Origin of the sequence: Sphingobacterium sp. UBA2480 (assembly GCF_002341965.1) — a bacterium.
GTDB lineage: Bacteria > Bacteroidota > Bacteroidia > Sphingobacteriales > Sphingobacteriaceae > Sphingobacterium > Sphingobacterium multivorum.
On sequence record NZ_DDPA01000009.1, the window covers coordinates 57,672 to 173,014 of the forward strand.

Here is a 115,343-nt window from a genome sequence, read left to right on the forward strand (position 1 = left end):
GCTTGTTGTGCTGTTTGAATACGCGCTTGAATATCTTGTAACTCTTGACCTATTTTATTGATTTCTGGATCAACAGTATCTTTATTAGCTTCACTTCTGTTACGCAATTTATCGTTAGCTTCTTTTTGTTTTGTTTGATAAACAGTAACCATGTCTTGAATTTCTTTGGTTTTACCGTCACTCAATGTCTTCAATTGGCCTTCTGCAGCTTTAAACTCGGGAGTAGATTGGATAATTTCACCTAAACTGATATGACCAATCTTTTGTTGCGCATTTGCGAATTGAGTTGAGAAAAATACTGCCACTAAAGCAACCGCACCCTTTAATAAATTTTTCATGCTTTTCATTTTAATCTAATGAGCCATCTTTATGGCAATCTTTTAGTTTTCTAATTAATTACTACTATTATTATTTGTGTTCACAATGATAATAAACTCCCGCTTAGTTTGCAAGACTCGGATTGGGTTTATATCCTAATTTTGTAATGACATCATTACTTTTATTCAATTTTGGATTGGCATAGAGAAAAGTCGACTCATTGCCCTTGTCCATAATAAAATCAATTCCCTGTGCAGAAGCAACGTCTTGGATAGCTTTTGCTACACGATCTTGAATAGGCTTCATCAGTTGAGTACGTCTTTTAAAGAGGTCGCCTTCAAATCCAAACTTTTGTTTTTGATAGTCTTTTACTTCTTTTTCTCTTGTCACAATTTCATCCTCACGACGACGGCGCATATCTTCATTTAATAAAACCTGATCCTTTTGATAAGCCTGATATAGTTTCTCAATCTCAGCATATTTCTGATCCACTTCTTCCTGCCATTGCTTCGATAGATCATCCAGCTGTTTCTGTGCAGTCGTATATTCAGGAATATGTTTTAGGATATATTCTGAATCAGCATATGCAAGTTGTTGGGCAAATGTCGCTGTAGCACTCACGACTACAAAAGCTATAACTAACAATATTTTTTTCATATTTCCTGTAAGTTTTTATAGACTATACTTTTTATTATTTAACACTAATTTACCTTATGACATGATATAAACCCAAAAGTTTAATCCGGTAAAACCGCTTTAAGTAAATTTACGGCTCAAAAATAAGAAAAAAGAAGCAATCTACTAGATATTTCTCGGGTTTAACACTATTTAACTTGTTGTCGAATCCCTTTATAAGGCTTCCCTGAGCGTGTCTATGGCTGTCTTTTTCGGTGGTCATAACAGCGCTCAATATAAGAAAATTTAGAAGATTTTGCTGTAGATTTTATCTGATAGGATATATAAAATCGGATAGCCTATGAAAGCCTAAATTGTTTTAAAATAAAAAAAGCTATCTGCAATTGTATGCGATAGCTTTTTTATGAATTTATACCCATGGACTGGGGTCAAGAGCGGTTAGAATCCACCCATATTTTGCATAATACTAAACGTAAAGTTTTGTTTCCATGTACTGCTTGGTAAACCCGGGATTGGGTCAAATGCATGACCGTAATCTATTCCTAGCATACCAAAAATTGGTAAGAAGATACGGGCACCAACACCTGCAGAACGACGTACTTTAAATGGATTGTATTCAGTGAACTTGTTCCAGGTATTGGCCGCTTCAGCAAAAGCTAATACGTAAACTGTTGCCTGATCATTTAACATAACCGGGTGACGCAATTCCATTTGATATTTCGTATAGATCGGACTACCTGAATTTCGTGCCACATTCACATTTTGTGTTCCTTCAGGAATGATTACACCATTTGCATAACCACGTAATGCAACAATCTCAGATCCTTGTAGGTAATCAAACCCTTGCATACCATCCCCACCGACTTTGAAACGCTCGAAAGTCGATATTTCAGTTTTGTTGGAGTATTTACCCAAGAAACCAAATTGAGCTTGAGCTTTGAAAACAAGTTTACCAACGATTTTTGCATACCATTGTGAGTCAAATTTCCATTTGTGATACTCTGTCCAACGGTAGCGTTCTTGCGGTGAACCATTTTTATAATCAATGTTGTTGAACAATGAATATGGAGGCGTCAATTGAACCGAGAACTTGATGTTTGAACCTGAAGTAGGGTAGATCGGCGCATCGATCGAATTACGGCTAAACTCTTGCGTCAAGTTGATGTTATAGGCCGTACCATTATCAAATAGGAAGTAATTTCCATAGTTCTGAAGCTTATAACGTTGGAATGACAAGGATGTATTCGCCTGGAACCAGTTATCTGGCCATTGTAAGCGTTTACCTAAAGTTGCGGTAATACCCGTCATCCAAATACGGTTCAACTCGGAATCCTTAACAATTTGCTCGCCTGTATAGTAGTTAAATCCACCATACGATGAACTCGAAGTATAGGCACTCAAACCGAAATAAATTGGTTTTTTACCACCCAGCCAAGGCTCGGAGAAGGAGAAGCTATACGATTGATAACGCTTACCTGAAGTTTGACCACGCACACTCAACTTCTGTCCATCTCCACGTGGTAGCGGTTTCCAGGAACTTTTGTCAAAGAAATTACTGGTGGAGAAGTTGTTGAATGTTAAACCTAAGGTACCGATGATCTGACCTGCACCATAACCACCCGAAAGCTCGACCTGATCCGAAGGTTTTTCAGTAACATTATAAACAATGTCTACTGTACCATCCGCATAATTTAAATTTGTCGGTACGGGGTTTGTTTTTTGCTCATCAAAATTTCCTAGCTGCGCAATCTCACGCACACTGCGCATAATTTGTTCTTTTGAGAATTTTTGACCTGGTTTTGTATAAATAGAACGCAATACAACACGGTCGTTGGTTACATCATTACCTTTAACAATAACGTTATTGATGGTATATTGAGCACCTTCATATACACGTAAATTTAAATCGATGGTATCGTTGTAAATACGTGTTTGCTCAGGGTCTACCGAAAACGTAAGATAACCATCGTTCATATAGATTGAAGAGATGTCATCTGCATTTCGACCACCACCTAACAATTTGGCGTTTAACTTTTCTTCCGAAAAGACATCACCACGTTTAACCCCTAAAATTTTATTCAGTAGGGTATCCGAATATTTTGCATTACCTGTCCAAACAATATTACCTACATAATATTTAGGACCTTCATAGATGTCAAAATTAACCAGCACATTTTTTTCACCATCGCGAATAACCGTATCTTTCAAGATCGTGGCATCACGATAGCCTTTGGCGGCCATTTTCTTGATTAGGTTTTCTTTACCTTCTTTGTATTTTTCTTCCTTGAACTTTCCAGGACCGAAAATGCGATACCACATTTTTTGCTTGATGGGCTTGGCCATTTTTCTCAATTCTTGTTGAGAAAAATGTTCATTCCCTGTAAACGTCATTTTTTTGACTCTTACCTTATGTTTTTTATCCACATCGGCAATAAGTATTTCATTATTAGCCTGTGCCGAATCTTTCACTGTTTTTAGGGTGATCTCCGGATATAAAAAAGCCTTTTCTTTTAAGAACCGTTGAATCGTAGCACGTGTGGTGTTCATCAAGTTTTCGTTGACAATTTTACCGGTGTTGCTATTTAAACGTTTGCGAACTTCTTCGGTCTGACTTTTACTTAGGCCATTAATATCAATACGCGTTAAACGAGGACGTTCTACTACACGGATGGTCAAAAATATATTTTCACCTTCAATTTTATCTGCCCATAATTCGACATCATCAAAGAGGCCTTGAGCCATCATATCCTTTACTACTTTTGCAGTTGCCTCACTTGGAACTTCCAAATATTGACCTACTGACAATTTAGATATTGTAATTAATACATTTTTATCCAAAAATTGTGTTCCAGTTATATCAATAGCGCTAATTACATAGTTTTTAGGATTGAGATAGCTGATTTTTTCTGGGTCATTTAAATTGAACGCACCTTTGTCTTGTCCGTAGACAAGCTGCATTGATGAGAGGCCAAAAAATAGTATTACGGGTAGTATACGCTTCATTTATCTATAATTATTGGCGCTAAAGTACACCAATCGTTTGTTAATTTTTGTTAATTAAGAAAATTTAACCAGCTTGCTTTTATTCAAATCAGTGGTCAAATTTAATAAAATCTTTATAACTGTTCACTTGTTTTTCCAAACCTTCTTTCGCGTTGCTGGTAATCGACGATGGATTTAAATAAATCTTCTTTCGTAAACTCAGGCCACATCTTATCAAGGAAGCATAATTCTGAATAGGCAATTTGCCAAAGTAGGAAGTTGCTTATTCTCAATTCTCCGCTGGTACGTATCAACAGGTCAGGATCGGGGAGGTTTTGTGTATAGAGGCTTGCAGCGAATAACTCATCGTTGATTTCTTCCGCATGGAGTTTTCCGTCTTTTACTTGTTGGGCTAGATTCCGGGCGGCATCTACAATTTCTTGTCGGGAACTGTAACTCAACGCTAATGTCAATGTACAGTGTGTATTTTCTTTCGTTGCTTCTATGGTTTCCTGTAGCTTCTTTTGTGCATTGGAAGGTAGTTTGGTGATATCACCAATGACATTCAAACGGACGCCATTCTCCTGAAAAGTTTTGATTTCTTTTTTAAGGGAAGTAACCAATAGCTCCATGAGTGCCATTACCTCGAGCTTAGGCCTATTCCAGTTTTCTGCAGAAAATGCATAAAGTGTCAGAAATTTAATATTTGCTTTTACACATCCTTCTAATGCTTCTCGTACTGCTTTTACACCATTTTGATGCCCAAATACGCGAAGTTTCCCTTTCTGTTTTGCCCAACGGCCGTTGCCATCCATGATGATGGCTATATGCTGTGGCAATTTAATACTATCTATCTGATCTAAAAAACTCATTTTTGCTGTTTTCAATAAAATGAACACCTTAGGCATCAATGCTATTTTGGCGTTTTAAAACCTACTTTTGGTTTCCTGTATTGCTACCAATGATTATTGTTTGTTTAACGTACTTTTCATTGATTAATTATCGCACTTGGATTTCTATTACGGATGTTCTTATTCCGTCTTTCTTTATTTCTTCCAAATATCGATTTTTAATTGGAAATTTAGAAGGACAATATGTAGAAAGATTGTTTTGTGTGTTTCTCTTCATACAAAGCGAGCTTGTGCGAAGTGAATTGATAGCCTAATAATTTCTGACATCGATGCCCCAAAGTAATTTTTCCCGCAGCGTACTGAAAAAGCTTTCATGGGGGAGTCTAATCAGATTAATAGTAAATGGAGCCTGTTTAATGGTTAATTTTACAGATGTATCAATAGACTCGTTTTTGGAATCACAGCTTAAGATGTATTGATTGCTTCGACTCTCTATTTCCAATTCAAGGGTAAACTGATTCGAGATGACAATGGGTCTCACATTGAGATTGTGCGGAGAGATGGGGGTAATGACAAAATTGCCACTTTCCGGCATAATAATAGGTCCGCCGCAACTCAATGAATAGGCTGTGGATCCGGTAGGTGTAGCGATAATTAGTCCATCTGCCCAGTATGAATTCAGTAGTTCGCCATTGATGCGTGCATTGACCGTAATCATGGCCGAGCTGTCGTAACGAAATACGGTGATATCATTAAGGGCATAATGATTGCCTTCAAACAAGTTAAGCTGTTCAGATTCTACAGAGAGCAGCACGCGCTTCTGTATGGTAAAACGCTGGTTCAGTATATCCTCGATGGCATCCTCAAAATCATTTTTATTGATGGACGCTAAAAAGCCGAGGCGTCCAAAGTTTATTCCTGCAATTGGAATTCCGGAATCTTTAATCAGGGAAACAGCAGATAACATGGTTCCATCTCCGCCTAGACTCAACATGATGTCAATATGATCTTTTATTTCTTGATAGGTATTGTATGTTGAGAAGTTAAAGGCGCATTCAAATTGTGATTGCAGAAATTCATGAAATGGATTATATACCCAGATCTCAATATTTTTATCGACAAGATATTCAAATAAGTGTTTCACATGTGGTATAACAGAGGGTTGAAACTCTCTTCCATATATTGCGATTCTCATATTGTTTTCAATTTATGGGGCAAAGATGAGAAAAAACTAATCTTAATCAAATGTTAATATAATTCATAAGCTGCTGATAACGGTCGGCAGTGTCGTCAAATGCAGCTATGGTATTATGGGTTTCAAGAATTAAATAGTTGTGTCTTAGGAATGAATTCAGTAAGGCATTGATGTTTGACTTGTCGACTTTAAGGGTAACTTCAATGTTGTCACTTTCCAAATTTATTTTAGTTGCGCAATTGAGGATTCTGCAATTGTCACTTTCAACAAGGTGCGCAATCTGTGAAAGTGAAAAATCGTGTAGGCCAGTCGCCAACACAATAATAGCACCAGATTCATTTTGTGATTGAATTGAACTTATTGCCTTTAATATATCCAATTGCGTTGACACACCAATATATTTGTTGTCTTGATCTAAAATAGGAATGATTGTGCTATTATATACCGTTATCATCACCAGGGCATCATAGGGGTGTTGATTGAACTTCAGCTGTATGGGGGCCGTATTTATTTTTATGGAAGAAAGGGGAGCATCTTCATCTTCCGCATCCAATAAGATGGTTTCATTAACCAGGCCAATATAGTCGTCACCATTTAAAACGACTAATTCTTTACAAAGCATATCTTGCAGCTTCTCTAGCGCTTGTTGTATTGAATCAGCATTTTGAATACTGAAATCAGCATTTGAAAGAAATTGACTTATTAGCATACTCAAACTTAATAAAAAAACTAGGTGAAAAGAAATTTTACAGGATCAGATTTATACTTAATTCGTTGATTGCTTGTAATACCTAAAACAGGAAGCACAGAGAACGAATACATTATTGCAAATAAGTACAATTTTAAAGTTTAAAATTGTACTTTTATTACCATTCTGTTATTATTTTTGTCAACGAATTGGGATAGGCCTAAAAACTGGGCTTAAACGGAGGTGAAGTATTTTTAATTGGAACAGTAAGATTGATGATCACAAGCGAGAGTAAAAAGTTTATTGATATACGTGAAGTTATTCACAAAAAAAATGCGGGCCTTGCTAAATGGATTCCGTCTTTTTTACTTAATTATTTAAAAAGGACAATTCATGAAGACGAGATAAATGATATTATGACGCGCTTTGCGGATCTTCAGGGCCTGGACTTTGTTGATGCATTGATCAACGATCTGGATGTCAAGGTCAATTTGTATGGGGCAGAAAATATTCCAGTATCGGATCCGGTTATTTTTGCGTCCAATCACCCTTTGGGCGGATTGGATGGAATTGCATTTATGCACGCTATAGGTAAATATAGACGCGATGTGAAATTTTTGGTTAATGATATTCTTTTAAATATAGGTAATTTGAGGCCTTTGTTTGTCGGTGTCAATAAGTTGGGGGGGCAGGGGAAACAGGCTATTTCTGCGATCGAGGAGGCTTACGGAGCGGATGATGCGCTATTGGTATTCCCTGCTGGTTTGGTTTCCAGAAAACAAAACGATGGCCGTATAGAAGACCTAGAATGGAAGAAAAGTTTTATTAGCAAAGCAAAAAAATATAAAAAAGATATCATTCCGGTCCTGATTGACGGTAAAAACTCTAAGTTTTTTTATAATTTTGCAAGGCTTAGACAGAAATTGGGTCTCAAGGTAAACATTGAAATGTTATATTTACCTGATGAAATGTTTGCTCAACGCGGACATACCGTCAATATTATAGTAGGAGAAAGAATCCCTTATACAGCGTTTGATCAATCAAAAAACGAAAAAACTTGGGCTGAGGAAGTGAAAAGAAGGGTTTATGGATTGGCTCAAGAAAAATAGAATTTATGCAAGAAATTATACCTCCAGTTGATAGAGAATTATTGAAGACCGAATTGAATAAAGAAGTCTTCTTACGATATACCAACAATGGAAATAACGAGATATACTTAATCAACTATCATAATTCGCCAAATGTCATGCGTGAAATTGGGCGTTTGCGGGAGTTGACTTTTCGTGGCGCAGGGGGAGGTACAGGACTTTCAATTGATATCGATGAAAATGATACATGCGAAGATTGTTACGATCAGTTGATCGCATGGAATCCCGAAGATGAAGAGGTGGTTGCCGGTTATAGGGTGATCAAATGTGCCGAGGCTGGTGAAGTAAACGGCATACCCAATTTATCAACAGCACATTATTTTCAGTTTTCCGAATTATTTACGAATGAATATCTACCTTACACCATAGAGTTGGGGCGGTCGTTTGTACAGCCTAAGTACCAACCAGCCATCGACAATAGAAAAGGAATTTTTTCATTGGACAATCTTTGGGACGGTTTAGGGGCTTTGGTGATGCTTAACCCTGAAATTAAATACCTCTTTGGTAAAGTGACCATGTATCCGCATTATAATAAAGATGCACGGGATATGTTGCTTTATTTTATGGACTATTATTTTCCTGACCATGATAAATTGGTTCTTCCTCTTCCGGAATTGGAAATCAAAAATGATTACGATCGCTTTGTCGGCGTATTTGATGGGCTGGATTATAAAGAAGGATATAAGGTGTTAAATAGCCATGTGAGAGCATTGGGAGAGAATATTCCACCGTTGATCAATACCTATATGAACCTATCGCCTACGATGAAATCATTTGGCACTGCACGTAATGATGAGTTTGGTACGGTAGAAGAAAAAGGTATTTTGATTGTAATTGATGATGTGTATCCCGTGAAGAAGGAACGCCATATGAATACGTTTGATCGGGATCGTGAATACGGTCATAGAAAACCCAAGCGTGGATAATAAAATAAAAGGGATTCAATTTTTGAATCCCTTTTATTTTGTTCGTGCAGCTCGACCTTGATTAGGCCGGTTTTATACAGGTATACAGTGCAAAGGCTAAAATGGCGCCCAAGATCGGTCCTAGGATTGGAATCCAGGCATAAGACCAGTCGGAGCTACCTTTTCCTTTGATTGGCCAAAGCGCATGAAATAAGCGCGGGCCAAAATCCCGGGCAGGATTGATGGCATATCCCGTAGTTCCGCCTAGGGAGAGGCCGATGGCCCACACGAGGAATGCAACGGGTATCGCACCAAGGGAGCCCATGCCAATGGGAGCTGTTTTTCCGTCAATGGTGACATCTTGACCCGTTATGAAGAAAATTACAAAAATCAACACAAAGGTTCCGATAATTTCACTTGCCAGATTTGTTGATGTATTTCGGATGTTGGGTATAGTAGCGAAAACACCAAGTTTGGTCGTTTGGTCTGCTGTTGCATCGAAATGGTCTTTGTGCATGATGTAGGTCAACATCGCGCCACAGAAACCACCGGCAATTTGTGCGAGAATATAGCCAGGTACTTCCATCCAAGGGAGGCCATGATTAAGGGCTACGGCAATGGTTACCGCAGGATTGAGGTGGGCTCCGGTATATGGGCCGGCAAAAACAACACCTACATACACTGCAAGTGCCCATGCGGTCGTGATTACAATCCACCCTCCATTTTCTCCTTTTGTGCCTTTTAAGATAACGTTGGCCACAACCCCATTGCCTAAAAGAAGGAGAAGGGTGGTGCCGATAAATTCTGCTAAATAATGGTTCATGCTTGTTGGTTAGTTTTCGGTCCAGTATTGTAATGCTTTGACTCCCTTGGTCCAGAGCTTAATAATCTTTTTTGTTTGCTCTTCTTGCTCTGCTTCAGGTTCAAATATACGATCCTGTGCCCAAAACTTAGAAATCTCATCCTCATTTTTCCAGAATCCCACGGCCAGTCCGGCGAGGTATGCTGCCCCCAAAGCTGTAGTTTCTGTAATTTTGGGGCGTACAACTTTGCTGTTTAGTACATTGGCCTGAATCTGCATAAGTAGATTATTTGCTGTTGCACCGCCGTCTACACGCAATTCTTTGATCGGTATGCCGCTATCAGCTTCCATGGCTTGCAGCACATCACGAGTCTGCAGGGAAATTGCCTCTAGCGAGGCGCGTGCAATATGACCATTGGTTGTTGCACGCGTAAGGCCAAATAGTGTACCTTGTGCACGAGCGTTCCAGTATGGAGCCCCCAGTCCGGCGAATGTAGGGATAAATGTGACACCGCCATTATCTTTTTCTGTCAGCGCTAATTGCTCTATGTCTGCCGATTTGTAGATGATGTTGAGATTGTCGCGTAGCCATTGGACCAGTGCGCCGCCGATAAATATGCTCCCCTCTAAGGCATATTCTGTTTTTCCGTTGATTTTCCAGGCGACAGTCGTTAAAAGGTTGTTCTTTGAACGGATTGGTTTATCCCCGATGTTCATTAACATAAAACATCCAGTGCCGTACGTGTTTTTGACCATTCCCTTTTCAATACATTGCTGTCCGAACAGTGCCGCCTGCTGGTCGCCAGCAATTCCAGCTATCTTGACTTTGTGTGCAAAAATTGTTGTCCGTGATTCCCCATATATTTCACTGCTTTCTTTTACTTCGGGCAGCATGGCGACGGGGATGTCAAATAATTCGAGTAGCTCCTTATCCCATTCCATGCTATGAATATTAAAGAGTAAGGTGCGGGAAGCGTTTGTTACATCCGTAATGTGAGCATCGCCCCGGGTGAGGTTCCAGACGAGCCAAGTGTCAATAGTTCCACAGATTAATTCCCCGTTTTGTGCTTTTTCCCGGGCACCTTCCACGTTATCCAGAATCCATTTTATTTTGGTTGCAGAAAAGTAAGGATCTAATATTAGGCCTGTTTTTTTCTGGATCATCTCATGTTTTCCAGAGCTACGCAACTCGTCGCAATAATCTGCTGTGCGTTTATCTTGCCATACAATGGCATTGTAGATGGGTTTTCCTGTTTCTTTTTCCCAAACGACCACAGTTTCCCGTTGATTGGTAATGCCAATGGCGGCAATATTTTTGCCGTTTAACCCTGCTTTTGTGGTTGCTTCTGCAGTGACACCTGCCTGTGTTGACCAGATTTCATGTGGATCGTGTTCAACCCATCCTGGTTGTGGGAATATTTGCGTAAATTCCTTCTGGGCAATGGAGACTATATTTCTGTCTTTATCAAAAATGATAGCTCTGGAGCTGGTGGTACCTTGATCCATTGCCAAGATGTATTGTTGTTCCATAATTGAGTAATTGAGTATTGCTGGTTATTTTGTATTACTTTAAGATATAATTTTTTGCAACATTTTGAAAATGCGTTATTTGATCATTTTGCCAATCTTCATCTTTTTCCAGTTCCTGGGCGAGTATTTTTGCGACATCAGGTGCAGCTTCAATTGCAGCTTTCGCATCAAGAAATAGCATCCGTACCCGACGGGATAGCACATCTTCCACAGTCCTGGCAAGTTCATTGCGTGCTGCCCAAACAACTTCGGCCTTTTTGAACTCAAGATGTGGGATTAACTTTTCGTTCCATTCGGGATTTTCCTGAGCCAATGCATTGATCATTTCTTGGTCGGCACCGTAAATATACATATGATTGCTTCTGTCGGACGTTGGAATGGCGCTATAGATCTTTTGTGTGGCAGACCGGCTTTCTTTTTGAGGTAAACAACCAATTTTTATCGCTTTGTCTAGGGTATCTTGGCCCATTCGACGGAATGTTGTCCACTTTCCGCCAGTTAAAGTCAGTAATTTGGAGTCGCTAACAATAACCTTGTGGCTTCGTGAGATCTCTTTGGTTTTGTTTGAGTTACCTGTAGGGGCTGCCAGTGGACGGAGGCCGGCGAATACGGCCAATGCATCCGCTCTTGTTGGTTGTTTTGTCAAGTAACGTCCCGCCGTTTTCAGAATAAAATCGATCTCCTGCTCCAAAGCTACCGGTTCAAGGCTATGCTCGTCTATCGGTGTATCCGTTGTTCCCACAATGACTCGATTATGCCAAGGTACTAGAAAAAGGACCCGTCCATCATCCGTTTTTGGAATCATAATGGCATCGTCGCCCGGGAGAAACGACTTGTCAAATACAAGGTGAACACCCTGGCTGGGGCGTACCATTTGTTTCGCTTCAGGTCTATCCATTTTTAAGATATCATCGACAAATATTCCTGTAGCATTGATAACAGCTTTGCCTTGTATGGTGAAAACTTCACCAGTTTCGGTATCATTGGCGATGACACCGTTTATTCGTCCATCGCTGTCTTTGCTGAGGTTATTGACCCTTACATAATTTAGGGCGACTCCGCCCATTTGTATACAGGTCTGCGCAACGTTGAGCGCAAGCCTGGAGTCGTCAAATTGTCCGTCTTGATATACCACGCCACCATATAGCCCTTTAGGTCGTACAGTGCTTATGCGATTGAGCGTTTCTTCTTTATTGATATGAATGGATTTTCCCAAGCTTAATTTACCTGCCAAAAGGTCATATATTTTCATTCCAATGGTGTAAAATGGGCCATCGAACCAGCTGTAGTTTGGAATGATAAACGATTGGTTTTTAACAAGGTGTGGAGCATTTTTTTGGAGTAAACCTCTTTCATGAAGCGCTTCTTTAACCAATGAGATGTCGCCTTGAGCCAAGTAGCGTACACCACCGTGAACAAGCTTTGTTGCTTTGCTTGAAGTGCCTTTTGCAAAATCAACCTGCTCCAATAAAATTGTTTTGAACCCTCGGCTTAAGGCATCTAATGCAACACCTAATCCGCTGGCACCGCCGCCTATGACGATAACATCCCACGCGCTCGTATCCCTTATTTTTTCTATCAGTTTTGACCTGTTGAATTCTTGGTGTTTCATTTTGTTTCGTTTTGGATTTTTGTAGTGAATCTTCTGTGCTTCTTTTACTACTTCCTTTACACTAAGTTATGCTATATTTGTTAAATTTTAAAGGAAATTAAATAATATTTATGTTAAGGTCAGGTGTTTGTTTTTGTTTTGTTTTGTTTTTATTTTAGCAAAAGGAAGTCTTTTTGGTTTTTACGGGTGATAGGGTATAGCATATCAACAGGTTGCCTTTTTTACTTCTCCCCAATGGCGGTATTTTGAATGACACCCCTATCCTGATCACCTAAGGTCATGTATATAGGGCTTAATCGCGTTTTTATGAATCCGCTGAAATACGGTCCGTTGTAGTCCTGGGTGTTTTTTTTCATGGTCAATAGCTATATCATGTTTAACGATTATGTGCTGCTTATGTTTTGGTTTGGGGAAATGATTTTGTAATTTTAGATTCGTATTTAATTTATTTATGATGAGAAATATAAGATTATTACTGTGTGGAGCTATTGTGTTTTTGGGGACGGTACTCGTACAGTCCAAAGCGTTCTCACAGCAGCTTGCTACAGCTCAGGATCTTTCGAAGCCTTACAATCCAGATGCCAATGCACAGAATGATATTGATCAACTATTGGTTCAAGCAAAGAAAGAAAAGAAAAACATCGTCATTCAAGCCGGTGGGAATTGGTGTGTCTGGTGTTTAAGATTTAATGAATATATCCATAAAACGGCAAGTGTCGACAAGTTGTTAAAGAGTCATTTCCTCTATTATCACCTCAATTATTCAAAGGAAAATAAAAATGAAGCTGTGTTTCAAAAGTATGCCCCTGAAGGCAATAAACTAGGTTATCCATTTTTTATTATTTTGGATAGAAATGGAAAAACATTGCATGTACAGGAGAGTGGTAGTCTGGAAAAAGGAAAGGGCTATGATGAAGAAAAAGTGCTTAATTTCTTTAAAACTTGGGTTGCAAAATAGCAATTATCGACTTTGGGATTTCTAGTCGCGCTAAAGGAAAATACCCAGCAATCCTTTCCTAAACGACGATACATTCTGAAAGATCAGTAGCTTTCCTTTGTACCTGCTTCGTATCTGCTTCGGATCATCAATAGATCTTGTACAGATGCTGTACAGATATTGTCCAGTCTCCAAACAGGAAAAGTCTGTAGACTACTAGGTCAACAGTCGTAACGGAATTGGGCAGCTCCGAACGTGGTCCGAAGCAGGTACGAACACAATATGAATAAAAGCCAGCTGTCTTATACTGAAATAGGTTTACATCTACCGAACAGCTTACTATATAGATTTTACAATCTATTTTTTTCTACTGGATATGGTTGTCATTGTCTGTGATTTTGCCTTTAATTTACGCCCGATTGTAAATAATGGCGGATAGGCTGAAAATAAAAGGTCTCGTTCCTAGAAACGAGACCTTTTTATTTTGGCTTAAAATAGCTCTTTTTTACGAGGATATTGTTTTGATCCCCCAATGACGAGCGTGCTTACTCTTGGTAGAATATCTTATTGGTAGCCTAACAATTTCATTACTTGTTTGGAGTTTTGCTCCTCACCGAACACCTCGTAGTTGAATGTTTCATCTCTATTGCGGCGTACAAGCACATGTTTGGGTGAAGGAAGTAAGCAGTGGTGGATGCCTCCATATCCGCTTAATACATCTTGATAGGCGCCTGTATGAAAGAAGCCCAGGTATTGAACCTTACGGGTCTTCGGCATAAATACCGAGTTCATATGCGCCTCCTGATTGTAATAATCCTGTCCATCGCATGTGATGCCACCCAAATTGACGCGTTCATATTCTGAATCCCAGTTATTGATCGGCAATAGAATGTATTTTTGATTCAATGCCCATACATCCGGCAAATTTGTAATGAATGAACCATCAATCATAAACCAACGTTCGCGATCGTTTTGTTGCTTGCGCCCCAAAACTTTATAGAGGATACCTGATGCTTCAGCAACAGTGTATTTGCCAAATTCAGTAATAATGTCTGGTTCCATCACTTCATGGTGAGCACAGATTTGTTTGATACGGTTGACGATCTCATTGACCATATATTCGTAATCAAAGTCGTGTACCAATGAATCCTTAAATGGCATGCCACCACCGATATCTAGGGTATCTAAATCCGGGTTTACTTTCTTGAATTTACAATATAAAGTAACGTATTTCTCTAATTCGTTCCAGTAATACGGGGTGTCCGAGATACCTGAATTAATGAAAAAATGGAGCAACTTTACTTTAAAGTTTGGATTGTCGGCGATCTTGTTGTTATAGAATTCAACGACGTCTTCCTGGCGAATCCCTAGGCGAGATGTATAGAATTGAGAATCTGGTTGCTCTTCGGAAGCAACGCGGATACCTAAAGCACAAGGCTCATCCAATTCGATTTCATCATCATAAAGGTTAAACTCCTCTTTGTTATCCAGCACCGGTATAATGTTTTTATATCCATCGTGGATCATATCAACAATATATTGTTTGTACTGGTAGGTTTTGAACCCATTACAGATCACTGTAATGTCTTTTGTTACTGTGCCCTGTCTTTCCAATGAATCGATCATCGGCATATCAAATGCAGATGAAGTTTCCAGGTGGATATCATTTTTCAAAGCTTCCTCTACGATGTGCTTGAAATGGGATGACTTGGTACAATAACAATATTTGTAAGATCCGCGATAGTTGTGTTTCAGAATTGCGGTCTGAAAGAGGATTTTCGCTTGCTGAATTTTTTTGCTGACGATAGGCAAATAGGTAAAACGTAACGGCGTACCGTACGTTTCTATCATTTCCATTAAATTCAAATCGTGGAAATACAATTCGTCGTCGATGATTTCGAATCCGTCTTGCGGAAAACCAACACTTAAGTCAAGAAATTCCTGATAGCTCTGCATTTTTTATTATTTTTGCAAAGATATACTTTAATGGTGAATACCTAAATAAGGAATGTTATTTATTTCCAATTCACTATCAGGAAGTTGTAAAAATTACAAAATCATTAAATGGCAAATTCTATTCAAAAGCGACTTGTTGAAGTCACTGTACAGGCAGTAAAAGAGCTTTACAATGCAGATATTTTAGAAACTCAAATTGCTTTACAAGCTACCCGAAAGGAGTTTGAGGGACAAATTACAATCGTAACTTTTCCCGTAACGCGCTTTTCGAAATCTTCTCCGGAACAAACCGGAAAGGAAATTGGTGCTTATTTGCAACAGCATATCGCTGAAATATCAGATTTCAATGTGATAAAAGGCTTTTTGAATATTGTTCTTTCCGATGCTTACTGGATCACGTTGTTGAATCAGACCATAACGGCGAAGGACTTTGCTGTATTTCCTGCGAACGGGAAAAAATTGATGGTGGAATACTCTTCTCCAAATACCAATAAACCACTGCACTTGGGACATATCCGTAATAACTTATTAGGATATGCTGTTGCGGAAATCCTAAAAGCGTATGGTTATGATGTGATCAAAGCAAATTTGGTGAACGATCGTGGTATCCATATCTGTAAGTCCATGTTGGCCTGGCAGAAATTTGGTAACGGTGAAACACCCGAGTCTACTGGACTTAAAGGCGACCACCTTGTTGGAAAATATTACGTTGTCTTTGACAAAGAATATAAAAAGGAAATCGAGGCATTGAAAGCTGAGGGGCAAACCGAAGAGGAAGCAAAGAAAAATGCACCTTTGATGAAGGAGGCACAAGCGATGTTGCAACAATGGGAAGCCGGTAATGAAGAGGTGATCTCCCTTTGGAAAACCATGAACAGTTGGGTGTACGCGGGGTTTGAAAAGACCTACAAACAATTAGGCGTCGATTTTGATAAATACTATTATGAATCCAATACATACTTGTTGGGTAAAGATATTATCCAGGAAGGTTTAGATAAAGGGGTTTTCTTTAAAAAAGAGGATAACTCCGTATGGATTGATCTAACAGACGAAGGATTGGATCAGAAGCTTGTGCTTCGTGGCGACGGTACTTCGGTCTATATTACACAAGATTTGGGGACAGCACAATTGAAATATGATGAATTCAAAATGAATGATTCTATTTATGTTGTCGGTAACGAACAGGATTACCATTTCAAGGTATTGTTTTTAATCTTAAAAAAACTAGGTAAAGCCTGGGCTGACGGATTGTTCCATTTATCGTATGGGATGGTCGACCTTCCTTCAGGTAAAATGAAATCGCGGGAGGGAACAGTTGTTGATGCGGATGATTTAATGGCTGAAATGCTTAAAACTGCACAGGTACGTACTGAGGAGCTTGGCAAGACTGGCGGATTGGACGAGGAATCAAAAGCTGCTCTTTACGATACGATCGGAATGGGAGCATTGAAATATTTTCTATTGAAAGTGGATCCTAAAAAACGTCTTTTGTTTGATCCAAATGAGTCTGTCGATTTTCAAGGTCATACAGGGCCGTTTATTCAATACACGCATGCGCGTATCAAATCTGTTTTAAGTAAAGCTGAATTCGATTTTGACAGTGCTGTGTCTGTACCGGCGACGATTTCCTCTTACGAGCGAGATCTAATTCAGCAATTAGGTGCGTTTCCGGAGGCTATTGAGGCTTCTGCGCAAGAGTTCAGCCCGGCGCAATTGGCAAACTATATCTATGAAGTAGCCAAGTTCTACAATAAATTCTATCATGAAGAAACGATATTGAAAGCGGAAGATCCTGATGTAAAGAACTTTAGATTGCATCTTTCGGCTTCTGCGGCAAAGGTTATCGCCAAAGGGATGAACTTATTGGGTATTCATGTACCTGAAAGAATGTAATGCTATGAAGAAAATTCGCGTAGGACTTATTGGTTTTGGAATTTCAGGTCAGGTTTTTCACGCTCCCGTGATGCGTTCGATAGCTGAACTGGATCTTGTTAAAGTGACCGCCCGGAAAGCAGATCAGCAAAGTTTGCTAAAGGAACGCTATCCACAGGCAGCAATTGCTTTGTCGGCAGATGATATTTTTAATGATGCAACCATTGATTTAGTCGTGGTTGCGACTTCCAATGACATGCATTATCCTTTTGCAAAACGTGCTTTGGAAGCAGGAAAACACGTTATTGTCGAGAAACCATTTACGAACAATGTAGAGCAGGCCGATGAGCTTATCGCGCTGGCTAAGGAGAAAAATCTGATTTTGGCGCCTTATCACAATTTAAGATTCAACTCCGATTATCGAACGTTAAAGAAAGTAATTCAAAGTGGACGATTGGGAAGAATTGTAAATCTGGAAGCTAGGTTTGATCGTTTCCGCAATTACTTGAGACCAAATGCGTGGCGTGAAGAGCATTTACCGGGTTCGGGGATATTCTACGATTTGGGCTCGCATCTTATCGATCAAACTTTACAATTGTTTGGAAGACCAGATGCTGTTTTTGCAGATTTAGCTATTCAACGGGATCATGCGAAAACCATTGACAATTTCGACTGCTTATTGTACTATGATGACTTACGGGTATCGCTGAAAGGGTCTATGCTTACAAAAGAACCTACACCTCGATATCGTGTCTTTGGCATGAACGGAAATTTTGTAAAATATGGTGTCGATCCACAGGAAGCTTTACTGCGCGATGGTAAATTTCCCGATGAAGATCCAACCTGGGGACAAGAAGATCCAAGTCTATACGGCAAGCTCAATATTGTTGAACAGGGGAATGATATTGAAGAAATGATTCCTTCTGAAATAGGTTCTTATCCTGATTTTTATCAGAACGTTGCGGATAGCATATTGGGAAAAACTACCTTGATCGCATCGGCGGAACAGGCGCGGGATGTCATTAAAATTATTGAATTGGGGTATCAGAGTCAATTGGAACGAAGAGTTGTTTCTGTTGAAAATACATTGATTGCTTATTAGAGTGTTGCTGTGAGTATACTATACGATGCCATCATTATTGGGGGGGGAGCCTGCGGATTGATGTGTGCAGCCCAAGCAGGGCTAATTGGGAAGAAGACCTTGGTCCTTGAAAGAAACGATAAGGTCGGTGCGAAGATCCTGATTTCCGGAGGTGGGCGCTGTAATTATACAAATATTGGTAGCAGTCCCGCTAATTTCATTTCTGAAAATCCAGATTTTTTGCACGGTATATTCAAACAATGGACCGTGGACGATACCATTACATTTTTTGAACAATATGGTATCGTGGGACATGAAAAAACACTGGGACAGTTGTTTCCAGAGACCAATAAAGCAAAAGATATCGTTGCTGTATTTTCTAAAATTTTATACGAGACAGGGCAGGATATAGCCTTGAATACCTTGGTCAAATCTGTAGAAAAAAACGATAATGGCTTTGTGGTAACAGTAGAAAATGCAAAAGGTGAGTCCCGATACCATGCCCATAAAGTGGTTGTTTCTTCCGGTGGGCTTCCGGTGCAAAAGCTTGGGGCCTCAGACTTTGGAGTACGCTTAGCTAAACAATTTGGTTTGAATGTAGTCGGTACAGCGCCTGCATTAGTCCCTTTGACGATAACTGGAAAAGATGCGGATTGGTATAGTTCTCTGGCTGGAAATTCGGTGTTCTCGAAAGTGTCTGTTGCCGGAATGTCTTTTGAAGAGAATATTCTCTTTACACACTGGGGATTAAGCGGACCTGCAATTCTTCAAATATCAAGTTATTGGCGGCCTGGACAGGAGATTACGATTGATCTCTTGCCTAATTTTAATTTGGATAATCTGATTAAACAGGAGCGACAATACGGTGGGAAACGACTTGTTTCACAATTGCTAAACGATTATTTCAGCAGGAAATTGGTCGACGCCCTTGGGAAATTTTTGGCCTTGGATACCAAAATCGCCTCACTGAGTAAAGCTGATGCGAAGTTGATTGTCGATACGATCCATCGCTTCAAGGTAAAACCTGCGGGAGATAAGGGGTATGATAAAGCTGAGGTCATGCGTGGAGGAGTTTCAACGGAAGAGCTTCACTCCAAAAGCTTAATGTCTAAAAAAGTTGAAGGCCTTTATTTCGGAGGGGAGACTGTTGATATTACAGGATGGCTTGGCGGCTATAATTTCCAATGGGCTTGGGCTAGTGGTTACGCCATCGCCCAAGATATTTAGGTGTGTGAGCTATTATTCATGTTGTGAATTTGATATCTTATCGACAGATTTCTCAGCATAGAGTTCTGTGGCAGCTGTCAAGCGCTGTTTTATTCTCGTTTGTAAATTTCTTGGCGAGAGTACTTTAATGGATTCGCCAAAACCTAAAATTTCTCTTTCCAGTTCAAAGTTAAGTACAACATCGATGCGAATTAAGATTGAGCCATCCTCCTTTTTGTCTAAAATCTGCTGTGAAGGATGTAAGGGTTTTGTTGCTACATAAGGTGCATTTTTTGCATTGACTTGCAATATCACCCGCTGGCCGCGGTCTTTTTGTGTCTTCGTTACGCCTATGGTATCCGAAAAGTAACGTTCGAAATCGACCCCTGTATATTCCTTGTATGAATTTTTGCCCATTTCCTCGATGGCATTGATTCGATCAAGCGCCAGCGTCATTAATCCTTCATTCTTTTTATGCTGACCAATTAGAAACCATCGATTCCGATATTCTTTTAAGAGATAAGGGGAGAAGACCAGATCCTGCTGTTGTGTTGCTTTGAACGATTGGTAGCTGATCAGGAGTGGTGTTTTTTCACGAATGGCTTGATGCAGCGGGCTGATAAAAGAAAGGCCTTTTAGCAGGTTGTTACTTTCCATTTGTATAATGGAAGGTGAATTGTCCTTTTTGGTATGGATGCTATCTTCAAGCCGTGCAACAATATCGCTCATTTCATCAAAACTGGAGAAACCGCTCACATGCTTAAGTACTTCTACTGCCTCCTTCATTTTTTGCATGTCACCGACGGAAATCGGTGAATTGCTAATGCTATAGTTGGGATCTTCATAGGTGTAGAATTTTCGGTGCAACACCACAATAGGCGCATTGTAGCCAAGTTTATTGCTACGCATGAGTTGAATATCACCTTGTATGGTACGTTTACTTATCCCATTTTTGATTCCTTCAAATTCATAAAGTGCATCGGAAACCTTTTCCATGAGATCTTCCAAGGTCCATTTACGATGTCGCAAGCGAAGGCAATGGTCAATCGTTTTATAACGTATGAGGGCTAGTTTATTGAGTGCCATGTTTTTTTTGTTAGATTGAAAATACAAAAACTTTCTTTATCTACGCAAGGTAATTGCGTAGATTTTTGTGCCTGTGATGCTAAATGAATGGTCTTTTCGAAATTGAAAAGAAATTCGGGTTTATCCGAGTAAAATAGCTACTTTTGCGCAGAAGCAAACTGGTTCTATCGCTGCTCTTTTTTGAGAGGAGAGGAAAGTCCGGGCAACATAGAGCAACACGCTTCCTAACGGGAAGGCTGTTATGAAAATAGCAGACAGAAAGTGCCACAGAAAATATACCGCTTTTCGGAGTAAGGGTGAAAACGTAAGGTAAGAGCTTACGGTCTTGTATGGTGACATATATTACGGTAAACCTCGTGTGTTGAAAGACCAAATAGGTTGCGAAATTCGAAGGCTGCTCGTCTTCTTTCAATGTATTGGAATTCGTAATGGGTAGGTTGATTGAGTTTGTCAGCGATGGCAAATCTAGATAAATGATAGAAATTCCACTTCGGTGGTCTACAGAACCCGGCTTACAAGGTTTGCTTCTTTTTGCTAATTGCCAAAAAAAACTTATATTGATTCCCGTAATTGAAAAAATAGCATAACTCTCGATTTATGAGTACAATTTTAATCATTGATGATGAGCGCGCCATCAGAAGTTCGTTGCGTGATATCTTGGAATATGAAGATTATACGATTTTAGATGTCGACAATGGCCGGGATGGATTAGATATTTTAAAAAAGGAAAAAATAGATCTTGTTCTCTGCGATATCAAGATGAATACGATGGATGGGATGGAAGTTTTGGCGGAAGCACACCAAAGCAGCCCGGATATCCCTTTTATTATGATCTCAGGACATGGTACGATTGAAACAGCTGTTGAAGCGGCGAAAAAAGGAGCATTTGACTTTTTAGAAAAACCGCTGGACCTGAACAGATTATTGATCACCGTTCGGAATGCACTGGATAAAAGTTCCCTAGTCACCGAAACCAAAGTACTGAAACGAAAAGTTAGCAGTTCGAAAACTAAAGATATATTGGGTGAGTCTGGGGCAATCAAACGTATTAAAGAGACAATTGATCGCGTAGCACCGACAGAAGCACGTGTATTGATAACTGGAGCAAATGGTTCGGGAAAGGAGCTTGTGGCACGTTGGCTGCATGAGAAATCGAATCGTGCGCAGGGACCGCTTATTGAAGTGAACTGTGCTGCGATACCTTCCGAATTAATTGAATCAGAATTATTTGGCCATGAAAAAGGATCCTTCACTTCAGCTATTAAACAGCGTATCGGAAAATTTGAACAAGCGAGTGGTGGAACATTGTTCTTGGATGAGATCGGAGACATGAGTCTATCCGCTCAAGCTAAAGTGTTAAGGGCATTACAGGAACATAAAATCACCAGAGTGGGTGGCGATAAAGAAATTGACGTCAATGTCAGGGTAGTAGCCGCGACCAATAAAGATCTCTTGAAGGAAATTGAGGATGGCAATTTTAGAATGGACTTGTATCACCGCCTGTCGGTAATCTTGATTCATGTACCTGCTTTGATCGACCGTGTGGATGATATTCCCCTGCTTTCAACAAATTTTTGTGAAGAAATCTGTATGGAATATGGGATACCTGTGAAGGAAATTACGACTGCGGCCATGCGGGAATTGAGCCATCTTCCCTGGACAGGTAATATTCGGGAATTGCGCAATATGATTGAACGTTTAATTATTTTGAGTGATCGATCTATTACAGATAAAGATGTTGTCGCATTTGCTAATCCTTCTCGTGAACCGGTAAACGGTATAGCGCATGAAAAAGGCGCAACGAATTATGGTTTAGATATGGACTCCTTTGATTCGTTTCAAGATTATAAAGATCATGCGGAGAAAGAATTTATAAAATATAAATTGGAAAAAAATAATTGGAACGTCTCCAAGACGGCCGACGATTTAGATATTCAACGTAGCCATCTGTATAGTAAAATAGAGAAGTTTGGTCTAAAAAGAGATTAATCACTTCGTGAAAATTTAGTCTAGCAGCGGTGAACGAAAATTGCAGCTCGCTTGGGCAAACCGATAAAAAAAGAGATTCCTTAAGGAATCTCTTTTTTTATCGGTAGAGAGGAGACAGCTGAAGTCCTCGGGCTAAGTGTCGGCACACACTCAACCAAGTTATAATTCTTGTGTTTTTAAAATGGCCTTTACATTGGCAACAGATATTTCTGTATAATTATTTATATAATCATCACTTGCAGGCAATTCTTCTTTTTTATGGGTTGAAAGTACGGCAACAACTTTCATTTCAGCATTTTTCGCTGCGGTAATACCAGAAAAAGAATCTTCAAAAACAATACAGCGGTCAACAGGAATTTGCAGGTTTTCTGCAGATTTTAGGTAAACCTCAGGATGTGGCTTATGTAGTTTCACATCTTCGCTGCTCAGTGTGGACGAGAAGAGCTGGCGTATATTCAATTCGTCCAGAATTAAATCCATATTCTCTCGTGGAGCTGATGTCGCCACAGCAAGCTTAAAACCGTTATTCTTTAATTCTGTCAGAAATTCAATCAGGCCCTTAATAGGGGCAACGTGCTCTTTATAAATGACTCTAAAAAGCTGCTCTTTTTCAAATTCAAGGGTCCGCAGTTCCTCAGGGGATATCGGACGTTGAAAGAAATGTTGCATAATGTAACTATTATGCTTACCATACATATGCTGCTCAAATTCCTCTTCTGTCGCCTGTTGTACATTGTGGTTTTTAAAAAAAGCTCTAAAAGCTTCCGCATGGAAAGGGTTGGTGTGGCTGATAACACCGTCCATGTCAAATATCGCTGCGTATTCTGTCATTGAGCTAATATACAATAATTGCCTTATTTGATCGATTTTACTCCTTCATATTCTGGTAAATATTTTCTTCCGACTAGAGAAAGCTTAGATTAAAGCGTCCCTTGTCGCAGCTGCTTACCTCATTATGAAATTGGAAAAAGTCTTCATAAGTACTGGCAGGATAACTGCCTTCAAAAAGTTCCAGTTTTCTGTAGGTGAACAGTTTATTGTCTTTTATTTCTGACCTAAATTCATATTTTCCAAATGGTTTCTCAATAATTTTCTTCTCAGAAGTTATGTTTTTGAGCATATTTTCTGGAAGGGCAATGCTAATGCTATCGATATCGGCGTAGCCTCTTTCAATGAAAATATCTTCCGTTCTATTTCTACTTTCGGCAATGCTGGAATGTGTATTGAATAAATTAGGCTGGATCAAAAGTTTATTACCATTTTTCACCGCATAGTTTTTAATAAAAATATTCAGGTTCTCCTCGATAAATGGATTTTCCTCCTTATGTTCAATATAGTTTACCTGATTAAAATTGATATTGTCTATATTATAGTATTCCGTGAGGAGCTTATTCTTATCATTATTGCTGGCTAAAAGCACGTCCATATGGTTCTCATATTGGGCTCCGTAGAATTTGGTGTTTAAGGTCCCCTGGATGCTTCCGTCTTCCGAAAGTTTTAGGTCGGCATAGCGCAATTGAAGGTTGGTGGAGTTAATGTATTTCGGTGTATGCATGATAACTCCGCCATTTTCGGTACAGGCAACGACATCTCTATCGTCGGTAAAGTCGCTAAGAAAACCAAATGGAAGGTTTTGGCTCGTGCATTCCAGCCAGGTCGTATCATTTTTGAATGGAATACATAGAATGACGTGATTACCGTCCTGGGCATTTGCAAAGGTTTTGTGGAAACTTTCTTTGCGTCTGCCTGCTTCGACAATACAGTAATAGGAAGGGATATTGACGGCCGACAACATGCTTCGCATGTAATTGGCCAGTGCTTTACAATCACCATAACCTAAGCGGTCAACCTCAGAAGCGGGAAAGGGCTCCAAGCCCCCAATACCGATTTGGATGCTGATGTAACGTGTATTTTTTTGTAAGTAATTGTATAGAATCTTTGCTTTGTCCTTATCTGAGCTTGCGTCTTTTGTTAATGCAATAAATTTTTGTTTAGACGCTTCCGTCAAATCGTCTTTTTTGTTCAATAGGCTGTTGGATACCCATTGGCCAAATTCTTTCCAGTCCCCGAAATTTCCTGTCTTACCATAATAAATAAAATTTTTGGGAACGATGAGTACGTTTGTTCTTTTCAGGCTAGGGTTGGGGCTATAAGATTCCTCTTTTTTTGCCGCGATCTGTTCAGCATTCCATGTTTTACTTTCCGTTTTGTCATTTTTCTCTTCTTTGATACTTCCTTTATAATTCGTTGTTTCAATTCGACATTCTGTGCCTATTGGTGCAATAAATTGAAAGCTGCTTTTTTCTACAGATACATTATTGGACACTTCAGGAGTCCAAGATGGAATGATCAAGTTTTGTTTACTCCTAACCTCGTATTGGTATTCGACGGTGTAGGGATAGCTATGGTAGTCAGGTACAAATAGTTTTACCCGGGAATCGGCAAACATCGTACTATTGTCCACAGCGCTAATATCTTTGAAATCTTTCGTTGCAATTTTCTTTTGCAATATTCCCATTTCATTATAGATAGCCCCTTTAAGACTCTTGATCTCGGTAGATTTATTATAATATACTGGGAGCGTGGCATACCGGTCTCCATTTTTATTATACACTGTTATGGCACAGGTTATGGTGGTGATGACTTGTTCGGGAGATTTTATTTCTACCACCGTTTTATCATTGCGCACCGTAGCGACAGCCCTGCTCTTTAATGTACTTGGAATATTGGCGACGTCGTAGTTATCTTGCCCAATTGCGAGGATCGGAAGCAGGAAGTATAGTAAGTTGATGAATACGATTTTCATTTTTTACCGATTAATTTTATGTCTAGCTTTTGTTGTTGAATAATACGTGAATACAATTCTTTGAGCGAAAAATACTCATCGACTGAAAAGATGGGTTTGTTGAACGCGAGGCTCTGTAGTATTTCAAGTTGATTGCCATTGACCTGCGTTACATATCTATATTTTGCAGTTGACTCCGGGAGCGCTAACGATGCATTCTGAGGCTTCTCAGCAATTTCATAATGATCAGGAATGGTCAATTTAACGGAGTACAATGTTTTGGATTTAAAACCCATATCAACCGGATAAGTTCTTTCCTGTGCTTTAAAGGGGTTGTAGGAAATCCTGTCAATAATATTTGGAGCCAATACGAGTATGTCTTGTTCCATTTGTTTGGAGACATCTAGGATAACATCAAATTCTTCTATCAATAGTTGATCGATATCCTCCAGGTTTTGAATACTTGATTTTGTTAACGTGATATTGGGCATTTCTTCGTCTAGTTTTTCCCAGTATTCCTCCAAAGAGTTGAATTTGGCAATATGTTGCCGCTTTAGGAGTGCTTTGTTACCGCTACTGCTTATGGTGAGTTTTCCCTTGATTTTAAATTGGTCATTCAGAGACCCTTCCAAGATATAGTTTACATCGGAAGATTCTTGAGCCGTAAGTGGAAACCAATCGGAACTTTTTTTGGAGTAGATGATTCTTCCCCGTTCATTTAAGCATTGTAAAGGGAGCTGTCCAAAAGGTAAATATAAATTGGAGGCATCGAGTTTATACTTTACACCGTCTATATCCACGCAAGCGATGACGTAATCAAAGTCCGATAATACCGGGAATAGGCCATTGGGTGTACCATTTCGACGTGTTGATAAAATAATAGGATAGGCTTCCAGATCTGCCGCCAATAAAGCAGTTACCAGTGCTAAATTGATGTCGCCAATATTCCCGGTTCGTTTTTCCAGTGCTTTTTCAATACCAGTTTCAGCATATTTACCTAAATAATTATTCCATTTTATTTGTTTGTTGATATAGTTATATATCTTTTTTGCTTTTTCTAATTTGGTGTCAGTGGGCGATAGAATTGTTGCTAAATTGGCTTTGAATAAGTCTGTTTTTTTTAATTGACCTCCAAAAGTCTTTTCATTCATGAGGTCTGTATCGACGTCCTTCCAGGTTTTGCTAAATGTCTTCTTGCTGCCTGTGCTCGGATAAAAGATCGATTCAAGCTCATAATAGATCGCAGATTTGAAATTGGTTGGCGAAGTCATGTAATCCTCTTCCATAAATGCCGGAATGTTCTTCATGGTATAGGTCAATTTTGAACAATCCATTCGCAGCCCATCCAGGAAAATAAATTCTTTCAGTGCTTCGGCTTTTTGATCGCTAAGCTTGTAGGGGCCGCGTAAAACTACATTGTAGGCGAAGGAAGCGGGAATAATTGCGATATATTGGCTTTGTATTTTGGGGATATCATCTTGGAATTCCCATGTCTTGAAATTAAATAAATCCTGCTCCAGCGTCCGATAAGACACTTCAATAATAGATCCTTCTTTAATATTCGGAAGGGTGAACTTATTAAGATCCAGATAGGCTGAGTAATTTTCCTTGAAAACTTTTTTATTTTCAAGCTCTGTTTTCTCGATCCTACCATTTTCTAAATTATACGTAACAGCCTTTAGTTCGTCAAAATAGTCACGGACGTAACTCCCGCGTTTATACGAAGGAATTTCAAAATTAGCTTTTTTAAACCCTTCTTTGTTATTGATCCGGATAATTACATGGTATTCATGTTGAAGTTTTACGCGATTATCATAATCATCAACAAAGACAGAGCTCCGTCCAAACTCATTGAGCACGATTGCATTGGCATTGCTATCCAGATCTGTTCGTGAAAAATCTGAAATAGAAACTTTACCAAAGTCAAAAGTCTGGGCTATACTATTTGTATAAATAGAAAATATTAAAAATAGCGTTAAAAACTGGCGCATAACTATAGGTGTAATAATTCACGAATATAAGTTTTTAGCCAAAATTAAACGATACTTCCGGATAATTATTTATCTAGTTGCAAAAGATTATTAATGATTTCGGTGATGTTATCGACCTCTTCACCATCTTCCAGCATAGAGAATGCAAGATAGGTGGCGTAGATTTCAGGACTGAATTTTACGTGCTTATCAGCGATAAACCGGTCGATCTGTTCTTCATTGCATTCAAAATGAATACTTTGTAATTCATTGAAAAGATTGGTTGAGATGGTCTGATGATTTTCACCACAGGCAAATCCTGCAATAATATGGAATAGAAACTTATCGGTTATTTCGTCATCTTCCTTTTTAAACATAGCACGAATATGCTTATAATCGAATTTAGTTTTTGCGCTATTCACAATAGTGTCCCAAATCTGATACTCTGCTTTAGTCTCCATAGCTCGCTTTAAATTTATATTGGTATAAGCAATATAGCAAAAATAATTTGATTTTTGGCAAGGATAATGAAACTTAGTGGTCTATTCAAATAACCGCAATTAGCGGTCTATCTGTAGGCATAAAATTCAGCAGATCCTCAGGTAAAGGAGGGGATATCGATTATGATGAAGAGCTTATGCCTGCAATAAGGTGTAAACTATTTCCCCTAAAAAGCAGCCTAATATCACACCAAATAGAATTGACAAAATCACCTTTAACCAGACTGGGCTTGTTTCTAAAATCAGTTTCATGGAGCAAAATTGCTTTAAAAATATACTTTAATAAAGAATTTTCTCTTTTTTAAGGCTAGCTGTGGCGATACGATGACATGAATTTTGGCCTTTATGGTATGATAATTGAAAATTAATAGTTGGATTCGATTTTTTTAGTAATTTAAGTCGGAAATTGAAATTGTTGAAATAGCCTGATTTATAATTATGATAACACGAATAGTATTGACAATTGTTCTTTTCACTTTAACAAAAGTTGGGCTTGGCCAGCAGGTGAATATGGAGAAAATTCGAAAAGAATATGCGGAGGCCGTGAAGGACGAGGATCTGTGTGAACATAATTTGGAGACATTGACCGAAGGGGCCAAATCGCCGACAGAGAAAGCCTATCTAGCCGCCTATCAAATACTGTTAGCGAAACATATCGGCAATCCATTTAAGAAAGTTGGGCAATTCAAAGAGGGGAAAAAGCATTTGGAAGAAGTGATTAAGGAAAATCCAAACCATATTGAAGCGCGGTTTATACGTTGGAGCGTACAGGTGCATGCGCCTTCTTTTTTGGGCTACAACAATAATATCCTTGAGGATAAAAATTTCCTGGTTAAAAACCTTTATAAATTACCCAATGAAGAGGCTAAATCCATTATTTATAATTATCTCAAAGGCGCCAATCCTTATCTTAAAGGTGGGCAAGTATTTAGCGCTACAGAGTTGAAGGAGCTAGCCCAATAGGACGTTAAAGGTTGTTAATTTGACAAGACTGTGGGGTATTTTGGCTAGAATATTGCGTATCTTGCTATATGAATTAGTTCAACATCTACAAAAAGAGTATATCATGAAGAATTTAGTTTTTCCAATGACTGTATTAACGGCCAGTTTGTTTGTTGTCGGATGTGGTGTCAGCAAAAAGCAATATGCTGGTTTACAGTCCGACTATAGTAAATTGCAAACGGAGCACAGTCAATTGACCAAGCAATATCAGGATGGACAACTTCAATTAGCTGAAGGCCGGACGCGGATCAAGAGCTTAGAAGATCAGTTGGCTTCTGAACGTCAAAATAATGCGGACCTCCGATCAGCTTATGCTGCTTTGCAGAAATCGCTCGATAACAGTATTAATCAGAATTCACAGGGAAATATTAATATTTCTAAGCTGGTTGATGAAATTAACGCTTCAAATAAATACATTAAGCATCTCGTTGAGACGAAAAACAAATCCGATTCCTTGAATCTGGTATTGACCAATAATTTGACAAGATCACTTAGCCGTGAGGAACTGCAGGAAGTTGATGTACAGGTATTAAAAGGGGTCGTTTATATCTCACTTGCTGATAACATGCTTTACAAATCCGGTAGCTATGAAATTAATGATAGGGCCGATCAGACGTTAAGCAAAATTGCGAAAATTATACAGGATTATAGAGATTATGAAGTTTTGATTGAAGGTAATACCGATACGGATCCAATTTCTAAACCTAATATTCGGAATAACTGGGATTTAAGTACCCTGAGAGCCTCTTCTGTGGTACAGGCTTTACAAAATAAATACGGTGTGGATCCTAAGCGTTTAACTGCAGGTGGTAGAGGAGAATATAATCCAATTGCAGATAATACGACCGCGCTAGGTAAGCAACGGAATCGAAGAACGCAGATTATTATAACCCCTAAATTGGATCAATTTATGGAGTTGATTGATAAGGCCCCGGAGGCTACCGAGGTACCATCGGCACAATAGATTTTAATTAGGTAAATAAAAAAATCCTTTCCAAAATGGAAAGGATTTTTTTATTATCCAAAGAATTTACTTGGATCAAAGCCGTGTTCTTTTAATACATCATCTGGTACACCATTCCAGACTCCAGGTTTATTTCCGGCATAGCCAATATCTTTTACACCCATTTCACTGGTGTAAAATCCTGAAGAAGTCAGGTTGCGCATCAATGAAAAGAAGGCGGCACCTTGTTTCATTTCCGGCCTTGCCAAATCAGGGTAGGCGATATCATCCACCAACGCAAGTTGATCTTTTGCGCTACATTTGATAAATACTGTTCCGTAACGCTTTTTGGACTGGAGGTCGAGCCAACGAAGTCCGCCGCGCATCGGGATTTTATTATCAGGCAAATCTTTTACAATAAATTCGATAAAATCGGGTACTCCCGCTTCCGAAGCGCTTCCTGAAATATTGTCCTTAGGAATAATAATGTCAGCCAAAACAGTGATTGTCGCCATTTCATGTTCGTCGAAAAACTTTTCGGCGTATAATTGTTCTGTGCGTTCATATTCAAAATCCTGGACTCCAGGTAATTTTTTGCCATTGTCTGCTGCTGCATTTTTAGCATCTTTTGAATTGCAGGCTGCGGTTAAAAGACCAGATCCAGCTGCAATTAATCCTAATGCTCTTAAAGATTCTCTTCTATTCATGCTTTTAACCGTTTAATTTTTTCTTTTCTTGAAGTATATATTCTGCTGTTCGCATCGATAAAGCGAGTATTGTCCAGGTCAGGTTTTTGTCACCTTGTTGAACAAATGGTCCCGCATCGACGACATAGAGATTTTTACAATCGTGGGCTTGTCCCCATTTGTTCAATACGGAGGTTTTCGGGTCATTTCCCATTCTTGTGGTACCGCCTTCATGAATAATTTTTCCTGGAGCTTCTAGCCCGTACAATGTATCTGCTCCGGGTATTTTAGAAGTGATGACAGCGCCCATTTCGTGCATAATAGACTGAAATGTCTCTTGCATGTGCTTGGCTTGCGCGATTTCTTCATTGGCCCATTTGTAGTTGAAACGTAGTACAGGAATTCCGAATTTGTCGACTTTATCGGGGTCAATTTCACAATAATTGTCTTTTCTTGCCAATGCCGTTCCGCGTCCTGCCATGCCGACATTTGCACCATAATAGCTGCGGAAATCTTCTTTTAATGCAGTACCATAACCGCCTTTGGCCTTTGACTTTCCAGCTGAATTTTTTGCATGGTCATTTACTTTCGGTACCCAATTCAAAAATCCATAAGATGGCATATGTAAACCACCGCCGTATTCGATGTGGTAACCTCTAGGGAAGTTCAATTTGGCATTATCTTCCCACCATGGTGAATAAATATGGACACTTCCAACGCCATCTTCATTATAACGCTTCCGGTCGAGTAGCTGTGGTAAAAAGCCCGATAAGCTGGCTCCCGTAGAATCGTGGAGATATTTTCCAACTAAACCGCTGCTATTACCAACACCACCAGGATGTGATTTTGATTTGGAGTTTAACATGATCCGCGCACTTTCACAGGCACTAGCACCCAAAATAACGGTTTTCCCCTTAACGGTATATTCCTGCAAATCCTTGGTGTTAACATAAGAAACACCAACTGCAATTCCTTCATCATTTGTAATGACTTCTCTTACCATTGCATTGTCTATCACCTTCAGGTTACCCGTTTTCATCGCTGGAATAACCAGACAAGATGAAGAGGAAAAGTCTCCATAAACTTTACATGCACGACCACATTGCCCACAGTAGAAACAGGTACCTCGATCTTTAATATCTTTTGATACTTCGGTTAATACCGCCCCTCTTCCTGGAATCACTGGAACTCCAGCTTTTTTTGCACCTTTTGCAATATATAGTTCGTTTAAGCGTGGCTTAGGTGGTTTCATAAAAATACCATCGGGTTCGTTATGAATACCTTCTGCCGTGCCATATATTCCGATCATTCGATCTACACGGTCATAAAATGGCTTAACCTCTTCATAAGTAATAGGCCATTCATCCGTTACTCCATCCTTTGGCTTGAAATCGTCAGGTCCCATACGCAATGAAATTCGACCCCAGTGGTTGGTTCTGCCGCCCAGCATGCGTGCTCTAAACCATTCAAATTCAGTTCCCGCTACTTTGCTGTAGGGTTCGCCTTCGATTTGCCAGCCACCAAAGGCTGCGTCAAAATCCCCGAATGGTCTTGTGGTACCCGCACCTCTTCTTGGGGATTCCCAAGGCCAGCGTAGTTGTAACGAATCTTTTGCTGGGTCATAAAAAGGACCTGCTTCCAGCATCAATACTTTAAGCCCCGCATGTGCAAGTATATAACCTGCCATACCACCACCTGCGCCGGAACCAACTACGATGGCGTCAAATAATTCGGGATTTTCTTTAATTTGATAATCTGACATAATTAAATGAAGTAATTAATTGAGAGGCCTGTGCGATACATTTGCCTGAAGGCTTACTATGTAAATGTGGAGGTTCAATTAATTTAATGGTTATTGTTTCATGTTTAAAATCATCGTGAATATATCGATAAAAATTTGTTTTTTTTAATTTAATTTATCGATTTAGCAGATTTTAAATAAAGAATATGGGATTGTTACAAAAAATACTCTGTTTTATTAAAATTTTATGGCGAGCGATACTAAATATTCCGTGTATTTCGTTGCAGCGAAATACACGGCGTTATCTTTTAGAGGTTTTTTAATTTGATGACTTTGTTTATATGGATTTCTTGTAGAAACACTTCATCGTGTGAAATGACGAGTAGGGTACCTTTATAAAGCTGAATCGCTCTGGTTAGCATCAGTATATTTTGAAGATCTAAATTGTTTGTAGGCTCATCAAGGATAATCAAATCGGGAGACTGTTGCTGGATGGTGAGACAGCATACTATCAGACGCATTTTTTCACCGCCACTCAATAGTTGGCAGGGCTTGTCCCAATCGTCTTTTCCAAATAAGAACCGATTGAGTCTAATTTTGATTTCATGTTCAGGTAGCGCGGCGGTATTGAATTGCTGCGCTTGCTCATAAATACTTAAATGTGGAGATAATATGGAATACGTCTGATCTAAATAGATTGCGCGAAATGATTGCCGCTCAATTTTTCCTTGTTCAGGCATTAGTTGGTTGAGAAGGAGTTTAACTAATGTTGTTTTCCCAGATCCGTTCGGGCCTTGGAGTGCGATACGATCCCCACTGAATAATTGAACGTTTATATTATCTTTCCAAAGCTGCTTTGCGTCATAGCTGAAATTGATGTTTTCGGCCTTGATCATACTTTTTCCTGTTGGAAAATTACTGTTTCCCAAATCTATTTTAATTTCATCCAATGCGGATTGTGAACCACGAAGTTCCTGTAGATCCGATCTGATATCTCCAATTTTGTCCTGGTGTACATTTTTAATTTTGGCGGTACTCTTTTCAGCATTATTACGTAACGTATTCATCATTATGCGAGCTACACCTGCCTTCTCCTGCTTTTTTTGACCACGGTTGTTTAGTCTGTTTTGGCGCTCGATTGTTTCTCTTTCTTTCTCTTTTGCGATTTTGATCGCTCTTTCCTTGTGGTGGATATCGTGTTGCAACGCATGGCGTTCGATCTCCTTTTGAGCCTCGTAAAAGGTATAATTACCCCCATATCGCTTGATGCCATTTGGGACCATTTCAGCCATGTCATCCAGTAAATTAAGCAGGGTTCTATCGTGGCTGACAACGACTATAGTATTTTTGCTTGATTGAATCCAATCGTATAGTTGTGTTCTGCTGTCCATATCCAAATGGTTGCTCGGTTCATCAAGAAGAATAAGCTCGGATCGATGAATCTGGATTCCGGACAATAAAACTTTTGTTTTTTGTCCACCACTAAGGGAAGACATTTGCTGAGCCAATTGTATGTTGGGCAGATCCCATTGTTTGAAAGCCTCTTGGCAACGTTCTTCCAAAGCCCAGTCATCTTGAAGTCTATTGAAATTTTCCTCAGACGCATCACCGGCCAATATGGCATAAAGAGCATTCAATTTTTTATCGATTCTAAGTGCTTCAGCCACCGTCTTATGCTCGAATTGTCCAACAACCTGAGGGACATAATAGGTGCTAGCGCTATTATGTATGCTCCCACTGGTCGGCGATAATTCTTTGGCAATCAGTTGTAGTGCCGTTGATTTTCCAACGCCGTTATGACCGATCAGTGCGATTTTCTCTTGCGCGTTTATGTGCAGATTTATGTTCTCAAACAATAAATCTTTATTTGGATGTATATAGGAAAGTTGTTGTAATGAAAGCATGTTGAAATTCTTTAAATGTTAGAAAAGACCATTTGGACGGGTATCGTCAATGGATGGTATTTATTTCGTTCTAAAGAATTTTAATCTTACATGCAGTTTTAACGATGTTGAGCGCTACAAATATAGCGTTTTTATTTTGATGTCGGGAAAGTTTTTGAGGAATAGTCAAATTGTTTATTTTTCTACTATTTGCTTGGGACAAATTGTACTTTTGAAAAAACGAATATTGTGAATAGAGTTCTCCTTATAGATGACGAAGAGAAGCTTCGGAAATTGCTGGCCAAAATTATTAGCCTGGAAGGTTTTGATGTGATCGAGGCTGCTGACATTAAATCGGGGTTAAAAAAGCTTGAAGTCAGTGATGTAGATGTTGTACTTTGTGATGTGAAGCTACCTGATGGTAATGGAGTTGAAACGGCTAAATTAATTAAAGAGCGGTATCCAATTGTAGAGATTATCTTATTGACGGCATACGGGAATATTCCGGATGGCGTTCGGGCGATAAAAAATGGTGCTTTTGAATACATTACGAAAGGAGATGACAATAATCGCATTATACCGTTGCTTTATAAAGCCTGTGAAAAGGTTGCATTAGCTAGAAGGGTGGAGCAGTTAGAAAAACGATTAGGCGACCGACTTTCTTTTGATAAGATTATTGGGAAATCCAGTGCAATAAAAGCGGCCATCGGCATGGCACAAAAAGTTGCTGTTACAAATACAACGGTCTTGCTAACGGGCGAGACCGGCACAGGTAAGGAGGTTTTTGCACAGGCAATCCATCAGGCGAGTTCAAGAAGAGATCGTAGTTTTGTGGCGATTAATTGTGCCGCATTTACAAAAGATTTGCTGGAAAATGAGTTGTTTGGCCATAAATCCGGTGCTTTCACTGGTGCGACTAAGGATCAACGTGGTTTGTTTGAAGAAGCGCATTTGGGGACTATTTTTCTGGATGAAGTCGGGGAGATGGCTTTGGAACTTCAAGCTAAAATTCTTCGTGTTTTGGAAACTGGCGAGTTTTTAAAAGTTGGGGACTCCAAACCAACGAAAGTGGATGTGCGCATCATAGCAGCAACCAACAGAAATCTCGAAACCGAAATTGCATCAGACCATTTCAGGAGTGATCTATTTTATAGGCTTTCTGTTTTCACGATTGAATTACCGCCATTGCGCGAGCGCATTGAAGATATAGCGACATTGGCGCAATACTACGCTGATATCTTTGCTTTAAAATCCAACTTGAAACCGTTGCAGATGACCCCTGAGTTTGTGCAGGCTTTGGAAGGCAACTTATGGCGGGGAAATATCCGTGAACTGAAAAATGTGATTGAACGCAGTGTGATTTTGAGTGAGGGTGGCGTATTAGGTGTGGAGAGCCTTCCTTTTGGTGAACGTGAGTATAGGGAAGGGGCAAACGTCTTGTCAAATTTTGCAATGTCCAACATGGAGAGGCAGCATATACAACGTGTATTAAAACATACGAATGGAAATAAAGCTGAAGCAGCTCGATTGTTAGAAATCGGCATCGCTACTTTGTATCGAAAAATTGAAGAATATCGAATCCAATGAAACTTAAAGCAAAGCTGACATTCGGGGTAGGATTTTTATTTTCTATGATCTTGCTGCTTGCGATAGTGAGTGGGTATTATGTTTATCGATTAAAAAAAGATACCAATAATATTTTAGTCGACAATTATAATACGCTGCATTATTCCAGAAATATGTTGCTGGCTTTGGAAGACCTTCATACGAATGGGAAGAGCATGGCGCTATTTGAAGATAATTTAAGACTCCAGAAGCGCAATGTAACCGAGCCTGGAGAACGGGCGGTGACCGAACGTATAGATCAACACTTTTTGAGTTTAAAGAAACAGGTGAAAGATGCAACAATTGCTGCTGACCTGCACAAAGATATATTTCAGTTAATGTATCTTAATATGCAGGCGATTGAACACAAAAATAATATTGCCAATGCAACAGCTGAAAAAGCAATTTTGGCCATCTCCATTGTAGGTGCGCTTTGTTTTATGATGGCATTTGTATTGCTTGTGAACCTCCCTCTAGCCATTGCTGGCCCAATTGTACAATTAACTGATAGTATTAAACAAATTGCTGCTGGGAACTATAAAAGGAGACTTCACTTTAAGCGAAAGGATGAATTTGGAGAAGTGGCGCATTCGTTCAATACAATGGCTCAAAAGCTCGAGGAATATACAGAAAGTAAATTGGGTAAGATCTTGCAGCATAAAAAGAGAATTGAAGCGCTTATCGATAATATGCATGATGCAGTTATAGGGGTAGATGAAGAAAAAAGAGTGCTTTTTGCAAATGAACCCGCGTGTTTGCTTTCGGGGTTAAAGCACGCCGCATTTGAGGGAAAAAAATTAGCGGAAATAGCATCTTCCAATGATTTACTTAATAAGCTTCTCGATAAGATTGACTCTTTAAATCAGAAATCTGAGCGTCTGGATTTAGTTCAGATCTTTGCCTATGGAAAAGAAAACTACTTTGAATTGGAGGTCATAGACATTAATGTTGTACCAACAGGAGAGGAGAGTACGCATTTTATTGGACAATTTATTTTGTTGAAGAATGTGACAAGTTTTAAGGAACGTGATGTAGCGAAAACAAATTTCATTGGAACGGTATCTCATGAATTGAAGACACCAATCGCATCAATACGTATGGGGATCCAATTGCTCGAAAATAAGCGGATAGGAACGCTGAATGAAGAACAAAAAGACCTGCTTGAGGGAATTGCTGACGATACAGAGCGGCTCCTAAAAATTACAGGGGAACTTTTGGATATTGGGCAGGTGGAGAGCGGCACCATTCAGATGAAGCTGAATCCTGCGGCTATCGGACCGATTATAGATTATGCGCTGTTAGCCAACCGGTCAATGCTTGACCAAAAGCAAATTCACATAGCGCTTGAACTGGAGGAGGATCTTCCGATGGTTTTTATTGATAATGAAAAGACGGCATGGGTATTGACGAATTTGTTGTCCAATGCAATTCGTTATTCAGATAAGGGAGGGACAATTTCTCTTGCTGTAAAAAGAATAGGAGCAAGGGTGCTTTTGCGTGTTGAAGATCAGGGACAGGGAATTCCCGTACAATATTTAGCGAAGATTTTTGATCGCTATTTCCGAGTTCCAGGGAGTACAAAGGGGGGGACAGGTTTGGGATTGAGCATAAGCAAAGAATTTATCGAAAGCATGGGGGGAGAGATTGATGTGCAAAGTGTTTTTGGAACTGGAAGTATATTTTTCGTTTACCTTCCTATTGCGTCGCTTAAACAATCCACTTAGAAAAAGGAAGAGTCAATGAAATGCTCTTCCTTTTTTGCTTAAGAGGGATTTAAAGATCCTGCAGCTTGCTAGGCAGAGGCTGCAGGATAGGCACCCGCTAAAGTTTTATTTCATTGTCATCGATCAGTTTTGCATCACGTGTGTTTTTTTGAACGGCGATAGCTGAAAAAATACTCAATGAGAAGGACATGGCATAGAATCCTTTTTCACTTAGGAGCAGATCCGCATTCCATAAGCCTACGGTTAATAGCACGACGGCGGCAATTGTTGCAAACCAACTTAAACCATAATATAACTCGGTAACTGCTAGTCCTTCTGCTTTATCTCTTACACTTTTTTGAACGGAGATAACGGCAAATAGCGCAAATAGTAAAATTGTAAAATAATACCCTTTTTCATTTAATGCCATTGTTGCATTCCATAAACCTACACAATAGCCAACGGTACCAACCAATAGTGCGGTCCATGAAGCTCCGATAAAGGCGCCTGTTGGTTTAAAGGGGTTTCTTTTGTTTAAATTTCTTTCAGCTTTTTTTTCTTCAATCATGTTTTTTAGCGGTTCCATAATTTTCTTGTTTTAGTTTTAATTTGTTGTTGTTTTATGATTCAAATATCCACAGTAGCTGATTATTTTAAAAATTGATTTTATAAGAATACTGACGATATAATTTTGTTTAATATATTTGTTTAATTCTAAATTTAAGCTATGGCAGACGCGATATCAGATTTGATGTTATTATTGAATAAAGATGATATTAAGGATTTTAAAGCCTTTTTGAAACGAAAGAACAAGCGTAATGATGTGAAAAATATCAAGCTACTTGAGATTATAGAAACTGATGATATAAATAAGCTGAAAAAGTTATATGACCCCATTAAAAATCGGGATGCTTATCACGCGTTGAGAAAGAGGCTTCATGATAGTCTTTTGTTTTTTCTTTCAAATAAGGTTTTTGAACGAGACAACAGTGAGGCTCACGAGGCGTTGCGATTATTTGTTGTGGGGCGTTTTCTATTGGAAAGCGAGTTCATCAAGATTGGATTTAAATGCCTTCAACGGGCTGAGGAAAAGGCTCTTGTTCTTGAACAGTTTAGCTTGCTGAATGAAATCTTGCAAATCAGACTACAATATGCCCATTTAGATTTGACTGTCAATTTGGAATTGCTCATCGATCGTTTTACCGAAAATCAGCAAAAGTTGCAGCGGGAGGCTAAATTTCAGATAGCTTATGCACTATTACGTTCTGAACTGCAGGCTATTCATTTGAAAGCAAAAATAATTGATCTCAATAAGTTGATTTTGAGTACGCTGAGCAAGTACCGTATTTCTTTGGATGATCTCTTATCATTTAAATCACTCTATCAACTTCTGTACATTGCAAATGAGTATGCCGCAATACATCAAAACTATACACTGGTTCGTTCTTTTTTAAAAACAGCAGACAATTTTTTAATGAAGTATGATGAACAATCGGCGCATCACGTATTTTATTATCTTCATATTTTGTACTATCTGGCCAATTTTAATTTGAGGAATGGATTTTTCAACGAAAGCATGGTGTATTTAGAACGCTTGAAAGAAGTTTTATGCCAAGGAAACGCGGTTTTTCGAGCCCAGTTTCAGTTGCGGTGCTATTTGTTGATGGCATTGAATTTCCATTACCTCGGCGATGGAATAAAAGGTCTTTCCGTATTAAGGGCGGGGATTAAACAAGCGCCAGCAAAATCAAACGAGGTTGATCTTGCAGATTTACAGTTGTGTTTAGTGATGTTTTTAACGCAATTTGAAGATAAAACAGCATTGATTGAGCTTCGACAGTTGATTCGAACAGATGCTTGGTACGAGAAGAAAATGGGCATGTTGTGGACGATCCGGAAGAGTCTGCTTGAAATTCTGATCCATATCCAATTCAAACATATCGATTTGGCAACCTTGAAATTAAAAAGCTTTGTCGGTAGGTATAAAAAATACTTACTGAATGTAAAGGAAAATAGAGTGATTGATTTTGTTAAATTGGTGGAGAAATATCTTTTAAATCCTACAATTATTCAAGTGAAATCCTTTCGGGAAGCTGTTGAAGCTCTGGTAAAAAATGAGGAAAATAAGGATTTGTTTGTTATGGGCTTTCTTGCTTGGCTAAAGGCTCTCGTTATGTCTCAAAATCCTTATCAGGTTTTATTGCGTTTGATGAAAGAAGATATATAGATAATTAGTAATAGATATGTAAGATGATCTGTTTCTTTGAGGAATCAATTAGGTCCTGTAGTCTTTTGTAGAATTCGACGTTTACCATAGGGCATCCTTCACTGAGACATACTGGATCAACTTGTTCATCGTAGGGCATGCGGTCATATTTGTGTAGAACGATGTCTCTAGCATATGCATTGCTATTGGAGCTATCTAAGCCATATAATTTATACGCCTTTCCAAATTTCCCATTATACGAGCTGCCGATAGCATAGCTACCTAGCGACGTCGCATGAGAGTTATCCGTGTTGCTGAATTGCAAATGGTTCTTTTTTCCGGTTTCGGAACCGGATCCATGGGCCACCAGGCCCTGATCAAGAATCCGGTCTGTTGTTAGATCGACGACAAAAAAACGATTTCTTCCCGAGGGTCTTCTCATATCCAAGAGAAAGGATATGTCACTATTGTACGTTTTGTTGTTTGTGATGCGTTTTTTTACTTCCTTTATTGCCATCGTATAGCGGAAAGAGTCTGAAGGGGCATTTTCTTCCTTATCAACAACGGCCAAAAGCGTGTTCCTTTGAATGGTTTTGTATGTGATAAGGCCAATGCCAAGGATAATAATCAAAAGAATGATTTTATTCACATAAATAAAGCATAATTCATCAAGTACTTTTGTTAGAACTTATGTCAGTTGTGCAAGAAGCCTATTCTATTTGTTTATAAAATCGTTCGAAGGTTTTCCAGTATTTATCTTTGTAGATGCTATAATCAATTTGAAGAATTTCCCTGTATTGTTCGATTAATCGATCAATCGTTCGTGAGGCTTTTCGGAATTCTGTACAAGCTAAGTAAATTTCCCTTAGACTATCGGCGGTTTCTCTACCGATATTAAGAAATCCAATATCATTTGGAAGACTGTTCATTAATTCTTCTTCAAATTTATCCATTAAATCGTAGATTTCCTGATCGGGCATACCATTGGTTGCCGTTCCGTCATAGCTAATCTTTAATGTAACTATCCAGGGGTGAGAAGCTTTTCCATCCCAGTCTAATAAGGTCGTATTTATGATGGCAAATATGGGTAAGTCATTCTCCAGGGTGCCCTCAAAAGCGGTGTATGTATCATCTGCAGTTAGGTGTCTAACGTCGGTATATTTTTCCACAAATTCCTTTTCCCGCCAGATCAAATAGTCTTTTAATTTAAGTAGTGGAATCAGCTCTTCTGCTGCAAGCTCTTTTGAGGTTACATTTAGGTTGTCTATAGCTATAATCGAGTTCAATTCACCAATGTAATTGTCGAGAAATATTTCTATCCCATGGGAAATATTGGCTTTATGCTCTTCCGTATAATCGGGGTGAACAATAACAATATCAACTTCATCCGGATGGTATTTATGTTGAATGGGGTAAAAAAACATATCCTTGATGTCAAAAGTGAAGCCATACATCGTGATTTTGAATTTTTCCATATCCGCAATAGCGGGTTTTAATGCGGTAAATTTCCAATGCGCTAATGCTGGGGCAGAAGCGATCAGATGTTCTACGAACGCAATGTTTTTGATGGCACCGTCTGGGGTGATCACAAGTTCTGCAGTGTTATTGTCGTACATTCCCGTTAGGAAATATAGCTCCTTACGAAGAGCATCGATCTTCGGCGAAAGTTTGCTGAAAAAATGCTGATCAATTTGTTCTCCAGCCTTGACGATTTGAAAAAATGCCTGTTCGTTTTTTTTAAACCAATCCCAAAAATCCGTTATACTGTCCTTTTTATTTTCTTTTTTACCAAAAATAGTGTTCAAAAATCCCATAATTAATAGCTGTTTGATTGAATAATCAACGTGCGTATCTGTTACTCAAAGCGTTTTTTATAACCGTAGCGGAGAAAATGATCCGAATGAAACCATCATGAATACCTCTGCTCCTAAATTTAATTATATAATTACGATCCGGCAAGGGAATTTAAGTTTAAAAAAAAATGAACAAACAATTGTGTAGGGAGTTTGTTAGGATTATTGTTGGAATTAATAAATTAAAATTGGTCTTATGAAATTGAGCAAATTAACATTTTGTCTATTGGCAACTACGGTTGTACTTTCCTTCACGGCATGCAAATCAGGTTTGTCTGATGATAAGTTGGAAGAAAAGATCGAAAATGCACTCACGGGGCGTAAAACAGTCGACGTTGAAGTTGAAAAAGGGAAAGTTATCTTAAGTGGTACAGTTGCTTCCGAAGAAGAAAAGCAACAAGTGGAATCGATTGCTAAAACAGCAGGTGATAAAGACGTCAAGTCTATTCAAAACAATATTATCGTTAGCGCACCAGTGTCTTCAACGCCAGCTCCTATTGAGGTATCCAATAATGATGCGGTACTTGGCGCAGCAGTGAATACGTTTATGAAGGATTTTCCTACAGTACAGGCCAGTGTAAAGGACGGTGTGATCGCAGTTACAGGTACTTTGGAGCAAGCTAAGATAATTACTTTAAAACAAGGTTTGGATAACTTAAATCCCAAAAAAGTAGATTTAAGCGGTATTGTTGTCAAAAAATAAACTAGTGAAATTATGTCATTGCAGGAAAAATATAAGGTTCTTTTAGATACGGCACAGTCTTCAGGTGTAAATGACTTGAACTATGCCGAAATGGATGGCGTATTACAAATTCGTGGTACCGCACCAACAGCAGATGTGAAAAATAAGCTCTGGGAAATCTACGGTAATATAGATCCTAATTTCCAAACCGGAGATGTGGTCTTAAATGTAGATGTGGCTACAGAAGTGCCCGGAAGCCAGGTGAAAGTTATAACAGAAAATAGCAATTTGAACATTCGAAAAGGTCCCGGTACAGACCAGCCTATCGTGGGAAAAGCTGCTAAAGGAGAAATCATCACATTGATTAGTAAGGCTAATGATCAATGGTGGTTGGTCAGAACCAAAGATAATGAAGAAGGGTATTGTTATGCACAATATTTAGAGTCTGTTTAGTTCTCGAATGTTATTCATACGATGGGTACCAGTACGAATTGGTTTTGAAAAAAGGGGAGTTATTGATAAATAACTCCCCTTTTTTCATTTCACGATTAAGCTTGTCTGTTCTGCAATATGAGGGTACTACAGCATCTATCGTATTGGGGAATTGTTTGGAAAATCAACTGTACTTTAATTTTTGGTGTAATAATTGTATTACTATAATTGCAACAATTTTATTACATTATGTCGAAATCACGTTTTATCCTATTATTATGCTTGTTTTTAGCTGTTCAGTTGGGAGTTGCGCAAGAGTATGTTCGCTTGGACAAAGATCGTTATCAATTGCATTTGTCGGAATATCCAAAGGATACCATCCGGATACTAGAAAAAGGTAAGGAGACGAAATTGAAACAGGGTAAATATATTCTGCAGAAGAATCAATTTATGGGACTTTCCAATGCATTTATTACCATTAATCAGGATGGCATTGTCGACGGTGATTTTAAAATTGAAAAAGATGGGCGTACCGGTGATGTTATCGTACGGCATGGTGTGCTGGAGCAAATGAATGTGAGATCTGCTGCCTTGCCAGACTTTCAATATATGATAACGGATAGTTCAAGTGTGCAGCGTAATTTTAAGAATGGGAAAATCAGTCAGGAAAAGACGGTATTCTACCGAGCTGCCAATAGGGGTAAAAAAGTGACAAAAGTCTTTTTTGATAATTATTACACGGTTGAAAATGATTTTGACCATACCAGAGCCGACTATCGATTAGACAATACGTTGATGTACAGTGCCAAATTGAATTGTGGTGGTCAGGTACAGGAATCAAAGTCATTTGATGCCAATGGTCAATTACTAAAACATACCTATCGGAAAGCTAAAATTGATTACACGGATCTATATCAGAATAATAATCTTGTTGAGCGGAAATATAGCGTTAATAACTGCTTTTACCATGAGTATTTTAAGAATTCATTGTTAGTGCAAAAGGTCGTGGAGAAAAAGGATAAAGGGAATACAGAAAAGTATGTTTATAATGGAGCGGGAAAATTGATGGGTAAAAATACGGGTGGATAATTTAAAAATGCATATCCAAGCAAGTGTGGATGCGAATATTTTTGAATTTAAAAAATATAGCGCTACCTTTGTCAAACAATGAAGAAAATGAACAACATATTACGTCTTCCATTTTTCTTTAATTATTATCGCCCGATAATCGTTCGGGACCCCTATGCCTATTAAATTAAGAAATTCAATTATTATTTATAGCTAAGCCCGAACATAACGTTCGGGCTTTTTTTATTTTATATCACACCATGTTAAAAGAGTTAGCAGAAAATATCGAGATTATTTTACCGAAGGAGGGACTTGCATCGAAGTTGAAGGAGGCTGAAGAAAAGAACCGACCACTGATTATAAAACTTGGTTTTGATCCAACAGCTCCGGATCTTCATTTAGGGCACGCTGTAGTGTTAAAGAAACTACGGCAGTTTCAGGAACTGGGGCACGAAATCGTGATCCTCGTTGGTAGTTTTACAGCCCGTATCGGCGATCCTACAGGAAAAAATAAAGCCCGTAAGCCTTTGCGCCAGGATGCGATCGCTCACAATGCGGCAACCTACATTGCGCAACTGTCTAAAATTATTGATGTTTCAAAAGCGAAAATTGTTTTTAATGGAGACTGGTTGGATCAATTAAATTTTGCAGCTGTTATCCAGCTGGTATCGAAAGTCACTGTTGCACAGTTGATGCAACGATATGATTTTAATAAGCGTTTTAACGAAAACCAATCAATAGCCATGCATGAATTGCTTTACCCGATATTGCAGGGCTTTGACTCCGTACATGTCAATAGCGATATCGAAATGGGGGGAACGGACCAGCTATTCAATTGCGCGATGGGCCGGCAGCTGCAGGAATCATTTGGACAGGATCCGCAAATCGTGCTGTGTATGCCGTTATTGCGCGGGCTGGATGGAAAAGAAAAAATGAGTAAATCATTAAACAACACGATTGGTCTTTTGGACGAGCCGAATGAAATGTTTGGTAAAACCATGTCTATTCCTGATCATTTAATTCCGGAATATATTGACTTGACTACTGATTTCAATCAGGAAACCAAACTTAGCATGAAAACCCGTATTGAAATGGGGGAAAATCCAATGGAAATTAAGAAACTTATTGCACAGAATCTAGTTGCTCAATACCATGGCGACGAGTTTGCGACCAGTGCTGTTGATTATTTTGTCAGGCAATTTCAGCGCAAGAAATTGGAAGAAAAGGTCTTTGAGGAGGTATCGGGTCAACTATTGCGCGACCAGTTTGGTGAACAAGTTAAGCTGGTCGATCTATGTCATTTCCTAAAGGGGGGAACAAAGTCAGCTATGCGAAGATTGATTATAGGCGGTGCGGTGCAGATTGATACGATAAAACAGCTGAATGCGGAGCTAATGGTTGACTTGAACCTGTGTTTTAAAATTAAATTAGGAAAAAGAACTTATTTTAAAGTTATTTAGTAAGGTTTGTGAGGGTATACTTTTGTAATATTTTGTTAAAAGCCGTAAATTAACGTAAAGATTCTTTCTTAAACCATAAATAATTTCTACCTTCATATAGGAGTCTCATACTTTATTTTCATACCAATTATAGATGGAAACATATAATAACATTGTTTTGGAGCGGTTGCCCAAACATTTGAAACGCTATGTAGTAGCCCAACGATATGAACGTTACACCGCGCTGGATCAAGCATTGTGGCGTTATGTCATGCGTCAGAATTATTCTTTTTTAAAAGATGTAGCCTATTACCCCTATATTCCTGGATTGAAGAAAGCGGGATTATCCATTGCGACCATCCCGAACCTACAGGACATGAACGATAGTCTAAAATTAATTGGCTGGGGGGCAGTGACAGTGGATGGATTTATTCCGCCGGCTGCTTTTATGGAATTTCAGGCCCATCGCGTACTTGTTATTGCTGCAGACATACGTCAATTGGAACATATCGAATATACACCGGCACCAGACATTATTCACGAATCTTCTGGACATGCACCTATAATCGGTGAGCCAGATTATGCGACCTACTTGCAGTATTTTGGGGAGGTTGGTACAAAGGCACTTTCTTCGGGGAAAGATTTTGAACTCTACGAAGCTATTCGTCACCTATCTATTTTAAAAGAACACGCTACAACAACGGCGGCTGAGTTGGCGGAAGCAGAGAAAAATTTGCAGATCATTCAAGATAATATGGGCGAGCCTTCGGAGATGGCATTGTTGAGCAGGTTGCATTGGTGGACTGTGGAATACGGACTTATTGGAGATCTTCATAACCCCCAAATTTATGGAGCTGGTTTACTGTCTTCCATTGGAGAAAGCGCAAGCTGCATGCAGGAAGATGTGCCTAAGTTGGCGTATGGTTTAAATGCAATCGAATATCCTTATGATATTACCAAACCACAACCACAGCTATTTGTTACACCGGATTTTGAACACCTAAAGCTCGTATTGGATAAATTTGCTGATACCATGGCTTTTCGCGTAGGGGGCAAACAGAGCCTTGACAAGGCAATAGACTGTAAAGCTGTTTGCACTGTGGAATATAGTTCCGGTTTGCAGGTGTCGGGCGTTTTTAAGTTGGCCAACGCGGATAAAAATCTCTCTTATATTCAAACACAAGGACCTACAGCTTTGGCTGTAGCGGGTAAACAACTTGAAGGCCATGGTATAAATTATCATAGCGAAGGGTTTGGCTCTCCGGTGGGACACTTGCTAGGTGCCGATCGTAACTTAGCCGATTTTGATGAAACAACATTGATTCAATATGGTATAGCGGAAGGGCGGCAGTGTTCGTTAAATTTTGCTTCTGGGATTATTGTATCAGGAATTGTTCATCAGATTGTACGTCAATTGGGCAAGATTGTTTTGATTTCATTTACAGGATGTGAGGTTTACCGTAACGATAGGGAAGAGGTGTATTTTAAGCCTGAATGGGGGACATATGATATGGCTGTCGGAGCGGAAATAGTATCTGTATTTGCAGGCGCTGCAGATAAAGATGCCTATGATGCGCTGGAAGAGCATTTGGATCAGAATCTATCTACAATACCTACCGAAACGGAAGATGTAAAACTAGTGAATTGTCATGCTGCGATACGGAATTTGCGGGACAACGGTTTTGATCAGAAAGTATGGCAGGAGATTTTCAGTCAATTGGGACCGGAAAATGCCGATCACTGGTTAGGTTTGGTTGAATTATTTGAAATTGCCTGGGCTAATGATGAAGAGCAATTATCTACTCAGGCCGAACAGAGGCTCTTGGAATTTATTACCCTATATCCAAATTTGAAAAAACTGATTGATGATGGATTACGTGTTGCTAAGGAGGAAGATTTAAATAATCACTAGGTTAGATGATTGTGGATTATTATCGTAAATCATGTAAAACTTTCTATATTTGCGGAAACAAAATTAACCGCATTATTTTTAATGAATGATAAGTATACTCCCGGGAGACACTTGCTTTTGACTTTGCAAGTTGAGGACGTATTGTTATTAACTAGTTTGGATCCATTTTTGGAGTTTACGAAAGATCAGATTAAGGTCAATCATTTAAACATTGTTGGCACTTCGACGCATACTTTTCAGGGGGGAGGATTTACAGCTGCAATTTGCTTAATGGAATCACATATATGTATCCATACGTGGCCTGAGTTTGGACAACTCACATTGGATATTTATTTGTGCAACTATCTGAAAGATAATAGTGATAAAGTCTTTCGATTAGGCCGTCTTTTCAAGGACTATTTTAATGCCATTGTTATTAACGAAACAGTCGTAGATAGATAGTATATGGAAGTTGTTTGTGCTGACTGTGGCCATGTTCATAAATTTATTGTGGATGTATCGGATTTCTCTGGTTTTGTATGTGTCAACTGCCATAGTTATTTTAAAGGTACAACACTGGCAACGCTGACGTTTGTCAAAAAGTTTGAAGTTCCCAAAATCTTGCAATGGGCTAAATTGAATGAATCCATTCAATTTAAACGGATGAATTATAGGATTATAACCAAAATTCTTAGACTTACGACAACAGGGGCTTATGGCAATGAATATGTAGGATTAAATAATGGTAATAAAAATCCGATTTATTTAGCCGATGGTGTTGATTATACAAGTGTTCTACATGCTATTTCCAAGAAAAAGGTGATCGTTACCCCCGATAGCCTTTGTAAATTCGAGAGAGGAAATTATGATTTAACATATACAGATCGCCAGCGCGTCATCTATGCCGAAGGTTTTGTGTTTGAAGATTTAGATGCTGAATCTACTGTCAAGACCTATCTTCGAACGATAGATGAAGATCGTTTTATTTCAGAGGAGTTTATAGACGATGATATCGAATACTATCAAGGTTCTTATATTGACGAGAAGTCATATTTTAGTCTATTTGATTTTTATAAAGATTATAAATTCAAAAGTGACCTTGTAGGGCGACAGTTTGAGAAACTTGGGGTTATTTTGGTCTTATTACTAGCATCCATCTTTCTTGCATTAAATTTTAAACAGATCGGAAGTGATGTCTATACTTTTGATGAAACGTTTAAGGTAAAGAAAGCCAGTAGCGAATTTATAGGGACATCTTTTGAATTAAAAGGAGAGGTTTCAAAAACATTGCTGCTTGAAGGTATATCTGAATCTAAAAATTACCCTCTTTTTCTGGAGATTAAGCTGGTAAATGAAAAAACAAATGCAGTGATCCAAACAAATTCTTTTGTACATGAATATAATGATATTAATTATGCGAGAGGATTGACTGTAGATTTTTGTCGTGTGGAGCCCGGTATTTATCATCTTGTTTTCGTAACATCGTTATCCAATGCTTCCCGAGATATGGCGCTTGATGTCGAGCTCTCTGAGGATTATAAATTAACTTATGGAGGTACAAGCTACATTCTCCTGATCTCCTTTTTGGTAGGAGCGATTATTTTATTGTGGGTCTACCGCTATTGGTCCTCAGAATTAAAAAATAAAGATTTTTTTATAAGACTTGATCACGTAAATCTTTTTAGTATTTTAAAATTTAGAGGTTTAGGGTTTGTTTTATTCATTTTTGTTGCCGCGTTTACTGTAATAACAGTCCTTGTTAATTCGTCGACCAGTTGTAAAACAACAATCAGCACAAATACATTGGAGGATCATACCTATACGGGTTCTAGAGGACATTACTACCGATCATATTATGATGAAGACGGTTCTGGTCATAAATAAAAACAATATAAACATGAATTACGAATTATTTTATAAAGGAGTAGCAGCTTCATTAATCTACTCAATTGTGGGGATAGCTGTATTGTTGTTGGCTTATTGGATTATTGAGCGTTTAACCCCGGAAAAATCCTGGGAGGAAATTGTACAGAACAAAAATATGGCCTTGGCGATTGTTTTTGCTGCATTTATTTTAGGAATATCTATAATTATAGCTGCAGCAATACATGGGTAAGAGAAATAATCTGCCCATATTTCTTTTATTGGCAGTGTTTATCATTGCGACTTGTGGTCTGATCTATGAGCTGGTTGCTGGCGCATTGGCGAGCTACCTATTGGGAGATTCTGTTAAGCAGTTTTCATTTATAATTGGTACATACCTGTTTTCAATGGGGGTGGGATCGTTTTTGGCAAAGTATATTACCAAAAATTTATTTGATCGATTTATCGATATTGAATTGATGATCGGACTTATTGGTGGTTGCAGTTCGGTCGTTTTGTTTTTGATGTTCCAGCAGATCGAACATTTTCAGTTTGTGCTCTATTTCTTCGTGTTTCTGACAGGCTGCCTCTGTGGAATGGAAATCCCACTGCTCATGAATATTTTGAAGGATAGAATACAGTTTAGAGATTTAGTTTCCAATGTTTTTGCCTTCGATTACATTGGCGCTTTGATCGCTTCGGTTTTATTTCCTATACTGCTTATCCCAAAGCTTGGCGTTATGGGTACATCGTTATTTTTTGGTATTATCAATATCTTGGTTGGTGTATTTTTATCGTTCTACCTTTCAAAAAAATTGAAAAATCCAATTTGGATAAAGATAAAATCTGTTTCTTGTTTGGGATTGCTATCCATCGTTTTTTTTTATTCAGATGATCTGTTGAAGTATTCCGAAAGCCAATTATATGGGAATAATATTATTTACAAACATTCTACGCCCTATCAGCGTATAGTCTTGACAGAAAATAGAGGTGATTATCAGTTGTTCCTAAACAATAATCTACAATTTAATACGAAAGATGAATATCGTTATCATGAAGTATTGGTGCATCCAGCCATGTCCATGGCTAAAGATGTTTCCAGTGTTCTAGTTTTTGGAGGAGGGGATGGGCTTGCTGTCAGGGAAATCTTAAAATATCATGAAGTCAAAAAGGTAACGTTGGTCGATTTAGATGAAGGAATGACAAGATTATTTAAGACGAATGAGTTGTTGGTTCGGTATAATCAAGGTTCGCTAAACGATCCTCGGGTAACTGTCATCAATCAGGATGCTTTTATATGGGCCAAGTCGGCAAAGGATAAATATGATGTCATGATTATTGATTTTCCAGACCCTTCTAATTATAGTTTAGGGAAGTTGTTCACCAACAGCTTCTATCAAACGTTGGCAGCTCTAATGACAGATAACACCATGGTCTCGGTACAGACAACTTCGCCCTATTTCGCTCCCAAATCTTATTGGTGTATACATGAGACCATCGGTTCGGTTTTTCCGAATAATATTGCATATCATACTTATGTACCGTCATTTGGAGAGTGGGGTTTTTGTTTATTCGCTATGAATATGCAGCAACGCTTTACTCAATTACGTCGCCGTGTAGATAAAGTTCGTTATTATAATTATAAGTTTGAAGAATTGACAAATTTTCCAGCTGATATGCGTACAACGGAAAAGGTAGAAATAAATCGATTGGATAATCAAATTTTAGTGCGGTATTTTGATGAGGAATGGGGTAAAATCTAATCAATCAAGGCGAGGATTTCTCAAAGCTACAGTTTTATTGGCGCTCGGTGCTCAATTCTTACAGGCCTGTCGAACGAAAATGAACCATATTTTTCTGCAGCTAACGGGAACCAATCATATTTTGGGGCACCGGCTTCGATTTCCGGATTTCCCCGCTTCGACCGAAGTAATGGAAGTACCCATCCTGATTGTGGGTGGCGGCATAGCTGGGCTTTCAGCTGCTTATCGTCTACAACAGAAGGGCTATTCTGATTTCATCCTTTTGGATTTAGAAGATGAGGTTGGAGGAAATGCCCGGAATGGTCAGAATGCACATAGTGCTTATCCTTTGGGTGCACATTATCTTCCTATTCCCAATGCCTCCAATAGGGAACTGCTTCAATTTTTGGAAGAATCGGGAATTATAAAAGAATGGACTAGCACAGGCAAGCCCATTTTTGATGAAGAACAGCTTTCGTTTGCACCGCATGAAAGACTGTTTATTCATAATGTATGGCAGGAGGGAATTGTGCCCAGCTATGGGATTTCGGATGCTGAATCCGCAGAACTTGCGCGGTTCTTTCGGCAAATGCAAGATTTCAAAAAGTTGAAAGGTGCCGATGGTAAATATGTATTTGATATTCCCATGCGTAATGCTTCACAGACCCATGATCGAACGGTTCTTGATGGGCAGGATATGCTATCTTGGCTGAAAAGTCAGGGATATCATACCGAAGCTCTTCTGGAATATGTAAATTATTGTTGCCGAGATGACTATGGTACTGGAATAAAGTGTACTTCTGCATTTGCAGGGATACATTATTTTGCAAGTCGCAAGCACGATTGGGACGACTATCAGGATCTGGTGTTGACTTGGCAAGAGGGAAATGGGCGGCTGGCCTCTCATCTCAAAAAATATGTCAAAGGAAAAGTCTTGAATAAGAATATGGCCTTTCGGATTGACTTCAAAGCCGAGAAAGTAGAAGTTTCTGTATATGACGTAGCTAAAGCAATTACGAAAGTTATAAAAGCAGACCGTATTATAAATTGCTGTCCCCAATTCGTCAACCAGTATTTGTTACCGAATAGAACTTCAATAACTAGGGAATTTCATTATGCGCCCTGGATTGTAGCTACGATTGTCTTGCGTCGCTTTCCTTTCACTGATGGTGTACCTCTTTCTTGGGAGAATATCATCTATAAGGGGCATGGTTTAGGATACGTTTACGATCAGCATCAAAGCCTAAAGCAATTCAATAGTCCATTTGTAATTAGTTATTATCACAGTTTAGGAGATGGCGATTTAAAACAAAATAGAAAGCAGTTATTTGCTTGGACGGATCAACAATGGAAGAGCTTTATTTTAACTGATCTTGAAAAAGCTCACTATGGAATAGAGAAGGAGATTATTAGTATGGAAATATTTAGACATGGGCATGGTATGATTAGCCCAGTCAAGGGATTTTTGACTTCACAAGCGCGTACTGAACTAGCAAAATCGATTGAGGGCAAAGTATACTTTGCACACTCCGATTTAAGCGGAATTTCGATTTTTGAGGAAGCTTTTTATCAAGGTTTAGATGCCGTAGATCAGCTGATTGCCGATTTTAGTTAAGTGCGCATTATGACAAATCTAATTGTCTGTTGAGTTTTCACTTTCCATATGTTTATTACAACACAAGGAAAGTGAAATATCTTTATATTCTACGATACTTTAATATTATCCCATTAATAAGATTTGCCACGCTTCATGAAGTTTGCCTGCATCTAATAGTTGGGCAGCGTATTCGTGAACTTTTTGCGTGAATTTTGATGGGCTATCTTCGAAGTTTAGCTTCAGATAGTTGAAGTATTTATCTTCTTGCTGTGGGTCTTTTAATGTTGGTTGTGTTTCAACATTAGCCAGCAAGCCCAGGTGATTTCCAGTTAGTACATTCGAAAATCTAATTTTTTCTGGAAGTTGATCTATGCCAATTCCCAAGCTACGGAGGGGCTTCGGGACAATAAATAAGTTTTCGTCGGTTGCACGACAATACCAATCACCACCGAGCCTTGCTACCAGATCCAAATCTTTTTGTTGAATGGTATTGTTCTCGCCCAATAAGTGTTTATGAACATGCATATAGAGGATCTCGGCGATAACGAGATTGCCAGCTCCTGGCTCATTGCTTAATGCGACAACCTCTCTGACCCTGCATTCCAGCTGGACTGGCGATTCGGCTACACGCGGTGGTGCCACCTGAATAGAGGGGATAGGCGTAAAACCCGACTTATCAAATTCATTTATTTCCTTGGCATATTCGGTGCTGGCAAGGGATTGTTGCTGGACCATAGCGTAGTTAACGATATTGATGACAACTTCATTAACCTCCTGGATATTATCCAATGTATGTTTGGTACTACCATCACGCATCCTTCGCAATGGAGAGAAAACACAGATGGGCGGCTGATGGGACATCAGGTTGAAATAGCTGAAGGGGCTTAAATTTATGTTTCCATTGCTATCGATCGTGCTTGCAAAACAAATTGGTCGCGGTGCAACAGCGTATTTAATTAAATTATCTATAATCGCTTTGTCTTTAACAGATTCAAAGGTGATGGTTTCAAAGGAAGAGGTCATATCCGTATATTTATGAGTGGTATAATACAATAGAATTAAAAAGTTTTCCGAGCGCCGTGATTTCGAGTTCAATCTCATCGCCAAGGTTGAGCCACTGGTCTTTATGATTAGGATCCGCTATGCGTGCGGTACCATTGAGCTCAAGAAAGCAACCTGTTCCGACTGTTCCAGAGCCGATTATATCACCGGGGTAAAGTTGTACACCATAGGAAACCCGCTCAATAATTTCTGCAAAAGTCCAGTGCATGCTCGCAAAATTGCCCGCTGAGACTTGCGTGCCGTTTACTTTACAAGTCATATTGAGCGAATAACAGTCGCCAATATGTCCTGCTGCAGGTTGAACTTTATAAGGTTCCAATTCATCCTTAGTCACCAAGTAAGGTCCAATTGCTGTTGCAAAATCTTTGCCCTTGGCAGGGCCCAAACTCAATTTCATTTCCTCCATTTGAAGTTTTCTGGCACTAAAATCATTCATGATCATATAGCCTGCAATATACTCATCCGCCTGCGCAGCGGGAATATTTATTCCCGGTTTATTGATGACTATTGCAATTTCTAGTTCAAAATCCAGTTGATTTAAATGCAGGGGCATGCATCGAACGGGGCCAGGTCCTTGTATGGACTGATGGTTGGAGAAATAGAAAACGGGAAATTCATCAAATTCAGGGATCATATCTAATCCGCGGTTTCTTCTCGAGGTTGCGACATGCTGTCGAAAAGCGTAAGCATCACGAAAAGATGTTGGCTGCGGCACGGGTGCGATGAGTTGGATGTCATCTAGTAGATGATAGGGCCTGTTTATAGCGCCGCGGCGCAAAGCTGTTTCAAGGATTTGTAGCTGATTCATGGTCTCTTCGCCACCTTTGAGGAAGTCCGACATCGTTGTGGGAAGGTTTTGATCGATGACTGAGCAACTATAAAAGCGGTCGTCTATAACAATGCCCAATTCTTGTTGACCATTTTTAGTGCTAGTGACAATTCTCATATATGAAGTGTTCTATTTGGTTATTCAATGTTGTTAGCATTCGACACAAATATATTGTATAAGATTTGAAAAAAATATTTCTTCTCTTGAAAATAGAAAAATATTCTTACCTTTATTAAAGCATTATAAACTATAAAAAATGATCAATCGTGGTGTACATCGCTTTGCGTCCTCCATGCCCTATGTTGCTTTTAATAAAGCAATCATAGCTGATATCGTTTTTGCACAATACTAATCTTCCCTTTTACTACTTGCCGATAGTTCTATTGGCAATTTGGATATTCATTTAATTTTATAACCGTTTAAATCGTAGAATTATGCCATTTTATGTTAAACAAGGGCAAATTCCAATGCAGCGACATACTGTTTTTAGAAAGCCCGATAACACGCTTTATGCCGAGGAATTAGTATCCACACATGGTTTTTCCAGTCTTTATTCCTTAGTGTACCATTGTCATCCACCCACACTCGTTAAACAAATCAGCGAGCCTTATGATGTGTCTCCCCGGATTGCCCGCGACAAACATCTTAAACATACCAGTCTAAAGGGATTTCAGGTACAGGCAAAAGATGACTACCTCGAAAGCAGGACCCCTGTGTTGGTTAATCAGGACTTACATATATCCTTAGCAGCTCCCCGTCGGTCGATGGATGACTATTTTTATAAAAATAGCCAGGCAGATGAGATTGTCTTCATCCATCAGGGGATGGGAAAACTCAGGACTGGATATGGGAGTATCTCCTTCAAGTATGGAGATTATTTGGTAATCCCCCGAGGAACGATTTATCAAATGGAATTTGAACAGGAAGATAATCGACTGTTTATTGTTGAATCATTTTCTCCTGTACGTACGCCCAAACGTTATCGCAATGAATTTGGTCAATTGATGGAACATGCGCCCTTTTTTGAGCGGGACATTCGGGTACCTCAAAATTTGGAAACTTTTGATGAACTGGGTGACTTTGAAGTGAAGATCAAGAAGCAGGGTATGATTTATCCGTATGTTTATGGGAGCCATCCATTTGATTTTGTTGGTTGGGATGGCTATCATTTTCCATGGGCATTTTCGATTCATGATTTCATGCCGATAACAGGCAAATTGCATCAGCCACCACCCGTTCACCAGACCTTTGAAACAGACAATTTTGTATTATGCAGTTTTTGCCCTCGTATGTATGATTACCATCCGCATTCGATTCCAGCACCATATAACCATAGTAATGTAGATTCAGATGAAGTCCTATATTATGTGGATGGCGATTTTATGAGTCGAAAATCTGTGGAAAGGGGACAGATAACGTTACATCCAGGTGGTATACCCCATGGACCTCATCCAGGGACGGTGGAAAAAAGCATTGGGCAAGTGAAAACCGAGGAGTTGGCCGTGATGATCGATCCTTTTCGACCACTGATGTTGACCCAAGAAGCACTCGATATAGAAGATCCAGATTATTATAAATCTTGGATGAGTTAGGAAAAATAAACGAATAACCTTTATATAAATTATGGCAAATACATTTGCAGAAAAAATTGCCCAAGCGCAAGATTTTCTACCGATTAATGGCACAGATTATATTGAATTTTATGTTGGCAATGCCAAACAGGCCGCACATTATTACAAAACAGCTTTTGGATTCCAGTCGGATGCGTATGCCGGACCGGAGACAGGTGTTCGAGACCGTGTATCCTACGTGTTAAAACAAAATAAAATACGTTTAGTGCTTACCACGGCATTGAAATCTGACCATCCTATAACAGCGCATGTTAAAAAACATGGTGATGGTGTCAAAATATTGGCTCTTTGGGTCGATGATGCACGAAAATCATTTGAAGAAACAACAAATAGAGGAGCGAAAGTCTATCAGGAACCACAACTTCTGAAGGATGAAAATGGAGAAGTTTGGACAGCAGGCATTTATACCTATGGCGAAACAGTTCACATGTTTGTTGAACGCCGCAATTATTCTGGTCCATTTATGCCAGGATATGAAAAATGGGAAAGCGATTACAATCCGACGGAAACCGGACTGCTTTATGTTGATCATTGCGTAGGTAATGTCGGATGGAATAAGATGAATGAAACCGTAAAATGGTATCAGGATGTAATGGGCTTTGTCAATATTTTATCTTTTGATGACAAGCAGATTAATACAGAATATTCTGCTTTGATGAGTAAAGTGATGAGCAACGGAAATGGCTTTGTGAAGTTTCCGATCAATGAGCCTGCCGAAGGAAAGAAAAAATCGCAGATAGAAGAATACCTTGAGTTTTATGAGGGTGAAGGTGTACAACATGCGGCTCTGGCAACCAAAGATATTGTGGCAACCGTGCGGGAACTTAAAGCAAGGGGAGTAGAATTTTTGGGTGCTCCTCCCGAAGCATACTACGATATGTTGCCCGAGCGAGTTGGAAAAATTGATGAAGAGATACGGATTATCCAAGAACTGGGCATTCTAGTTGATCGTGATGAAGAAGGTTATTTGCTACAAATTTTTACAAAACCGGTAGAGGATAGACCAACTTTATTTTATGAAATCATCCAACGTAAGGGGGCACAAAGTTTTGGCGCAGGAAATTTTAAGGCTCTTTTTGAAGCAATTGAACGTGAACAAGAACGCCGAGGAAACTTATAGCAGTATGGAAGGGATGAAGGAATTATTGGGCGCTTTTGAGCATAAAAGCCCTGAAATTGTTTTCGAATGGAAAGATAGTGAAACTGATGCCAGGGGATGGATTGTTATTAATTCCTTACGTGGAGGTGCCGCCGGCGGAGGTACCCGAATGCGGGCTGGATTGGACAGGCATGAGGTAGAATCTTTGGCAAAAACAATGGAGGTCAAATTTACGGTATCTGGACCTGCAATAGGGGGCGCAAAATCTGGAATTGATTTCGATCCACACGACCCAAGGAAAAATGAAGTGTTGGAACGTTGGTTTAAAGTTGTCACACCGCTATTGAAAAACTACTATGGAACCGGTGGAGATCTGAATATCGATGAAATTCATGATGTCATTCCGTTAACGGAAGAATATGGACTATGGCACCCTCAAGAAGGGATTTTGAATGGTCACTTTAAGGTGAATGAAAGCAACCGTATTCATCAAATTGGGCAATTGCGTTATGGGGTCTCCAAAGTATTGGAGGATAGTTCCTACAGTCCGGATCTGAAGCGTAAGTACAAAGTGGCAGATATGATCACGGGTTATGGGGTGTCAGAGTCAATTCGTCATTATTATCAACTTTTTGGTGAAAATTGCTTTGGGAAGCGAGCGGTAATTCAAGGTTGGGGTAATGTTGCTGCCGCAGCGGCATTTTATCTGTCTAAACTTGGTGTAAAAATAGTTGGTATAATTGATCGCGTCGGCGGACTTATCAATCCGGAAGGATTTGGAGAGGAAGATATTACCCGTTTGCTTTTAGAACGCAAAGGCAATGAGCTTTGTTCTCCGGATTTGATTTCTTTCGATCAGATACAGAAAGAAATATGGAGTCTGGAAACGGATATTTTTGTGCCTGCTGCGGCCTCCCGTTTAGTGTCAAAAGATCAGATCCAACAGCTGATAAATCATGGGCTTGAGGTGATCGCGTCAGGTGCCAATGTACCATTTGCAGATCAGGAGATATTTTATGGTCCTGTGATGGAATTCGCAGATCAGCATGTTGCGGTTATACCAGACTTTATTGCCAATTGTGGTATGGCGAGAGTATTTGCTTATTTAATGCAACGGAATATCGAAATCAGTGATGATGCAATTTTTTCGGATGTTTCCAGCGTAATTTTTGAAGCACTAAAGAAAATTAGGTCGGTTTCTTCTGAAAAGACTCATATTTCATCGAGAGCATATGAAATTGCATTAAAACAGTTGGTAGAAGCCGGGAATTAACCGTAAGAGGCTGAATTCTAATTTGCTTTTACCGTAACGCTATAAAAAAAAACACTTGAAGCGGGGAACTTCAAGTGTTTTTAACTAACCAATTATTAACCTAAATTTATGAATGCTTAAAACAGTGCAATACCTATGCCAAAACTTATTTTCTTAGCATGAACATATTGTCATTTTTTTGTTATTAAAATTTCTGCCTGAAATTCGATTTTTTTGAAGTTTAGTTGAGAGATCAAAACAGCGTAGACTAAAAAAACTCGTTGTACAGTTTTCAAAAACTGATGCTCTCAATGATTTCTTTTGTTTTGTATTTGTCTTAACGTGTTGATAAACAAAAACTCCTGAAGCGGGGAGCAACAGGAGTCTTCCTAACCAATTATTAACCTAAATTTATGAAAAGTACCTATATAACGTAGTAAGTTCAAAAAATGTTTCAGCTGATTGTGTATTTTTTTAATTTTTAACATTTTTTGACTATTTACTGTTGAATTTCAATAAAGTGTACTACTATTTATTTTGTTTTCTTTTTAGGGGAAATAAAAAACCTGTTAGCGGGGACTAACAGGTTTTTTATAAACTAACTAAATTATTAACCTAAATTTATGAAACTATTGAACAATATTCAAGAAAGATGCCAATGTGCTGAATCCGTTGGCTGTTTAACGATTTTTAACAGCTGCTTTTCGGACAAGAAGGGGAGCCTCTAATTCTGCAGGACAATCCATTTAATTTTCAAACCTTTTATTGCTCATAAGCGTTTATCTAAGCAAAAGGGGCAGCAATCCATGCTGTCTATTTGACGCAAACTGTTTAAAAAAAAAGGTACATGTCTTTAACATATCGCTATCAATTTGAAAATGACGATAGCCCATTTTGGGCTTTTGCCATTCATGATGGCCATCAGGTCGATGCGCATTTGATGCCCTACATGAATATTGCAGAAGAGGAACGATTACGCGAAGAGGATCCTTATACAGCTATTTTGGCGGAATTACCTTGTAATCGATTTGTATCTGGAACTTCCAGGTTTCAATTGGATCTTAATCGAAAACGAGAAGATGCTATTTATCTTTTGCCTGAGCAATCTTGGGGGATACAGGTATGGCGAACAGATCTACCCAATGAACTAAAAGATCAGCTGTATGCAGCCTATGATAGTATGTATGAGGAAATAAGCCAAGCGATTCAGCGTACGATTGATCGTTATGGCTATTTTATCGTGTATGATATTCATAGTTATAATATGCGTCGCGGGGGACCTCAAACTAGTGTGAATAATGCCGCCGACCCTCAAATCAACATTGGGACACAACATAATCACGAAAAATGGCGAATGCTGACTGATCAGGTACTGGAAGTACTACAGACTGGAAAAGATGGACAAGTTTACGACGTACGTGAGAATGTGAAATTTAAAGGCGGATTCCTTTCTGCGTATTTGAATGATAAGTTTGGCGATAAGGGCTGTATTTTTTCTATCGAATTTCGGAAAGACTTCATGGACGAATGGACCGGAGAAGTATTTCCGCAAAAGCTTCAGGAGTATAAGCAACTTCTCTTGCACAGCATTGGAACACTGGAAAATTATTTTGCCTATGAAAGATAATGCGAAACAACTTGCTGGCATTTTAAAAATGATCAAAAATAAGGAGGTTTTCCACGTACAGATTCCCCCAAAAAACAAACTGGTCTTTAATCAAGTTGTTCCTTATCTGTTTTTATACAGACAATTTTTCAGTCAAGATCCTATGCTGGCAGAGTTGGTTAAATCAGAACCAGCTTATTTTAGGGTAAGAGATCCGCAGATGAATGTTTCGGAATGGATCGCTCCAATCCTCAATCAACTTGTCGAAGAGTTTGGTGCTTGTTTGATTATTGAGGCTTGGGCAGCAGATCCGGCACAGGAGGAAGATATCCAAATTCATATTGCGCGGAAAAATGTACAGGCTATCGCCCAGTATCTAGGCAAGCAACTGCTCACAGAAGAATCGATTTCCAACGTGGAAATACTGACAGATTCCAAAACAAATGCAACGCAAAGTTTATCTCCTTCGAGCGTACAGTTGGATAACCTGAACACCAATATATTTTATATGGGGCTGGAGATAAAACCGAAATACCTTTTAGGGATAAATCAGCAAATTTTACCGATTGATCTGCGTCATTTCCGTGAGGCCATATCCAGGAGTCTGTCGAAAACATTCTTTGAATTCATTCGCATACATACCTTATCTAAACCTACAGCATTTAAAATAAGCCAGCCTAAAAAGATGCTTCCTTTAGCTTGGGAGATTGATCAGAAATTAGCACGGGAAAGCCAACGATTTGATTTTTTATTATTGGTTACGCCAACAAATTCGTATGATGCCTGGCAGCAATTCAAGAAAGGAAATTACCGAAAGACCCCTGTTTTTCGATATAGACCCATGCCCATTGATCCAGATATTATCAAGAGAAACCTCTATAACTTGCATATCGAAGATTTATTTGATCCTTCCATTGCTTATTTGTTTCGTGATAAACGCAAGGAGCTTGATCAGATGATGACCATGCTGAGTGAGCGGGGAAAAGAAGGATTTTTGTTGGGCAGCATGCAGGTCTTTGGTACTGTCAATGAAAAATTACTAGAAAAGGCACAAGCAATTTTGACAATTACAACAACGGATCGAGAAGTGAGAACGAAAGAAGAGGACATTGTCTATGCCGAGGAATTTGCCAAGCTTGCCCAGGAAGAATTCGATTATCTGAAAAACCAAGATCCAAGCTTTGGCACCACAGTGAGGCTACGGGATGATATTTATGGTGTGATGGTCAATCAAGGTGTACTCAATATAAGTAAGCAGTATAGTTTGCCGCGGAATAGGGTCAAGGCACTGATTCAACATGAGGTCGGTACACATATCGTTACGTACTATAACGGCAAGCAACAGCCGTTCAGTCTCTTTCGATTAGGAGTTCCCGGTTATGAAAAACTTCAGGAAGGCCTCGCCGTACTTGCTGAATATTTGGTAGGGGGCCTGACAAATAATAGACTACGTATTCTGGCAGGCCGAGTTATCGCTGTCCATCAGATGCAGCAAGGCGGTTCATTTATTGATACATTTTCCGTCTTGGTAGACAAGTATCAATTTTTGCCAGAAACAGCTTTTCAAATGACAATGAGGGTCTATCGAAGTGGTGGGCTTACCAAGGATGCATTATACTTGAGTGGTTTAATCGAATTGACCAATTATATCAAGAGTGGACGAGATCTATCCCTATTGACGATGGGTAAAATCCGCGAAGATTATATACCAATCGTAGAAGAACTTATGTTAAAGGGGGTATTGAAAGCCCCGACCCTAATCCCAAGGTATCTAATGGATCCATACAAGGATGCCTTGTTACACCTCAAAAAAAGTAATGGAATATTTCAAATGATTCAGTAATCAGATATTTTATATGAAGATAGCATTCGTGATCAACCAAACCCATAAAGAAACTGCTCGTTTCACGACGACCCTTTTGGCGTTGAAGGCCCATCAAATGGGGCATGAAATTTATTATATTGGCTTGGCCGATTTCTACTATGAGTCAGCCTATATTGCCGCCCATGTACGAAAAGTACTTCCTGATCAGATGCTTACTTCTGCTAATCAACTCATGGAGGTATTGCGCACAACGGAAAAAACTAAAATGATTTTGGAAGATATGGATGTGGTCTGGCTACGATTTGACCCAGTCCTGGATATGGTTAACCGACCTTGGGCTGCAGCATCGGCCCTACAATTTGCCGCTCTCCTAAAAGAAAAAGGTGTATGGGTTATCAATGATCCAGATAGCCTTAGTCGGGCTAGTAATAAGTTGTATCTTGAGGGATTTGATGAATCTATTCGACCGAAAACAATTGTAACCCGAAATTATACCGATGTCATTGAGTTTTTTGAACAACAGAATAAACTTATTATTTTAAAACCCTTGAAGGGCTCCGGCGGTAAAAACGTGTTTTTAATCAATAAAGATAATCAGCAAAACCTCAAGCAAACGGTAGAGGCTATTGCCCGGGATGGTTATGTGATTGGCCAGGAATATCTTCCGGAAGCTTCCCGCGGTGATATCAGATTCTTTTTATTAAATGGAGAACCTATTTCGATCAATGGTAAATATGCTGCTGTTCATCGTGTACAACAAGGGGACGAGATTCGGAGCAATGTGCATCAAGGCGCAAAGACCCAAGCAGCCATTATTTCACCGGAGTTATTGGTTATGGTCGATAAGATCCGAGATAAATTAGTTCAAGACGGAATGTATTTTGTCGGTTTGGATGTGGTGGGAGATCGTATTATGGAAATCAATGTATTTAGTCCGGGGGCATTATGCCAGACGGAAGAAATTGTAAAAGAGGATTTTTCGGCGCTTATTATAAAAAAAATAGCGGAGAGGGTTGCTTTCAGGGAACGAGGTTGATGAGAGTTGACTTTAGGAAGACTGTGTTGTAGAAATCCGATGGAGTATTGTAATGGCGATTTTCAGTAATTATGAATTTGAAATGAATTACATGGATTAAATTCTTGTTATTTTTGAAAAAAGAAAAATATGCTGATTATCGATTCTCCATCCCACAACGCCTATTTTAACATCGCTTCAGAGGAATATTTATTGGGTAAATTTCCTAAAGAGGATATTTTTTTACTCTATGTAAATGACCCTTCAATTATCGTGGGTAAATTTCAGAATACCCTGGCCGAAATCAATCTTGATTATGTCAACGAGCATCAGATTAAGGTCGTGCGACGAATGTCTGGGGGTGGTGCCGTTTATCATGATGCTGGGAACTTAAATTTTTCTTTTCATACCTTATTGGGAGATCATGATTTTATGGATTTTTCAACCTTTACACAGCCGATTGTAACTATTTTGAACAAATTAGATATCCCTGCAAAATTAGAAGGAAGAAATGACCTCCTGGTAGATGGGAAGAAGTTTAGTGGAAATGCCAAGCTTGCAAAAAATGGGAAGATGATCCAACATGGTACGATATTGATTGATTCGCAGATGCAGGTATTAAGCGATGCTTTAAAGGTCAATCCATTGAAGTTTGTAGATAAGGCGGTAAAATCGAATCGCGCACGTGTCACAAACTTAATTGAATATCTACCTGCTGGTTTTACGACTGGATATTTTAAGGAATTGTTGATTGAAGAAATAAAATTTGAGAATCCGACAGCCAAAATGATTGAGTTTACCGCTTTGGATATTAAAAATATAGAAAAATTGGTTGAAGAGAAGTATGAAACATGGGATTGGAACTTCGGTTTTTCACCAAATTATAACTTTAAAAAAGCAATTAAGATCCCTGCAGGATTCATCGAGTTGCATTTGGATGTACATAAAGGCTATATTGAAAGGGCTAAAATTTTCGGTGATTTTTTTGCATCCCGATCAATTCATGAACTTGAAAATTTATTGATTGGTGAAAAGCATGAAGTAGGAGAGATTGATACCTTACTGAAATCAATTGATTTGACGACATATTTTGGAAAAGTTGAACCCGCAGAAATTCTTACCTTGTTTAAATAGAAAATGTAGTATTGCCCTATACGGGTGTTAATTAATAAATATATGCCTTGGAATCCAGATATATACAATCAATTTAAAGATGTCCGTTTTAAACCATTTTATGATTTATCTGAACTAATTACTACCGATAAAATGGAACATGCCGTCGATTTAGGTTGCGGTACAGGTGAACAGACAGCTATCTTAAGCGAAAAATTCTCTCAAGCGACCTTTCTTGGGATAGATTCTTCTGCGGAAATGCTTTCCAAAAGCCATCAGTTGGAAACGGAACGTCTGAAATTTAGGCAAAGTTCCGTCGAGACCTTCCTTGCAGAGCCAAAAACCTGGGATCTTATATTCAGTAATGCTGCTTTACAATGGCTGGAAGATCATCAGGTTCTTTTTCCTCAAATTATTTCTAAGCTTAATGTTGGTGGGCAATTGGCGATACAAATGCCTTATCAGCCCGAAAACATACTCAATAAAATTTTATTTGAATTGGCGACGGAAGAACCCTATCGATCCTATTTAAGGGGCTGGAATAGACCTTCTTCGGTATTGGATATTGATACTTATGCGCAATTGTTATTTGATAATGGCCTGGATCAATTAAACCTTTCTCTTCGTGTATATCCGCTCGTTGCTGCTAATGCAGATATGCTTTACAATTTTATCGCTGGGTCTGCTTTGATCCCTTACATGGAACAGTTGGAGGAAGATAAGAAGTCTATATTTGTAACTGAATTTAAAACACGCATCAAAAAGCAATTTACTAAATTTCCAGCGATATATCCTTTCAAGCGCATTTTATTATATGGGCGTAAAAGGTAATTTAGATGTCGATAAGATCCGACCAATGGGCATCTGTGATCGTCGCCAGGTCTGTTGGGGCTAAAATAATCTGAAGCCCCTTTTTTCCCGCGCTTACCGAAATCGCTGTCTCCAATTGTGCGGCCTCTTCAATAAAGGTTGGGAACTGTTTTTTCATGCCAATAGGTGAACAGCCACCGCGAATATAGCCGGTCACCATTAAAAGGTCTTTCATTGGGAGCATTTCGCAGTTTTTATTCCCAGAGGCCTTCGCTATTTTTTTTAGGTCGAGTTGTGCATTTCCGGGAACTACGGCGACAATATATGGATCTTTTTTACCTTTTAATACCAAGGTTTTATAAAGGGTCTCGGGCGACAAACCTAGGGTTTCGGCGACATGCGCAGCACTGACGTACTGTTCGTCAACCTCATATGCTCTGAGTTCATACGTTATTTTTGCTGTGTCCAACAGGCGAACAGCATTTGTTTTACTCGACATTCCCTTGCCTTCTTATTTCTTATTAAAATAGTTCGTTATAGCATCTAGCGCGTATGCATTCAAACAGTTACTTGCTTGCAGACCACCCTTTTGCGCCACCAATACACCATATTGCATATCGTGTAATCCCTCGGTACGATGGGCATCGGGATTGATGGAAAGTAAAACTCCTTTTTCCACTGCATAACGGTGCCATCTCCAATCCAGATCTAATCGTAAAGGATTTGCATTTATCTCAATGACAACGCCATTTGCCGCACAAGCATCGATGACTCGTTTAAAATCTAACGGATATCCGGCTCTACTTAATAATAGTCTTCCTGTTGGATGGCCTAAGATTGTTGTATACGGATTTTCGATCGCTTTGATTAGTCTTGTTGTCGCTTTGTCTTCGTCCATTTTCAGATTGGAGTGGACAGAGGCAACAACGAAGTCAAACTTAGCCAATACCTCATCGGGATAGTCTAATGAACCGTCACCTAGAATATCGGATTCAATTCCCCTGAAAATCTTGAATGGGGCCAGTTTTTCATTTAGTGTAGCAATTTCATTCCATTGTTGTTCCAATCGCTCAATGGAGAGACCGTTGGCATAGACTGCAGTTCGCGAGTGATCGCATATACCCAAATATTCAAGCCCCAGTACATCTTTACAATGTACGGCCATTTGCTCGAGGCTATGTACGCCGTCACTATAGGTGGAGTGATTGTGGAGTGTTCCCCTGAGATCTTTGTATTGAATCAGTTTTGGCAATGTATGATTTTGGGCCTGCGCTATTTCATTCAGTCCCTCCCGCAATTCGGGCTCAATATAATCTAAACCTAAGTTGCGGTAAATTGCTTCCTCACTGGAAAGTGAAGGGAGATCTGGTAGAATATTAAACAGGAGGTCGAGGTGTGCAGTGGATCCTGTACTAAGAATTAGGTCGCGATAAAAATCATTGATATTACTACTGAATACTTTGAAAGTAAACCCCAATTCATCGGTCAGTTCTATGGAATTTTCTGTTTTTTCTACTAAAGTAAATCCATCAAGGACTTTCTCTACGTTATCTATACTCTCTGATATTAAAAGATCTACGGTACTCAAAACCTCGCATTTTCTTCTGAAATCTCCAGTATAGGACAGTAGGGAAGAAGGAAAATGCAATTTCAATTCGTTGAAAAATTTTTCTGCCAGCGGAAGCGCTTTCGCATATAAAAACCATCCTTTGTTGGAAATAGAAAACTCAATGGATTTTTTGATGTCTTCCTGCGTTTTAAGACCAAATCCTTTTGCCTCTACGAGACGATTTTCATTACAAGCGTAAAGTAATTCGCCTACACTTTCAATCTCGAGTTCTTTCCAGATAATTTGAATCTTTTTAGGGCCAAGGCCCTTAATAGTTAACATTTCAGTAATACCGGACGGTGTGTTTTCAATAAGCTCCTCAAGCTCTTTAAATGTTCCTGTGGCTGCGACCTCTTTGGCTTTTTCAGCCGTGCTTTTTCCTATTCCAGGTTGTGCACTCAATTCTTCGAGACTGGCCTCTTCAATACGGAAAGGTAGCTTGTCTAACTTAAAAGAAGCACTTGCAATGGATTTTGTTCGAAAAGGATTTTCGTTGTGAAGCTCCATCAATTGGCTACATAATTTGAAAATTTTTGAGATCGCTTTATTGTCCATCGTGTTTGAATTGTTGAGCTACAAATATCTTAAATTTTAGGCCAAAATAACAATTCAGATACGGATATTATAGCGTTAAATAATGTAAAAAAGCTACTTTAAAGGGCTGTTTTTCTCTATTTCTTGAAATTAACAACAAAGTGACAAATGCATGTCCGCTTAACCAAACATTTTGGCTATGTTTGCCGTTTTTGGGTGTTAAAATTGGAGTTATTTTGTGACTATCCTTTAAAAAACATCCCTATTCAATAGTAAATTAACATGATAGCAGACATTAGTGACAAAGAAATCAGTGGACTTTATAAAACAGGTATTATTCAACAAACGGCTTATTGGTCTGCCGTAAAAAAAATGCAGGGGGTACAATCCAAGGCATTTAATTTTAAATCAAAACAATCTGACCTCTATGTAGGAGTCGAAGACGATACCTATTTTATCGGTGATCTATTAATTATTATGCAAGCCATAGATCAGGAACATAGCATAGCCTATGTACCTTATGGACCTGAGATTGAGCCTTCAGATGAAAACCAGGGCTATTTTTTAGAACAGTTATCGGAGAGTTTACGTTCCCATCTGCCGCCAAATTGTATAATGATACGCTATGATCTATCTTGGGAATCACATTGGGCTAAAGAGGATGATTGTTATGATCTTCATGGTAATTGGCTAGGTGTGCCGGAGAAACGTATTCAAGAAATGCGTTTTAATTTTAATACAGAAAACTGGAACTTTCATAAAGCCAATACAGACATACTCCCTTCAAATACGATTTTTATGGATCTTAGAAAGGGGGAGGATATGTTGCTTGGAAATATGAAATCTAAGACGAGATATAATATCAATTTAGCAGAGCGAAAAGGAGTACGTGTGCGTTCGCTGGGACTTGAAAGTTTGGAGATTTGGTATGAGCTTTATAGGCAGACAGCTCTACGAAACAACTTTTTCTTACATGATATCAGTTATTTTAAGATCGTTCTTTCTGCAAGGGCAAGTGATACATTATCTCCCGCAGATGTCTATCTTTTAGTGGCTGAAGTGGATAACCAGCCTTTGGCCGCTATGTTTTTGGTGATTGCGGCAAATCGGGGGACTTATCTATATGGAGCTTCTGCTTCCGAAAATCGTAATTATATGGCGACCTATGCTTTGCAATGGCGTGCGATGCAGCTTGCGAAAGAAAAAGGTTGTACAGAATATGATTTTTTTGGGGTATCACCACAGGCAGATCCTTCACATCCTTTATATGGTCTTTATCGTTTCAAAACAGGATTTGGTGGTGAAATCTACCACCGTATGGGCTGTTGGGATTATCCCTTGGACAATAGGAAATATCAGTATTATGCTTCAATGGAGTTTAAAAATCAGCGCTATCATTTGAGTTAGTAATTAAAATACCTCACCCAAGGTGAGTCTAACACCGCGGTGATTCTTACTGATACCATAGTCGATGCCGATGTTGGTGCCGGAGTTTTTGTTAAACTTAATTCGCGCACCTGCACCAGTGCCGACGTTCCAGTCCTCGAACATGGAATTCTTTGGTCCATTTAATGTCGTAAAATTCATAAATGCTACGAATCCAAATAAGCCGTTTTGAGTGATATCGCGACGATATTCCGTTTCTAAGTAATAAAGTGATTTGCCACGAAAACGGCTGACTGGAAAGCCTCTTCCCGAACTATTGTATGGATCCCATCCCAAATTAGGAAGATCGAGATAGGGTGCTTTACTATTAAATACGGTCCAGAAGAAACTCCTTATGGCAATCATATTTTGTCGGTTTCGGTCTTGGGTGAGCCTATGGTATCGTCTAACTTCAAGAAATAGCGATTTCCAATTCTGATCACTACCTAAAAATGTCGGATTTATACGGAACTGTAAATTGGCATAGTTACCCGACCAAGTATTGATCGAATTGGCCCGTGTATCGTAAATTAAATTGAAGCTTACTCCTGAAGACATGGTATTGTCTTTTAAATCTGTTCCATAAGGGTAGGACGTGTAGTCTTCGAGCTTGGTGTTGCTCGTAGACTTAATATTCATTCTATAATCTAAATCATAACCGATTCCCATAAAAAGTCCCCCATGAATTCTTTTTAATGCGTGTTGGTATAAACGAAAGTAGGTGTAGTCTAAATTAATCTGCTGATCGCCATGATGCTCTTTGCCAATTCCCCAAGTTTCGTGCGGGTATTTTAATAGTCGGATATCGCCATCGATCACCCATGTATTCTCTTTTAACCAGATGTAAGAACGTATTGGCAGGCCAAATCGTTTACCAAAATTTGTGTAAGGGGTAAATGTCATCTTGGACATATAGGTATCGGAACGATCTCCTAAATAAAATCCTGCTGTGGTACTTGTAATTAAGGCGTGTCCTCCTCCGGGAACATTTGTCGAAAACGGTAAAAAGGAAAAATAGATTTTCTTTCCTGTACTATCGACTGTTTGGGGGGGCTTGATATTTAATATTTCTTTTCCAATATCAATCAGGTCCCGTTGTCTACTTGTATCGGCGAGATGTTTGGTGGTTTCTATTTCATTGACAGGACGTTGTGCATATACAGTGTCGCCAAGTACAAGTAAAACCATCAAAATAGAACATTTAATATAAAAAAAATATACGCTATCGTAGTGTGTCATGAAAGAATGCAATCTAGCGGGAAATAGACAGAATAACAATATTCAAACCAATAATTTATTTATTCTGTCACGTTTTGGCTATACAGCGAATTGATTGGAAATTTCATTCGCCTAGAAAAAAATAGCATTTACCGATTTTAATGTAATGTTAATCTAAATGTAATGAAATCAATATATGAGTTGTCTTAACTTTGAATCAGAAAATAAATAAAAAAAGTACGCAACAAATTTATATAGTAAGCGACAATAAAATAAGAAAATATACTAATACATTATAAAATTGAAAAAGATATGAAAACTTTAGTAAAAACATTTGTAGCAGCGGCAATGATTGCAATCTCTACTTGCTCGATGGCTTCAGTTAAGCCGGAAGAACGCAATTTAATTACTGCTGATTTAGCCATCGATGAATACGTTGGTGCAATGACCGAAGGTCAAGTAGCTAATTTAGACAAGCTTTTTACAGCTGATTTTGATCAAAAGATTTGTGGTAAACAAGATTTGAAACATAGCCGTCATGAGATGATTGAATTTTTGAAAAAACAAAAAGGAATTAAGATGAACTGCAGAACAACAACGCAGATCGTTGAAGAATTACCTGATTATGCCATTGCGAAAGTTACGATGCAATTTGATGGTTTTGCTAAAACAGATCTGATCACTCTGGTTAAAGAAAACGGAACCTGGAAAATTTCTAAATCTGTAAACTCTTATAAATAAGAATTTGCTGTCAAAATTGGTCGATTAAAAATAAGAAAAGGGTACTTAAGTACCCTTTTTTTGTGGAGCATATCAGATTCGAACTGATCACCTCTTCACTGCCAGCGAAGCGCTCTAGCCAAATGAGCTAATGCCCCTGCTTTATTTGGTGTCGCTAAGATAGTACTTTTTTGGATAAACAAAGCCTCTTTTTTATTTTTCTACTGTTTTTTGTAGGTCTGTTATCTAGTTGCTTCTTTTTTGACGACCTAAATGCATTATAATCAATGGTTTTGTCTATTTGGTTCCTTACAGATATTTTTATCCTATTGAAAAACAAGAGAGTTTACCGGCATCCTTGGGGATAAAAGAAATGTATTAGTGTCCTTCAGTAAGCAGAGCTTCGGTTCGCTTTATCTGACCTTTATCTTTCCAGGCATCATGTCCAGGAATAACCATATTAATTTCGGGATATTTTGCCAATAACCTCGCTAGGGATGGCTTCCAGGATTTTATATCCCCATCTGCCGTAAATCCTAGATCTTGGGCTTCGGAGCTTTTTATAAAACAACCACCGTCTAGGATCTTATATTCGGGAAACCAGACAACAACATTGTCCATGGAGTGTCCGGCACCAAAAAAGTTCAGAACAAAAGATTGTCCGCCGACGCTGTAGGTTTTATTGGTGGAAACAAGATGAGTGGCCTGGGCTTTGTGATTTGCCTTTAGTAGGTCGTTCGTCATTTTCGTTGCGTAGGTTGGAATTCCAATACGGTTGTAATACGCAAAACCACCCGCACGGTCTTCGTGCCAGTGTGTTGCGTACACCGCAATAACGGGTAAATTATGTTTCTGTTTGATACTGTCCAATAAGGGTTGATATTGTGTGGAATCCCATGGTGTATCAAATAGAATAACGCCTTTTTTTGTTATTAAATAGACCGCATTAGCAGCATATTTGGTGCCTTCAAAATTATTAAAGGTGGTATAGAGGTATAGTTGCGAATTTATCTTCTCTATTAAAAGAGGTTTTTCTTGCGCTTGTAGAGATGGGGAAAGACCGAGTAAACCAATGCTCAGGCATACACCAGCAAATGTTGCGCGCATATGAGGAGAAAGAAGTGAGATCATATTTTTGAATGTTATTACATTAACGTTAGAACAAAATGATTATTATTTTTTCAAGACCTTATCAATACATTTTTTAGGTAGACTGAACAAAGTCTTCGCGATAAGGAGTGAATGAATCGATCAGTTCACCCTCCTCGAGACATTCACATCCATGAACCAATTGCGAATAGATGATACAAGAGTCTCCTGCAGTTAGGATGCGATCAACACCGTCAATATGGTATCTGAATGTTCCAGCACTAACATAAGAAATCTGTGTATGGGGGTGTTGATGAAGTGCACCGATGGCCCCTTTTTTAAAACGAACTTTCATGAGCATGAGTTCATCATTAAAAACAAGTATTTTTCGCATCACACCTTCGCCCAAGTCTGTCCATTGCTGTTCGCTGTCGTGTAAGAATATTTCGCTCATCTAATTGTTGATTTATGGATGTTTCGATTGGAAAACGCTCTGTTTTTCAATTATAACAAAAAAAAATGAATTTACGGCTAGATCCATTGCTTCCTTAGAAGGATATCGATTTGCTTTACAAAATTTGGCAAAGGATGAGATGAAATTAAAAACCAAATGGTCCAAATACGTGAAAAAACAGTTATTTTGTGCCTGAGCAATATATATATGACACGATGAATTATTTCGACGAGCTTATTACTTTATTACAAGAAGAGCAGCAATTTGATAAATTACAACATGAAAATTTGTTGTTGAAAAGTAGTTTGAATGAACGAAGAATGCAAGGTGTCACCTGGTTTCCGATTCAGATAACGGATATGGAGCTTGGAAGAGGAGACTATTTGTCCGTTAACTTAAACCGAACAAATCATTATGAGGTCGAACATAAGTTTCGCTTTGGTATGCCAGTTTGTCTGTTTTCAAATCACGATCCCGACCGAGATCGAATAGAGGGCATCATATCTTCGATCAATAGGGATGGGATGCGAATTTCATTTCGTGTCGATGAACTTCCAGAATGGAGCAGAAGAGGGAAGCTTGGTGTTGATTTGTTATTTGATGAGTATTCCTATCGGGAGATGTTCAATGCATTGGAGAAAGGAAGGGAATTGAGCCGTGATGCAAAGCAGGGTAGTTTAGTGAGAAGATTAATCGGTGAAGAGGTCATTCCGATTGCTTCTATTGGAGAATTCTTTGAGCATCCCAGCTTAAATATGGGGCAAAATAAAGCGATCCAACAGCTATTGGAAGCAAGTACCGTGGCTCTTTTGCATGGGCCGCCGGGGACAGGGAAAACAACAACATTGGTTCAGGCCGTGCAGGCACTCCTAAAACAATACAACAAGCAAGTATTGGTTGTTGCCCCGAGCAATACGGCCGTTGATCTGCTAACCGAACGTTTAGACGCTGCTGGCATTACAGTAACAAGAATAGGTAATCCTGTTAAGGTTTCGGAACATCTTCAAGAATTGACACTCGATGCAAAGATTGATCGACATCCCGCAAATAAGGATATTAAAACACTTCAAAAACAAGTGCGGACGTATACAGAGATGGCTCAAAAATATAAACGTAATTTTGGAAAGGCTGAGCGGGAGCAAAGAAAAGCATTGTTTGATGAGGCCCATCGAATCAGAAAAGATGTCGATAAAATTCAAGATTTTATCAGTGCAGATGTTTTGGATAAATCGCAGGTAATCACTGCAACTTTGGTTGGATCAAATCATGAGGTTATCCGCAATCGTAGCTATGAAACAGTCATTATTGATGAGGCCGCACAAGCATTAGAGCCTGCTTGCTGGATACCGATATTAAAGGCACATCGGCTTATTTTGGCCGGTGATCATAATCAATTACCTCCAACAGTAAAATCGAGTAAGGGATCTAACCATGGCCTGAGTCATACATTATTTGAAAAATTGGTAGACCGTAATCCACAATTAGTTTCTTTGCTAGATGTGCAGTATCGCATGAATGAACAAATTATGCATTACCCATCTGTAGCCTTATATAATGGTTCGTTAAGAGCAGATAGTACCGTGGCACAGTGGAGCTTAGCAGTGGATACTGAACCGGTGTTATTTATTGATACAGCAGGAGCGGGATTTGAAGAAACGGAAAGTGACGGCGCAATCTTCAATATGGGCGAAGCTCATTTTATTAAAGCTCATCTAAACGACCATATTGGGGCTTGGAAAGCTTCCCCGACCCTAAATGAAAGCCTGAGCATCGGGGTGATTGCACCTTATCGGAAACAGGCTACTTTCCTGAAGGAAGTATTGGAAGGGGAAGACGAGCTGCGACCTTTTAATGACTTGATTAAAATACAGACAATAGACAGTTTTCAGGGACAAGAGAAGGATGTTATTTATATCAGTTTGACCAGAAGTAACGCTGAACAGCAGATTGGTTTTTTGTCTGATGTCCGCCGGATGAATGTGGCAATGACTAGGGCTAAGAAGAAATTGGTTGTTATTGGAGATAGTGCTACAATAGGTTCACATCCGTTTTACCGAGAATTTATTGCCTATACCGAGTCGATAGGGCACTATCATAGTGTGTGGGAATGGGATATTTCAGCAATATAACGCAAGAGGCCACTTCATAGGAAGTGGCCTCCTGCTTTTATTGAAACTTACCGACTAGATTGATTCCTGTAATCTCTCCTGATTAAGAAGTGAACTTCATCCAATCCGTGTTCTCGTCATAGTTCATAAGTGGTTCGGCATTATTGTTATTTGATAATTGGCCTACCAACATATAAATATCCATACTTACGTGTTGACGTGTTATTTCAGTCATCTTATCATTGAACCCGGCATTGTTAATTTGTAAAACATACTGAAAACAAATGACGCGGGCGATTACCTTTCCAAGTGTAACCAGTTCACGTTGTTTCGGCTGTAGCGGAAAGTCAAAATTCAAGATTGATGAGAAAAATGGTGCTGCAAATTCAGTTGAGCTATATTTTTTTAAGAAAGATAATAAGTTGCTTTCTTTGGTTTTGCGCATAAGTTTACCGATCGCTTCAGCAACTTGAGAATATAGCATTTCATTTGATCCCTCAAAGATTTGAAAAGGTCTACTGTCTATGAGGCCACGACCGGCAACATGGTCTAACCTGTAGCCATTTGCCCCGGATAATTGCACACATATTTGCGCGGCTTCATGCATTAAGTCTGTCACAAATGCTTTCACACTATTGGCATCTACACCATAGGCTGAAAGGTCATTATGGATAGAGCTGATCGAGACACTGTATGAACACATTGCAGAACACAAGGTAAATGCAGCCTGTATGCGCGACAACTGAAATTTAACAGCGTCTAATTCATTTAAACTAATACCTGCTACACGGCGTTCGGAACAATGTGTCATGGCCTCATCCAACATTCGTTTTATAAAACCCATGCCCATTCCTGGGAACTGTAATCTGCTGCGGTGGAGGGTATCTAACATCAATTTAATTCCTGTACTTTCCGGATTTAGTTTATGATCCGCGGGAACATTGATATCAATGTTGTTGACACCATAAGGAATTGCATAGAGACCAAGGCTATTGTATTTCTTTGTTACAACAATCTTTTGTTCTTCGACGGCGTTCTCTGTGACAAAGAAATCTATATCCCGAACCAGTTCTCCATTTTCATTTTTCTTGCGTGCCGTCACGAGCCAAAAGTCTGCAGCTCCAGTAAGACCTTGCCAGTGTTTTTCACCTTTTATATAGTACTTATCGTCCCTTTGTTCGTAAGATGTTCGCATATTGAGTGCGTCACTGCCGTAAGCCTGTTCGGTAATCATTAGTCCTCCCATTGCCTGATTTTCCAAAAATTGATGGAATACCCTCTCTTGAAGTAAGGTGTTGCCGTATTTGGCAAAAGGTTCCAAAAATAGTGCAATATTAATCCCGAAGATTAGCGATAACGATAGTGATTCATAAGAAGCTGCCGCCAGTACACCCAAACATTCTTTTACATGAAGACCACGACCACCGTGATGTTCGGGGATAGCAACCGACAATGGTTGCATTTTCATGATCTCTTTTAAAAACTCAGGCGGAAGCCCACGCGTTAAACTGAGCGAGTTGTAATCGTATTCCTTATTAAATAAGCTTGACAGCCTAGTTTTAAAATCTGCAATAAACAAATCGAAATCCTGGGTTATATTGTTGTCTTCTGAAACCTTAAGCATCTTTAAATATGTAATTAAATGATGGAACAATGTAAATTGAAACATCGAGAATAAAGAGTGCTACCGAACTGAAATTCTCTTTTGCTTCAATGACTTACACAAAAATAACTGCAATCAATTTGATTTTCTTGTGTACTTCAGTATAAAAGATAGGACAAATCGTGCATGTTGAAAATTTAAGTTGCTCTGTTTCGATAAGAAGTAGGAGAGACGCCAACTATTTTTTTGAAAAGTCGTGAGAAGTAAGACGGGTCAGAAAAATCCAATTCATAACAGATATCTGCAATGCTTTTAGTGGATTCAAACAGCAGAAATTGACTGTGCATAATCAGTACTTCTAGAATAAGTTCTTTGGAAGATTTTTTAAATACTGAAAATACACAGCGATTAAGGTAGTTTGTAGATACTGCAAGTTTGTCGGCGTAGAATGAAATATTTTTTTGCTTTTTGAAGTTTTTGTGCACAAGCTGTTTGAACATCATTGCAATTTCCTGCCGACGATTGAGGGCTTGATTGGAGGACGAAAGTTTGATGATTTTTAAAATTGCCGATTTTAACAAATTTTCAAACAGTTCTCGATAAGGGAATTCCGAAAGTAGTTCATTATAAAGTAATCTAAAAAGCTCCTGAAGATCACTACTATCTTGTGCAGCTAAGTTAAGTAAGGGCGAGATGTTAAAGATATTCAAAATCTCCTGTTCCCTGAATATGGACGTCATCGCATTGTCGTTGATCAAGACGCAATGCCCTTTCGAAGATTTATCGACAGACTTTATTGTTGAAATATTACCATAATTGCTGATAAGAATTGCTGGAGCCTGAACGACATATTCTTTGGCACCGATCTGATGTTTAAAATAACCTTCAGTTATATGGACGAGGAGGTTATAGCCCAAGAAAATTGGCGGAGTAGGGAATTTAATGTAAGGGGCGATTTCACTGAGCTGAAATATCTTGATCGGCGATTGTTGGTAGCGAAGGTGCTCCAAACTACCTGTCATAAAACGATCTACAAATTCGCCCGCATTTACCTGCTTTTCCATTATCAATTATTAGTATAAAATTTAGTATGCCACAGCTTTTGAATGTCATCTATTGTTTCATGTGCAAATCACGCTCCCAATAATATTCCAAAGGTAGCTGGATAAAACTTGTTTATCAATTTTAACAAATGATTTGCTAAAATAAAGCTTTATCCTTAGTTTAGTTTTTGCAATCGGATAAATAGCTTGATGCTCAGGGGCTATATTTTAATAGTATAAACCAAATGAATATGAAACCAGTGCTTATTTCTATCTTGATTCTATTCCTATTCAGAAATGCAACTGCGCAGATCTCGTTGAATTATTGTAATGATCGTATACAAACTGGAGCAGAACAAACCGAGCGTTACCTTCCTTATTTAATGAATAAACGCATTGCGATATTGGGCAATCCATCTACGGTTATTAAAGGGCGGCACCTTGTTGATAGTCTGCTTGCGCGCGGGGTTCAGATTGTGAGAATCTTTGGGCCTGAGCATGGATTTCGAGGGAATGCAAGTAATGGAACTGAAGTGGGGGATGAAGTCGATCCGACAACTAAAATTCCTATTGTCTCTTTATACGGGAATAAGAAAAAGCCAACAGCGAAGGATCTAAAAGATATCGATCTGTTTATTTATGATGTGCAGGATATGGGGGTGAGGTTTTATACCAACATTAATACCCTTCGGGATATTATGGAAGCTTGCGCCGAAAATGATAAGGAGCTCTTGATCTTAGACAGGCCCAATCCCAATGCTTATCTAATTGACGGTCCTATTTTGGAGGAAGAATATAAGTCGGGTATTGGGCAATTCCCTGTTCCTATTGCGCATGGGATGACTACTGCTGAATTTGCCCAGATGATCAAAGGAGAAGGTTGGATGAATACTAAAAAGAAGTGTAAATTGAAGATTATTCCTGTAGCAGATTATGATCATAGTATGCTTTATAAGCTGCCAGTCAATCCTTCACCCAATTTAAATACGGAACAAAGCATACTCTTATATCCAAGTACCTGTCTTTTTGAAGGTGTAAAAGTAAATCATGGTAGAGGCACCGATTATCCCTTTGTTGTGATCGGTAGCCCAATCTATAAGGGTACATATGATTTCTCATTTGTCCCCGTCAGTAAAAAAGGGATGAGTGAATCGCCTCTCTTTATGAATGAAGAATGTTATGGAATAGACCTGCGTAAATATGATCTGCAGCAGCTTGTCGATAGCAAAAAAATAAACCTATCCTGGATGATAGCGCTTTATCAGAATTCTCCGGAAAAAGATAAGTTTTTTGATCAATCATTTTCGAAACAGATTGGCAGTATCGAAAAGCTCGTCGGCGTAGGTTTATTTCGGAAGCAAATTGAAGCCGGTGTTTCGGAAGAAGAAATCCGAAAAAGCTGGGAGCCGGGCCTAAGTAATTATAGAAAAACTAGGGAAAAATACCTTATCTATCAATAATATAACCTGAATAGAAGTACAGCGATGTTTGGACTAAAATATGATTGGCGCCCAATTATTATCCTATTTATTGCAGTGGGATGTTTTTGTCAATTACGGGCGCAGCATCTGGCTAGAGACCTAGATCGCCAAAATTATACAGCTCAATCCAACATTAGGTTAAATCCCGCGTTGAAATGGAAATTCAAAACAGAGGGAAGGCTGTTTTCTTCGCCCGTCGTTTGGAAGGATATCGTTTTTGTCGGGTCTTGCGACAGTAATCTTTACGCATTGAATAAAACGAGCGGTAATATACTTTGGAAGTATAAAACTACCGGTGAAATTCGGTCGACTGTTGCTCTTGATGGCGGAAAAGTGTATTTTTTAAGCACTGATGGCTACTTGTATGCCCTGGATGCCCAAACAGGTCGAAAATTATGGCAGTTTTCAACCGATGGTGAAAAGATTTATGATATATGGGACTATTTCCTCTCATCTCCTGCGGTTGCAGATGGTGTAGTTTATTTTGGATCTGGGGATCATCATGTCTATGCCGTAGATGCTAAATCGGGAAAACTTGTTTGGAAATTCCTGACTGGGGGCATTGTGCATGCAGCCCCAACGCTGACACAAGAACGTGTTTTCATTGGTAGTTTTGATGGTTATTTTTATTGTTTGAAAAAAGATGGTACCCTACATTGGAAGTTTAAAACGGTTGGTGAACGTTATTTTCCAAAAGGCGAGATTCAGTTCCATGCAGCAGTCGCCGACAGTACAGTCTATTTTGGTGCTCGTGACTTTAATGTATATGCGCTTAATGCCGCGAATGGAAGTGGCTTTTGGGTATATCATCAACCAGGGAGCTGGACGAGTTTTCCTAGTATTTTTGACGATAAGCTTGTCGTAACCATGTCGGATTCCTATAGTATACTTGTTTTAAATAGAATGGACGGCGTGAAAATAGTTGAACCTAAAGTGCCTTTAAATACATTTAGCAGTGCCACTATCGTAGGTAATGAGGCCTTTTTTGGAACGCTGGATGGTGTAATTTATAGATTGGATATAAAAAACGGAGGGGTTGTGCCTATTTTTCAAACGGAGTCAAGTAAAAAGAATAGGCAATTGTTTATAAATGATGAAAATGTGCTGCGAGCCGATCTGCAACAAAAATATGAGGATGATATTACAAGACTGTTTGCAGACTACCTGCAGATGGGAAGTATCTTTTCAACAATATGGATCGATGAAAATCGGCTTTATTTTAGCTCCGCAGATGGTGCCATCTATGCATTGGAATAGTAAGTACGCGCTATTTACGAATCGTAGCAGAGTTTACTTTCTCAAAATTTTTTCCATGGGTTTCCCTTTGGCCAGTTCATCAATTAATTTATCGAGATAGCGAACTTTCTGAACCAGCGGATCTTCAATATCTTCAATGCGATAGCCACAGATTACACCCGTGATCTTCGAAACATTCGGGTTTAAACTTGGTGCTTGTTTAAAGAAATGTTCAAAGTCAGTTTTATTTTCAACTACTTGCTGTAGCGATATGGGACTATAGCCGGTAAGCCAGAAAATGATTTCGTCAACCTCTTCTTTTGTACGTCCTTTTCTTTCGGCTTTTTGTATATAAAGCGGGTATACACCAGCAAATGACATGCGATATATTCTTGTATTATCCATTTTTACACGTTGATTTTATTAAAGGTATTCATTTTGAATCAAAATAAAAACAAAAGATAGGTGGCTAAATTAAGCAAAATCGCCGCTAATTTGTACTACGCAACTATGAAATTTACTTAGCAATTTCTTTAATAATAATATAAATTATAATTCTATCTTTATGTGATACAAAATTATTGAGAGATTATATATGGATTTGAGGTATATTCGAAATAACATACATATTAAAGAAGAGGATCAACAACATATCAAAGACTTTCCGGTGTTAATAGGGGGGTGTGGAATAGGAAGTTACATTGCCGAGTGCTTATTGCGTATGGGTTTCGAAAATTTGACAATTGCCGATGGAGATGTTGTCGAATTGACAAATTTAAACAGACAAAATTATACAAACAAGGATATTGGTATTAAGAAAGTATTTGCTTTGCAGGAACGTTTGCATTCAATTAACCCGCAAGCCAAAATAACAGTGTTTTCTGAATTTATTAACCAAGATAATTTATATAATATCGATATTAATCATAAGGTTGCCATTAATGCGTTGGATTTTTCTTCTGATATTCCTTTTGTCTTTGACCAGTATATGGCAAAACGAAATATACCGGTAGTACATCCTTATAATTTGGGCTGGGCAGGATTTTTAACGGTGCTTCCTCCTGAAGGCCTTAATCTTCATTCATTGGAAAAGGCCCACAAGACATTTGAATTAAATGTCGGTAAATTTATTGTTGACAGTTTAAAAACAAAAGGAATGGAAACGAAATGGTTTGAGGAATTTTTGGCAGAATATGGTAAAATCGCGCTGACGTCTTCTCCTCCGCAATTATCATTAGGTTTGTATTTATTATCGGGAATGGTTAGTCATATTGTATTTAATTTAGCGACATCTAAACCTGTAAAATTCTTTCCAGATTCCTATTATTTATCCATGATTAGCTAGCTATAATATAAGATAAAGAATCGATTGTTTTATTACACTTTTGTGTAGTAATCCTATAGCTGCGGGAATTTAAAAGGAAAGTCCTTACTTTTATTGCTCTTGAATACATCTACATGAATTGGGCATCGGATAATTATTATTTCACTAAACTTAAAAAGGACGAGCTTTTTGAACTTATCCACTTTTATTTAAGGACTACAGCTGATTATTATAATTTGGATGATTCGCTTAATGAGGAATATGCGCATCATTATAAAAATTTGTTAGGCGAAGATTTAAGTTTTTTTGATACTTCAATTTATTATGTCTTGCGTGATCGAGAAATGCATAACATCCATGCATCAATACGTATTACCTATTGGGATCGGGAAACGGTATTACCCATTCAAAAGTTGTTCTCAGTCACGAAGGAAGAGCTTTTGTCACACAATGTAAATCACTATTGGCATATAGGCAGGTTTATTATTTCGAAAAGGATTGAGGGGAAACGGATCAGCATTTTAAAAAAAATGCTGTTTGACGCATTTTTTCCACCTTATTTTCTTGAAAAGGGCTTAATTATTGCCGAATGTGATAAAAAACTCGTCAATACCTTGTTGAAACTTGGAATACCTTCATATGAGCTTGGCAGTCCAATTATCTATTTGTATTCTGAAACTCTGCCTATTTATATTAAAACCGAATGGCTTGATTTTTTCATTCAAAAAAATAGGATTGCGCAATATTGTTTAGCTAATAGTATTGATTCGGATAGTTTCACGCTCAGGGCAAAAGATATGGGCTTTCAGGGAAATAATGGTGGCGAAAATATGCTATTTAATTAGAATAAAGATAGTTCAATGGCAAGCGCGGTGGCTTCAGTAATACTCTTTACCTTTAATTTCGAGAATATTTGCTTTTTGTGAAACTTAATCGTATCAATTGAAACGTATAATTTATCAGCAATTTGTTCCATTGTGAATCCCTGGGCAGAAAAAAGCAAAATATCTTTCTCGCGCGGTTTTAATTTGACATGTGGAGACTCTACCCAAAGATCAGTCGATAAGTCATACTCAAATTGCTTCCCGGCATCGTCGGATTTAAATTTAATATTTCCTGCATTAGCATGTGAAGAGATAGAAACTACACATAACGCTATCCAAGGATTTGAAGACTTGTCCAAAAGAATAGGTTTCAGTTTATGATTTATTAAAAGGGGTTTCCCGTTCGATTGCTTCAAATGAAAATCATAGGATATTGAATGTGTTAATTTGTCTTCATGTGCGAGATTTTCAAAAAATTCGAACCCTACATCGTTTATCTTCTTTAAAAGATTCAAATCTCCTTCAGGTACATTATCGAAGTAATGTTGGTACCCTTTTTTTTGAACTTCAACAGGCGAATTTCCACATAAAAATATGGGATTATCAGATACGAATAAAAAGCTCTTTTTCGAATAATCAATTAAATAGATACTTTGATAAGTTAATTTACTTAACGATTTGGCGAAATTAATGTAGGCATCTACTATCTCATAATCATCCTTTGTAAAATTATCTTTAACATGTACCGGCTTAAAAAAATCTTCAATTTCAACTTTCATAATGTAAATTACAAATAGGATTTACTCTAATACCTAAATAATAGTTAGAATAAATTTCATGCTAATTTGTAGGGCAAAAATAATGACTTAAATTCAAATAAAGCATTTGAAAAAGCCTTTTATCACGTGTTTCTTGCGTTTTTTTGACTTAAAAAAGTGACATATTTTAAGACTTTTTACATCTATTTTATTTGGTTATAGATATCTACACAAATGTGTAGAATATTTATAATATTATAACTTTAATAGTTTTACTACTTATCTTTGCCCGATAAAGCAATTAAATTATATAAATATAACCTATTGAAATCAATTTCCAAATAATAATTTTTATATAAATAAGATATTTGGCAAAGTTTGGAGCAAATATAATAACAATTCTTGCTAATATTCTATAAAGCTATTTCTCTAATTAGCTATTCACTTGACTATATTTTGTTCTTTTTAGCAAAATAAACCTCTTTCTCATCCACGAATCAAAATCCTTCATCTTCCAAGTTTGTGTCTATTGTATAAAGAAGATTTTTTCCCTGTTTTTATTTTATATGTATATACATTTTATTTTGTTCATTGGATATTTGTGATTTTTATAGTAATATTGTGTTTATTATTTTGTTTATCATAGGTTTTTGGTTAATCTTATATGTATGTACAATTGAATAAGTCTAACAAATAATTTTGACCAATTTATGGAAAATGATACTGATGTAAATAAAAATTATAAAATCTGATACTTATGAAATTACGTTTCTCACTTTCTTTTGTCGCCGGTCTGTTGTTCATGTGCGCTCAGTCTGTTGTTGGCCAGGAGCACACGATATGGCAATTGGGAAATTCAGACGGTTCAAGCAGCGAATTTGCCTTGTCCCCGAATGGGTATAAGAAATTTTTGGAACATGATTTCGGTTATGAAGACAATGGGTTTATTATCGGTCAATCTTCTTTAACAAGGGATTTACCCTATGTATTGCCCGGTCCGGCCAATGAATGGGGCGGGACTGGAGGAACCTCTGGTCTGAGAACACATTTTTTGAATTTCTACTATGTGTTAAACAATAGTATAAAAAATGGTCAGTGTACACTTCAGGTTAAATTGGCCAATAGTGACCCTAAAAATAAACCTACGCTACAGATCGTAATCAATGGCAAGCCCTATAATTTTGAGGTGGAGGGGGGAGCAGGAAATGGTGAGCCGTTAGAGAATCCTTTAAAATCTGGAAATTCTACGATAAATATACCATTACCAGCTGATCTCATTAAGAAAGGCGGAAATCAGATTACCATGACTGTCATAAATGGAGGATGGGTTGAATTTGATTCCTTTAAACTGCTGGGGCCACAGCAAGTAAAGCTAATAGCCAATCGTTCTGTAATTGTTAAAAATGTACAGCAAGCTGAATTTGAGATCTTAAATGCAGGGAAACCCGTCCAAAATATGCTGGTTGATCTCTTGAAATTGAAAGATGATGAACAGTTGAAAGTAGTCTTAGATGGAAAGAAAATTTATGAGAAAACACTTGAAAAAGGTGCAGCGAAATTGGAAATACCAATGCCTTATGTCGCTAAGGATATATGGAGTAAGTATGAAATTTATAGTAATGGGCAATTAATACAGTCTTCAACAATCAAGCGGGGCCCAAAAAGACTAGGTGGAGTTTCAGATTATGTGAACACGATGATGGGTGCAGCACATTCCAGATGGATGATAGCCCCGGGACCATGGATGCCTTTTGGCATGGTAAAGATAAGTCCAGATAACCAAAATATTGGCTGGCAGGCAGGTTATGAACCTTCTATCGAATCTATTGGTACTTTTAGCCATATTCACGAATGGACAATGGCTGGATTGGGTACATTTCCGACAGCAGGTCAATTGAAGACTCGGGTCGGAGATCAGTACAGTAAAAATTCAGGATATCGATCAGCAATAGATAAAACCAGCGAAAAGGCTCCATTGGGATATTATGCTGTTCATCTCCTTGATCACGATATCGACGTAAAATTGACGGCTGGTACGCGTTCGAGTTTTCAACAATATACCTATCATAAGTCGGATACAGGACGTATCATGATTGATCTCAAGGTTAATGGAGAATATGATTATAAAATTAAAGATTTCTCGCTGAAAAAGGTTTCTGACTATAAGGTTGTGGGATACAGTAATCAATTATCTGAAAACGTTTGGTCCACTGATGCAAAGCAGGATTATGTCGTATACTTTGTGATGGAGTTTGACAAACCTATCATAAACTATGGCACATGGCATAATGATCGGTTGACTGAACGGGCTGATTTGGTTGCTGATAGCGCCCAATTTGCGGGAATGTACGTGGAATTTGATGTGCATAAAGATAAGGCTGTACAACTGCGCACAGGGATTTCTTATGTGAGCTTAGCCAATGCGGAGGAGAATCTAAAAACGGAACTGTCGGAGCCATTCGGATGGTCGATTGATCGGGTCGTGGAAAATCAACATAAAGTTTGGGATGAACTTTTAAGTAGATTGGCGATAAAGTCTTCAGACTATTTTGAAAAAGAGAAATTCTATACTAATATGTATCGCACTTTGGCAAGCCGAAATACATTTAGTGATGTGAATGGTCAATGGAGGTCTTCAGATGAAGTGATACGGACTTTAGCCTATAAAGGAGATCTCGCTTTAGGCTGTGATGCTTTCTGGAATACCTTTTGGAATTTAAATCAGTTTTGGAACTTGGTTACGCCGGAATGGTCCAATAAATGGGTCAGATCGCAACTTGCGATGTATGACGCAAATGGCTGGTTGGCGAAAGGACCGGCTGGAATGGAGTATATTCCCGTCATGGTTGCAGAACATGAAATACCGTTAATTGTTGGGGCATACCAGATGGGGATTAGAGACTACGATACTGAAAAGGCATTTGAAGCTGTTAAAAAAATGCAGACAACAAGTCCATTGAAATTTGAAGGTGGTTTTGCAGGTAACAGGGACTTGGATGTATATTTAAAATATAAGTACGTTCCTTATGATTTGGGCCGGTTTTCCAATTCGATGGAATATAGTTTTGACGACTGGACAGTTGGGCAGTTCGCAAAATCGTTAGGAAAGGAGCAGGAGTACAACTATTTTAATGATCGCGGAAAATGGTGGAGAAACGCGATAGATGTCAGTAGTGGCTATGCCCGGATGAAGGATTCAAAAGGAGAATGGTATAAAGATTTTGATCCTTTTAAATCGGGAGCTAACCATCATTATGTAGAAGGAAATGCATGGCAACTGACCTTTTTTGTGCCACAGGATATTCCTGGGTTAGCTAAAATGATCGGACAGGATGTGTTTTTAAAACGATTGGAATGGGGATTTCCAGAAAGTGAGAAATGGCGCTACAATGGTCCCAATGATCAATATTGGGATTATCCTGTTGTTCAGGGAAATCAGCAGTCGATGCATTTTGCCTATATTTTTAATTGGTTGAATAAGCCTTGGTTGACGCAAAAATGGAGTCGCTCCATAGGTGAACGCTATTATGGCCAAGGGGTTTCAAATGCTTATTTGGGAGATGAAGACCAAGGGCAAATGAGTGCTTGGTATATTATGAATGCTATTGGTTTATTTCAGATAGATGGCGGGACAAGAGTCAAGCCAATTTATGAAATTGGAAGCCCTCTCTTTGAGGAAGTGAAGATTAAATTGGGCGGTAAATACGGTAGAGGTGAACAATTTATTATCAAAGCGAAAAATGCAAATAAGAAAAATATGTATATACAACGTGCTACATTAAATGGAAAACCGCTTAATACGTTTTATTTTGATGCTTCGGAACTTCTGAAAGGAGGTGAGCTTGTTTTAGAAATGGGCGCTACACCGAATAAGCAATGGGGACTGTATCAATAAAAATATATTTATTGCTGGGCCAAACCTGATGCGCATTGAATAATAACAACGATTTGTTAAAATTTGGTTAAACCATTCGGCCTAACATAAGAAACTCGTTTTTGATGACGTTATATCAGTAGTTTCATAATTTAGGTTAATAATTGGTTAGTTAGTAAAAGCCTGAAGTTCCCCACTTCAGGCTTTTGTTGTTATTGACCATCATAAATCTCTTTGCTTAATATGTATAGTTTTGCTAAATCCTATTAACAAACGTAAAATCATCGATATAACGACAAGTACGATTTGTAAATCTTTGCGATTATCTGTAGTATTGTAGGTACACGCTAAAATGCGCGGCCTATGGTGTTTGCTTGAATGAAAGCAATTAACAATGTCGTCTATCAAGATTATATGATCAAATCTATTCGTTTTTTACTTTTAGGATTATTTCTTTGGGAGAACGTTTCTGCCCAAAAGCTTCCTACAGACTATGTCAACCCGTTTATTGGTACCAGTAATTATGGAACAACTAATCCGGGTGCTCAGGTTCCCAACGGCTTGATGAATGTTTCTCCGTTTAATGTAATGGGATCATCACTTAATGCATTTGATAAGGATGCAAGATGGTGGTCTACTCCCTATGAACATAGCAATAGTTATTTTACAGGTTTTTCTCATGTTAATTTAAGTGGGGTAGGATGTCCAGATATGGGAAGTCTGTTGTTGATGCCAACTTCGGGGAAATTGGAGGTTGATTATCATCAATATGGGAGTACCTATACACAAGAGGTTGCCCATCCGGGATATTATAGCAATATATTAAAGAAATACGGTATCAAGGCAGAAGTTTCAGCGACAACCCGTGTAGGTGTGTCGAAATTTACTTTTCCAAAAGGACAGGCAAATATCCTGCTTAATTTGGGCGAAGGTTTAACAAATGAAACGGGAGCAACAGTTCGTTATGTAAGTGATACCGAAATAGAAGGATCTAAGTTGCTGGGCTCTTTTTGTTACACGAACAATCAGGCTGTTTATCCCATCTTCTTTGTTATGCGTGTCAATAAAAAACCGTCAAAAAGAGGATATTGGAAATTCCAGCGTGCCGGAGAAAAATGGGAAAACGATTGGAATAAAGATGCCGGAAAATATAAAATTTTTACGGACTATACCGATCAGCTTTCAGGCGATGATCTTGGTGCGTATTTTAGTTTTGACGTCAAAGAAAATGAAAGCTTAGAAGTACAGCTGGCCGTATCATTTGTGAGTGTTGAAAATGCACGTAAAAATCTAGATGCTGAGCAAGCAGACTTTAGCTTTGAAAAAACGCAAAAGCACGCAGCTTCACTATGGAATAATGCATTGTCAAAGATACAGGTCGAAGGAGGTACAGAGAACCAAAAAACAGTGTTCTATACGGCATTATATCATGCTATGATTCATCCAAATATCTTGCAGGATGTAAATGGAGAATATCCGGCAATGGAAACCCGGAAGACGCTCGTTGCAGATCACAATCGTTACACCGTGTTTTCGCTATGGGATACGTACCGAAATGTTCAGCCTCTAATGTCACTGGTTTATCCTGATAAGCAGGTGGGTATGATACGTTCCATGATCGATATTTATAAGGAAAGTGGTTGGATGCCCAAATGGGAGTTGTATAGTCGAGAAAGCTATACCATGGATGGCGATCCGGCAGTTCCAGTGATCGTTGATGCATGGATGAAAGGCATTCGGGATTTTGACGTTAATACAGCTTACAAAGCGTTTCTGAAATCGGCTACGACTACGGATTCGACAAATAAAATTAGACCAGACAATGCGGACTATGTGAAGTATGGGTATGTTCCACTGCGCGATTCATTCGATAATTCGGTATCTCATGCCATTGAATATTATGTTGCCGATTGGAACCTAGCCCAACTGGCCGCCTCATTGGGGAAAACTAAAGATGCTCAGCTTTTTGCTAAGCGAGCACAGGCGTATAAACACTATTATTCTCCGGAGTATGGGACTTTCAGGCCTATTCTTCCTAACGGCAAGTTTTTAAGCCCATTTAACCCATTGATGGGCGCCAATTTTGAACCAAATCATGGTTTCCATGAAGGTAACGCTTGGAACTATAGCTTTGCTATACCATTTGATATACCTGGTTTGGTGAAATTGATGGGCGGAAAGCAAAAATTTGTGGATAGACTGCAGGCAACGTTTGATAAAGGGTATTTTGATGTTACCAACGAACCAGATATGCTGTATCCACATGTGTTTTCGGAAATCAAAGGAGAAGAATGGCGTACCCAAAAGCTGGTTAAGGAAATTTTAGAAAAACATTTTACGAATAGCCCTGGGGGTATACCGGGAAATGACGATACGGGAACAATGTCCACATGGGCTTTAATGAACATGATCGGCATCTATCCTTTTTGTCCAGGTAGACCAGATTATACTGTTGTAACACCTGTATTCGACAAAGTGACCATTCAACTCGATAAAAAATATTATCCAAATGGCGACAAAGTGACAATAAGACGTCAAAAAGAGGGTGCCGGAGATTATATCAAAAAGATCTTTATCGATGGAAAACCATTCAATGGATTTAAAATCAACCATCAGACTTTGGTCAATAGCAAGGATATTCTAATCGTTACTGGAAATAGATAATTAGGCAAACTAAATTGAAAAACTGATCTACACGATGAAATATATTAATTACGCGGTCTGTGCAGGCCTTTTGTCCTTAATGGGTTGCGCTTCACTAAAAAACTCCGATGAGACTTCTTATGCTGGGTATGTAAATCCTTTTATCGGAACGGATTTTACGGGGAATACATATCCTGGAGCACAGTCACCTTTTGGAATGGTACAGCTTAGCCCAGATAATGGACTGCCTGGCTGGGACCGTATTTCCGGATACTTTTATCCTGACAGTACGATTGCTGGTTTTAGCCATACACATTTAAGTGGAACCGGAGCCGGCGACTTGTACGACATATCTTATATGCCGGTTACCTTACCTTATCATGAAGCCTCGGCTCCCTTAGGTATACATTCCAAATTTTCGCATAAGGACGAAAAGGCTCACGCCGGATACTATCAGGTAAAACTTACTGATTACGATATAAATGTAGAGCTGACAGCAACGGCACGCTGCGGTATTCAACGTTATACGTTTCCAAAAGCCGAGTCTGCAGTATTTTTAGACTTAAAGAAAGCAATGAATTGGGATGCTACAACAGATTCACACATCGAAGTGGTTGATTCTGTTACTATCCGTGGTTACCGTTTTTCGGAGGGCTGGGCAAGAGGCCAACGCGTTTATTTTGAAACTCGGTTTTCTAAGCCTTTTATGGCCGTTCATATCGATAGTTCAGCAATATTATCCAGTGCTGATACAACGGCAAAAAGTGCAAAACGTATTGGTACAGCATTCAAAGCACGTTTTGATTTCAAGACAGCAGCTGGAGAACAAGTGACTTTAAGTACGGCGCTTTCGGGAGTAAGTATGGAAGGCGCTTCAAAGAACTTAAAAGCAGAAGTTCCAAAAGATGATTTTGATTATTATTTAAAAGAGGCCGAACAAAATTGGAATCATGAATTGGGGCGCGTAGCAATCGAGACCAAAGACAAAGAGGAACAGGTTAAATTCTATACAGCACTATACCATTCGATGTTGGCACCGACAATTTTCAGTGATGTTGATGGTGCTTACATGGGGGCGGACCGGAAGGTACATCAGGCTGAAGGTTGGACCAATTATAGCACGTTCTCACTTTGGGACACCTATAGAGCTTCGCATCCATTATTTACCTATATAGACCCTAGTCGAGTAAATGATATGATTAAGTCCTTCATTGCCTTTTATGAACAGCATGGCCGACTACCGGTATGGAATATTTATGGGAGTGAAACGGATATGATGATTGGCAATCATGCCATTCCTGTCATTGTAGATGCATATTTAAAAGGAATTGGTGATTTTGATGCAATAAAAGCGTTAGAAGCCTGTGTTGCCACAGCTAATATTGATAATTACCGGGGTATAGGTCTTTATAAAAAATTAGGCTATGTGCCCTATGACGTAAAAGATGAATACAATGCCGAAAACTGGTCCTTATCACGAACACTTGAATATGCCTATGACGATCATTGTATCGCAATGATGGCCGATAAGATGGAAAGGAAAGATATTGCAGGAGCGTTTTTTGCGAGAGCTCAAAATTATAAAAATGTGTATAATCCGGCTACTTCATTTATGCAACCTCGAGATAGCCATGGTAAATTTATTACCCCGTTTGATGCGGAGGAATATAGTGCACATATTTGTGAAAGTAATGCATGGCAATATTTTTGGTCTGTACAACATGATATTCCTGGATTGATTAAACTTGTTGGTGGGCAAGAGCGCTTTGGACAGAAGCTAGATAGCATGTTTACATTTCATCCTTCCGACACCAGCAAGCTGCCAATTTTTAGTACAGGAATGATTGGGCAGTATGCACATGGTAACGAGCCGAGCCATCATGCACTCTATTTATTTAATGCGGTTGGACAGCCTTGGAAAACGCAGCAATATGCGGCCGAGGTAATGAACAAACTTTACTTGAATACACCTTCGGGATTAAGTGGAAATGATGACTGCGGGCAGATGTCGGCTTGGTATGTATTCAGCGCATTGGGATTTTATCCTGTAGATCCCATAAGTGGAAAGTACGAAATTGGTACACCTTTATTTGAAAAAGCTGAATTGAAGTTGTCCAATGGAAAGAAATTTACCGTGAAAGCTAACCATGTCAGTAAAGCCAATATTTATATCCAAGCCATTACGATTGATGGTAAGCCTCTTGAAACAAGTTATATCACACACGAACAAATTATGTCCGGAGCGACATTGGTGTTAGAAATGGGCGAAAAACCGGGACCGATATGGTACAAAAATAAATAGGATCTATAAGTATATGGAGATTCATATGTGAAGCTCCCAAATAATTAAGAGAAGCCTCCAAATGAATATTAATCGATTTGGGGGCTTTTATTTTGTTGGCAGAATTAAGTTTTTGTAGAAATATGTCGTGCTACACAATGTTCCATTCGGGAAGAGCGCATAATTTGGGATATCGCCGACTTTCGTCCAGCCACATTTTTGATACATAATATAAGCCGGGCTATCGGTTACAGTATCTAGTACCAATAGTGTCTTATTGAGATCAATGGCTATATTTTCAATGTGTTGAAGTAAATTTTGTGCAATGCCCATTCTTCGAAAGTCAGTATGGACTAACATTTTGGCTACATCTGCACGATGTATTTGATTTGAGGGGAGGTCGATTTGGAGTTGAACGGTTCCTGCGATTCGATGCGTAGAAGCATCTTTTGCAATAATCAATATTGTTTTTTGCTGCTTGACCTTGTTCAGTACTTCAGTCCAAAATCTTTTTGCCTGCTCAACTGTTAGATCTTCCATAAAGCCTACAGAGGCACCTCCTTGGACAATATTAAAAGTCAGGTCTACTAATTCAGAAATTAAGGTAATGCTGGATTCGTTGACTTCTTCAACGACAAAATCTGTATTGGAAATAGGTGAGGAACTCATGTGTTTGATTGCGGATGAGATATAGAAAAGGAATTGATCGCTGTGTTATGTAAGAAAAGACATTCTGCTAATGATCGGCTTGGCTCTTCTGGTGAGAATTATAGTTAAAAATCGTTACTCGTTGCGGGTGAATGCATAATAGATGACGTATAACCAACCGAGTATCCCATGAATTAAAGCCCATAGTATGGATTTGTTGCGATCCCATGAGGTGACAACGGCAATGACAGAACCCAGCCCAATACCCGATTGGGTGATCGTCTGTGTCGTTGATTTACTTATCTCTTGGCCAAATACAATATCCGAGATGAAAAGAAAGAATATGAATAATGCGAGGTGTTTCATGATGGCTTTATTGAGCTCCTCTTATTTTGAGTTCTTCATTGATTTCTTTTATTCTTTTAAAATTGAGAATAACAATAGGAGATAAGGCGAAGGGAATCGCCATTAGTGCGCTGAATCCTTTGTTAATTGACGTATAGATCCCCATGCCTAATAGGATAAAGAGCATGGTGGTGAGCATCCATGTAATTACCAGCGCATTTTTTTTGTTGGTTTGAAGCTCTTCGTCAGTCATTCCGTTTAAAGGTCTGTTATTCATATTTCGGTGGTTTATAGTCTCTAAGTTCCGTAATTCTTTTTAAGAAACAAAGAATTTTGCCTTAAATGATGTGTGATTCTTAAATAAATATAGCTTTTTTTTCTGATTTTTTAAAAAATGATTAATTAAATGGCTAAAATAGTAGGTTTCGAAGGACCTTTTTTACAATAATGCAGTATAAGGTGATTTTTATGGATTCCCTGTTTAGAAGAGTAGGCTTTTCATCTCTCAAAGAAATAAATAGTTTGTGCAAAGTAAGGATAAGCGTATTGCTTTTTAGCGAGCAGGTTGTACGGAAAATAACGAATCTTAAAACAACGACCACGAATATTAAACGAGACGGATAGACTGGTTTAAAAAACTGTTATTTGTAAAAAAAATTAAGAAATGAGAATGCTAGCTTTAATCTTTATGCTATTTACCATGTGTTCCTGTAGGGGTAATTTGGATTTGGGGTACAATGAGAAAATGGCTAAGCTCTTTCATAGCTGTCGAGAAAAAATGGATGAGAGCTATGGAAAATTGCTAGAAGGGGAATATGATGTCGATAAATCAGACTATTCCTATCACATGACATTGAATGAGGCACGCGCTTTGAGTAGTTACATCAAAGGATTAAAATGCGAAGCCTCTCAATTGAAGTACAGTAAAACTGCCGAAAGTTTTCACATCGCTACAGTTGGTTACATGACAGAGATCGTTGATGGATATGGTGTTTTATTAATTAAATATATTGATGAACAGAAAAAAGGGACTCGGAAAAGCCTGTTGCGGGAGATTACTGATGAAAAAGAGAAAATTGCAGCCTTAGCTGAGTCGTGTTTAGGACATCAAATAGCCTTCATGAATCAAGCTGGAATAAAAGTAGATAGTCAAACAGGAAAGTAGTTGAAATATATTTTAATTTTATAACCATGTTAATACGAAAAAATATGTGGTATTTGCTTATCATTTTACCTATGATGGCATTGTCCTGTAAGAGCAAAATAGCTGCGCGTCAGTCAATACCCCCGTATTCATTAGCTGATACTGTGAAACCCGATTGGTATCACGAATACTATGGTCGGGTTGTAATGATCGACAATGATTTTGTAACGCAGAAAGATGGCAATTATTTAGTAGATCTTCCTTTGCAGATCGTTCCGGATTCCACTTACGTTTTCTTTTTGAGTACTAAAATTCCAGTGGAGTTACTAAAAAAATCCAATGAATTCTATCCCGATCTTCAACATTTTATACTGATTGTTCCCGATTGGAAGTTTTATGGTGAAGTCGCCGAAGAAGCTTCGAAAAATGGGATGTGTATCGAACCTGCGACAACCAATTTTTATTATTCCATAAAAAGGGAGGATGGTATGGTTAAAGTCGACAGTCTCCGGCTTTCTGGTCTTGATAACCCTAGATTAGATTTTGTTAAACCAATTTCACCCAAAGGCATGCTTACAATTTATCGAAGAGACGGTTACGGATCGGTTTGTTGCCCGCGTGACCCGAAATGGGATAATGCAGATAAGGATGAGCTTTTCCTACGTGATTTTGAACACCGCAGTCACCTGAAAGTAACTAAAGGGCGGTATGTGCAGATGGAAGGTAAAGAAGGCGAAAAAAGTATCTATTATACCTTACCGGGATTATCTTCAGCACAGCGATTGGAGTTTTTAGCAAATAAATATGCGCAATGGATTGCCAATAAGGATACGGGGACAAGGACGATTATACCACAGTTATTTGCACCACAAATTATACCGATGGTAACTGAGGGCTTTAACAAAATGAAAGAATTACCATAAAGTCAAAAATAGTGCGATTTGGTTCTTTCCGGAAGAGCATGTTGTTTTTTTTGATGGAGATAAAGCTATTCTGTTAGCTTTATCTCGAACATTTTATCCCAGTTTTTACCGGTAACAAAGAAGGTGTTTGATCTTTTATTGTAAGCGATACCATTTAATACATCTAAATCCACATGCTGTGTTACATGCTCACGTAATTTGGATAGATCGACTAAAGCCTCCACTGTACCTGTTTTAGGGTCTATTCGTCCAATGACATCCTCCATAAAGAAATTTGCATAGATTTTCCCTTTTACCCATTCCATTTCATTGATTTGATCCACCATGGCCGTGTTCGTTGCTGCACGGATATAATCCACTTTTGAGAAATCATTTGGATTAAGTGTATAGATATAATCAGAACCATTCGACATGAATAAGTTTTTACCGTCAGAAGTTAAGCCCCAACCTTCCATTGGCTGAAAGTAAGGAAGTGTCTTAATAACAGAAAGACTGTTTATATCGTAGAGGTAGGCTAGATTGTTTTTATAGGTTAATTGATATAATTTTCCATTTAGGACGGTAGCACCTTCGCCAAAAATTGAATCATCCAATTCATTTTTTTTGATGGGCTGACCCGTTTTAGGATTAACAATACGGATACTCGATTTCCCCTTATTTCCACTTGGACCAACCCCATTCCCAGTACTTTCGATCAAATTATCACCGTAAAACTCCAGTCCTTGTGTGAAAGCTTTGGCATCATGTGGATAAATATTCACAATGCTATAGCTTAGCAAAAGCGGAGGGTTAGAGGCGAATAGATCGATGTTGACCGAATTTTCTTCTCGCTTTCCATTACTAAATACGACAGCTTTAATAATTTGCTTACCAAATTTCTCCTGTTTTAATGAATAATTGAAGGGCTCATTTCCGACGACCTGGCCAATCTTTTTATCGTTTATAGCGTAAATAACAGAGTCTATTTTGGATGTGTTTTTGCTATACATCTTTAATATCAGATCCTCACCCCGCGTATAGTGCTGTTTAATATTGTCAAAGGTAAATGTCGGATTTTCATCAGCATGTTCGGACTGGGAACTTAAAGTTGTATTGGTATTGTTGCTTTTATTTCCGGTACAACTGCCCAAAATGGCGCCAATAATGAAACAAATGAGGTACGATTTTTTTTGCATTGATATAGTGTGCTTGATTAATTATCCACTAATAAACTAGAAAACAAGTTGCTTAAAAATAGCTGTTGCTGTACTACTTGTTTCTCAAACTTAGATAAATTGTTTTTTATATGCAATTCAATTGCAGACCAATACAAAGGATAATTCGTCTATGAAAGAAAAAATGAACCATTGCATGCTGCTCGATTGTTATAAGGGTATGGAAAAATCATATTTTACTGGAACGAGCGGTATCCTTTTACCTTACAAGAATAAAAGTTATTATCCTGAGGAGTTACAGGATAAAAGTCGATTGGCTGTATACAGTTTACTATTTAACTCATTGGAAGTAAACAGTTCTTTTTATAAAATTCCCAGAGAAGAAACAGTCAGAAGATGGTCCGAAGAGACGACCGATGATTTTCGTTTCACCTTTAAACTATGGAAGGGAATTACGCATCAAAAAGAACTTAAGTTTGATCCACAGGATGTCGCTAGATTTCTATCTGTTATTGACGCTATAGGCCAAAAGAAAGGGTGCTTGCTCATACAATTACCACCATCTTTTAAATTTGCTTCTATTGGAATGCTTGTTGAACTGCTGGATTGTATTGCCCAGGATAAGAGAAGTGAAAAATGGCAGGTATGTGTAGAATTTAGGGACCTTTCCTGGTATAGAGAAGAAACTTTCGAACTTTTAAAATCCTATGAAATGCATCTGGTTATTCATGATAAGGATATGCAAGGTATGCGTCTTCAATATGCGGATGCAAAGATAATCTATATGCGCTTTCATGGCCCAAATGGTGACTATAAGGGAAGCTATCCGGACAGCCTATTGTTGGAATACAGTACCTATATTAACGAATGGATTGCAGCGGGAAAAGAAGTCTATACTTATTTTAATAATACAATAGGAGCGGCACTTCCTAATCTAAAGACATTAGCCTCGTATATCACTGCGAACAAAATATTTCCTGCTTAAAAGGTGTCTTTTTTTAAAGTACACTGCCACGGATATATTCATTTCCCATATAGCCGTCCCAGCCTTCATGTTCACGCATAATCCGCTGATAAGCAGTGGTCAATGCTTGAGTTTTCGTAAATAAGGGAATACCTCTCCGGATACAGTCGTGATCAGCGTAAGTCCCAGCATTATCGTGCCATTGTAGCCAAGCAAGTAATTCTTGTCTTTTCATCAGCATTAATCTATCGAATAGTGTCTTATCTTTTAAGTTCATGAGCTGATAACGCCAATCTGTGCGATGCGATTCCATAGCTAGAATTTTTGGAAGCTGATGCGCTATGATCTGTTTAATAAAAGACTCCATAATCTGAAATTTTAGTTGTTAAAGATGAGTTGTGCGTGTGTATTCGAAAAGGCATTGTATCTTCTTTTCATGTGGATGCGCAGGATTTCTTTATGGATATACGCGACAGCCTTTAATTTGGAAAGCTGCTGCACGCCATTTTCAATACATTTACGATCTGTATAGTTTCCTTTTGGATCATGCCATTGTAGCCAATCAAGGAGTATTTCTCTTTCTAGATTCTCGAGTCTCTGATGTAAGCCGATTAATTCACTTTCCCGGAGTTGTTCGCGCCAGTCAGACCAGATCGGACCTGACACCATCCCTCGCTTCTCTTTGAATTTATTTTCCATATTTTACGTCGAATTTGAAGATCTAAAATTTGTTAGATGACTAGCTTACTGATAATAGCATTGCCAAGTTTACTTTTCATAAATAACTCAATTTGTTTCAGCAATTCTGGACTTACTTCGGGGACTCTTTCTAAATCTCGTATAAACCACTTCTGAATGACAGGTGTTTGTTTGGAACGTTGGTCAAATTTAACCACTTCAGCCCGTGATGATTTTCCAGCCGGATCGTAGTATGACCATAGTACAATGAAAATCGTATTTGGATCCTCATCGGAATAGGGGGTATGAAAGCGAACGATGTCACCTACGTGTAAATCCTTATTGTCATATGCTGCGCTGTGTTCCATAAAAGCATTGTCTAAAACTGATATTCAAATATACTAAAAATATTAGTATAAAAAAGTTTTTGCTAAAAATTTTATACTTCATCTAACAGGCTGTTGTTTTTTTATAGTTGGAGGCATGTCTTAGTGATTTGTGCTTTTACTTCGATTTTATTGTTTTTATGAATCTGAATTTCAGTTCCTTTTCTTGTGGGTAGAAAAGATGGACAAATATAAAGGGGAACTATTCGAAGGGAATTTTGTGAAGGCTGCGCATAGAATAATAGCTAGGTGAAAAGTAGATGTGTCAGCGCGAGTTTTATGCTTAAGAATTTCACTTGTTGTAACATTTTTTTCAAAATTTCGGTAATTTGACCTTAAAGACATAATATGGCAACTCTACCTTGTCAGCTCCCTTATTCCATTGCGGGTCTTTAAAGAGCTGTGCACAAGAGAAATAGAGGTATCCATCTCCGCTGATACCCATAGAATCGGGCCATAGTATTCGGGAGTCCCTTACCAGGGTATTCACATTTCCCTCAGGATTTAAATATTTAATACTATAATCTATTGACGATGTGAGATAAATATTTCCATCAATGTCTGCTAGTAAGCCATGCGTGATTCCGACTTCTCCTTTGTCTTCCACTTTTGCCTCCAATTCTTGATCCGTCAGCCCTGCGTCGGCTAAAAATTCTGTTGCAATACAGTACAAATGGGTCTGATTGATGGCTTTGAAATATAAATATTTAAAGTCGTGACTCAATGCTATGCCATTCACGTTGGAAGAAAAAGGCTTTCCATTTTCACTACGCATTTCAATACCATTATAGCTTAATAATACATCAGGATCAGCCAGCGTAAAACGGCTTCCAGTTAAAGCCTTTCTAGTCAGTCCAGTTTTAAGGTCTAAAATAATGATGGCCGCTTGGCCGGGATCGGAGAGATAGGCTAAATTTCGCTTGTGATCAATACGCATATCATTTAGACCTGATTTGGTTTTATCAAGGTCGTCGAAACGATAAATATGTTCAATTTGATTTGTATTTGTATTGATTTTTAATAATTTAAACTGGCCTTGATTTGATTTTTCATCTTTGCCAAAAATTGATCCAGCAGCAGATGGTTTAGAATCCAATACCCAGAGATTGTCCTCGGTATCGACAAATATATCCTGAACATTTACAAAGTGGGAATTCTCTTTTCCTTCTAAATTCCATTCTTCATTTGGATAAGGAACAGGTTTTCCATTGATGATTTCAGTAAGTGCATACTGATAATTTTTAGCTTGTTTTGGGAAGGAAACAAATAATCGATTGTTGGAGCTAGCGCTCACACCGATCGGACGGTACGGGCCTAAAGCTGCTGCGACCTCCAATTTCGGGGCTGTAGTATCATTAACTTGTGCCAGCATAGTGAGAAAAAAGATGTGACAGAATAAAAAACTTAATATGAGCCGTGTTCGCATATTCTTGTTATAATTTAACCTTACTATATTACTTTGGACTGGTCCCATTAAGCAATAAACAGCGATTTTTTAGTTACGTAAAGAGACCGCGCTCTCATAGAAGAACCTTCTATTCTCAATTATTGTTTGTCCTTTTCTTCAAATAATACTTTTTTACACTGCTCAGCATATCGTGTGTTTCATGTCGATACGAATCCGCTTGGATTTAATTTTCTGAGCGACTAGAAAAGTTGGGATTGGTCTCGGTGATTAAAAGGAGGTGATTTACAAGCAGATTTCTTGCAAGAGCTTTTCAACCTCCTGGGCATGGGTGACTGTCATAAAATGTCCCGCACCCCTAATGATAAAGTTGGGCTTTACATTTTTGATGGGGATAATATGATCTCTACTACCATGTATATGAATTAAATTGTCCGGAACCGAATTGTTTTTCCATTGCAGAATTTGATGTATTGCCCAGTTCATAAAGATGGGGTCTGTATCGTATAAAATCTGTTTTAGCAAGCGGGAATCTTCTTTGTTACGTATGCCAAAAAAGTAATCTGATAGAAAACAATGGAACTTTAGTAACGGACTAGGAACCAGTTTGTTGATTTTGAGTCTGCCTGCTAAGCGATACAGTTTGGGTAATTCATGCCGTCCTTTGGCTGAAGCAAGCAGGATAATTTGTTTTGTTTCGATAATCTTGGCAATTTCTATTGCAAGCATTCCTCCAAAGGAAAGCCCAACGAGGATGGGGTTCTTTGCAGTAATTTTAGTCGATATTCTTTTTGCATAAATAGACAGTGGTTCATTGGGGCTTGGTGTAATCCAATCTAGATAGGTTAGATCAAGCGAGCCAAAGTCTATTTTGCTGAATACACGTTGATCTACACCCAATCCGCTGATGACATATATTTTGGTTGCGGTGATTTTCATTTAATCAAGTGTCTGTATCCATTTGCGGAGACAAGGTACTGAATTATCGTTACAAAACAGGGCAAAAATTGCTTCGAAAGTGAATTTTAGCCCCTGTTTATACTATTGAATAACGTAAATATTAAATAATGTAATTTTAATCCACCTAATCGCTCGAGCTTACTAAGATAAGCTCGCCAAACTCTTCGCTTCAAAAGTCGATAATTCGTTGTATTTTTCGGCTTGCACTTTTTTCACCCAATTCGGATCTTGCAAGATCGCCCTGCCTACAGCTACAAGGTCAAAATCGCCACGTTCGTAACGACGAACCAGTTCATCCAGTGAAGCGGGAGAGGACTTGAACTCCGAATTTGTAAATACATCGCCAAAATCTTTGTCAAGACCTACGGATCCAACCGTGATTGTGGGTTGTCCTGAAATTTTTTTGAGCCATCCAGCGAAATTTAAGTCGCTACCTTCAAATTCCGGCTCCCAATAACGACGTTGGCTTCCATGAAAAATGTCGACACCGGCATCTGTCAATGGTAGGATCCAGTCTTCCATCGCTGCGGGGGTGGGAGCAAGCTTGGCTGTGTAGTCTTGCTGCTTCCATTGTGATAGACGTAGAATGATTACAAAATCAGGTCCAACCGCTTTTCGCATTGCTTTGACGACCTCAACCGCAAATTTAGAGCGCTCCTTAATTGTTTTTCCACCAAATTCGTCTGTTCTGTGGTTCATTCCTTCCCAGAAAAATTGGTCGATCAGATAGCCATGGGCGCCATGGATTTCAAAAGCATCAAAACCGAGGTCTTTTGCAGATTTAGCAGCGTCAGCGTAAGCTTGTATCGTGGCCTCTATATCCGCTAATGTCATTGTATCTGGGCTTTCAAACGCAGCGGGCGGAGTCCATTGCATAGGAGTATAACCAACATGCCATAGTTGAGGGGCTATTTTTCCGCCTTTTTCGTGCACTGCATCCACGATATTTTTCCAGCCGGCCAGTGCTTGGTCACCGTAAAAGTTTGGGATATCCTTTAAATTCTTTGATGAAGGTCGTTCGATAACGGTACCTTCCGTCAAAATTAAACCGACATCTCCCGCGGCACGACGCTCGTAATATCCCGCTACAGCGCTGTCGGGAATTCCATCCGTCGAAAATGCTCTCGTCATTGGTGCCATTACAAAGCGGTTTTTGAGTGTTAGATTTTTGTACTCAAATGGATTAAAAAGTGTTTGTATGCTCATTTTTCTCGTTTTAAATCGTGAATCTTCACAAATATATTTTAAATAGTATATATTTGTAACTATTATTAGTATAAACTAGTTACCTTCGCGTAACTATTTTGAATATATTCAAATGAAAAGGACTGAATTTAAAAGTTGTTCCTGTGCCATGCAGCGTTCCATGGCAATTTTAGGTACCCGGTGGAAGCCTGTGATTATCTATACTTTGCGCGATCGAAAAGCCCGATTTGGTCAATTGGATGCGCTCATCGAACATATTTCTCGAAAGGTTTTGACCAGTTCATTAAAAGAATTGGAAGAGGATGGCGTTATTTTGAGAGAAGAGTACAAGGAGCTCCCACCACGCGTAGAGTACTCTTTGACAGAAAAGGGCAAGGCTTTAATACCTATTATGTGCCAATTGGCAAAATGGAATGAAGCCTACTATGAAGAGTCTGTATCACCAGAATTGATCGCGTAGAAATTATAATCTAAATACATCGATCTTGCTTCGCTTTTACGCTATCGCTGCCGAATGGAATAGTATTGTGTCAACCGGTTTGGCCTGTCCGTTTTCTATTGCTTGCCAGCGCGGGACTGTTGATCACAATAAATGAAATTTTCATATTTATTTAAAATTTAAGTAATATTGAATTGTGAAAAACAAGGTAAACCAAGAATTTAGCAAGCAAGATTTTTTAAAATCTTTTCGGGAGGGCAGAAGGGATGGTTTACAGTTTCTGTACAAAACTTTCTATAGTCCAATGTGCTATTTTTTAGAAAAGATGAATCTTGATAAAGGTACCATCGAAGAAATCGTGCAGGATGTATTCTTAAAGCTTTGGGAGCGCCGGATAGATTTTGATCATGTTGAATCAATCCGAGGTTTTCTCTACACAAGTTGTAGAAACGCCGCTTTAAACAGGATCCAACAAGAAAATAGAATTCAACAAAAAACCAATTTTTATACGTCACAGGTCGATCTGGTCGATTTACCGATCAGCCATCAAATGATCTATTTGGAGACGCTTCGAACGATCCATGATGCCATTGATACCCTGCCTGAGCAATGTAAGCAAGTGATGCGTAAGTTGATTGTTGAAGATTTAAGCCCACAGGAAGCAGCGATCTCCTTAGGACTAACCACTAGTACGATTTACAATCAAAAGAAAAGGGGAATTGAACTTTTGAGATTAAGACTCAAGCCTGACCAGTTTTTTTGCCTACTTTTGCTTTTACTCTATTATTAGAAAATTTATACTTCTGATACATAGGTTTTTGTGAAAATATCTACCACCTCTTTAGAGAAACGAAATCAAAATATTGTTTTAAGTATATAGAGCAATATGGAGCAAATACCCCAACATATCATTTATTTACTGAGCAAATCCAAGCTGGAAGGATTGCGCGATGACGAAAAATTACAGTTGGACTTATGGCGGTCCGAAACTGATGCAAATAAGGGGCTATGTGATCTGATTGACAACAAAGATCAAATGCAAGCGGATTTAGACGGGATAGCCCGTTATGATTGGGAGGAATCATTTGCCCTCTTTGAACAAGATTACCTCAATACCTCATACACTAAACCTTTTTATAAACGTATGTTGTCCTATGGTATCGCCGCGGCGTTGATTGGATTACTCGTGTTGTTTTTTATACATAATCTTTCGGATACGGTCTATCAGGAGACTCCGGATAAAGATATTCAACCCGCTCAAATGACAGGGGTAGTACGTCTAGGAAATGGAAATTCAATTTCGATGGCTCCAGGAGATACTTTATTATCGTTTGTATCACCCGTTAAAAATAAAGCGGCACGAGTGAATAATTTATTCGCTGCGACACCCAAGGGTGGGAAAATGACCATGCTATTACCTGATGGAACCAAAGTATGGATGAATGCCAAAACGCAGTTGGATTATTATGAAGTAGATAGTATGCGGGAGGTTCGTTTGGTGGGGGAGGCTTATTTTGAAGTTGCCAAAAAATATTTACCATGGGAAGGTGAGGTTCCAAAACTGAAACCTTTCGTGGTACAAGCAGGGAAGATCAATATCTCCGTATTGGGGACACATTTTTATGTGAAATCAACCAAGAATATAGAAGACTTTAAAACGACATTATACGAAGGTAAAGTTAGGGTTCGACAGGGCGACAGGCAGATTATACTGTTGCCAGGGGAAGAATCGTATATCAAACTCGGTCAAATTGAACGACGAATAATTGATCTTGACGCGCGCAATGCATTGAAAGACGGATATTTCGTGTTCAATTCGGAGACTTTAGGGGGTATTATGGATGAGTTAGCGTCTTGGTATAATGTAGATGTCGTCTATCTCGATAACCAAATAAAATCGGAAAAATTTGAAGCGATGTTGTCTCGTAACAGCAGTCTGAAAGATATCATCAACGTACTGGAGAGTACCGGGAAAATTAAGTTTAAATTTAAAGGAAAGACCATTTATGTAGACAAAACAACCTAAATGAAAAGACGAAACCCTAAACGCTTGCAACATTTAGGGCTTCAGATCAAGTAATTCTAACTGTAACAGAATTTTAATTCTTAACCTAAAACAAATGTATAAAAATTATGCACAACTTGGTCGTGCCCTATACGATCAAACGCAACAAATGAAAAACAGCGATCGCCCAGATATTTGGGGTAGGCCGCAATGGAGGGGAAACATTATGCGCATATCGCTTACAACCATACTAATGTCTTGTTGTCTGCTTCATGTTGGAGCTAAAACGTATGGACAGGACGTATCGATACAGGAGAAATCAGTGTCGTTGAGAAAGGTTTTTTCAGAGATCAATAAGCAGACTGGCTATTCTTATGTATGGGCGGCCACAACTATTGATCCAGATACAAAGGTTAACTTAACCGTTAAAAAAGAATCGTTGGGAAATGCTCTTGGGAAGTTATTGGACGATTTGGATCTCGATTTTGAGATCAAGGGGAAGATTATTGTCGTACACGAAAAATCTCAACAGACTCAACGATCGATCACTAATCAGTTAATGACGGTAAAAGGTTTTATTGTCGATTATAACAACAGACCACTTCAAGGTGCAACGATTCGTGTAAAAGGTGTTCCAAAAGGAACCGTTACAGATCAGCATGGTCATTTTGAAATTAATGGCGTTAGTTTAAATAGCTTTTTGGACATTACCATGGTCGGATTTGCTCCACTTACGATTGCAGCTAAGTCCGATTTGGGTACGATTACCTTAAGAGCCTTGGATGAGCAATTGCAGGAAGTGAACATTACGGTCAATACAGGATACCAAAAAATAAGCAAAGAAAGAGCAGCAGGCTCAATTGCTCAGGTGACAGCCAAAGACATGGAAGGACGGCTTCAACCTAATTTATTGGACCGGATCGATGGATTGTTGCCCGGGCTAAATTTGGTGCGAAATACTTCAAGTCCACAGAATTCGAAAAATAACCTGGGTATCGAGGTTCGTGGACGCTCCACCATCAACGCACAGGCTGCTCCGCTAATCGTTGTTGACGGTATGCCTTTTGAAGGTGACTTAACAGCTATTAATCCCAATGATATTGCTTCCATAACCGTTTTGAAAGATGCTTCGGCAGCCTCCATTTATGGCGTGCGTTCCTCTAACGGTGTTATTGTTATTGCGACAAAAATAGGCTCTGCAGGCAAAACAAAGATTGATTATAGCAATACGCTTTCCTTTAGAGGGCTTCCAAGCCGCAGCTACCTCAATCAGATGAGTAGCGCTGAACTGGTCAACTTTCAAAAGGAAATGTTTAACTATCGTTCAGGAGATTACGCTGTTATTGACCCGAGAAAAGCGATGAACGACGTTTATCGAATTTTGTACGATCGCAAAGGTGGAGTAATTTCGGAAGAAGAGATGGAAAAGCGGCTGGATGTATATCGAAATCGTGATCGCTTTAGTCAAATGGATAAATTTCTGAATACGACCCGATTCGATCAGCAGCATAATCTCGCTATTTCGGGCGGATCCGATCGTTATACATACCATTATTCCCTCAATTATACGCAGCCGGGAGATTACAATAAGGGACGGGCGACAAACAAGGAGCTGGGATTTAGTCTGAAAAATAATTTTAAGTTTACCGATTGGTTTAGTTTACGCGCAAATGTATTGGGAAAAAACCAAAATAGAGAGGGTAATATTGGCTTCAATTTCTACGATAACTATATGGGAGGCAAAGCATCCTATTATCTGCTTGAAAATGAGGATGGTTCTCCGGCGCAATGGTATAGTTCAAAATCTCAGTTTGAGATTGATCGCTTGAATGCGCTGGGACTGGAAGATGAGACCTACATTCCTTTAAAGCATGTAGCAGCGATCCACGAAAAGTTCTATAATAAATACCTTAACTTAAATTTTGCTGCAAATTTTAAGATTATCAAAGGACTGGACTTCGATCTGTCCTATCAAAGTGAACGGACCGAAGGGTATAATGGCACATTGAATAGGAAAAATGCCCAATCGGTTGTAGGTATGGTGAATGACGCCACCCAAATCGGAAAAGACGGATCAATCAAACGCAATATTCCGCAGGGAGGTCAGTTTTTTGAGCAGCGCAATGATGTCAATAGCTATACGTTGCGTGGTCAATTCAATTATCAATATAGTCGTCAAGATAAACATGAAGTCGTTGCTATCGCTGGTGCTGAGCGTAGACAGATTAATAACCGATATACAAACATTTACAAGTATGGTTACGATGAAAACAGCTTAGTCTATAAAGGAATTAATGAAGAGTTATTTGGAATAATGCTTCAGAACACTCAGGCATTGTTCAATAGCTATACGATTACCCGGAAGAAAGAAGAAGGTTTTCAAGACGCACTAGATAGATTTGTTTCCTTTTATGCTAATGGCTCTTATACCTATAGTCGCAAGTTAACACTAAGTGGAAGTATTCGGATAGATCAATCCAATTTATTTGGTACGGATATCAAAACGCAATACAAACCACTTTGGTCAATCGGTGCTTTGTATCATTTGCCAAAAATCAACTGGCAACCATTAGATCGTTGGGCTTTACGAATGACCTATGGCGTCAACGGAAATGTGCCAAAAGATAATGGACCATATTTAATTTCAAGGGTTAGTAACACGACAAATCCTTACAATGGTGAAATGCAGGCATCCATTGATTCACCACCAAATCCATTGTTACGATGGGAGCGTACTGCAGTATACAATGTTGGTTTAGATTTTTCCTTATTTAAAAATAGATTATCAGCAAGTATTGATGTTTACAATAAAAAAACTACGGATTTATTAGGGCGATCGCCTTTGGATCCTACGCTAGGATGGAACATGGTTCTGCTTAACTATGCTGATATGCAGAACAGAGGGATTGAGTTGGGATTAAATGGTAAGGTGATCCAAGGTGAAAACTTCAGCTGGAATAGTACACTGAATTTTAGTTACAACAAAAATAAGATTACCAATCTGTATGTTGAACAGAATACTCCATACTATTACTATTATGCTCCCCAAAATCGTGTTGGAATCCCGATGGGTAGTTTGTATAGTATAGACTATGCGGGATTAAATGACAAAGGTAGACCATTGGCACGAAAGGCTGACGGTAGTCTGGTAGAAACCACACAAAATTTGACGGTAGACGATTTAATCTATGAAGGAACTACAATACCGCCTTATAATGTTTCCTTTAGAAATGGATTTAAATATAAAGATCTGACGCTTTCCTTTATGTTTATTTTCAATGGTGGTCATGTGATGCGCGGAGTTCATCCAGAGTTCCTCAGTAAATATGCGGAGCTTAACTACAATAGTAACTTCGATAAATTGTGGTTGAATTACTGGAAAAAGCCTGGCGATGAGAGTAACCCTGACATTGCTCCCGCATTTATCACGGCTGCCTCAGGCAATATTTCGGATATTTTCAATGCTGCACATAAATTTGTTCAAAAAGCAGATTACATTAAATTGCGCGATATTTCATTGTCTTATACTTTCCCTAGTAAATGGATCGCCCCGACAAAATTAAGCTATGTACGCTTAACAGGCCAGGTATTGAATGCTTGGAGATGGGCCGCTAATAAAGAAAACATTGATCCAGAAGTTTGGATTGGTTACACAACTGCTACAACGACAAGTATTTCTGGGCCTAGCCGAGGTGTATTGGCACCAGTGGTTTACAATTTAGGTGTATCTGTAGGATTTTAATAAGAAAATACAATGAGAAAAATATATATAGGATTACTATTCGGTTTATTGACATTGAATAGCTGTAATAAATATTTGGATATAAAGCCAAAGGGGTTTACAATTCCAGAAAATCTGAATGACTACAAATTGCTTCTAAACGATCAATCTTTGGTTAGAGCTTCCGCAATTTATCCGAACTATTTAGTAGATAATTTACAGTCAGGAGACCCTCAGGATGCACAGTCGGCTGCAAGTTATGACTATTATGACTATGTGAAAAAACAACTGTATAGTTTTGCCCACGGTGCTATATTTGAAGACGGTCAGTACGACCCTTACTGGGAATCTGCATACGGCCATATTTTCACTTACAATGTTGTTATTAACAATGTATTGGCAGCAACAGAGGGCTCTGAGGTAGAAAAGAAAAGGGTTTGGGCTGAGGCTAAGATCGGCCGGGCGTTTGAATACCTTAGTCTGGTGAATATCTATGCCGCTCATTATAATCCTGCAAGTGCCACAAAAGACCTAGGGGTACCCCTGGTGCTGAAAGAGGATATCAATCAAAAATACGAACGTGTATCTGTTCAGGCGATCTATGATCAGGTAATTAGCGATCTTAATGATGCGCTGCCAAATTTGGGTACAGTGCAGTCAAATAGATTTCAAGCAGTACGTTCCGTCGGTTTCTCTTTTCTAAGTCGGGTTTATCTCTATCAGGGAAAATACAAAGAGGCCCTTGAGAATGCAAAACAAGCACTTGCTTTAAATAAATCCCTTATCGATTATAGTCTATATACGAACAAGGATAAGACGACTTGGGGACGTGTTTGTTTAAAAACCGATAATTCTGTACAGTTTCCCGATGCAAGAACCAATATTGAGGCCGTCTGGGCGCGAATAGGGACTAGTACTTTAGGCAGTCAAAATGCTGAATTGTATGCCTCAAAAGAACTGATTGACACTTATGCCAAAGATTTGCCTGCAGGTGCAAAGGACAAACGGTATGAATTATTTTTCTGTCGCGATCAGGCTTCTTTAGGTGCTACTATTGTAAAATTTCCAGGACGGGTTCTTTTTGCTCCCTACGTCGAATTTAGCACTGGATTTAATACGCCAGAATTGTTTTTGATTGCTGCGGAAGCAGCTGTTCGGACGGGTAATACAACAGAGGCCCTAAGTTTCTTGAATACATTAAGAAATAGCCGAATAGAGAATAATAAAGCGTTAACCTCAACGGATCCAAAAGTTGTTTTACAGACGGTACTTGACGAAAGACGTCGCGAGATGCCCTTTATGGCATCCGATAGGCTGATTGATTTGAAACGACTCGCTATAGCAGACAATTTTAAAAAGTCAATCCAACATCCATTGGCAGGGAAAGTTTTCGAAATGGAATCCACGGATGCCCGGATGATACTTCCGGTTCCCCCAAAGGTACTTTCGTTGAATCCGGGAATTCCCCAATACGAACGCTAAAAAATTAGATGTAGACCACTCATTCCTAATCAATTTCTATCAACATAGAAATTGATTAGGTTCTTAATAAAAAAATATGAAAAAGATACTATTGACAGCACTGGCTTTTACACAGTCGATGCTATTGCTTGCACAAGAACATATACAGTTTCAGAAGATCACTTTTGGCCAGGCAAAGGAATTGGCCAAACAGGAAAATAAGCTGATTTTCCTGGATGGATTTACCTCCTGGTGCGCTCCCTGTAAATGGATGGAAGGAAATGTGTTTTCACAACCTGAAGTCGCTCGTTATTTTAATAGCAGGTTTATCAATACTAAATTTGACTGCGAGATAGGAGAGGGCGTAGATATTGCTAAATTATACCAAATCAGAAGTTTTCCCACGTATTTATTTTTAGATGGGCAGGGGACATTGATCTATAGAACCCAGTCTCGCATGGAAGCCGATCTTTTCCTGAAACAGGCAGAGCAAGCTAATGATCCCAATTTTCAGATCCCCAACTTGCGTAAATCGTACGATTTGGGTATGCGGGAGTCTAATTTTCTAATCCGCTATATTAAAGTGATGGAGCAAACCGATAGTCAAGCAGCAAATGCAGCGAAAAAGGCATTGGACAGCGTGGCTACCGATAAATTTTTGAGGAGCCCAAACGGATGGGAGACCATAAAAATGATGGCACAAAGCCTGGATGATCGTTACGGAAAATTTTTTGAGTCGAACAAATCTTATTTTAAAAGCATAGCAGTGCCGGCGGATTTTGCGAAAAAAGAGGCACAGCTGCTACGTTATGCCATGTATGGCTATATTAGAGATCATAAAGTAGATGAGTTTAATGCTGGCCTAGCCTATTTTGAAGGCCTAAAAGATCAAGAACAAAAAATAGAAGCTGCACTGTATAAAGTAGAATGGACCGCTGCACATGGTACCCATAAGGAGTTTGTTACCCTCACGAATGTCTTAAGAAAAGGCCTGCTCAAAAATGAGAACGAGAGATTGAGCTTTATTGCCCGCCGCAATGCCAATGCAAAAGGAAATATTGCAAATCCAGTTATCCTAAAACAATGCTATGTGCTGGCCAAACAGGCCGTCGAATTGAATCCCTCAAGTTATTCCAATCAAGGAACATTGGCCGATATTTGTATCGCATTGAAAAAAAAGAAAGAAGCTGTTCAAGCTGCAGAAGCTGCGCGTGGATTGGCGGAACTGGAAACTTCAAAAATTATTAAACTGGCCGATGCTCTTGTGGCACGTGCTAAAGCACTGTAATAGTCAATATGAAAAAAATAGCTACATCTATATTCTTGGTTTTAAGTTTTCTTGGGACAGTATCGGCTCAAGGTCAGCGTTTTCAATTAACAATAAAGGGAAAACAATTTCCCGCAAAATCTAAAGCATTTGTTCGCTACATCGTGGACAGAAAATTGACAATTGACTCTATTAATTTTGGATCCAATGATGTGATCTATAAAGGGGAAATTATGGAACCAACACAAGTCATGTTATTTTATTCCAAAGATGGCGCTTCCTTCTTTAACCGCAAAGGTGGCCCGATGGAGCGTCTTACATTTTACGTAGACCCTATGGAACCCAATACGCAAATCACTGTTCAACGTCCTTTCGAATCTTCCTTGGTGAAAGGCGGTAAACTGCAGGTAGCCTATAAGCAGTATCAAGATTATTTAAACTCCTATGAGAAAAAGCTTATGGTTCAGCAGTCTAAAAGAACTGATTTGTATCAGGAAAAAAATCGTGACGAGAATGCGCTCAACCAAATTGCGCAAGAAATAGACAAGATCGAAACAGAACGTAAGAAGGCGCAGCGAAATTTTATCGTCAATAATCCAGACAATTACTTCAGTTTGTTGGCCTTGCAGGAAGTTGCCAGCTACGATGATAATGTAGTTACCACCGAACCTTTGTTTTTCAATTTGTCATCGAGATTAAGGCAAACAGCTATCGGAAAAAAATTGAATGCAGATATTCAACTCGCAAAAAAACTAGGAATTGGACAGCCGGCTTTAGATTTTGAACAGGAAACTCCTGAAGGTAAAGCGTTAAAACTTTCGGATTTTAAAGGTAAATACGTGCTTTTGGATTTTTGGGCCTCATGGTGCGGTCCTTGTCGTGCAGAGAACCCTAATCTGGTGAAAGCCTATCAAAAATTTAAAGGATCAACATTTGAGATACTGGGTGTTTCACTCGATAAACCTGGTAAAAAAGATAACTGGATGAAAGCGATTGAACAAGATGGGTTAACCTGGCCTCAGGTGTCTGATCTGAATGGTTGGCAAAATCAAGCGGCTCAATTGTACGGTATTCAGGCTATCCCGCAAAATTACCTCATCTCTCCCGAAGGTAAGATTGTTGGAATCAACTTAAAAGGAGTAAAGTTGATAGAGAAACTCGAAGAGCTCCTTAAATAAATTTTAAGGAGGGGTAAATCACCCCTCCTTAATTATGAACCTTTAACAGTTGCTATCGTTAGGGGTCTGTTTTCTATTATAGCACCGCTCTTTGGGGCGCTAAGATAAGGGCTTGCAGCTTATTCGCTATTTCTCTGCTATTCCGTTGCTATTTCTTTGGGACAGCTAGGGGATTGACTCGCTTCTTCTTTGGTATTTCTTTGCTGTTTTTTTGGTATTCCTTTGCTGTTTTTTTGGTATTCCTTTGCTGTTTCTTTGGTATTCCTTTGCTTCTTCTTTGGTATTTCTTTGCTGTTTTTTTGGTATTCCTTTGCTGTTTTTTTGGTATTCCTTTGCTGTTTCTTTGGTATTCCTTTGCTGTTTCTTTGGTATTCCTTTGCTGTTCCTTTGCTAAAGAAGTAACAAAATACTAGAGAAACAGTAAGCAAAAGGGTAAGAATAAGCAAAGAAAGGCCAAGCCAGTATGTAGCTTGGCCTTGCAAAATAACCTTAAAAAGCTTTTCCAGCAGGTTCACTGCATCGAAGTAATCCATACAAAGCCCAGAAAAATGAAACTGGATTTTGACGTTAGGAAGAAATCTGTTCCTTAAAGCCCGCTATTTTTTCCCTCAGACTATTGAGGTGTTCTGGATTGATTACGCCATTATCCTGATCAAAATTTTCGTAAAATTTGGGAAGCGAGAATGTTTCTTTAATGATAGCGCCAAACTGCGGAAAGAATTTCTGCGCTTCGGCCATTACATTTCCACCACCGTAACCTCCCGGTGAAGTTGTCATAAGCAACATGGGTTTATCTTGGAAAACTTTAACATTAATTCTAGATGCCCAGTCGAATACATTTTTAAATGCTACGCTATAGGAACGATTATTCTCCGCCAGGGAGCAAATGATAACGTCACTGGAGGCAATATGATCCAGAAAAAGCTGCGCTTCCTGTGGGAAGCCATTCTTTTCTAGGTCAACAGAAAAGACAGGCATGTTATAGTCATTCAGGTCGATCAAATTAATCTCGTGCCCCTCGAAGCTTTTAAGTACAAATTTGACCAATTGTTTGTTAATTGATGTGGAAGAATTACTCCCAGCGAATGCAAATATTTTCATGTTTTATCCTTTATGATTATCGGTTGCTTAAATTTAGTCAATTTCACGAAACAATTGGAGATTTATACTTGACTTGTCGTTTCTGATAAGTTTTGATGATATGGTATAATTTTTTGAAATCCTCGCTCTGCATATTTCGTTCATTTATTATCATGGTTAAATTATCTGTTGCCTGAAGTTTTATGGTTCTGAATTTAAAATATTTTTCCTCCTTACTGAATAACTTTATGATATTAACCGGATTCCGAAAGTGATTCATATCAATCACTTTTTTTGTATATCTGGTTATATGACACATATTTAAATCCTTTCGATATAATCCAGCTAAGTTTACTTTGGTAAGTGTATCTCCAGATATTTCGAAGTGCTCAAATCTCCAAAGGCCTGTAAGTATGATGAGTCCGCAGCAAGTCTCCCCTATTATCCCTAACAGAGACAGGGAATACTTTGAAATTATTATTGGGGATATAGCAATACAACCAAAGAGAAGAATAAGTGTAGGGAATGTATGATCACAGTGCAACCTGATATTCTTTTTATCCATGAGAAATTGCTGTTTTATTTTTCCGTTCTAAAAATGGAATATAATGGAATATCGTAATACTGGCCATCTTTCTTTAAATGTTGTTTTAGCAGGGCTTCTTTTTTCATGCCTATTTTTTCCATGACTTTTCCAGAGGCTGGATTATGTGGGAAGTAGGTCGCAAAGATTTTATTGAAGTTTAGTTCTTTAAAACCAAACTCAATGATTGCTTTTGCAGCTTCCGTGACATAACCATTATTCCAGTAAGGAATAGCGATCCAGTATCCCAACTCGGCCTTATCCGAGCCTTCATCGTGCAGACCAATAGCTCCGATCAGCTTTTTATCTTTATTTCGAATAGCAAAAGTGAATCCTTTACGATTGGCAAACGCTTCTTCGGCTAATTTAAGCCAATATTCAGCATCTTCTTTTCGGTATGGGTAGGGAATATTTGAGGTAAAGTCCGAATAAACCTTGTCTTGCAGATAGTCTACAATCTGTGGAATATCAGTCGTGTCAATGGCGTTGAGAATAAGTCGTTCTGTAACTAATTGTGGGAAATCTTTCATTTGATTAAGTCTTCAATATGGCTAAAATGAAATTATGGGTTACTTAGTTTTATAAATGTAGGGAAGTTTTATGGGATTCTTTTCTTTATATTTTTTCGGGTGTAATAGGTATAAATTCCGGTAACAGTGATTAAGATCAATGTTATCAATAAGGCTATATATAGATTGAAGAATATATGGACCAGTGTAAAGCCGATGAGTCCAATCAGGATTTCTAAAAAAGCTTCCTTTATGCGGGACGGAGGATTTGAATCTTCAAGGTATTTGGTATACTCGTCTACAATTGTTCGATCACTATCGGTCCAGTCAAAATGTAATAATTCTGCGGGGGAAACCCATAATGCTTGAACATATTTTTGAAAGGCAACTTCGCCAGAACAAAAGGTGCAGAGAATAGGATAGAGACAAGGTGCTGGACTTGTATAGTCTTGTTGCGTCATCTTTAACGGCCTTCCGACAAGAATATCTATATTAAGCTCTTCCCTGATTTTGAGCGACAAATTTGCTTTCATTGATTGGTGGGACTCGGTAATGCGACCAGGAAATTCCCACTTTAAGGCATGCGTCACCGATGCTGGACGCTGACAGATGAGTACCTTATCGTCCTCCCTTATAATCGCACAAGTCAAATAATGCATAACGGTTTAAAGAATAGATATTAAGAGCTAGATTCTTTACTTTCAATTTGATGACTTTCTAAAAGCTCGATACGGCCTTCGATAATCAGCAAATAAAAGTTTTCAAAGCAATCCTGATAGATCTTTTGCTCCAATGATTTTATTTCCTCAAAGAGACGTTCTTTCGAGACCGCAGGGTAACAAAGCTCATTTTTTGATGATACTCTCGTTTCTTGGCAAGGCGTATCGTGAAGCTGTTTGTACAGGTCGCCTAAATCTGAAATGTCTTCACTGCGATGGTAGAAGGGGTGAAACCATACCCAAAAGTCTTCTTGATTTTTATAGGGATGAGGTAATAATTGAACCGACGTATTTCTAAATAGATCTCCCGGATGCTTCTTATAACGGAAATGAGTGGCTGTGGTCTTTAAACTATTCATAAAGCTAATTTGTCTGTAGGTTTACAAAAAACAATTCAAGAATAAAGATATCATCTTAAATATCGGTATTTTTTTTTAGTATTAAAAATTTACTACTGTTAACGCTAATTGGGTCGTGATAGGATACAGAATGACCACAATGACGAAGCTCCACCGATCTATTATGCTAAAAGAATAAATGGATTTAATATTATACTATTAGCCCCAGAGAATTCTGATGAGAACGGATATTGTGAATACAAATAATCCGATATAGAATATATTTGTCCCATGTTTTCTGTCATGATCAGAATAGGAAAATATCCGTTCGCCATTCGGTAGGCTCTTTTTAGAACTAAACAACATATACCCGATTGCAATTCCTAAAAGACCACCTAGAAGGGCGGAAATATAGCCAAAAATAATCCAATACTTCTGTTGTGGTTCAGGTTCCCGTAGTTTCATGAGCCGCTCCTTCTTCAAAAGATCAAGCTTTTCCTGATCAATATCTTTCCCTCTTTTTAATAAAATTTCTCTGGCAAGCGCATAGTCCAATTTGTTCCATTCATCGGGTTTTTGCAGGATTTCGAAGAGTTCTTCGTCTGAAAATTGATACAGGTAGTGGTCATCTCCAACCAGTGGGAGAGATTGCATTTCCTGCTCTTCTAAAATAGATTCTGCATTTGCGAAATTGGCGGGGTCTATTTGAATCTCATATTGGTGTCCTACCGTATTTCCAGAAAATGTAATATCCACAGGGGGTAGATTATCAGCCAACCGCGTTTTTACACCTCTATCCGAAAGTAGCTGATGACATTCCTGAGCTTCTTCTAAACTAGTAAACCTTTTTAATACGATATAGTTATCCATTTGATCAATTATTTTTTAAAACCTGTATTTATGACCATTCGACAGCCCAATGCCTATATGCAATCTTCGCTATTTGCCGTAACAGTTGCCGCAAAAATCGGACGTGAATGTTTGAAACAGTGGATTAATTATGTAGTCTTTTTTTGAATAAAGTTAATAAAGCTGGTTTGATACTTTTCAGCTTAAAGATAGTAAAATCAAATGCTATTTTATAAGAACAACAATAGAATCCCAGCTATAAGATGAAGAAACATTTGATTCATCACATTTTTGGTGGTATTCGTCACATTTTTCTGTGTTATGTTTTCATTTCAGTTAATATTGTCTTATCAAAACCAATAACATGAAATTGAAAGACGTAAGAAAAATAGAGTTCTGGATGGCAACTGTCGTATTTGTCGCTGTTGTTTATGCTTTGCTTGTTGATACAAACAATCGGGATGATAGTGGTATGCATAACTATTTCATTGGTCAGAAAATAAACTACTCCTATTTTTTTAATTTTTTTG

General features: G+C 38.7%; 100 protein-coding genes, 1 tRNA gene and 1 other RNA gene (2 of these 102 cut by a window edge). 52 read left to right on the forward strand and 50 right to left on the reverse strand.

The window, feature by feature from the left end; translation table 11 throughout:
* The 6 genes from B3600_RS20915 to B3600_RS20940 all read right to left on the reverse strand — a co-directional run.
* Positions 1-338 carry the 5' portion of an OmpH family outer membrane protein gene (locus B3600_RS20915; protein WP_286754280.1) on the reverse strand. The gene continues 232 nt to the left of window position 1, outside the view, so 338 of the gene's 570 nt are visible here — the first part of the coding sequence; its start codon is at positions 336-338; its stop codon lies off the left edge, out of view.
* A 103-nt stretch (positions 339-441) separates the two neighbouring features.
* Positions 442-975 carry an OmpH family outer membrane protein gene (locus tag B3600_RS20920; protein ID WP_046671928.1) on the reverse strand — a complete coding sequence of 178 codons (534 nt, stop codon included), beginning with the start codon at positions 973-975 and terminating at the stop codon, positions 442-444.
* Between the two features lie 417 nt (positions 976-1,392).
* Positions 1,393-3,957, reverse strand: a complete 2,565-nt coding sequence (gene bamA, locus B3600_RS20925) for an outer membrane protein assembly factor BamA (RefSeq protein WP_286754281.1) — start codon at positions 3,955-3,957, stop codon at positions 1,393-1,395.
* Positions 3,958-4,070: 113 nt separating this feature from the next.
* On the reverse strand, positions 4,071-4,808 hold the full coding sequence (locus tag B3600_RS20930; protein ID WP_286754282.1) for an isoprenyl transferase: 738 nt from the start codon (positions 4,806-4,808) through the stop codon (positions 4,071-4,073).
* Positions 4,809-5,097: 289 nt separating this feature from the next.
* The gene (locus B3600_RS20935; protein WP_112374400.1) at positions 5,098-5,982 is read right to left on the reverse strand and encodes an NAD kinase; all 885 of its coding nucleotides are present in this window, start codon (positions 5,980-5,982) and stop codon (positions 5,098-5,100) included.
* A 46-nt stretch (positions 5,983-6,028) separates the two neighbouring features.
* Positions 6,029-6,691 (reverse strand): CBS domain-containing protein, encoded by a 663-nt coding sequence (locus B3600_RS20940; RefSeq protein WP_046671932.1) that lies wholly within the window; start codon positions 6,689-6,691, stop codon positions 6,029-6,031.
* A gap of 254 nt (positions 6,692-6,945) precedes the next feature.
* Here B3600_RS20940 and B3600_RS20945 point away from each other — a divergent pair, with 254 nt between their 5' ends.
* Positions 6,946-7,779 carry a 1-acyl-sn-glycerol-3-phosphate acyltransferase gene (locus tag B3600_RS20945; RefSeq protein WP_112374399.1) on the forward strand — a complete coding sequence of 278 codons (834 nt, stop codon included), beginning with the start codon at positions 6,946-6,948 and terminating at the stop codon, positions 7,777-7,779.
* A gap of 5 nt (positions 7,780-7,784) precedes the next feature.
* The gene (locus B3600_RS20950) at positions 7,785-8,744 is read left to right on the forward strand and encodes a GNAT family N-acetyltransferase (protein WP_046671934.1); all 960 of its coding nucleotides are present in this window, start codon (positions 7,785-7,787) and stop codon (positions 8,742-8,744) included.
* Between the two features lie 61 nt (positions 8,745-8,805).
* Here B3600_RS20950 and B3600_RS20955 read toward each other — a convergent pair whose 3' ends face one another.
* From B3600_RS20955 to B3600_RS20970, 4 genes are all read right to left on the reverse strand, one after another.
* Positions 8,806-9,546: an MIP/aquaporin family protein gene (locus B3600_RS20955; RefSeq protein ID WP_286754283.1), complete on the reverse strand. Its 741-nt coding sequence runs from the start codon at positions 9,544-9,546 to the stop codon at positions 8,806-8,808.
* Between the two features lie 9 nt (positions 9,547-9,555).
* Positions 9,556-11,055, reverse strand: a complete 1,500-nt coding sequence (gene glpK / locus B3600_RS20960) for a glycerol kinase GlpK (protein WP_286754284.1) — start codon at positions 11,053-11,055, stop codon at positions 9,556-9,558.
* Between the two features lie 34 nt (positions 11,056-11,089).
* The gene (locus B3600_RS20965; protein WP_286754285.1) at positions 11,090-12,667 is read right to left on the reverse strand and encodes a glycerol-3-phosphate dehydrogenase/oxidase; all 1,578 of its coding nucleotides are present in this window, start codon (positions 12,665-12,667) and stop codon (positions 11,090-11,092) included.
* 221 nt (positions 12,668-12,888) lie between these two features.
* Positions 12,889-13,023, reverse strand: a complete 135-nt coding sequence (locus B3600_RS20970) for a hypothetical protein (protein WP_286754286.1) — start codon at positions 13,021-13,023, stop codon at positions 12,889-12,891.
* Between the two features lie 95 nt (positions 13,024-13,118).
* Here B3600_RS20970 and B3600_RS20975 point away from each other — a divergent pair, with 95 nt between their 5' ends.
* Positions 13,119-13,625 carry a thioredoxin family protein gene (locus B3600_RS20975; protein WP_236586101.1) on the forward strand — a complete coding sequence of 169 codons (507 nt, stop codon included), beginning with the start codon at positions 13,119-13,121 and terminating at the stop codon, positions 13,623-13,625.
* 543 nt (positions 13,626-14,168) lie between these two features.
* Here B3600_RS20975 and B3600_RS20980 read toward each other — a convergent pair.
* Entirely contained in the window at positions 14,169-15,560 is a 1,392-nt protein-coding gene (locus tag B3600_RS20980; protein ID WP_046675638.1) for an arginine decarboxylase, read from the reverse strand.
* A 108-nt stretch (positions 15,561-15,668) separates the two neighbouring features.
* Between B3600_RS20980 and argS the strand changes: the two genes are divergently transcribed.
* Genes argS through B3600_RS20995 form a run of 3 tightly spaced genes read left to right on the forward strand, consistent with a single transcriptional unit; the run spans position 15,669 to position 19,740 of the window.
* Positions 15,669-17,453 carry an arginine--tRNA ligase gene (gene argS / locus B3600_RS20985; RefSeq protein WP_070569227.1) on the forward strand — a complete coding sequence of 595 codons (1,785 nt, stop codon included), beginning with the start codon at positions 15,669-15,671 and terminating at the stop codon, positions 17,451-17,453.
* 4 nt (positions 17,454-17,457) lie between these two features.
* Positions 17,458-18,534, forward strand: a complete 1,077-nt coding sequence (locus B3600_RS20990) for an oxidoreductase (RefSeq protein ID WP_115049488.1) — start codon at positions 17,458-17,460, stop codon at positions 18,532-18,534.
* Positions 18,535-18,549: 15 nt separating this feature from the next.
* On the forward strand, positions 18,550-19,740 hold the full coding sequence (locus tag B3600_RS20995) for an NAD(P)/FAD-dependent oxidoreductase (RefSeq protein ID WP_286754696.1): 1,191 nt from the start codon (positions 18,550-18,552) through the stop codon (positions 19,738-19,740).
* A gap of 12 nt (positions 19,741-19,752) precedes the next feature.
* Here the strand turns inward: B3600_RS20995 and B3600_RS21000 are convergent, their stop codons facing one another.
* Positions 19,753-20,805, reverse strand: coding sequence for a helix-turn-helix transcriptional regulator (locus B3600_RS21000; protein ID WP_286754287.1), 1,053 nt, complete (start codon positions 20,803-20,805; stop codon positions 19,753-19,755).
* A 151-nt stretch (positions 20,806-20,956) separates the two neighbouring features.
* On the opposite strand from B3600_RS21000, the gene rnpB reads away from it, so the two are divergent.
* Together rnpB and B3600_RS21010 are read left to right on the forward strand one after the other, a co-directional pair.
* Positions 20,957-21,336, forward strand: an RNA gene (gene rnpB, locus B3600_RS21005) — RNase P RNA component class A.
* A gap of 66 nt (positions 21,337-21,402) precedes the next feature.
* Complete coding sequence (locus B3600_RS21010) at positions 21,403-22,794, forward strand: sigma-54-dependent transcriptional regulator (protein WP_070569233.1); 1,392 nt, start codon at positions 21,403-21,405, stop codon at positions 22,792-22,794.
* Positions 22,795-22,953: 159 nt separating this feature from the next.
* Here B3600_RS21010 and B3600_RS21015 read toward each other — a convergent pair whose 3' ends face one another.
* The 4 genes from B3600_RS21015 to B3600_RS21030 all read right to left on the reverse strand — a co-directional run bounded on the left by B3600_RS21015 (position 22,954) and on the right by B3600_RS21030 (position 28,010).
* On the reverse strand, positions 22,954-23,625 hold the full coding sequence (locus B3600_RS21015) for an HAD family hydrolase (RefSeq protein WP_070569236.1): 672 nt from the start codon (positions 23,623-23,625) through the stop codon (positions 22,954-22,956).
* A 73-nt stretch (positions 23,626-23,698) separates the two neighbouring features.
* Entirely contained in the window at positions 23,699-25,600 is a 1,902-nt protein-coding gene (locus tag B3600_RS21020; protein ID WP_070569239.1) for a DUF3857 domain-containing protein, read from the reverse strand.
* On the reverse strand, positions 25,597-27,570 hold the full coding sequence (locus B3600_RS21025; RefSeq protein ID WP_286754288.1) for a transglutaminase domain-containing protein: 1,974 nt from the start codon (positions 27,568-27,570) through the stop codon (positions 25,597-25,599). Before B3600_RS21025 ends, B3600_RS21020 begins: the two co-directional genes overlap by 4 nt.
* A 65-nt stretch (positions 27,571-27,635) precedes the next feature.
* Complete coding sequence (locus B3600_RS21030) at positions 27,636-28,010, reverse strand: hypothetical protein (RefSeq protein ID WP_070569242.1); 375 nt, start codon at positions 28,008-28,010, stop codon at positions 27,636-27,638.
* Between the two features lie 477 nt (positions 28,011-28,487).
* Here B3600_RS21030 and B3600_RS21035 point away from each other — a divergent pair, with 477 nt between their 5' ends.
* Complete coding sequence (locus B3600_RS21035) at positions 28,488-29,012, forward strand: hypothetical protein (protein ID WP_053003898.1); 525 nt, start codon at positions 28,488-28,490, stop codon at positions 29,010-29,012.
* Between the two features lie 103 nt (positions 29,013-29,115).
* The gene (locus tag B3600_RS21040; RefSeq protein WP_046675648.1) at positions 29,116-30,015 is read left to right on the forward strand and encodes an OmpA/MotB family protein; all 900 of its coding nucleotides are present in this window, start codon (positions 29,116-29,118) and stop codon (positions 30,013-30,015) included.
* 53 nt (positions 30,016-30,068) lie between these two features.
* On the opposite strand, the gene B3600_RS21045 is transcribed toward B3600_RS21040, so the two are convergent.
* From B3600_RS21045 to B3600_RS21055, 3 genes are all read right to left on the reverse strand, one after another.
* Entirely contained in the window at positions 30,069-30,701 is a 633-nt protein-coding gene (locus B3600_RS21045; protein ID WP_286754289.1) for a gluconate 2-dehydrogenase subunit 3 family protein, read from the reverse strand.
* Between the two features lie 4 nt (positions 30,702-30,705).
* A complete protein-coding gene (locus tag B3600_RS21050) occupies positions 30,706-32,442 on the reverse strand; it encodes a GMC family oxidoreductase (protein WP_070569252.1) in 1,737 nt (578 codons plus the stop codon).
* Between the two features lie 287 nt (positions 32,443-32,729).
* Positions 32,730-34,325, reverse strand: a complete 1,596-nt coding sequence (locus tag B3600_RS21055; RefSeq protein ID WP_286754290.1) for an ABC-F family ATP-binding cassette domain-containing protein — start codon at positions 34,323-34,325, stop codon at positions 32,730-32,732.
* A gap of 228 nt (positions 34,326-34,553) precedes the next feature.
* On the opposite strand from B3600_RS21055, the gene B3600_RS21060 reads away from it, so the two are divergent.
* A complete protein-coding gene (locus B3600_RS21060; protein WP_112374412.1) occupies positions 34,554-35,891 on the forward strand; it encodes a sigma-54-dependent transcriptional regulator in 1,338 nt (445 codons plus the stop codon).
* Entirely contained in the window at positions 35,888-37,633 is a 1,746-nt protein-coding gene (locus tag B3600_RS21065) for a sensor histidine kinase (protein ID WP_112374393.1), read from the forward strand. Before B3600_RS21060 ends, B3600_RS21065 begins: the two co-directional genes overlap by 4 nt.
* Before the next feature lie 97 nt (positions 37,634-37,730).
* On the opposite strand, the gene yiaA is transcribed toward B3600_RS21065, so the two are convergent.
* Entirely contained in the window at positions 37,731-38,198 is a 468-nt protein-coding gene (gene yiaA, locus B3600_RS21070; protein ID WP_070569259.1) for an inner membrane protein YiaA, read from the reverse strand.
* 141 nt (positions 38,199-38,339) lie between these two features.
* Between yiaA and B3600_RS21075 the strand changes: the two genes are divergently transcribed.
* On the forward strand, positions 38,340-39,839 hold the full coding sequence (locus tag B3600_RS21075; RefSeq protein WP_286754291.1) for a hypothetical protein: 1,500 nt from the start codon (positions 38,340-38,342) through the stop codon (positions 39,837-39,839).
* A gap of 4 nt (positions 39,840-39,843) precedes the next feature.
* On the opposite strand, the gene B3600_RS21080 is transcribed toward B3600_RS21075, so the two are convergent.
* Together B3600_RS21080 and B3600_RS21085 are read right to left on the reverse strand one after the other, a co-directional pair.
* Entirely contained in the window at positions 39,844-40,467 is a 624-nt protein-coding gene (locus tag B3600_RS21080; RefSeq protein WP_286754292.1) for a murein L,D-transpeptidase catalytic domain-containing protein, read from the reverse strand.
* A gap of 61 nt (positions 40,468-40,528) precedes the next feature.
* On the reverse strand, positions 40,529-41,632 hold the full coding sequence (locus B3600_RS21085) for a DUF695 domain-containing protein (RefSeq protein WP_286754293.1): 1,104 nt from the start codon (positions 41,630-41,632) through the stop codon (positions 40,529-40,531).
* Between the two features lie 235 nt (positions 41,633-41,867).
* Between B3600_RS21085 and B3600_RS21090 the strand changes: the two genes are divergently transcribed.
* From B3600_RS21090 to B3600_RS21130, 10 genes are all read left to right on the forward strand, one after another.
* Positions 41,868-42,374 carry a BON domain-containing protein gene (locus B3600_RS21090; RefSeq protein ID WP_070569274.1) on the forward strand — a complete coding sequence of 169 codons (507 nt, stop codon included), beginning with the start codon at positions 41,868-41,870 and terminating at the stop codon, positions 42,372-42,374.
* 12 nt (positions 42,375-42,386) lie between these two features.
* Positions 42,387-42,806, forward strand: a complete 420-nt coding sequence (locus B3600_RS21095; RefSeq protein WP_046675658.1) for an SH3 domain-containing protein — start codon at positions 42,387-42,389, stop codon at positions 42,804-42,806.
* A 228-nt stretch (positions 42,807-43,034) separates the two neighbouring features.
* Positions 43,035-43,874: a hypothetical protein gene (locus B3600_RS21100; RefSeq protein WP_286754294.1), complete on the forward strand. Its 840-nt coding sequence runs from the start codon at positions 43,035-43,037 to the stop codon at positions 43,872-43,874.
* Between the two features lie 239 nt (positions 43,875-44,113).
* A complete protein-coding gene (gene tyrS, locus B3600_RS21105) occupies positions 44,114-45,313 on the forward strand; it encodes a tyrosine--tRNA ligase (protein WP_286754295.1) in 1,200 nt (399 codons plus the stop codon).
* Between the two features lie 133 nt (positions 45,314-45,446).
* The gene (locus B3600_RS21110; protein WP_286754296.1) at positions 45,447-47,204 is read left to right on the forward strand and encodes an aromatic amino acid hydroxylase; all 1,758 of its coding nucleotides are present in this window, start codon (positions 45,447-45,449) and stop codon (positions 47,202-47,204) included.
* An 81-nt stretch (positions 47,205-47,285) separates the two neighbouring features.
* Positions 47,286-47,645: an S-adenosylmethionine decarboxylase family protein gene (locus B3600_RS25645; protein WP_112374385.1), complete on the forward strand. Its 360-nt coding sequence runs from the start codon at positions 47,286-47,288 to the stop codon at positions 47,643-47,645.
* Positions 47,646-47,648: 3 nt separating this feature from the next.
* Positions 47,649-49,067, forward strand: a complete 1,419-nt coding sequence (locus B3600_RS21115; protein ID WP_286754297.1) for a hypothetical protein — start codon at positions 47,649-47,651, stop codon at positions 49,065-49,067.
* A 13-nt stretch (positions 49,068-49,080) separates the two neighbouring features.
* The gene (locus B3600_RS21120) at positions 49,081-49,299 is read left to right on the forward strand and encodes a DUF350 domain-containing protein (protein ID WP_286754298.1); all 219 of its coding nucleotides are present in this window, start codon (positions 49,081-49,083) and stop codon (positions 49,297-49,299) included.
* The gene (locus tag B3600_RS21125) at positions 49,292-50,809 is read left to right on the forward strand and encodes a polyamine aminopropyltransferase (RefSeq protein ID WP_204990760.1); all 1,518 of its coding nucleotides are present in this window, start codon (positions 49,292-49,294) and stop codon (positions 50,807-50,809) included. The genes B3600_RS21120 and B3600_RS21125 overlap by 8 nt, the downstream gene beginning before the upstream one ends.
* A gap of 79 nt (positions 50,810-50,888) precedes the next feature.
* Positions 50,889-52,403 (forward strand): FAD-dependent oxidoreductase, encoded by a 1,515-nt coding sequence (locus B3600_RS21130; RefSeq protein WP_286754299.1) that lies wholly within the window; start codon positions 50,889-50,891, stop codon positions 52,401-52,403.
* A 105-nt stretch (positions 52,404-52,508) separates the two neighbouring features.
* Here B3600_RS21130 and B3600_RS21135 read toward each other — a convergent pair whose 3' ends face one another.
* Together B3600_RS21135 and B3600_RS21140 are read right to left on the reverse strand one after the other, a co-directional pair.
* Entirely contained in the window at positions 52,509-53,408 is a 900-nt protein-coding gene (locus tag B3600_RS21135) for a flavin reductase family protein (protein ID WP_286754300.1), read from the reverse strand.
* A gap of 10 nt (positions 53,409-53,418) precedes the next feature.
* Entirely contained in the window at positions 53,419-54,393 is a 975-nt protein-coding gene (locus B3600_RS21140) for a fumarylacetoacetate hydrolase family protein (RefSeq protein WP_286754301.1), read from the reverse strand.
* A 317-nt stretch (positions 54,394-54,710) separates the two neighbouring features.
* Between B3600_RS21140 and B3600_RS21145 the strand changes: the two genes are divergently transcribed.
* The 8 genes from B3600_RS21145 (at position 54,711) to B3600_RS21180 (ending at position 64,648) form a co-directional block, all read left to right on the forward strand.
* Positions 54,711-55,868 carry a homogentisate 1,2-dioxygenase gene (locus B3600_RS21145; protein WP_070569289.1) on the forward strand — a complete coding sequence of 386 codons (1,158 nt, stop codon included), beginning with the start codon at positions 54,711-54,713 and terminating at the stop codon, positions 55,866-55,868.
* Between the two features lie 31 nt (positions 55,869-55,899).
* Entirely contained in the window at positions 55,900-57,027 is a 1,128-nt protein-coding gene (gene hppD, locus B3600_RS21150; RefSeq protein WP_070569291.1) for a 4-hydroxyphenylpyruvate dioxygenase, read from the forward strand.
* Positions 56,999-58,279, forward strand: coding sequence for a Glu/Leu/Phe/Val dehydrogenase dimerization domain-containing protein (locus tag B3600_RS21155; protein WP_286754302.1), 1,281 nt, complete (start codon positions 56,999-57,001; stop codon positions 58,277-58,279). The genes hppD and B3600_RS21155 overlap by 29 nt, the downstream gene beginning before the upstream one ends.
* Before the next feature lie 826 nt (positions 58,280-59,105).
* On the forward strand, positions 59,106-59,885 hold the full coding sequence (locus B3600_RS21160; protein WP_112374378.1) for an N-formylglutamate amidohydrolase: 780 nt from the start codon (positions 59,106-59,108) through the stop codon (positions 59,883-59,885).
* Complete coding sequence (locus B3600_RS21165; protein WP_053003900.1) at positions 59,875-61,707, forward strand: flavohemoglobin expression-modulating QEGLA motif protein; 1,833 nt, start codon at positions 59,875-59,877, stop codon at positions 61,705-61,707. Before B3600_RS21160 ends, B3600_RS21165 begins: the two co-directional genes overlap by 11 nt.
* 13 nt (positions 61,708-61,720) lie before the next feature.
* Positions 61,721-62,725 (forward strand): glutathione synthase, encoded by a 1,005-nt coding sequence (locus tag B3600_RS21170; RefSeq protein ID WP_201639455.1) that lies wholly within the window; start codon positions 61,721-61,723, stop codon positions 62,723-62,725.
* A 129-nt stretch (positions 62,726-62,854) separates the two neighbouring features.
* Entirely contained in the window at positions 62,855-63,838 is a 984-nt protein-coding gene (locus B3600_RS21175) for a lipoate--protein ligase (protein ID WP_286754303.1), read from the forward strand.
* Between the two features lie 42 nt (positions 63,839-63,880).
* Positions 63,881-64,648, forward strand: coding sequence for a methyltransferase domain-containing protein (locus B3600_RS21180; protein ID WP_286754304.1), 768 nt, complete (start codon positions 63,881-63,883; stop codon positions 64,646-64,648).
* Between the two features lies 1 nt (position 64,649).
* Here B3600_RS21180 and ybaK read toward each other — a convergent pair whose 3' ends face one another.
* Both ybaK and B3600_RS21190 read right to left on the reverse strand, forming a co-directional pair.
* Positions 64,650-65,126 carry a Cys-tRNA(Pro) deacylase gene (gene ybaK, locus B3600_RS21185; RefSeq protein WP_286754305.1) on the reverse strand — a complete coding sequence of 159 codons (477 nt, stop codon included), beginning with the start codon at positions 65,124-65,126 and terminating at the stop codon, positions 64,650-64,652.
* Positions 65,127-65,138: 12 nt separating this feature from the next.
* The gene (locus B3600_RS21190; RefSeq protein ID WP_112374372.1) at positions 65,139-66,791 is read right to left on the reverse strand and encodes a DNA polymerase/3'-5' exonuclease PolX; all 1,653 of its coding nucleotides are present in this window, start codon (positions 66,789-66,791) and stop codon (positions 65,139-65,141) included.
* A gap of 261 nt (positions 66,792-67,052) precedes the next feature.
* Between B3600_RS21190 and B3600_RS21195 the strand changes: the two genes are divergently transcribed.
* Positions 67,053-68,177 (forward strand): lipid II:glycine glycyltransferase FemX, encoded by a 1,125-nt coding sequence (locus tag B3600_RS21195; RefSeq protein WP_112374371.1) that lies wholly within the window; start codon positions 67,053-67,055, stop codon positions 68,175-68,177.
* A gap of 3 nt (positions 68,178-68,180) precedes the next feature.
* Here the strand turns inward: B3600_RS21195 and B3600_RS21200 are convergent, their stop codons facing one another.
* Positions 68,181-69,383 (reverse strand): hypothetical protein, encoded by a 1,203-nt coding sequence (locus tag B3600_RS21200; protein ID WP_286754306.1) that lies wholly within the window; start codon positions 69,381-69,383, stop codon positions 68,181-68,183.
* Between the two features lie 342 nt (positions 69,384-69,725).
* On the opposite strand from B3600_RS21200, the gene B3600_RS21205 reads away from it, so the two are divergent.
* Entirely contained in the window at positions 69,726-70,154 is a 429-nt protein-coding gene (locus B3600_RS21205) for a nuclear transport factor 2 family protein (RefSeq protein WP_083663549.1), read from the forward strand.
* Positions 70,155-70,217: 63 nt separating this feature from the next.
* Here B3600_RS21205 and B3600_RS21210 read toward each other — a convergent pair.
* The 3 genes from B3600_RS21210 to B3600_RS21220 form a co-directional block, all read right to left on the reverse strand.
* Positions 70,218-70,291: transfer RNA gene (locus B3600_RS21210), tRNA-Ala, on the reverse strand.
* A 220-nt stretch (positions 70,292-70,511) separates the two neighbouring features.
* Complete coding sequence (bla, locus tag B3600_RS21215) at positions 70,512-71,240, reverse strand: BlaB/IND/MUS family subclass B1 metallo-beta-lactamase (protein WP_070569933.1); 729 nt, start codon at positions 71,238-71,240, stop codon at positions 70,512-70,514.
* Positions 71,241-71,337: 97 nt separating this feature from the next.
* Complete coding sequence (locus tag B3600_RS21220) at positions 71,338-71,676, reverse strand: cupin domain-containing protein (RefSeq protein WP_286754307.1); 339 nt, start codon at positions 71,674-71,676, stop codon at positions 71,338-71,340.
* Positions 71,677-71,891: 215 nt separating this feature from the next.
* Here B3600_RS21220 and B3600_RS21225 point away from each other — a divergent pair, with 215 nt between their 5' ends.
* Positions 71,892-73,805, forward strand: a complete 1,914-nt coding sequence (locus B3600_RS21225) for an AAA domain-containing protein (RefSeq protein ID WP_286754308.1) — start codon at positions 71,892-71,894, stop codon at positions 73,803-73,805.
* Positions 73,806-73,887: 82 nt separating this feature from the next.
* On the opposite strand, the gene B3600_RS21230 is transcribed toward B3600_RS21225, so the two are convergent.
* Together B3600_RS21230 and B3600_RS21235 are read right to left on the reverse strand one after the other, a co-directional pair.
* On the reverse strand, positions 73,888-75,408 hold the full coding sequence (locus tag B3600_RS21230; protein ID WP_286754309.1) for an acyl-CoA dehydrogenase family protein: 1,521 nt from the start codon (positions 75,406-75,408) through the stop codon (positions 73,888-73,890).
* 176 nt (positions 75,409-75,584) lie between these two features.
* A complete protein-coding gene (locus B3600_RS21235; protein WP_286754310.1) occupies positions 75,585-76,451 on the reverse strand; it encodes a helix-turn-helix domain-containing protein in 867 nt (288 codons plus the stop codon).
* 224 nt (positions 76,452-76,675) lie between these two features.
* On the opposite strand from B3600_RS21235, the gene B3600_RS21240 reads away from it, so the two are divergent.
* Both B3600_RS21240 and B3600_RS21245 read left to right on the forward strand, forming a co-directional pair.
* Positions 76,676-77,890, forward strand: a complete 1,215-nt coding sequence (locus tag B3600_RS21240; protein WP_286754312.1) for an exo-beta-N-acetylmuramidase NamZ family protein — start codon at positions 76,676-76,678, stop codon at positions 77,888-77,890.
* A gap of 24 nt (positions 77,891-77,914) precedes the next feature.
* Positions 77,915-79,168, forward strand: coding sequence for a PQQ-binding-like beta-propeller repeat protein (locus B3600_RS21245; RefSeq protein ID WP_286754313.1), 1,254 nt, complete (start codon positions 77,915-77,917; stop codon positions 79,166-79,168).
* A 33-nt stretch (positions 79,169-79,201) separates the two neighbouring features.
* On the opposite strand, the gene B3600_RS21250 is transcribed toward B3600_RS21245, so the two are convergent.
* On the reverse strand, positions 79,202-79,552 hold the full coding sequence (locus B3600_RS21250; RefSeq protein ID WP_070569339.1) for a DUF2200 domain-containing protein: 351 nt from the start codon (positions 79,550-79,552) through the stop codon (positions 79,202-79,204).
* Between the two features lie 190 nt (positions 79,553-79,742).
* Here B3600_RS21250 and B3600_RS21255 point away from each other — a divergent pair, with 190 nt between their 5' ends.
* Together B3600_RS21255 and B3600_RS21260 are read left to right on the forward strand one after the other, a co-directional pair.
* The gene (locus B3600_RS21255) at positions 79,743-80,492 is read left to right on the forward strand and encodes a ThiF family adenylyltransferase (protein WP_286754314.1); all 750 of its coding nucleotides are present in this window, start codon (positions 79,743-79,745) and stop codon (positions 80,490-80,492) included.
* A gap of 113 nt (positions 80,493-80,605) precedes the next feature.
* Entirely contained in the window at positions 80,606-81,316 is a 711-nt protein-coding gene (locus tag B3600_RS21260; protein ID WP_286754315.1) for a hypothetical protein, read from the forward strand.
* Here B3600_RS21260 and B3600_RS21265 read toward each other — a convergent pair.
* Entirely contained in the window at positions 81,313-82,074 is a 762-nt protein-coding gene (locus tag B3600_RS21265) for a response regulator transcription factor (RefSeq protein WP_286754316.1), read from the reverse strand. The genes B3600_RS21260 and B3600_RS21265 overlap by 4 nt on opposite strands.
* 736 nt (positions 82,075-82,810) lie before the next feature.
* Here B3600_RS21265 and B3600_RS21270 point away from each other — a divergent pair.
* The 3 genes from B3600_RS21270 to B3600_RS21280 all read left to right on the forward strand — a co-directional run bounded on the left by B3600_RS21270 (position 82,811) and on the right by B3600_RS21280 (position 90,872).
* Positions 82,811-85,948 carry a GH92 family glycosyl hydrolase gene (locus B3600_RS21270; protein WP_286754317.1) on the forward strand — a complete coding sequence of 1,046 codons (3,138 nt, stop codon included), beginning with the start codon at positions 82,811-82,813 and terminating at the stop codon, positions 85,946-85,948.
* Positions 85,949-86,305: 357 nt separating this feature from the next.
* A complete protein-coding gene (locus B3600_RS21275) occupies positions 86,306-88,591 on the forward strand; it encodes a GH92 family glycosyl hydrolase (protein ID WP_286754318.1) in 2,286 nt (761 codons plus the stop codon).
* Between the two features lie 34 nt (positions 88,592-88,625).
* Positions 88,626-90,872, forward strand: a complete 2,247-nt coding sequence (locus B3600_RS21280) for a GH92 family glycosyl hydrolase (RefSeq protein WP_286754319.1) — start codon at positions 88,626-88,628, stop codon at positions 90,870-90,872.
* An 87-nt stretch (positions 90,873-90,959) separates the two neighbouring features.
* On the opposite strand, the gene B3600_RS21285 is transcribed toward B3600_RS21280, so the two are convergent.
* From B3600_RS21285 to B3600_RS21295, 3 genes are all read right to left on the reverse strand, one after another.
* Entirely contained in the window at positions 90,960-91,520 is a 561-nt protein-coding gene (locus tag B3600_RS21285; protein ID WP_112374362.1) for a GNAT family N-acetyltransferase, read from the reverse strand.
* 114 nt (positions 91,521-91,634) lie between these two features.
* A complete protein-coding gene (locus tag B3600_RS21290) occupies positions 91,635-91,865 on the reverse strand; it encodes a hypothetical protein (protein ID WP_197084131.1) in 231 nt (76 codons plus the stop codon).
* Between the two features lie 7 nt (positions 91,866-91,872).
* Positions 91,873-92,121 (reverse strand): hypothetical protein, encoded by a 249-nt coding sequence (locus tag B3600_RS21295; RefSeq protein WP_046675688.1) that lies wholly within the window; start codon positions 92,119-92,121, stop codon positions 91,873-91,875.
* Between the two features lie 387 nt (positions 92,122-92,508).
* Here B3600_RS21295 and B3600_RS21300 point away from each other — a divergent pair, with 387 nt between their 5' ends.
* Together B3600_RS21300 and B3600_RS21305 are read left to right on the forward strand one after the other, a co-directional pair.
* Complete coding sequence (locus B3600_RS21300) at positions 92,509-93,009, forward strand: hypothetical protein (RefSeq protein WP_286754321.1); 501 nt, start codon at positions 92,509-92,511, stop codon at positions 93,007-93,009.
* 26 nt (positions 93,010-93,035) lie between these two features.
* Complete coding sequence (locus B3600_RS21305) at positions 93,036-93,911, forward strand: hypothetical protein (RefSeq protein WP_286754322.1); 876 nt, start codon at positions 93,036-93,038, stop codon at positions 93,909-93,911.
* 65 nt (positions 93,912-93,976) lie between these two features.
* Here the strand turns inward: B3600_RS21305 and B3600_RS21310 are convergent, their stop codons facing one another.
* Positions 93,977-95,086, reverse strand: coding sequence for a glutaminyl-peptide cyclotransferase (locus tag B3600_RS21310; RefSeq protein WP_204990756.1), 1,110 nt, complete (start codon positions 95,084-95,086; stop codon positions 93,977-93,979).
* A gap of 199 nt (positions 95,087-95,285) precedes the next feature.
* On the opposite strand from B3600_RS21310, the gene B3600_RS21315 reads away from it, so the two are divergent.
* Complete coding sequence (locus B3600_RS21315) at positions 95,286-96,050, forward strand: DUF72 domain-containing protein (RefSeq protein ID WP_236586098.1); 765 nt, start codon at positions 95,286-95,288, stop codon at positions 96,048-96,050.
* A gap of 13 nt (positions 96,051-96,063) precedes the next feature.
* Here the strand turns inward: B3600_RS21315 and B3600_RS21320 are convergent, their stop codons facing one another.
* From B3600_RS21320 to B3600_RS21345, 6 genes are all read right to left on the reverse strand, one after another.
* Positions 96,064-96,396 carry a hypothetical protein gene (locus B3600_RS21320; protein ID WP_112374357.1) on the reverse strand — a complete coding sequence of 111 codons (333 nt, stop codon included), beginning with the start codon at positions 96,394-96,396 and terminating at the stop codon, positions 96,064-96,066.
* Positions 96,397-96,407: 11 nt separating this feature from the next.
* Positions 96,408-96,728 carry a hypothetical protein gene (locus B3600_RS21325; RefSeq protein ID WP_070569365.1) on the reverse strand — a complete coding sequence of 107 codons (321 nt, stop codon included), beginning with the start codon at positions 96,726-96,728 and terminating at the stop codon, positions 96,408-96,410.
* Between the two features lie 32 nt (positions 96,729-96,760).
* A complete protein-coding gene (locus B3600_RS21330; protein ID WP_046675693.1) occupies positions 96,761-97,075 on the reverse strand; it encodes a hypothetical protein in 315 nt (104 codons plus the stop codon).
* Between the two features lie 331 nt (positions 97,076-97,406).
* Positions 97,407-98,465, reverse strand: coding sequence for an SMP-30/gluconolactonase/LRE family protein (locus B3600_RS21335; protein ID WP_236560156.1), 1,059 nt, complete (start codon positions 98,463-98,465; stop codon positions 97,407-97,409).
* A gap of 318 nt (positions 98,466-98,783) precedes the next feature.
* Entirely contained in the window at positions 98,784-99,437 is a 654-nt protein-coding gene (locus tag B3600_RS21340) for an alpha/beta fold hydrolase (protein WP_070569374.1), read from the reverse strand.
* A 162-nt stretch (positions 99,438-99,599) separates the two neighbouring features.
* Positions 99,600-100,664 carry an NADH:flavin oxidoreductase gene (locus B3600_RS21345; protein WP_070569377.1) on the reverse strand — a complete coding sequence of 355 codons (1,065 nt, stop codon included), beginning with the start codon at positions 100,662-100,664 and terminating at the stop codon, positions 99,600-99,602.
* 112 nt (positions 100,665-100,776) lie between these two features.
* Between B3600_RS21345 and B3600_RS21350 the strand changes: the two genes are divergently transcribed.
* The 7 genes from B3600_RS21350 to B3600_RS21380 all read left to right on the forward strand — a co-directional run bounded on the left by B3600_RS21350 (position 100,777) and on the right by B3600_RS21380 (position 110,735).
* Positions 100,777-101,124 (forward strand): winged helix-turn-helix transcriptional regulator, encoded by a 348-nt coding sequence (locus B3600_RS21350; RefSeq protein WP_201639446.1) that lies wholly within the window; start codon positions 100,777-100,779, stop codon positions 101,122-101,124.
* 175 nt (positions 101,125-101,299) lie between these two features.
* Positions 101,300-101,893 (forward strand): RNA polymerase sigma factor, encoded by a 594-nt coding sequence (locus tag B3600_RS21355; protein ID WP_112374354.1) that lies wholly within the window; start codon positions 101,300-101,302, stop codon positions 101,891-101,893.
* 96 nt (positions 101,894-101,989) lie between these two features.
* Entirely contained in the window at positions 101,990-103,129 is a 1,140-nt protein-coding gene (locus tag B3600_RS21360; RefSeq protein ID WP_286754323.1) for a FecR family protein, read from the forward strand.
* 94 nt (positions 103,130-103,223) lie between these two features.
* Positions 103,224-106,850, forward strand: a complete 3,627-nt coding sequence (locus B3600_RS21365) for a SusC/RagA family TonB-linked outer membrane protein (protein ID WP_286754324.1) — start codon at positions 103,224-103,226, stop codon at positions 106,848-106,850.
* A gap of 12 nt (positions 106,851-106,862) precedes the next feature.
* Positions 106,863-108,311: a RagB/SusD family nutrient uptake outer membrane protein gene (locus B3600_RS21370; RefSeq protein WP_286754325.1), complete on the forward strand. Its 1,449-nt coding sequence runs from the start codon at positions 106,863-106,865 to the stop codon at positions 108,309-108,311.
* 76 nt (positions 108,312-108,387) lie between these two features.
* Positions 108,388-109,578 (forward strand): thioredoxin family protein, encoded by a 1,191-nt coding sequence (locus B3600_RS21375; RefSeq protein WP_286754326.1) that lies wholly within the window; start codon positions 108,388-108,390, stop codon positions 109,576-109,578.
* An 8-nt stretch (positions 109,579-109,586) separates the two neighbouring features.
* The gene (locus B3600_RS21380) at positions 109,587-110,735 is read left to right on the forward strand and encodes a peroxiredoxin family protein (protein ID WP_286754327.1); all 1,149 of its coding nucleotides are present in this window, start codon (positions 109,587-109,589) and stop codon (positions 110,733-110,735) included.
* A 137-nt stretch (positions 110,736-110,872) separates the two neighbouring features.
* On the opposite strand, the gene B3600_RS21385 is transcribed toward B3600_RS21380, so the two are convergent.
* From B3600_RS21385 to B3600_RS21410, 6 genes are all read right to left on the reverse strand, one after another.
* Positions 110,873-111,268: a hypothetical protein gene (locus B3600_RS21385; RefSeq protein ID WP_286754328.1), complete on the reverse strand. Its 396-nt coding sequence runs from the start codon at positions 111,266-111,268 to the stop codon at positions 110,873-110,875.
* A gap of 34 nt (positions 111,269-111,302) precedes the next feature.
* Positions 111,303-111,836, reverse strand: a complete 534-nt coding sequence (locus tag B3600_RS21390; RefSeq protein WP_286754329.1) for an NADPH-dependent FMN reductase — start codon at positions 111,834-111,836, stop codon at positions 111,303-111,305.
* Positions 111,837-112,394: 558 nt separating this feature from the next.
* A complete protein-coding gene (locus tag B3600_RS21395; protein WP_286754330.1) occupies positions 112,395-112,928 on the reverse strand; it encodes a GNAT family N-acetyltransferase in 534 nt (177 codons plus the stop codon).
* Between the two features lie 68 nt (positions 112,929-112,996).
* A complete protein-coding gene (locus B3600_RS21400) occupies positions 112,997-113,566 on the reverse strand; it encodes a hypothetical protein (protein ID WP_286754331.1) in 570 nt (189 codons plus the stop codon).
* Positions 113,567-113,586: 20 nt separating this feature from the next.
* The gene (locus tag B3600_RS21405; RefSeq protein WP_286754332.1) at positions 113,587-113,985 is read right to left on the reverse strand and encodes a hypothetical protein; all 399 of its coding nucleotides are present in this window, start codon (positions 113,983-113,985) and stop codon (positions 113,587-113,589) included.
* A gap of 198 nt (positions 113,986-114,183) precedes the next feature.
* On the reverse strand, positions 114,184-114,834 hold the full coding sequence (locus B3600_RS21410; RefSeq protein ID WP_286754333.1) for a hypothetical protein: 651 nt from the start codon (positions 114,832-114,834) through the stop codon (positions 114,184-114,186).
* A gap of 343 nt (positions 114,835-115,177) precedes the next feature.
* Here B3600_RS21410 and B3600_RS21415 point away from each other — a divergent pair, with 343 nt between their 5' ends.
* On the forward strand, positions 115,178-115,343 hold the start of the coding sequence (locus B3600_RS21415; RefSeq protein WP_286754334.1) for a sensor histidine kinase. 1,340 nt of this gene lie beyond the right edge of the window; 166 of the gene's 1,506 nt are visible here — the first part of the coding sequence; the start codon lies at positions 115,178-115,180; its stop codon lies off the right edge, out of view.

Excerpts from the sequence above, each read along its gene's own strand:
- B3600_RS20920 (WP_046671928.1), bottom strand. The coding sequence starts at position 975 with ATGAAAAAAATATTGTTAGTTATAGCTTTTGTAGTCGTGAGTGCTACA.
- bamA (WP_286754281.1), bottom strand. The coding sequence starts at position 3,957 with ATGAAGCGTATACTACCCGTAATACTATTTTTTGGCCTCTCATCAATG.
- B3600_RS20930 (WP_286754282.1), bottom strand. The coding sequence starts at position 4,808 with ATGAGTTTTTTAGATCAGATAGATAGTATTAAATTGCCACAGCATATA.
- B3600_RS20935 (WP_112374400.1), bottom strand. The coding sequence starts at position 5,982 with ATGAGAATCGCAATATATGGAAGAGAGTTTCAACCCTCTGTTATACCA.
- B3600_RS20940 (WP_046671932.1), bottom strand. The coding sequence starts at position 6,691 with ATGCTAATAAGTCAATTTCTTTCAAATGCTGATTTCAGTATTCAAAAT.
- B3600_RS20945 (WP_112374399.1), top strand. The coding sequence starts at position 6,946 with ATGATCACAAGCGAGAGTAAAAAGTTTATTGATATACGTGAAGTTATT.
- B3600_RS20950 (WP_046671934.1), top strand. The coding sequence starts at position 7,785 with ATGCAAGAAATTATACCTCCAGTTGATAGAGAATTATTGAAGACCGAA.
- B3600_RS20955 (WP_286754283.1), bottom strand. The coding sequence starts at position 9,546 with ATGAACCATTATTTAGCAGAATTTATCGGCACCACCCTTCTCCTTCTT.
- glpK (WP_286754284.1), bottom strand. The coding sequence starts at position 11,055 with ATGGAACAACAATACATCTTGGCAATGGATCAAGGTACCACCAGCTCC.
- B3600_RS20965 (WP_286754285.1), bottom strand. The coding sequence starts at position 12,667 with ATGAAACACCAAGAATTCAACAGGTCAAAACTGATAGAAAAAATAAGG.
- B3600_RS20970 (WP_286754286.1), bottom strand. The coding sequence starts at position 13,023 with ATGAAAAAAAACACCCAGGACTACAACGGACCGTATTTCAGCGGATTC.
- B3600_RS20975 (WP_236586101.1), top strand. The coding sequence starts at position 13,119 with ATGATGAGAAATATAAGATTATTACTGTGTGGAGCTATTGTGTTTTTG.
- B3600_RS20980 (WP_046675638.1), bottom strand. The coding sequence starts at position 15,560 with ATGCAGAGCTATCAGGAATTTCTTGACTTAAGTGTTGGTTTTCCGCAA.
- argS (WP_070569227.1), top strand. The coding sequence starts at position 15,669 with ATGGCAAATTCTATTCAAAAGCGACTTGTTGAAGTCACTGTACAGGCA.
- B3600_RS20990 (WP_115049488.1), top strand. The coding sequence starts at position 17,458 with ATGAAGAAAATTCGCGTAGGACTTATTGGTTTTGGAATTTCAGGTCAG.
- B3600_RS21000 (WP_286754287.1), bottom strand. The coding sequence starts at position 20,805 with ATGGCACTCAATAAACTAGCCCTCATACGTTATAAAACGATTGACCAT.
- B3600_RS21010 (WP_070569233.1), top strand. The coding sequence starts at position 21,403 with ATGAGTACAATTTTAATCATTGATGATGAGCGCGCCATCAGAAGTTCG.
- B3600_RS21015 (WP_070569236.1), bottom strand. The coding sequence starts at position 23,625 with ATGACAGAATACGCAGCGATATTTGACATGGACGGTGTTATCAGCCAC.
- B3600_RS21020 (WP_070569239.1), bottom strand. The coding sequence starts at position 25,600 with ATGAAAATCGTATTCATCAACTTACTATACTTCCTGCTTCCGATCCTC.
- B3600_RS21025 (WP_286754288.1), bottom strand. The coding sequence starts at position 27,570 with ATGCGCCAGTTTTTAACGCTATTTTTAATATTTTCTATTTATACAAAT.
- B3600_RS21030 (WP_070569242.1), bottom strand. The coding sequence starts at position 28,010 with ATGGAGACTAAAGCAGAGTATCAGATTTGGGACACTATTGTGAATAGC.
- B3600_RS21035 (WP_053003898.1), top strand. The coding sequence starts at position 28,488 with ATGATAACACGAATAGTATTGACAATTGTTCTTTTCACTTTAACAAAA.
- B3600_RS21040 (WP_046675648.1), top strand. The coding sequence starts at position 29,116 with ATGAAGAATTTAGTTTTTCCAATGACTGTATTAACGGCCAGTTTGTTT.
- B3600_RS21045 (WP_286754289.1), bottom strand. The coding sequence starts at position 30,701 with ATGAATAGAAGAGAATCTTTAAGAGCATTAGGATTAATTGCAGCTGGA.
- B3600_RS21050 (WP_070569252.1), bottom strand. The coding sequence starts at position 32,442 with ATGTCAGATTATCAAATTAAAGAAAATCCCGAATTATTTGACGCCATC.
- B3600_RS21055 (WP_286754290.1), bottom strand. The coding sequence starts at position 34,325 with ATGCTTTCATTACAACAACTTTCCTATATACATCCAAATAAAGATTTA.
- B3600_RS21065 (WP_112374393.1), top strand. The coding sequence starts at position 35,888 with ATGAAACTTAAAGCAAAGCTGACATTCGGGGTAGGATTTTTATTTTCT.
- yiaA (WP_070569259.1), bottom strand. The coding sequence starts at position 38,198 with ATGGAACCGCTAAAAAACATGATTGAAGAAAAAAAAGCTGAAAGAAAT.
- B3600_RS21075 (WP_286754291.1), top strand. The coding sequence starts at position 38,340 with ATGGCAGACGCGATATCAGATTTGATGTTATTATTGAATAAAGATGAT.
- B3600_RS21085 (WP_286754293.1), bottom strand. The coding sequence starts at position 41,632 with ATGGGATTTTTGAACACTATTTTTGGTAAAAAAGAAAATAAAAAGGAC.
- B3600_RS21090 (WP_070569274.1), top strand. The coding sequence starts at position 41,868 with ATGAAATTGAGCAAATTAACATTTTGTCTATTGGCAACTACGGTTGTA.
- B3600_RS21095 (WP_046675658.1), top strand. The coding sequence starts at position 42,387 with ATGTCATTGCAGGAAAAATATAAGGTTCTTTTAGATACGGCACAGTCT.
- B3600_RS21100 (WP_286754294.1), top strand. The coding sequence starts at position 43,035 with ATGTCGAAATCACGTTTTATCCTATTATTATGCTTGTTTTTAGCTGTT.
- tyrS (WP_286754295.1), top strand. The coding sequence starts at position 44,114 with ATGTTAAAAGAGTTAGCAGAAAATATCGAGATTATTTTACCGAAGGAG.
- B3600_RS21110 (WP_286754296.1), top strand. The coding sequence starts at position 45,447 with ATGGAAACATATAATAACATTGTTTTGGAGCGGTTGCCCAAACATTTG.
- B3600_RS25645 (WP_112374385.1), top strand. The coding sequence starts at position 47,286 with ATGAATGATAAGTATACTCCCGGGAGACACTTGCTTTTGACTTTGCAA.
- B3600_RS21115 (WP_286754297.1), top strand. The coding sequence starts at position 47,649 with ATGGAAGTTGTTTGTGCTGACTGTGGCCATGTTCATAAATTTATTGTG.
- B3600_RS21120 (WP_286754298.1), top strand. The coding sequence starts at position 49,081 with ATGAATTACGAATTATTTTATAAAGGAGTAGCAGCTTCATTAATCTAC.
- B3600_RS21125 (WP_204990760.1), top strand. The coding sequence starts at position 49,292 with ATGGGTAAGAGAAATAATCTGCCCATATTTCTTTTATTGGCAGTGTTT.
- B3600_RS21130 (WP_286754299.1), top strand. The coding sequence starts at position 50,889 with ATGAACCATATTTTTCTGCAGCTAACGGGAACCAATCATATTTTGGGG.
- B3600_RS21135 (WP_286754300.1), bottom strand. The coding sequence starts at position 53,408 with ATGACCTCTTCCTTTGAAACCATCACCTTTGAATCTGTTAAAGACAAA.
- B3600_RS21140 (WP_286754301.1), bottom strand. The coding sequence starts at position 54,393 with ATGAGAATTGTCACTAGCACTAAAAATGGTCAACAAGAATTGGGCATT.
- B3600_RS21145 (WP_070569289.1), top strand. The coding sequence starts at position 54,711 with ATGCCATTTTATGTTAAACAAGGGCAAATTCCAATGCAGCGACATACT.
- hppD (WP_070569291.1), top strand. The coding sequence starts at position 55,900 with ATGGCAAATACATTTGCAGAAAAAATTGCCCAAGCGCAAGATTTTCTA.
- B3600_RS21160 (WP_112374378.1), top strand. The coding sequence starts at position 59,106 with ATGTCTTTAACATATCGCTATCAATTTGAAAATGACGATAGCCCATTT.
- B3600_RS21165 (WP_053003900.1), top strand. The coding sequence starts at position 59,875 with ATGAAAGATAATGCGAAACAACTTGCTGGCATTTTAAAAATGATCAAA.
- B3600_RS21170 (WP_201639455.1), top strand. The coding sequence starts at position 61,721 with ATGAAGATAGCATTCGTGATCAACCAAACCCATAAAGAAACTGCTCGT.
- B3600_RS21175 (WP_286754303.1), top strand. The coding sequence starts at position 62,855 with ATGCTGATTATCGATTCTCCATCCCACAACGCCTATTTTAACATCGCT.
- B3600_RS21180 (WP_286754304.1), top strand. The coding sequence starts at position 63,881 with ATGCCTTGGAATCCAGATATATACAATCAATTTAAAGATGTCCGTTTT.
- ybaK (WP_286754305.1), bottom strand. The coding sequence starts at position 65,126 with ATGTCGAGTAAAACAAATGCTGTTCGCCTGTTGGACACAGCAAAAATA.
- B3600_RS21190 (WP_112374372.1), bottom strand. The coding sequence starts at position 66,791 with ATGGACAATAAAGCGATCTCAAAAATTTTCAAATTATGTAGCCAATTG.
- B3600_RS21195 (WP_112374371.1), top strand. The coding sequence starts at position 67,053 with ATGATAGCAGACATTAGTGACAAAGAAATCAGTGGACTTTATAAAACA.
- B3600_RS21200 (WP_286754306.1), bottom strand. The coding sequence starts at position 69,383 with ATGGTTTTACTTGTACTTGGCGACACTGTATATGCACAACGTCCTGTC.
- B3600_RS21205 (WP_083663549.1), top strand. The coding sequence starts at position 69,726 with ATGAAAACTTTAGTAAAAACATTTGTAGCAGCGGCAATGATTGCAATC.
- bla (WP_070569933.1), bottom strand. The coding sequence starts at position 71,240 with ATGCGCGCAACATTTGCTGGTGTATGCCTGAGCATTGGTTTACTCGGT.
- B3600_RS21220 (WP_286754307.1), bottom strand. The coding sequence starts at position 71,676 with ATGAGCGAAATATTCTTACACGACAGCGAACAGCAATGGACAGACTTG.
- B3600_RS21225 (WP_286754308.1), top strand. The coding sequence starts at position 71,892 with ATGAATTATTTCGACGAGCTTATTACTTTATTACAAGAAGAGCAGCAA.
- B3600_RS21230 (WP_286754309.1), bottom strand. The coding sequence starts at position 75,408 with ATGCTTAAGGTTTCAGAAGACAACAATATAACCCAGGATTTCGATTTG.
- B3600_RS21235 (WP_286754310.1), bottom strand. The coding sequence starts at position 76,451 with ATGGAAAAGCAGGTAAATGCGGGCGAATTTGTAGATCGTTTTATGACA.
- B3600_RS21240 (WP_286754312.1), top strand. The coding sequence starts at position 76,676 with ATGAATATGAAACCAGTGCTTATTTCTATCTTGATTCTATTCCTATTC.
- B3600_RS21245 (WP_286754313.1), top strand. The coding sequence starts at position 77,915 with ATGTTTGGACTAAAATATGATTGGCGCCCAATTATTATCCTATTTATT.
- B3600_RS21250 (WP_070569339.1), bottom strand. The coding sequence starts at position 79,552 with ATGGATAATACAAGAATATATCGCATGTCATTTGCTGGTGTATACCCG.
- B3600_RS21255 (WP_286754314.1), top strand. The coding sequence starts at position 79,743 with ATGGATTTGAGGTATATTCGAAATAACATACATATTAAAGAAGAGGAT.
- B3600_RS21260 (WP_286754315.1), top strand. The coding sequence starts at position 80,606 with ATGAATTGGGCATCGGATAATTATTATTTCACTAAACTTAAAAAGGAC.
- B3600_RS21265 (WP_286754316.1), bottom strand. The coding sequence starts at position 82,074 with ATGAAAGTTGAAATTGAAGATTTTTTTAAGCCGGTACATGTTAAAGAT.
- B3600_RS21270 (WP_286754317.1), top strand. The coding sequence starts at position 82,811 with ATGAAATTACGTTTCTCACTTTCTTTTGTCGCCGGTCTGTTGTTCATG.
- B3600_RS21275 (WP_286754318.1), top strand. The coding sequence starts at position 86,306 with ATGAAAGCAATTAACAATGTCGTCTATCAAGATTATATGATCAAATCT.
- B3600_RS21280 (WP_286754319.1), top strand. The coding sequence starts at position 88,626 with ATGAAATATATTAATTACGCGGTCTGTGCAGGCCTTTTGTCCTTAATG.
- B3600_RS21285 (WP_112374362.1), bottom strand. The coding sequence starts at position 91,520 with ATGAGTTCCTCACCTATTTCCAATACAGATTTTGTCGTTGAAGAAGTC.
- B3600_RS21290 (WP_197084131.1), bottom strand. The coding sequence starts at position 91,865 with ATGAAACACCTCGCATTATTCATATTCTTTCTTTTCATCTCGGATATT.
- B3600_RS21295 (WP_046675688.1), bottom strand. The coding sequence starts at position 92,121 with ATGAATAACAGACCTTTAAACGGAATGACTGACGAAGAGCTTCAAACC.
- B3600_RS21300 (WP_286754321.1), top strand. The coding sequence starts at position 92,509 with ATGAGAATGCTAGCTTTAATCTTTATGCTATTTACCATGTGTTCCTGT.
- B3600_RS21305 (WP_286754322.1), top strand. The coding sequence starts at position 93,036 with ATGTTAATACGAAAAAATATGTGGTATTTGCTTATCATTTTACCTATG.
- B3600_RS21310 (WP_204990756.1), bottom strand. The coding sequence starts at position 95,086 with ATGCAAAAAAAATCGTACCTCATTTGTTTCATTATTGGCGCCATTTTG.
- B3600_RS21315 (WP_236586098.1), top strand. The coding sequence starts at position 95,286 with ATGGAAAAATCATATTTTACTGGAACGAGCGGTATCCTTTTACCTTAC.
- B3600_RS21320 (WP_112374357.1), bottom strand. The coding sequence starts at position 96,396 with ATGGAGTCTTTTATTAAACAGATCATAGCGCATCAGCTTCCAAAAATT.
- B3600_RS21325 (WP_070569365.1), bottom strand. The coding sequence starts at position 96,728 with ATGGAAAATAAATTCAAAGAGAAGCGAGGGATGGTGTCAGGTCCGATC.
- B3600_RS21330 (WP_046675693.1), bottom strand. The coding sequence starts at position 97,075 with ATGGAACACAGCGCAGCATATGACAATAAGGATTTACACGTAGGTGAC.
- B3600_RS21335 (WP_236560156.1), bottom strand. The coding sequence starts at position 98,465 with ATGCTGGCACAAGTTAATGATACTACAGCCCCGAAATTGGAGGTCGCA.
- B3600_RS21340 (WP_070569374.1), bottom strand. The coding sequence starts at position 99,437 with ATGAAAATCACCGCAACCAAAATATATGTCATCAGCGGATTGGGTGTA.
- B3600_RS21345 (WP_070569377.1), bottom strand. The coding sequence starts at position 100,664 with ATGAGCATACAAACACTTTTTAATCCATTTGAGTACAAAAATCTAACA.
- B3600_RS21350 (WP_201639446.1), top strand. The coding sequence starts at position 100,777 with ATGAAAAGGACTGAATTTAAAAGTTGTTCCTGTGCCATGCAGCGTTCC.
- B3600_RS21360 (WP_286754323.1), top strand. The coding sequence starts at position 101,990 with ATGGAGCAAATACCCCAACATATCATTTATTTACTGAGCAAATCCAAG.
- B3600_RS21365 (WP_286754324.1), top strand. The coding sequence starts at position 103,224 with ATGTATAAAAATTATGCACAACTTGGTCGTGCCCTATACGATCAAACG.
- B3600_RS21370 (WP_286754325.1), top strand. The coding sequence starts at position 106,863 with ATGAGAAAAATATATATAGGATTACTATTCGGTTTATTGACATTGAAT.
- B3600_RS21375 (WP_286754326.1), top strand. The coding sequence starts at position 108,388 with ATGAAAAAGATACTATTGACAGCACTGGCTTTTACACAGTCGATGCTA.
- B3600_RS21380 (WP_286754327.1), top strand. The coding sequence starts at position 109,587 with ATGAAAAAAATAGCTACATCTATATTCTTGGTTTTAAGTTTTCTTGGG.
- B3600_RS21385 (WP_286754328.1), bottom strand. The coding sequence starts at position 111,268 with ATGGATTACTTCGATGCAGTGAACCTGCTGGAAAAGCTTTTTAAGGTT.
- B3600_RS21390 (WP_286754329.1), bottom strand. The coding sequence starts at position 111,836 with ATGAAAATATTTGCATTCGCTGGGAGTAATTCTTCCACATCAATTAAC.
- B3600_RS21395 (WP_286754330.1), bottom strand. The coding sequence starts at position 112,928 with ATGAAAGATTTCCCACAATTAGTTACAGAACGACTTATTCTCAACGCC.
- B3600_RS21400 (WP_286754331.1), bottom strand. The coding sequence starts at position 113,566 with ATGCATTATTTGACTTGTGCGATTATAAGGGAGGACGATAAGGTACTC.
- B3600_RS21405 (WP_286754332.1), bottom strand. The coding sequence starts at position 113,985 with ATGAATAGTTTAAAGACCACAGCCACTCATTTCCGTTATAAGAAGCAT.
- B3600_RS21410 (WP_286754333.1), bottom strand. The coding sequence starts at position 114,834 with ATGGATAACTATATCGTATTAAAAAGGTTTACTAGTTTAGAAGAAGCT.